106 protein-coding genes, 1 tRNA gene and 1 pseudogene (2 of these 108 running past the window's edge) are annotated in these 112,684 nt (G+C 64.0%); 52 read left to right on the top strand and 56 right to left on the bottom strand.

Features of this window, described 5'->3' with window-relative positions; all coding sequences use genetic code 11:
- Positions 1-97, top strand: the 3' end of a protein-coding gene (locus AC1D1F_RS01335) for a nucleotidyltransferase family protein (RefSeq protein ID WP_477678531.1). Its footprint begins 488 nt before the window's first position; 97 of the gene's 585 nt are visible here — the last part of the coding sequence; the start codon falls outside the window, past its left edge; the stop codon is at positions 95-97.
- A gap of 4 nt (positions 98-101) precedes the next feature.
- Here AC1D1F_RS01335 and ygiD read toward each other — a convergent pair whose 3' ends face one another.
- Positions 102-956, bottom strand: coding sequence for a 4,5-DOPA-extradiol-dioxygenase (gene ygiD, locus AC1D1F_RS01330; RefSeq protein ID WP_477700633.1), 855 nt, complete (start codon positions 954-956; stop codon positions 102-104).
- A 268-nt stretch (positions 957-1,224) separates the two neighbouring features.
- Here ygiD and AC1D1F_RS01325 point away from each other — a divergent pair, with 268 nt between their 5' ends.
- Together AC1D1F_RS01325 and rsxB are read left to right on the top strand one after the other, a co-directional pair.
- Positions 1,225-2,595, top strand: a complete 1,371-nt coding sequence (locus AC1D1F_RS01325) for a polyhydroxyalkanoate depolymerase (protein WP_477678526.1) — start codon at positions 1,225-1,227, stop codon at positions 2,593-2,595.
- 52 nt (positions 2,596-2,647) lie between these two features.
- A complete protein-coding gene (gene rsxB, locus AC1D1F_RS01320) occupies positions 2,648-3,340 on the top strand; it encodes an electron transport complex subunit RsxB (RefSeq protein WP_477678527.1) in 693 nt (230 codons plus the stop codon).
- Here rsxB and AC1D1F_RS01315 read toward each other — a convergent pair.
- The 9 genes from AC1D1F_RS01315 to scpA all read right to left on the bottom strand — a co-directional run bounded on the left by AC1D1F_RS01315 (position 3,332) and on the right by scpA (position 14,620).
- Positions 3,332-4,855 (bottom strand): methyl-accepting chemotaxis protein, encoded by a 1,524-nt coding sequence (locus tag AC1D1F_RS01315; protein ID WP_477678528.1) that lies wholly within the window; start codon positions 4,853-4,855, stop codon positions 3,332-3,334. The two genes, rsxB and AC1D1F_RS01315, sit on opposite strands and share 9 nt — an antisense overlap.
- Positions 4,856-5,002: 147 nt before the next feature.
- The gene (locus AC1D1F_RS01310) at positions 5,003-5,479 is read right to left on the bottom strand and encodes a VOC family protein (RefSeq protein WP_477678529.1); all 477 of its coding nucleotides are present in this window, start codon (positions 5,477-5,479) and stop codon (positions 5,003-5,005) included.
- Positions 5,476-7,527: an acetyl-CoA carboxylase biotin carboxylase subunit gene (locus AC1D1F_RS01305; RefSeq protein WP_477696275.1), complete on the bottom strand. Its 2,052-nt coding sequence runs from the start codon at positions 7,525-7,527 to the stop codon at positions 5,476-5,478. The genes AC1D1F_RS01310 and AC1D1F_RS01305 overlap by 4 nt, the downstream gene beginning before the upstream one ends.
- A gap of 161 nt (positions 7,528-7,688) precedes the next feature.
- Positions 7,689-8,453 (bottom strand): YdcF family protein, encoded by a 765-nt coding sequence (locus tag AC1D1F_RS01300; protein ID WP_477700632.1) that lies wholly within the window; start codon positions 8,451-8,453, stop codon positions 7,689-7,691.
- Positions 8,454-8,519: 66 nt separating this feature from the next.
- Complete coding sequence (locus tag AC1D1F_RS01295) at positions 8,520-10,052, bottom strand: acyl-CoA carboxylase subunit beta (protein ID WP_477654657.1); 1,533 nt, start codon at positions 10,050-10,052, stop codon at positions 8,520-8,522.
- A gap of 30 nt (positions 10,053-10,082) precedes the next feature.
- The gene (locus AC1D1F_RS01290) at positions 10,083-10,955 is read right to left on the bottom strand and encodes an alpha/beta hydrolase family protein (protein WP_477696272.1); all 873 of its coding nucleotides are present in this window, start codon (positions 10,953-10,955) and stop codon (positions 10,083-10,085) included.
- Complete coding sequence (gene meaB / locus AC1D1F_RS01285) at positions 10,952-11,980, bottom strand: methylmalonyl Co-A mutase-associated GTPase MeaB (protein ID WP_477678081.1); 1,029 nt, start codon at positions 11,978-11,980, stop codon at positions 10,952-10,954. Before meaB ends, AC1D1F_RS01290 begins: the two co-directional genes overlap by 4 nt.
- Positions 11,980-12,447, bottom strand: coding sequence for a GNAT family N-acetyltransferase (locus tag AC1D1F_RS01280; RefSeq protein ID WP_477696270.1), 468 nt, complete (start codon positions 12,445-12,447; stop codon positions 11,980-11,982). The genes meaB and AC1D1F_RS01280 overlap by 1 nt, the downstream gene beginning before the upstream one ends.
- Positions 12,448-12,454: 7 nt before the next feature.
- Complete coding sequence (scpA, locus tag AC1D1F_RS01275; RefSeq protein WP_477700631.1) at positions 12,455-14,620, bottom strand: methylmalonyl-CoA mutase; 2,166 nt, start codon at positions 14,618-14,620, stop codon at positions 12,455-12,457.
- A 197-nt stretch (positions 14,621-14,817) separates the two neighbouring features.
- On the opposite strand from scpA, the gene AC1D1F_RS01270 reads away from it, so the two are divergent.
- The gene (locus AC1D1F_RS01270) at positions 14,818-15,453 is read left to right on the top strand and encodes a GntR family transcriptional regulator (RefSeq protein WP_477678953.1); all 636 of its coding nucleotides are present in this window, start codon (positions 14,818-14,820) and stop codon (positions 15,451-15,453) included.
- Positions 15,454-15,477: 24 nt separating this feature from the next.
- Here the strand turns inward: AC1D1F_RS01270 and AC1D1F_RS01265 are convergent, their stop codons facing one another.
- From AC1D1F_RS01265 to AC1D1F_RS01255, 3 genes are read right to left on the bottom strand one after another with little or no spacing between them, the layout of a single operon-like run.
- Positions 15,478-17,037, bottom strand: a complete 1,560-nt coding sequence (locus AC1D1F_RS01265) for a SpoVR family protein (RefSeq protein ID WP_477697303.1) — start codon at positions 17,035-17,037, stop codon at positions 15,478-15,480.
- Positions 17,034-18,308 (bottom strand): YeaH/YhbH family protein, encoded by a 1,275-nt coding sequence (locus AC1D1F_RS01260; RefSeq protein WP_477697305.1) that lies wholly within the window; start codon positions 18,306-18,308, stop codon positions 17,034-17,036. Before AC1D1F_RS01260 ends, AC1D1F_RS01265 begins: the two co-directional genes overlap by 4 nt.
- Positions 18,309-18,355: 47 nt before the next feature.
- A complete protein-coding gene (locus AC1D1F_RS01255; RefSeq protein ID WP_477700630.1) occupies positions 18,356-20,278 on the bottom strand; it encodes a PrkA family serine protein kinase in 1,923 nt (640 codons plus the stop codon).
- A 134-nt stretch (positions 20,279-20,412) separates the two neighbouring features.
- On the opposite strand from AC1D1F_RS01255, the gene AC1D1F_RS01250 reads away from it, so the two are divergent.
- The gene (locus AC1D1F_RS01250) at positions 20,413-20,598 is read left to right on the top strand and encodes a hypothetical protein (RefSeq protein WP_477678587.1); all 186 of its coding nucleotides are present in this window, start codon (positions 20,413-20,415) and stop codon (positions 20,596-20,598) included.
- Positions 20,599-20,735: 137 nt separating this feature from the next.
- Here AC1D1F_RS01250 and AC1D1F_RS01245 read toward each other — a convergent pair whose 3' ends face one another.
- The 3 genes from AC1D1F_RS01245 to AC1D1F_RS01235 all read right to left on the bottom strand — a co-directional run bounded on the left by AC1D1F_RS01245 (position 20,736) and on the right by AC1D1F_RS01235 (position 23,310).
- Entirely contained in the window at positions 20,736-21,683 is a 948-nt protein-coding gene (locus AC1D1F_RS01245) for a DMT family transporter (protein ID WP_477678588.1), read from the bottom strand.
- Positions 21,676-22,740, bottom strand: a complete 1,065-nt coding sequence (gene dusA / locus AC1D1F_RS01240; protein WP_477678589.1) for a tRNA dihydrouridine(20/20a) synthase DusA — start codon at positions 22,738-22,740, stop codon at positions 21,676-21,678. The genes AC1D1F_RS01245 and dusA overlap by 8 nt, the downstream gene beginning before the upstream one ends.
- 84 nt (positions 22,741-22,824) lie before the next feature.
- Positions 22,825-23,310 (bottom strand): hemerythrin domain-containing protein, encoded by a 486-nt coding sequence (locus AC1D1F_RS01235; RefSeq protein WP_477678590.1) that lies wholly within the window; start codon positions 23,308-23,310, stop codon positions 22,825-22,827.
- A 257-nt stretch (positions 23,311-23,567) separates the two neighbouring features.
- Between AC1D1F_RS01235 and AC1D1F_RS01230 the strand changes: the two genes are divergently transcribed.
- From AC1D1F_RS01230 to AC1D1F_RS01205, 6 genes and pseudogenes are all read left to right on the top strand, one after another.
- Positions 23,568-25,388, top strand: a complete 1,821-nt coding sequence (locus AC1D1F_RS01230) for a M14 family metallopeptidase (protein WP_477697301.1) — start codon at positions 23,568-23,570, stop codon at positions 25,386-25,388.
- 421 nt (positions 25,389-25,809) lie between these two features.
- Positions 25,810-26,205: an RNA-binding protein gene (locus tag AC1D1F_RS01225; protein ID WP_477678340.1), complete on the top strand. Its 396-nt coding sequence runs from the start codon at positions 25,810-25,812 to the stop codon at positions 26,203-26,205.
- Between the two features lie 90 nt (positions 26,206-26,295).
- Complete coding sequence (locus AC1D1F_RS01220; RefSeq protein ID WP_477678341.1) at positions 26,296-26,823, top strand: cupin domain-containing protein; 528 nt, start codon at positions 26,296-26,298, stop codon at positions 26,821-26,823.
- Positions 26,824-26,854: 31 nt separating this feature from the next.
- Positions 26,855-27,550 (top strand): annotated as a pseudogene (locus AC1D1F_RS01215) (glutathione binding-like protein); the annotation flags it as partial.
- A gap of 48 nt (positions 27,551-27,598) precedes the next feature.
- The gene (locus tag AC1D1F_RS01210) at positions 27,599-28,219 is read left to right on the top strand and encodes a DsbA family protein (protein WP_477700646.1); all 621 of its coding nucleotides are present in this window, start codon (positions 27,599-27,601) and stop codon (positions 28,217-28,219) included.
- A 37-nt stretch (positions 28,220-28,256) separates the two neighbouring features.
- Positions 28,257-28,874 carry a DJ-1/PfpI family protein gene (locus AC1D1F_RS01205; protein WP_477678342.1) on the top strand — a complete coding sequence of 206 codons (618 nt, stop codon included), beginning with the start codon at positions 28,257-28,259 and terminating at the stop codon, positions 28,872-28,874.
- Positions 28,875-28,881: 7 nt separating this feature from the next.
- Here AC1D1F_RS01205 and AC1D1F_RS01200 read toward each other — a convergent pair whose 3' ends face one another.
- Positions 28,882-30,600 (bottom strand): cation:proton antiporter domain-containing protein, encoded by a 1,719-nt coding sequence (locus AC1D1F_RS01200; protein WP_477697075.1) that lies wholly within the window; start codon positions 30,598-30,600, stop codon positions 28,882-28,884.
- A 247-nt stretch (positions 30,601-30,847) separates the two neighbouring features.
- On the opposite strand from AC1D1F_RS01200, the gene AC1D1F_RS01195 reads away from it, so the two are divergent.
- Positions 30,848-31,690 (top strand): hypothetical protein, encoded by an 843-nt coding sequence (locus AC1D1F_RS01195; RefSeq protein WP_477678344.1) that lies wholly within the window; start codon positions 30,848-30,850, stop codon positions 31,688-31,690.
- Positions 31,691-31,795: 105 nt separating this feature from the next.
- On the opposite strand, the gene phbB is transcribed toward AC1D1F_RS01195, so the two are convergent.
- From phbB to phaC, 3 genes are all read right to left on the bottom strand, one after another.
- A complete protein-coding gene (gene phbB / locus AC1D1F_RS01190) occupies positions 31,796-32,533 on the bottom strand; it encodes an acetoacetyl-CoA reductase (RefSeq protein ID WP_477682092.1) in 738 nt (245 codons plus the stop codon).
- 122 nt (positions 32,534-32,655) lie between these two features.
- Entirely contained in the window at positions 32,656-33,834 is a 1,179-nt protein-coding gene (locus AC1D1F_RS01185; protein WP_477678345.1) for an acetyl-CoA C-acetyltransferase, read from the bottom strand.
- 70 nt (positions 33,835-33,904) lie between these two features.
- Positions 33,905-35,647 carry a class I poly(R)-hydroxyalkanoic acid synthase gene (gene phaC / locus AC1D1F_RS01180; RefSeq protein WP_477678346.1) on the bottom strand — a complete coding sequence of 581 codons (1,743 nt, stop codon included), beginning with the start codon at positions 35,645-35,647 and terminating at the stop codon, positions 33,905-33,907.
- 106 nt (positions 35,648-35,753) lie between these two features.
- On the opposite strand from phaC, the gene AC1D1F_RS01175 reads away from it, so the two are divergent.
- Positions 35,754-36,041, top strand: coding sequence for a hypothetical protein (locus tag AC1D1F_RS01175; protein WP_477678347.1), 288 nt, complete (start codon positions 35,754-35,756; stop codon positions 36,039-36,041).
- Positions 36,042-36,044: 3 nt separating this feature from the next.
- Here the strand turns inward: AC1D1F_RS01175 and AC1D1F_RS01170 are convergent, their stop codons facing one another.
- Entirely contained in the window at positions 36,045-36,947 is a 903-nt protein-coding gene (locus tag AC1D1F_RS01170; RefSeq protein WP_477697076.1) for a LysR substrate-binding domain-containing protein, read from the bottom strand.
- A gap of 122 nt (positions 36,948-37,069) precedes the next feature.
- Between AC1D1F_RS01170 and AC1D1F_RS01165 the strand changes: the two genes are divergently transcribed.
- The 5 genes from AC1D1F_RS01165 to AC1D1F_RS01145 are packed head-to-tail and all read left to right on the top strand — an operon-like array spanning position 37,070 to position 40,963.
- Positions 37,070-37,945: an amidohydrolase family protein gene (locus tag AC1D1F_RS01165; protein ID WP_477700629.1), complete on the top strand. Its 876-nt coding sequence runs from the start codon at positions 37,070-37,072 to the stop codon at positions 37,943-37,945.
- Positions 37,942-38,775, top strand: a complete 834-nt coding sequence (locus tag AC1D1F_RS01160; protein WP_477697073.1) for an SDR family NAD(P)-dependent oxidoreductase — start codon at positions 37,942-37,944, stop codon at positions 38,773-38,775. The genes AC1D1F_RS01165 and AC1D1F_RS01160 overlap by 4 nt, the downstream gene beginning before the upstream one ends.
- Positions 38,776-38,818: 43 nt before the next feature.
- Positions 38,819-39,805: a Bug family tripartite tricarboxylate transporter substrate binding protein gene (locus AC1D1F_RS01155; protein WP_477675444.1), complete on the top strand. Its 987-nt coding sequence runs from the start codon at positions 38,819-38,821 to the stop codon at positions 39,803-39,805.
- Between the two features lie 14 nt (positions 39,806-39,819).
- On the top strand, positions 39,820-40,341 hold the full coding sequence (locus AC1D1F_RS01150; RefSeq protein WP_477675471.1) for a carboxymuconolactone decarboxylase family protein: 522 nt from the start codon (positions 39,820-39,822) through the stop codon (positions 40,339-40,341).
- Position 40,342: 1 nt separating this feature from the next.
- Positions 40,343-40,963: a hypothetical protein gene (locus tag AC1D1F_RS01145; protein WP_477675445.1), complete on the top strand. Its 621-nt coding sequence runs from the start codon at positions 40,343-40,345 to the stop codon at positions 40,961-40,963.
- A 6-nt stretch (positions 40,964-40,969) separates the two neighbouring features.
- Here AC1D1F_RS01145 and pgeF read toward each other — a convergent pair whose 3' ends face one another.
- Together pgeF and maiA are read right to left on the bottom strand one after the other, a co-directional pair.
- Positions 40,970-41,749, bottom strand: coding sequence for a peptidoglycan editing factor PgeF (pgeF, locus tag AC1D1F_RS01140; protein ID WP_477675446.1), 780 nt, complete (start codon positions 41,747-41,749; stop codon positions 40,970-40,972).
- A 7-nt stretch (positions 41,750-41,756) separates the two neighbouring features.
- On the bottom strand, positions 41,757-42,395 hold the full coding sequence (gene maiA / locus AC1D1F_RS01135) for a maleylacetoacetate isomerase (protein ID WP_477675447.1): 639 nt from the start codon (positions 42,393-42,395) through the stop codon (positions 41,757-41,759).
- A gap of 172 nt (positions 42,396-42,567) precedes the next feature.
- Between maiA and AC1D1F_RS01130 the strand changes: the two genes are divergently transcribed.
- Complete coding sequence (locus AC1D1F_RS01130) at positions 42,568-43,602, top strand: NADP-dependent oxidoreductase (protein WP_477675448.1); 1,035 nt, start codon at positions 42,568-42,570, stop codon at positions 43,600-43,602.
- A 4-nt stretch (positions 43,603-43,606) separates the two neighbouring features.
- Here the strand turns inward: AC1D1F_RS01130 and AC1D1F_RS01125 are convergent, their stop codons facing one another.
- Both AC1D1F_RS01125 and AC1D1F_RS01120 read right to left on the bottom strand, forming a co-directional pair.
- Positions 43,607-44,095: an Lcl C-terminal domain-containing protein gene (locus tag AC1D1F_RS01125; protein ID WP_477675449.1), complete on the bottom strand. Its 489-nt coding sequence runs from the start codon at positions 44,093-44,095 to the stop codon at positions 43,607-43,609.
- Positions 44,096-44,237: 142 nt separating this feature from the next.
- Complete coding sequence (locus AC1D1F_RS01120; RefSeq protein ID WP_477675450.1) at positions 44,238-45,182, bottom strand: LysR substrate-binding domain-containing protein; 945 nt, start codon at positions 45,180-45,182, stop codon at positions 44,238-44,240.
- Positions 45,183-45,306: 124 nt separating this feature from the next.
- Between AC1D1F_RS01120 and AC1D1F_RS01115 the strand changes: the two genes are divergently transcribed.
- Both AC1D1F_RS01115 and AC1D1F_RS01110 read left to right on the top strand, forming a co-directional pair.
- Positions 45,307-46,509: an MFS transporter gene (locus AC1D1F_RS01115; protein ID WP_477675451.1), complete on the top strand. Its 1,203-nt coding sequence runs from the start codon at positions 45,307-45,309 to the stop codon at positions 46,507-46,509.
- An 11-nt stretch (positions 46,510-46,520) separates the two neighbouring features.
- Positions 46,521-47,789 carry an SGNH/GDSL hydrolase family protein gene (locus AC1D1F_RS01110; RefSeq protein ID WP_477675452.1) on the top strand — a complete coding sequence of 423 codons (1,269 nt, stop codon included), beginning with the start codon at positions 46,521-46,523 and terminating at the stop codon, positions 47,787-47,789.
- On the opposite strand, the gene AC1D1F_RS01105 is transcribed toward AC1D1F_RS01110, so the two are convergent.
- The gene (locus AC1D1F_RS01105) at positions 47,786-48,508 is read right to left on the bottom strand and encodes a GntR family transcriptional regulator (RefSeq protein WP_477700628.1); all 723 of its coding nucleotides are present in this window, start codon (positions 48,506-48,508) and stop codon (positions 47,786-47,788) included. The genes AC1D1F_RS01110 and AC1D1F_RS01105 overlap by 4 nt on opposite strands.
- 72 nt (positions 48,509-48,580) lie before the next feature.
- Between AC1D1F_RS01105 and AC1D1F_RS01100 the strand changes: the two genes are divergently transcribed.
- The 4 genes from AC1D1F_RS01100 to AC1D1F_RS01085 are packed head-to-tail and all read left to right on the top strand — an operon-like array spanning position 48,581 to position 52,144.
- Positions 48,581-49,996, top strand: coding sequence for a Rieske 2Fe-2S domain-containing protein (locus tag AC1D1F_RS01100; RefSeq protein ID WP_477675454.1), 1,416 nt, complete (start codon positions 48,581-48,583; stop codon positions 49,994-49,996).
- A complete protein-coding gene (locus tag AC1D1F_RS01095) occupies positions 49,993-51,474 on the top strand; it encodes a glutamine synthetase family protein (protein WP_477697600.1) in 1,482 nt (493 codons plus the stop codon). The genes AC1D1F_RS01100 and AC1D1F_RS01095 overlap by 4 nt, the downstream gene beginning before the upstream one ends.
- A gap of 26 nt (positions 51,475-51,500) precedes the next feature.
- Entirely contained in the window at positions 51,501-51,824 is a 324-nt protein-coding gene (locus AC1D1F_RS01090) for a 2Fe-2S iron-sulfur cluster-binding protein (protein WP_477675456.1), read from the top strand.
- A gap of 17 nt (positions 51,825-51,841) precedes the next feature.
- Positions 51,842-52,144 (top strand): antibiotic biosynthesis monooxygenase family protein, encoded by a 303-nt coding sequence (locus AC1D1F_RS01085; RefSeq protein ID WP_477675457.1) that lies wholly within the window; start codon positions 51,842-51,844, stop codon positions 52,142-52,144.
- A gap of 71 nt (positions 52,145-52,215) precedes the next feature.
- Here AC1D1F_RS01085 and AC1D1F_RS01080 read toward each other — a convergent pair whose 3' ends face one another.
- Complete coding sequence (locus tag AC1D1F_RS01080) at positions 52,216-52,659, bottom strand: MarR family winged helix-turn-helix transcriptional regulator (RefSeq protein WP_477654624.1); 444 nt, start codon at positions 52,657-52,659, stop codon at positions 52,216-52,218.
- A gap of 138 nt (positions 52,660-52,797) precedes the next feature.
- On the opposite strand from AC1D1F_RS01080, the gene AC1D1F_RS01075 reads away from it, so the two are divergent.
- From AC1D1F_RS01075 to AC1D1F_RS01000, 16 genes are all read left to right on the top strand, one after another.
- Entirely contained in the window at positions 52,798-53,997 is a 1,200-nt protein-coding gene (locus AC1D1F_RS01075; protein WP_477675458.1) for a 3-hydroxybenzoate 6-monooxygenase, read from the top strand.
- A 25-nt stretch (positions 53,998-54,022) separates the two neighbouring features.
- Positions 54,023-54,991, top strand: coding sequence for a Bug family tripartite tricarboxylate transporter substrate binding protein (locus AC1D1F_RS01070; protein WP_477675459.1), 969 nt, complete (start codon positions 54,023-54,025; stop codon positions 54,989-54,991).
- A 15-nt stretch (positions 54,992-55,006) separates the two neighbouring features.
- Positions 55,007-56,389 (top strand): FAD-dependent oxidoreductase, encoded by a 1,383-nt coding sequence (locus AC1D1F_RS01065; RefSeq protein WP_477675460.1) that lies wholly within the window; start codon positions 55,007-55,009, stop codon positions 56,387-56,389.
- A 20-nt stretch (positions 56,390-56,409) separates the two neighbouring features.
- Positions 56,410-57,504 carry a gentisate 1,2-dioxygenase gene (gene gtdA, locus AC1D1F_RS01060; RefSeq protein WP_477675461.1) on the top strand — a complete coding sequence of 365 codons (1,095 nt, stop codon included), beginning with the start codon at positions 56,410-56,412 and terminating at the stop codon, positions 57,502-57,504.
- Positions 57,501-58,196: a fumarylacetoacetate hydrolase family protein gene (locus AC1D1F_RS01055; RefSeq protein WP_477700627.1), complete on the top strand. Its 696-nt coding sequence runs from the start codon at positions 57,501-57,503 to the stop codon at positions 58,194-58,196. Before gtdA ends, AC1D1F_RS01055 begins: the two co-directional genes overlap by 4 nt.
- A 252-nt stretch (positions 58,197-58,448) precedes the next feature.
- A complete protein-coding gene (locus tag AC1D1F_RS01050) occupies positions 58,449-58,931 on the top strand; it encodes a TRAP transporter small permease (protein ID WP_477675463.1) in 483 nt (160 codons plus the stop codon).
- A complete protein-coding gene (locus AC1D1F_RS01045; protein WP_477675464.1) occupies positions 58,928-60,247 on the top strand; it encodes a TRAP transporter large permease in 1,320 nt (439 codons plus the stop codon). The genes AC1D1F_RS01050 and AC1D1F_RS01045 overlap by 4 nt, the downstream gene beginning before the upstream one ends.
- Before the next feature lie 88 nt (positions 60,248-60,335).
- A complete protein-coding gene (locus tag AC1D1F_RS01040) occupies positions 60,336-61,388 on the top strand; it encodes a TRAP transporter substrate-binding protein (protein WP_477675465.1) in 1,053 nt (350 codons plus the stop codon).
- Positions 61,389-61,614: 226 nt separating this feature from the next.
- A complete protein-coding gene (locus AC1D1F_RS01035) occupies positions 61,615-62,577 on the top strand; it encodes an MBL fold metallo-hydrolase (RefSeq protein WP_477682114.1) in 963 nt (320 codons plus the stop codon).
- Between the two features lie 57 nt (positions 62,578-62,634).
- Positions 62,635-63,189, top strand: coding sequence for an NUDIX hydrolase (locus AC1D1F_RS01030; RefSeq protein ID WP_477675468.1), 555 nt, complete (start codon positions 62,635-62,637; stop codon positions 63,187-63,189).
- A 129-nt stretch (positions 63,190-63,318) separates the two neighbouring features.
- Entirely contained in the window at positions 63,319-64,308 is a 990-nt protein-coding gene (locus AC1D1F_RS01025; protein ID WP_477675469.1) for a recombination-associated protein RdgC, read from the top strand.
- A gap of 111 nt (positions 64,309-64,419) precedes the next feature.
- Positions 64,420-65,133: an aspartate/glutamate racemase family protein gene (locus AC1D1F_RS01020; RefSeq protein ID WP_477675472.1), complete on the top strand. Its 714-nt coding sequence runs from the start codon at positions 64,420-64,422 to the stop codon at positions 65,131-65,133.
- A gap of 110 nt (positions 65,134-65,243) precedes the next feature.
- On the top strand, positions 65,244-65,888 hold the full coding sequence (locus tag AC1D1F_RS01015) for a TetR/AcrR family transcriptional regulator (RefSeq protein WP_477697211.1): 645 nt from the start codon (positions 65,244-65,246) through the stop codon (positions 65,886-65,888).
- Complete coding sequence (locus AC1D1F_RS01010; protein WP_477697210.1) at positions 65,885-67,570, top strand: acyl-CoA dehydrogenase family protein; 1,686 nt, start codon at positions 65,885-65,887, stop codon at positions 67,568-67,570. Before AC1D1F_RS01015 ends, AC1D1F_RS01010 begins: the two co-directional genes overlap by 4 nt.
- 17 nt (positions 67,571-67,587) lie before the next feature.
- Positions 67,588-68,430 (top strand): class II aldolase/adducin family protein, encoded by an 843-nt coding sequence (locus AC1D1F_RS01005; RefSeq protein ID WP_477678677.1) that lies wholly within the window; start codon positions 67,588-67,590, stop codon positions 68,428-68,430.
- A gap of 2 nt (positions 68,431-68,432) precedes the next feature.
- Positions 68,433-69,344 (top strand): Rossmann-like and DUF2520 domain-containing protein, encoded by a 912-nt coding sequence (locus AC1D1F_RS01000; RefSeq protein WP_477678678.1) that lies wholly within the window; start codon positions 68,433-68,435, stop codon positions 69,342-69,344.
- A gap of 81 nt (positions 69,345-69,425) precedes the next feature.
- Here the strand turns inward: AC1D1F_RS01000 and AC1D1F_RS00995 are convergent.
- The 12 genes from AC1D1F_RS00995 to AC1D1F_RS00940 all read right to left on the bottom strand — a co-directional run bounded on the left by AC1D1F_RS00995 (position 69,426) and on the right by AC1D1F_RS00940 (position 80,521).
- A tRNA-Pro gene (locus AC1D1F_RS00995) sits at positions 69,426-69,502 on the bottom strand.
- 36 nt (positions 69,503-69,538) lie between these two features.
- A complete protein-coding gene (locus AC1D1F_RS00990; RefSeq protein WP_477654612.1) occupies positions 69,539-70,042 on the bottom strand; it encodes a MerR family transcriptional regulator in 504 nt (167 codons plus the stop codon).
- A 173-nt stretch (positions 70,043-70,215) separates the two neighbouring features.
- Positions 70,216-70,542 (bottom strand): integration host factor subunit alpha, encoded by a 327-nt coding sequence (locus tag AC1D1F_RS00985; RefSeq protein ID WP_477697545.1) that lies wholly within the window; start codon positions 70,540-70,542, stop codon positions 70,216-70,218.
- 48 nt (positions 70,543-70,590) lie between these two features.
- The gene (gene pheT / locus AC1D1F_RS00980) at positions 70,591-73,017 is read right to left on the bottom strand and encodes a phenylalanine--tRNA ligase subunit beta (protein WP_477700626.1); all 2,427 of its coding nucleotides are present in this window, start codon (positions 73,015-73,017) and stop codon (positions 70,591-70,593) included.
- 34 nt (positions 73,018-73,051) lie between these two features.
- A complete protein-coding gene (gene pheS, locus AC1D1F_RS00975; protein WP_477678864.1) occupies positions 73,052-74,116 on the bottom strand; it encodes a phenylalanine--tRNA ligase subunit alpha in 1,065 nt (354 codons plus the stop codon).
- 187 nt (positions 74,117-74,303) lie between these two features.
- Positions 74,304-74,663 (bottom strand): 50S ribosomal protein L20, encoded by a 360-nt coding sequence (gene rplT, locus AC1D1F_RS00970; protein WP_477654608.1) that lies wholly within the window; start codon positions 74,661-74,663, stop codon positions 74,304-74,306.
- Between the two features lie 25 nt (positions 74,664-74,688).
- A complete protein-coding gene (gene rpmI / locus AC1D1F_RS00965) occupies positions 74,689-74,892 on the bottom strand; it encodes a 50S ribosomal protein L35 (RefSeq protein WP_007870723.1) in 204 nt (67 codons plus the stop codon).
- 259 nt (positions 74,893-75,151) lie between these two features.
- Positions 75,152-75,757, bottom strand: a complete 606-nt coding sequence (infC, locus tag AC1D1F_RS00960; protein WP_436155388.1) for a translation initiation factor IF-3 — start codon at positions 75,755-75,757, stop codon at positions 75,152-75,154.
- Positions 75,758-75,862: 105 nt separating this feature from the next.
- A complete protein-coding gene (gene thrS, locus AC1D1F_RS00955; RefSeq protein WP_477678954.1) occupies positions 75,863-77,770 on the bottom strand; it encodes a threonine--tRNA ligase in 1,908 nt (635 codons plus the stop codon).
- A gap of 285 nt (positions 77,771-78,055) precedes the next feature.
- Complete coding sequence (locus AC1D1F_RS00950) at positions 78,056-78,232, bottom strand: hypothetical protein (RefSeq protein WP_436154057.1); 177 nt, start codon at positions 78,230-78,232, stop codon at positions 78,056-78,058.
- A gap of 167 nt (positions 78,233-78,399) precedes the next feature.
- A complete protein-coding gene (gene aceA / locus AC1D1F_RS00945; protein WP_477697142.1) occupies positions 78,400-79,719 on the bottom strand; it encodes an isocitrate lyase in 1,320 nt (439 codons plus the stop codon).
- Positions 79,720-80,080: 361 nt separating this feature from the next.
- Positions 80,081-80,521: a gamma-glutamylcyclotransferase family protein gene (locus tag AC1D1F_RS00940; protein WP_477678911.1), complete on the bottom strand. Its 441-nt coding sequence runs from the start codon at positions 80,519-80,521 to the stop codon at positions 80,081-80,083.
- A 135-nt stretch (positions 80,522-80,656) separates the two neighbouring features.
- Here AC1D1F_RS00940 and AC1D1F_RS00935 point away from each other — a divergent pair, with 135 nt between their 5' ends.
- Positions 80,657-81,604: a DMT family transporter gene (locus AC1D1F_RS00935; RefSeq protein ID WP_477678912.1), complete on the top strand. Its 948-nt coding sequence runs from the start codon at positions 80,657-80,659 to the stop codon at positions 81,602-81,604.
- Here AC1D1F_RS00935 and AC1D1F_RS00930 read toward each other — a convergent pair.
- The 4 genes from AC1D1F_RS00930 to AC1D1F_RS00915 all read right to left on the bottom strand — a co-directional run bounded on the left by AC1D1F_RS00930 (position 81,549) and on the right by AC1D1F_RS00915 (position 85,799).
- Positions 81,549-82,427 carry an ABC transporter permease gene (locus tag AC1D1F_RS00930; RefSeq protein ID WP_477697140.1) on the bottom strand — a complete coding sequence of 293 codons (879 nt, stop codon included), beginning with the start codon at positions 82,425-82,427 and terminating at the stop codon, positions 81,549-81,551. The two genes, AC1D1F_RS00935 and AC1D1F_RS00930, sit on opposite strands and share 56 nt — an antisense overlap.
- Before the next feature lie 13 nt (positions 82,428-82,440).
- The gene (locus AC1D1F_RS00925; protein WP_477654601.1) at positions 82,441-83,385 is read right to left on the bottom strand and encodes an ABC transporter permease; all 945 of its coding nucleotides are present in this window, start codon (positions 83,383-83,385) and stop codon (positions 82,441-82,443) included.
- 36 nt (positions 83,386-83,421) lie between these two features.
- The gene (locus tag AC1D1F_RS00920) at positions 83,422-84,528 is read right to left on the bottom strand and encodes an ABC transporter ATP-binding protein (protein ID WP_477697139.1); all 1,107 of its coding nucleotides are present in this window, start codon (positions 84,526-84,528) and stop codon (positions 83,422-83,424) included.
- A 107-nt stretch (positions 84,529-84,635) separates the two neighbouring features.
- Entirely contained in the window at positions 84,636-85,799 is a 1,164-nt protein-coding gene (locus AC1D1F_RS00915; protein WP_477697138.1) for an extracellular solute-binding protein, read from the bottom strand.
- A 250-nt stretch (positions 85,800-86,049) separates the two neighbouring features.
- Between AC1D1F_RS00915 and AC1D1F_RS00910 the strand changes: the two genes are divergently transcribed.
- Positions 86,050-88,185 carry an acyl-CoA dehydrogenase gene (locus AC1D1F_RS00910; protein ID WP_477700625.1) on the top strand — a complete coding sequence of 712 codons (2,136 nt, stop codon included), beginning with the start codon at positions 86,050-86,052 and terminating at the stop codon, positions 88,183-88,185.
- Between the two features lie 9 nt (positions 88,186-88,194).
- On the opposite strand, the gene AC1D1F_RS00905 is transcribed toward AC1D1F_RS00910, so the two are convergent.
- From AC1D1F_RS00905 to lgt, 6 genes are all read right to left on the bottom strand, one after another.
- The gene (locus AC1D1F_RS00905) at positions 88,195-89,715 is read right to left on the bottom strand and encodes a malonate--CoA ligase (protein ID WP_477677483.1); all 1,521 of its coding nucleotides are present in this window, start codon (positions 89,713-89,715) and stop codon (positions 88,195-88,197) included.
- A 3-nt stretch (positions 89,716-89,718) separates the two neighbouring features.
- Positions 89,719-90,531, bottom strand: a complete 813-nt coding sequence (locus AC1D1F_RS00900) for an enoyl-CoA hydratase/isomerase family protein (protein ID WP_477677484.1) — start codon at positions 90,529-90,531, stop codon at positions 89,719-89,721.
- A 7-nt stretch (positions 90,532-90,538) separates the two neighbouring features.
- Entirely contained in the window at positions 90,539-91,537 is a 999-nt protein-coding gene (locus AC1D1F_RS00895; protein ID WP_477697470.1) for a Bug family tripartite tricarboxylate transporter substrate binding protein, read from the bottom strand.
- Between the two features lie 214 nt (positions 91,538-91,751).
- Positions 91,752-93,215 (bottom strand): malonyl-CoA decarboxylase domain-containing protein, encoded by a 1,464-nt coding sequence (locus tag AC1D1F_RS00890; RefSeq protein ID WP_477700624.1) that lies wholly within the window; start codon positions 93,213-93,215, stop codon positions 91,752-91,754.
- Entirely contained in the window at positions 93,212-93,880 is a 669-nt protein-coding gene (locus AC1D1F_RS00885) for a GntR family transcriptional regulator (protein WP_477697472.1), read from the bottom strand. The genes AC1D1F_RS00890 and AC1D1F_RS00885 overlap by 4 nt, the downstream gene beginning before the upstream one ends.
- 273 nt (positions 93,881-94,153) lie before the next feature.
- A complete protein-coding gene (gene lgt, locus AC1D1F_RS00880) occupies positions 94,154-94,969 on the bottom strand; it encodes a prolipoprotein diacylglyceryl transferase (protein ID WP_477677488.1) in 816 nt (271 codons plus the stop codon).
- Between lgt and AC1D1F_RS00875 the strand changes: the two genes are divergently transcribed.
- The gene (locus tag AC1D1F_RS00875) at positions 94,914-95,639 is read left to right on the top strand and encodes a DUF4124 domain-containing protein (protein ID WP_477700623.1); all 726 of its coding nucleotides are present in this window, start codon (positions 94,914-94,916) and stop codon (positions 95,637-95,639) included. The genes lgt and AC1D1F_RS00875 overlap by 56 nt on opposite strands.
- Here AC1D1F_RS00875 and AC1D1F_RS00870 read toward each other — a convergent pair.
- On the bottom strand, positions 95,617-96,597 hold the full coding sequence (locus AC1D1F_RS00870) for a LysR family transcriptional regulator (RefSeq protein ID WP_477677490.1): 981 nt from the start codon (positions 96,595-96,597) through the stop codon (positions 95,617-95,619). The two genes, AC1D1F_RS00875 and AC1D1F_RS00870, sit on opposite strands and share 23 nt — an antisense overlap.
- Positions 96,598-96,732: 135 nt before the next feature.
- Here AC1D1F_RS00870 and ilvD point away from each other — a divergent pair, with 135 nt between their 5' ends.
- The gene (ilvD, locus tag AC1D1F_RS00865; protein ID WP_477700622.1) at positions 96,733-98,433 is read left to right on the top strand and encodes a dihydroxy-acid dehydratase; all 1,701 of its coding nucleotides are present in this window, start codon (positions 96,733-96,735) and stop codon (positions 98,431-98,433) included.
- A gap of 146 nt (positions 98,434-98,579) precedes the next feature.
- Here ilvD and AC1D1F_RS00860 read toward each other — a convergent pair whose 3' ends face one another.
- Positions 98,580-98,828, bottom strand: coding sequence for a TIGR04438 family Trp-rich protein (locus tag AC1D1F_RS00860; protein WP_477676768.1), 249 nt, complete (start codon positions 98,826-98,828; stop codon positions 98,580-98,582).
- Between the two features lie 125 nt (positions 98,829-98,953).
- Between AC1D1F_RS00860 and AC1D1F_RS00855 the strand changes: the two genes are divergently transcribed.
- Complete coding sequence (locus AC1D1F_RS00855) at positions 98,954-99,268, top strand: c-type cytochrome (RefSeq protein ID WP_477676758.1); 315 nt, start codon at positions 98,954-98,956, stop codon at positions 99,266-99,268.
- Between the two features lie 61 nt (positions 99,269-99,329).
- Here AC1D1F_RS00855 and acs read toward each other — a convergent pair whose 3' ends face one another.
- On the bottom strand, positions 99,330-101,327 hold the full coding sequence (gene acs, locus AC1D1F_RS00850) for an acetate--CoA ligase (protein ID WP_477697413.1): 1,998 nt from the start codon (positions 101,325-101,327) through the stop codon (positions 99,330-99,332).
- 151 nt (positions 101,328-101,478) lie between these two features.
- Here acs and AC1D1F_RS00845 point away from each other — a divergent pair, with 151 nt between their 5' ends.
- Positions 101,479-102,093, top strand: coding sequence for a YqhA family protein (locus AC1D1F_RS00845; protein ID WP_477676760.1), 615 nt, complete (start codon positions 101,479-101,481; stop codon positions 102,091-102,093).
- Positions 102,094-102,096: 3 nt separating this feature from the next.
- Here the strand turns inward: AC1D1F_RS00845 and nhaA are convergent, their stop codons facing one another.
- Positions 102,097-103,293, bottom strand: a complete 1,197-nt coding sequence (nhaA, locus tag AC1D1F_RS00840; protein WP_477676761.1) for a Na+/H+ antiporter NhaA — start codon at positions 103,291-103,293, stop codon at positions 102,097-102,099.
- A gap of 214 nt (positions 103,294-103,507) precedes the next feature.
- The gene (gene fumC / locus AC1D1F_RS00835) at positions 103,508-104,905 is read right to left on the bottom strand and encodes a class II fumarate hydratase (RefSeq protein ID WP_477676762.1); all 1,398 of its coding nucleotides are present in this window, start codon (positions 104,903-104,905) and stop codon (positions 103,508-103,510) included.
- A gap of 173 nt (positions 104,906-105,078) precedes the next feature.
- Between fumC and AC1D1F_RS00830 the strand changes: the two genes are divergently transcribed.
- Positions 105,079-106,629: a fumarate hydratase gene (locus tag AC1D1F_RS00830; protein ID WP_477654582.1), complete on the top strand. Its 1,551-nt coding sequence runs from the start codon at positions 105,079-105,081 to the stop codon at positions 106,627-106,629.
- 148 nt (positions 106,630-106,777) lie between these two features.
- Positions 106,778-107,563 (top strand): glutamate racemase, encoded by a 786-nt coding sequence (gene murI / locus AC1D1F_RS00825; protein ID WP_477696336.1) that lies wholly within the window; start codon positions 106,778-106,780, stop codon positions 107,561-107,563.
- Positions 107,564-107,570: 7 nt separating this feature from the next.
- Here the strand turns inward: murI and AC1D1F_RS00820 are convergent, their stop codons facing one another.
- Together AC1D1F_RS00820 and AC1D1F_RS00815 are read right to left on the bottom strand one after the other, a co-directional pair.
- Complete coding sequence (locus tag AC1D1F_RS00820; RefSeq protein ID WP_477696335.1) at positions 107,571-108,566, bottom strand: Bug family tripartite tricarboxylate transporter substrate binding protein; 996 nt, start codon at positions 108,564-108,566, stop codon at positions 107,571-107,573.
- Positions 108,567-108,858: 292 nt separating this feature from the next.
- A complete protein-coding gene (locus tag AC1D1F_RS00815) occupies positions 108,859-109,764 on the bottom strand; it encodes a LysR substrate-binding domain-containing protein (protein ID WP_477696334.1) in 906 nt (301 codons plus the stop codon).
- Between the two features lie 131 nt (positions 109,765-109,895).
- On the opposite strand from AC1D1F_RS00815, the gene AC1D1F_RS00810 reads away from it, so the two are divergent.
- From AC1D1F_RS00810 to AC1D1F_RS00800, 3 genes are all read left to right on the top strand, one after another.
- Positions 109,896-110,483 carry a cysteine dioxygenase family protein gene (locus AC1D1F_RS00810; RefSeq protein ID WP_477676766.1) on the top strand — a complete coding sequence of 196 codons (588 nt, stop codon included), beginning with the start codon at positions 109,896-109,898 and terminating at the stop codon, positions 110,481-110,483.
- 55 nt (positions 110,484-110,538) lie between these two features.
- Complete coding sequence (locus AC1D1F_RS00805; protein WP_477700621.1) at positions 110,539-112,134, top strand: rhodanese-like domain-containing protein; 1,596 nt, start codon at positions 110,539-110,541, stop codon at positions 112,132-112,134.
- 66 nt (positions 112,135-112,200) lie between these two features.
- Positions 112,201-112,684: the 5' portion of a Bug family tripartite tricarboxylate transporter substrate binding protein gene (locus AC1D1F_RS00800; protein WP_477654576.1), read on the top strand. The gene runs 512 nt beyond the window's last position; 484 of the gene's 996 nt are visible here — the first part of the coding sequence; it begins with the start codon at positions 112,201-112,203; the stop codon falls past the right edge of the window.

Raw genomic sequence — 112,684 nt, 5'->3', positions numbered from 1 at the left:
GCTCAGCCCAAATCCGCTGTGCCCTCACCTGCCGCTGTTTGAAAAGAAGGCCGCGGCCTACCGGGTACGCTGGCCCTGGCTGCGAACCAGCACCTGAGCGCCTAGCCCCACACCGCCGATCGCATCGAGATCGACCCCGCCTGGAAGCTGGTGTTGAAAAAGCGCATGGGCTCCTTCCCGTCGGCGGCGCCGGCGGCATACAGCAGGGGCAGGTAGTGCTCATGGGTGGGATGCGCCATTTTGGCGACCTGGCCCAGCTTCTGGAAGTTCTGCAGCGCGTCGAGGTTGCCCTGCTGCAGGTAGCCGCCCGTGATCTGGTCGAACTCCAGCGCCCAGTCGTAGGCCTGGCTGCCCGTCGCGCCGCGCTGCATCTGGCGCAGGTTGTGCACGATGTTGCCGCTAGCCACCACCAGCACCCCGCGCTCGCGCAAGGCCTTGAGCTGCTTCGCCAGCGCATAGTGGTCCTCGGGCGCGCGGCCGTAGTCCATGCTGAGCTGGATCACCGGGATGTCCGCATCCGGGAACATGGGCTTGAGCACCGACCAGGCGCCATGGTCCAGTCCCCATTCGCTTTCATCGATGCCCAGCGGCGCCGAGGCCCGCTGGCGCACCAGCTGGCTGATGGCCTGCGCGGCGGACGGGTCGCCGGGCGCGGGGTATTGCTGGTCGAACAGCTCCTGCGGAAAACCGCCGAAGTCGTGGATGGTCTTGGGCTTGTCCATGCCGGTCAGCCACCAGCCTTCGGTCAGCCAATGCGCGGAAATGCACAAAATCAGCTGCGGTTTGGGGTATTTCGTCCCAAACTCGGCGCCCAGCGCCTGCCAGCTGCGCCGGTATTCGTTGTCGCCGATGGCGTTCATGGGGCTGCCGTGGCCCACAAAAAGCACCGGCATCCTGTCGGATTTCTTCAGGGAGGCCAGTCGGTCCAGCGCGGAGGCGTCAATAGTGGGGAGCATGTTGTTTCCTGTTCGGGTCTGCGGGCTCAGGGGGTCGGCAGAACCGCTGGCCGAGGGCAGAATGGTAAGTGTTCCTACAATTCCTCAGGTGGCGGCGGTTTATCGGCAAAACAAGCCCCGGCCCACCTGCGTGGCGCTTTGGCACCAATCCCGTGAAAAGCGCCCGGAATTGGTGGTTATCCTCAAATCAGTGCGCCGCCCGCCTGTTATATTGCACTGCAACATACTACGTTTTACTTCATAACGACATAACCAAGGTTGACCCCCGATGCTGTACCAAGTCTATGAAACCCAGCGCACCTTGATGGAGCCCTTTGTTGACTTCGCACAGGCTGCCGCCAAGCTCTACGGCAACCCCCTGTCGCCGCTCGGGCAAAACCCTTTCGCCCAGCGTGTGGCAGCCGGTTACAGCCTGATTTACCGGTTGGGCAAGGATTATGAAAAACCGGCCTTTGACATCCGGACCGTCGACGTCAACGGCACCGATGTCAGCATCCACGAACGCGTGGAAATCGACAAACCCTTTTGCGAACTGCGCCGCTTCAAGCGTTTCACCGACGATCCCGCCACGCTGACGGGCCTGAAGGGCGAACCGGCGGTGCTGATCGTGGCGCCGCTGTCCGGCCACTACGCCACCTTGCTGCGCGACACCGTGCGCACCATGCTCAAGGACCACAAGGTCTACATCACCGACTGGAAAAACGCGCGCACCGTGCCGCTGTCCGACGGCTCCTTCCACCTGGACGACTACGTCAACTACGTGCAGGAATTCATTCGCCACATCCAGGGCATTTACGGCAACTGCCACGTCATCAGCGTCTGCCAGCCCACCGTGCCGGTGCTCGCGGCCGTGTCGCTGATGGCCTCGCGCGGTGAGACCACCCCGCTGAGCATGACCATGATGGGCGGCCCCATCGATGCGCGCAAATCGCCGACGGCCGTGAACAACCTGGCCATGAACAAGAGCTATGAGTGGTTTGAAAATAATGTGATTTACCGCGTGCCCAGCAACTTCCCGGGCGCCGGCCGCCGCGTCTACCCCGGCTTTCTGCAGCACACCGGCTTCGTCGCGATGAACCCCGACCGCCACGCCAGCAGCCACTACGACTACTTCAAGGACCTGCTCAAGGGTGACGACGCCAGCGCCGAGGCCCACCGCAAGTTCTATGACGAATACAACGCCGTGCTCGACATGGACGCCGATTACTACCTGGAAACCATCAAGACGGTGTTCCAGGAGTTCAAGCTGGTGAACGGCAACTGGGACGTCAAGAATGTGGACGGCGAACTTGAGCGCGTGCGTCCCCAGGACATCAAGACCACGGCCCACTTCACCGTCGAAGGTGAACTCGACGACATCTCCGGTTCGGGCCAGACCGAGGCGGCCCACAGCCTTTGCTACAACATCCCCAAGGGGCTGCAAAAGCACCTCGAGGTCAAGGGCGCGGGCCACTACGGCATCTTCAGCGGCCGCCGCTGGCGCGACATTGTGTACCCGCAGGTCAAGGCTTTTATTCTTGAGAACAACAAGCCTTCGGCTGCGGCCAAACGCGCCGCAACAGCAAAGCCTGCCGCAAAATCCGCCAAGCCCGCTGCAAAGCCGGCGGCAAAAAAGACCGCGCGCAGCAAGCAAGCCTGAACACGCCGGCAGCGGCAGGCCCTGGGGCCATGACTGGTAGGACAATAAGCCGGTGACTTCCCCCATAGCCTCCCGCCTGGCAGAGCGCCTCAACGCCGCCCTGCCCCAAACCCAGTGCACCCGCTGCGGTTACCCCGACTGCTCGGCCTATGCCGAAGCCATGGCCTCCGGCGCAGCCGCGATCAACCAGTGCCCGCCGGGCGGCGCCGAAGGCGTTCAGCGCCTTGCGGCCATCACCGGCCTGCCCGTCCTGCCCCTGAATCCTGCCAACGGCACGGAAGGCCCGCGCGCTATGGCCGTCATTGACGAGAACTGGTGCATAGGCTGCACCCTGTGCCTCAAGGCCTGCCCGACCGACGCCATCATGGGCAGCAACAAGATGATGCATACCGTGATCGAGCCCTGGTGCACGGGCTGCGAGCTGTGCATCCCGGTGTGCCCGGTCGACTGCATCAGCCTCGAAAACATCACCGGCGCGCGCACCGGCTGGGAGGCGTGGTCGCCGCAGCAAGCCGACACGGCGCGCAGCCGCTATGAGCTTCACGGCCGGCGTTACCCCAAGGAAAGCGCCGCAATCCCGCAGCCAACCACCGAAAGCGCCCAGCCGTTCCAAGCGGAAGACAGGCCGGCCGCTCCCGCATCCGCTTCGTCAACCGATGACAGCAGCGCCGAGCGCAAGCGCGCCGTGATCGAAGCCGCGCTGGCCCGCGCCCGCGCCAAACGCGACCCCGCCGCCTCAGGCTGACACGATGTTTTTGTAGACACCGCAGCCCACGAAGATGTCGCCGGCCTGCTGCACGAATGACATCTTGGTCTGGACCTTGCCCGTGGCCGGGTTGGTGATGTCGTACTCGACCCAGCCCGGCTCCTCGCCGGCCTGCGAAACAATGGCCTCCAGCAGCCCCTGCCCGTCAATGCCGGGGATGTCCTGCACACGCGTGCCCAGCTTGGCCGGGTTGCCGCCAAACGCCAGGTAGGTGCCGCGGCTGTCCAGCGCAAAGACGTACATGTCGCGGTCATGGAAACCCTTGGCGGGGTTGGTGAGGTCGCGCAAGAAGACATCCCTGGGCATGTTGCGGCCATGCGCGATGGCCCGTCCCACCATGGCACACGCTTCCTCGGCCGATCCCTGCTGCAGCCTGAAGCCGGCCACCGACTGCACCAAGGTGCTCGCCCGCCCCTCAAGCCTGGTGGCCTGCGCCACGGCGCGCTCCACCATCTGCGCGTTGTCCTGGGTGATTTTGTCGAGCTGCCGGACCGCCGTCGTGATTTCGCCAAGGCTGGCGCTTTGCTCAGTGCTGGACTTCGAAATCTGCACCATATTGGCCGCCACGTCGCGGATGCCGGAAACCATGTGCGTGATGCTGCTTCCCGCCGTGCGTATGGTTTGCACGCTGGCCTCCACCTGCCGCGAAGACTCGCCGATCAGCTGGCGGATTTCCTTCGCCGACTCGGCCGACCGTTTGGCAAGCGAGCGCACCTCGGCGGCCACCACCGCGAAACCACGGCCCGACTCTCCCGCGCGGGCAGCCTCCACCGCGGCATTGAGGGCCAGGATATTGGTCTGGAAAGCCAGGCCGTCGATCACGCCGACGATCTCGTCCATGCGCCTGGCGCCGCCGTGAATGGCCTCCACGGAAGCGACGGCCTCCGTCATGGCCGCGGCGCCGGCCTCGGCCAGGTCCCGCACCTGGGCTGCCTGCAGATTGGCCTGGCCGGCCCTGCCGGCATTGTCCCGGACGGTGGAAGACAGCTGTTCGACGCTGGCCGCCGTCTGCTCCAGGTTGGCGGCCTGCTGTTCGGTGCGGTCCGACAGCTCACGGTTGCCCCTGGCCATGCTCTGGCCAGAGTGCGCCACAAATGCCGCGTTGCTGCGCACATTGGCCACCATGCCCGAGAGTGTGTGGCTGAGTGCGGACGTGGAGGCCAGCAGGCGGCCCAACTCGTCGGCGCCGCTGCCTGCAGGTTCGATTCGCAAGTCGCCGGCGACCATCTTGCCCGTGGCCCTGGCCAGCTGGTCGATGCCGTCGGCCATCACGCAACGGAAGGCGAGCAGAAAGTAAAGCAGCAGCGCGAGGATCAAGCCGCATGCCGTTGCCAGCGCAGCCAGGCCCTCAGCCGGCCTGGATGCCAGCGTGAACTGCAACACGACGAGCAAAGGCGGCAGGGCCGACAAAACCGCAAGCCACGCGAGCTTTCCCCCAAGCTGCAGGCGACGGAGCAGCCGGATGCCAGGATTCAACAGCGTGCCGGGATTCATCAAAAAAGTCTTCTTCAAATGGAAACGCAGGTTGCGCTTCTCTTGAAACCATTGTGAAGAATTGCACAGCGGCCAATTGAGAAAAAAGAGGGCTTAAGCGCGCCCTCATCCAGGGGCAGCCCGGCCCGCTCCCTGGCCTCTCCGCGTTTACCCCAGGGCCGCGAAGGCCTTGATGACTTCAGGCGGCGCCTGCACCATCTCGATCAGCACACCCTCGCCCGCAATCGGAAATTCGTCGCTGGCTTTGGGGTGCAAAAAGCAGATGTCAAAACCCGCGGCCCCCTTGCGTATGCCGCCCGGCGCAAAACGCACACCCTGGGCCGTCAGCCATTCCACGGCTTTGGGCAGGTCGTCTATCCACAGGCCCACGTGGTTGAGCGGCGTGGTGTGTACCGCGGGTTTTTTGTCCATGTCCAGCGGCTGCATCAGGTCGACCTCGACCTTGAACGGGCCGCTGCCGATGACGCAGATGTCCTCGTCCACATTCTCGCGTTCGCTGACGAAGTTGCCGGCGACTTCCAGTCCCAGCATGTCCACCCACAGCGTGCGCAGGCGATCCTTGCTGGCGGCGCCTATGGCGATTTGCTGGATGCCCAGTACCTTGAAAGGACGGGCCGCACTCATGCCTGGAACTCCACGATGGGCTGGTCTACGCTGAGCGACTCGCCCTTGGCGGCCAGGACCTTGCCGACCACACCGTCAGCCACAGCGAACAGCACGTTTTCCATCTTCATGGCTTCAATCACGGCCACGCGCTCGCCGGCCTGCACTTTCTGTCCCACCTGAACCGCCACGTCCACCAGCAGTCCCGGCATGGGCGACAGCACATAGCGGCTCATGTCGGGCGGCGCCTTGTAGGGCATCAAGGCATGCAGTTGCGCCGCGCGGGGCGTCAGCACCAGCGCGTCCAGCCGCGTGCCGTTGTGGGCGATGCGGATGGCCAGCGGATTGCGGCCCACGCCGCGCTCCACCTGCGCCGCAAAAGGCTGGCCGTTGACGGTGCCGCGAATGCGCGCGCCGCCCAGGTGCCAGTTGCTGCAGATTTCATAACTCCGCGCACCCACCTCGACTGTGCCGGAACCGGTTTGCGCCTGGTAGTTGCGCACCGTCACCGGGTGTGTGGTGTTCTGCCCGGCCGCTCCCAGGCCGACCACGGCGAACTCTTCGCCCACCGTCACGCCATGGCCAGGCAGCTGGCCGCTGATGCCGGCCGCGCGGCCCAGCATGCGGCGATTGACGTAGGCCGCCAGCGCCAGCAGGAAGGACGGGTCCTCGTGCGGCACATCCTCGGCGTGAAAGCCCTTGCTGTAGTTCTCGGCGATAAAACCGGTGTTGAAATCGCCCGCGACGAATTTGGGATGCGCCAGCAAGGCCGCCTGGAAAGGAATGTTGCTCGAGATTCCGCGGATCACAAAGCCGTTGAGCGCCTCGCGCATTTTCGCGATCGCCTCCTTGCGGTCCTTGCCATGCACGATGAGCTTGGCGATCATCGAGTCGTAAAACATCGGGATCTCGCCGCCGTCCTGAACGCCGGTGTCCACGCGCACGCCGAACAGCTGTGAAGTGTCGGCCGCGAACATGGTTTCCTTGGGCGGCTGGAAGCGCACAAGCCGGCCCGTCGAAGGCAGGAAGCTGCGGAACGGGTCTTCGGCGTTGATGCGGCACTCAATCGCCCAGCCATTGCGCTGCACGTCCTTCTGCGCGATCGGCAGCTTCTCACCGGCCGCGACGCGGATCATCAGTTCCACCAGGTCCAAGCCCGTGATGCATTCCGTCACCGGGTGCTCGACCTGAAGCCGGGTGTTCATTTCGAGGAAGTAAAAGCTCTGGTCCTTGCCGACCACGAACTCTACCGTGCCGGCGCTCTGGTATTTCACGGCCTTGGCCAGCGCCACCGCCTGCTCACCCATTGCCTTGCGCGTGGCGTCGCTGATGAAGGGCGACGGCGCTTCTTCGATCACCTTCTGGTGGCGCCGCTGGATGGAGCATTCGCGTTCATTGAGGTAGACCACATTGCCGTGGCTGTCGCCCAGCAGCTGGATTTCGATGTGGCGCGGCTCCTCGACAAACTTCTCGATAAAGACGCGGTCGTCGCCAAAGCTGTTGCGCGCCTCGTTGCGGCAGGAAGTGAAGCCCTCGAACGCTTCCTTGTCGTTGAAGGCCACGCGCAAGCCCTTGCCGCCGCCGCCCGCGCTGGCCTTGATCATCACCGGGTAGCCAATGCCCTTGGCAATCTCCACCGCTTTCTCGGCGGTTTCAATCGCATCGTTCACGCCGGGAATGCAGTTGACCCCTGCCGCGCCGGCCAGCTTCTTGGATTCGATCTTGTCGCCCATGGCGGCAATCGAATAGTGCTTGGGGCCGATGAAGATGATGCCTTCTTCCTCGACCCGCTTGGCAAAGCCCGCGTTCTCGCTGAGGAAACCATAACCCGGGTGCACCGCCTGCGAGCCCGTCTGCTTGCAGGCCGCGATGATCTTGTCGGCCTGCAGATAACTGTCCCGGCTGGGTGCCGGGCCGATGTTGACGGCCTCGTCAGCCAGTTCGACGTGGCGCGCGTCCTTGTCGGCGTCGGAGTACACCGCGACGGTTTTGATGCCCATCTTGCGGGCGGTCAGGATGACGCGGCAGGCGATTTCACCTCGATTTGCGATCAGTATTTTTTTAAACATAAGCTCTTTCCATCGAGGTGAAACCGCCTGCGCACGCTACGCGTGCCATGCAATTTAGCTGCGCTGCTGCAGCGCTTCGCGCTTGGTCACCGCGATTGGCTATGAGAATTTTGGTAAACATGATGATGTCCAGTCGATTTTCTTTTTTGATACGCGGCAGCTCAGTATTCCCGCAGCAACCAGCCTGAAAAGCAGGCGAAATACTCGCGCGTCCATGCGTTGTAGCGCATATAAAGCGGTGTCAAGGCACCCGCCGTGCGCACATGGGACCAGCCCGCTTTTTCGGCAATCCAGCCGGCGCGCAGCGTGTGAAAGTCGCTGGTCACCAGCACCATGGGCACATCCCGTTTCACACCCGCAGCCTCCAGCAGACGCGCCGAAAACACCAGGTTTTCATACGTGCTGGTGCTTTGGTCTTCCAGGTTGATGCGCGCGGCATCCAGCCCAAGGCCGACCAGGTAGTCGGCCATCACACGCGCTTCAGGAATCTGCTGCTTGAAGTCCGTTCCGCCGCTGACCACGACCCGCGCCCGGGGATGTTGCCCGGCGAGGCTGTAGGCCAGTTTGAGGCGCTCCGCCAGGGTCGGGGAGGCTTGCCCGTTCGGCGTGCTTGAGCCGAGAACCACGATGATCCGCGGATCGGCATCTCCCGCAGCCGAAGGCTGCAGCCGCTGCAGGACAACAAAAAAGACCAGCAGGGAGGCCAGCCACAGGAAGAACCCGGTGAGTACCAGCCGCCAGGCGAGCCATCGCCAGCGGCGTCCGCGCAGCCACCTATGCCAACGTTCGGCGAACCATGAAAGCGCGATCAGCACCGTCGCGATGACTGCCGGCACGATCACGCCGAGGTGCGTGACCTTGGCCGTCACGAGGTAAAGGCAGTCGACCAGCAACAGGAGGCCGATCGCCAGCTGCAGCCAGCGCATGATCCCCGGACGGTACCTGCCGGGTGTCGGGCCAGAAATGTCCAAGGCGAAAATTCCGGACATGGCTTACAGCGGGATGTTCCCGTGCTTGCGCCACGGGTTCTCGATCTTCTTGTCGCGCAGCATGACCAGCGAGCGGCAGATGCGCTTGCGGGTTTCGTGCGGCAGGATCACGTCGTCGATAAAGCCGCGCGCGCCGGCCACAAAGGGGTTGGCGAAGCGGGCCTTGTATTCGGCCTCTTTGGCGGCCAGCTTGGCCGGGTCGCCCTTGTCTTCACGGAAGATGATTTCCACCGCGCCCTTGGCGCCCATCACCGCGATCTCCGCGTTGGGCCAGGCGAAGTTGACATCGCCGCGCAGATGCTTGGACGCCATCACGTCGTAGGCGCCGCCGTAGGCCTTGCGCGTGATCACCGTGATCTTGGGCACGGTGCACTCGGCGTAGGCGTACAGCAGCTTGGCGCCGTGCTTGATGATGCCGCCGTATTCCTGGCTGGTGCCTGGCATGAAGCCGGGAACGTCGACAAAGGTGATCACCGGGATGTTGAAGGCGTCGCAAAAGCGCACAAAACGCGCGGCCTTGATGGAACTCTTGATGTCCAGGCAGCCGGCCAGCACCAGGGGCTGGTTGGCGACGATGCCCACTGTCTGCCCTTCCATGCGGGCAAAACCGATGATGATGTTCTTCGCGTACTCGGGCTGGATCTCGAAAAAATCACCGTCGTCCACCGTCTTGACGATGAGCTCCTTCATGTCGTACGGCTTGTTCGGGTTCTCGGGCACCAGAGTGTCCAGGCTCAGGTCCATGCGGCCGGCCGGGTCCGCGCTGGGGCGAATCGGCGCTTTCTCGCGGTTGTTCAACGGCAGGTAGTTGTACAGACGGCGCAGCATCAGCAGCGCCTCGACGTCGTTTTCGAATGCCAGGTCGGCCACACCACTGCGCGTGGTATGGGTGGTGGCACCGCCGAGTTCCTCGGCCGTGACTTCCTCGTGCGTCACGGTCTTGACGACCTCGGGCCCCGTAACAAACATATAGGAGCTGTCCTTGACCATGAAGATGAAGTCGGTCATGGCCGGCGAGTACACCGCGCCGCCGGCGCAGGGGCCCATAACCATGCTGATCTGCGGCACCACACCGGAAGCCATCACGTTGCGCTGGAACACGTCGGCATAACCGCCCAGCGAGGCCACGCCTTCCTGGATGCGGGCGCCACCCGAGTCGTTGAGCCCGATGACGGGCGCGCCCACCTTCATGGCCTGGTCCATCACCTTGCAGATCTTCTCGGCATGGGCTTCGCTCAAGGCGCCGCCGAACACCGTGAAATCCTGGCTGAAGACAAACACCAGGCGGCCGTTGATCATGCCGTAGCCGGTGACCACACCGTCGCCGGGGATCTTGTTGTCCTGCATGCCAAAGTCGGTGCAGCGGTGCTCGACGAACATGTCCCACTCTTCGAACGTGCCTTCGTCCAGCAGGAGCTCCAGCCGCTCGCGCGCCGTCAGCTTGCCTTTGCCGTGCTGCGCGTCTATGCGCTTCTGACCGCCGCCCAGGCGGGCCGCGGCGCGTTTCTTTTCGAGTTGTTCGAGTATTTCTTGCATGGTGTGTTCCGCAATGTCGACAGTGAAAACTTACTTGGTTGAATCAAACAAAAGGCGCGCGGCGGCCTGGCTCATGCGGCGCGAGTCGTGCCCTACGCCCGGCACCGTGACGCGCTCCCAGGCCAGCGATGTGCCCAGCTTCTGCGCCTGCGTGGTGGCCTGCGCAAAGAAGTTGCTGCCGCGCTCAAACCGGTTCGCGCCCTGTGCCGTGGCCTGCCTGGCCTTCGGCAGGTTGGCCGCGTCGGTCTGGATGTCGGCCTCGCCGAGCAGCACGACAAGTTTGCGCGCAAAAACCTGCTTGAGCTTGTCGGGGCTGACGATGCTCTCGTCCAGTGCGTAGGGAAACTTGTCGTCCGTCAGGCCAGGATAACGGGGCATGGTGTAGCTGCCGGCATTGGCGGCCACGGCGACGGAAACGCGGGGCGCCTCCGTCAGCAGCATGAAGCGATGCACGAACTGCCCGCCGGCTGAGTGGCCGAAGAGCAGATAGTCGGACGCCGTGAGCCCCTCGTCGGCACGGACAAAATCGAAAAGATGCTCAATGATCTGGAAGGACCATTTGCTGCGGTCGCGCGTCTCGATGCCGCCCATATTGAACAGCCGGGAAGAAAATCGCGCCTCGTCGAACTCCGGGGCCAGCACGATGAGCTTGTTTTTCTCGGCAAAAGGCATCCAGTTGTCGCGCATGCGCGAACCCTGGCGCTCCGCGCCATGGATCACCATCATCACCCTGGCATCGGGGCCGGCGCTGCGCGCCTTGTAGTAGTGCACGGTGACGGGCTTGTCCGCGAAATAGCCCTTGTCAGTGAAGACAAAGCTCTGCGGCTCGCCGGCCACCATGCCACCCGCCCAGGCCAGGCAGGCCTGCAGAAGCAGAACGCAGAGGATGACTATCTTCTTCATCGGTCCCATCCCTTGGCGGCAAGCGCCAGCAAACTACGGGCGGCTGTCGAGGGCGCGACTTCGCCGCGCGCCACCTCGGCCAGCAGGCCGGGCAGGCGCTCGTGCACCTGCGGGTCCTGGCGAAAGGCCTGCTTGAGGCCGGCATCTATGCGCTCCCACATCCAGGAGAGCGACTGCTGCTGGCGCCGGGTGGCGAGACGGCCGTTGGCAAGCTGCAAGGCCTTGAACTCTGTCACGGCTTTCCAGAACACGTCCACGCCTTTGTTATGAAGCGCGCTGAGCTGGATCACCCGCGGGTGCCAGTTCTTGTCAAAGTTGGCCGCCTGCGTGCTGTCCATGGCATTGTTGACCAGGCCGAACAGGCGCATCGCCGAGGTGATCTGCGCTTCAGCCCGCATGGCCGCGTCGGCGTCGATGTCGGCCTTGTTGATGATGACCAGGTCGGCCAGTTCCATCACGCCCTTCTTGATCGCCTGCAGGTCGTCGCCGGCATTGGGCAGTTGCATCAGCACAAACATGTCGGTCATGTTGGCAACGGCGGTTTCGCTCTGGCCCACACCCACGGTCTCGACGATCACCACGTCATAGCCGGCGGCTTCGCAGACCAGCATGGCCTCGCGCGTCTTTTCGGCCACGCCGCCCAGGTTGCCGCTGGAGGGGCTGGGCCGGATGTAGGCGCGCTCGTGCACCGAGAGCTTTTCCATGCGGGTCTTGTCGCCCAGGATGGAACCGCCCGAGACGGAAGAGGAAGGATCGACGGTGAGCACCGCGACACGGTGACCCTGTGCGATCAGGTGCAAACCCAGCACTTCGATAAAGGTGGATTTTCCGACCCCGGGCACACCGCTGATGCCCAGCCGCATGGCCTTGCCGGTATGGGGCAGCAAGGCCGTCAGCAGTTCGTCGCCCTGGGCGCGGTGGTCGGCACGGGTGGACTCCAGCAGCGTGATGGCCTTGGCGATGGCGCGGCGCTGGGCCATCGCGTCCGGGCCCATGATGGCCTGGAGGAAATCAGGCGCGGCCATCACGCCACGCGCTCCACCGCGGGCCATTCATAGTGCAGGTCGACGCCCTCTTCGCCCTGCAGCACAAAGCCATGGCGCAGGTAGAAGCGGTTGGCATCGCTTTCTTTCAGCGCAGTCAGCTTCACGGCCAGACCGCGCTCGCGCGCCTGGGCCAGCACCTGGCCGAGCACCCAGGCGCCTATGCCTTGGCCGCTGGCCTTGCTGCGCAGGTAAAGATGGTCAAGCCGCAGGGCCGCCTGGCCTTCGGGCTTGAGCGTGAAAAAACCCACGCGCTCGCCGTCCAGCAGGATGTGTTGCATGTACTGCGGCAAAAATCCCGCTGACAAGCGCTCGCGCGAGCGCGCGAGGTCAAAGCGGCCGACGCGCTCCAGGCTGGGCCGCATCGCGTCTATGCGCAAGGCCAGCATGTCCTCGAAGTCGCCGGCAAGCACCGGCTGCAGGGACAGGCGCAAACTGATATCCGTCACCGCGGGCTCACTTCGCAACAGCGGCGCGAATCTGTTCCAGCACGTCCTTGGCGCTGGCCGGGATCGGCGTGCCCGGGCCGTAGATGCCTTTCACGCCGGCCTCATACAGCATCTCGTAGTCCTGCCGCGGAATCACGCCGCCCACAAACACGATGATGTCGTCGGCGCCCTGCTTCTTGAGCTCGGCGATGATGGCCGGCACCAGCGTCTTGTGGCCGGCGGCCAGCGTGGAGACGCCCACGGCGTGCACGTCGTTTTCAATCGCCTGGCGCGCGCACTCTTCAGGCGTCTGGAACAGCGGACCCATGTCCACGTCGAATCCCAGGTCGGCGAAGGCCGTGGCCACCACCTTGGCGCCGCGGTCGTGGCCGTCCTGGCCCAGCTTGGAGATCATCACGCGCGGGCGGCGGCCCTGCTCTTCGGCGAAGGCGTTGATCTCGGACTTGAGTGTTTCCCAGCCTTCGGCGGAGTCATAAGCGGCAGCGTACACACCGGTCACCTTTTGTGTATCGGCGCGGTGGCGCCCGTAAACTTTTTCGAGGGCATCGCTGACCTCGCCCACCGTGGCGCGCAGGCGCACGGCCTTGATACTGAGGTCCAGCAGGTTGCCACTGTTATTTTCGGCGGCCGCCGTCAAGGCGTCCAGCGCCGCCTGCACCGCCGCACTGTCGCGTTTGGCCTTGATGGCGTTCAGGCGAGTGATCTGCCCGTCGCGCACGGCCACGTTGTCGATGTCGCGCGACTCGATGGCGTCTTCGGTCTTGAGTTTGTATTTGTTGACGCCGACGATGACGTCTTTGCCGCTGTCGATGCGCGCCTGCTTCTCCGCTGCGGCGGCTTCGATCTTGAGCTTGGCCCAGCCGCTGTCGACGGCCTTGGTCATGCCGCCCATGGCCTCGACCTCCTCGATGATGGCCCAGGCGGCGTCAGCCATGTCCTGGGTGAGCTTTTCCATCATGTAGCTGCCGGCCCAGGGGTCTATCACGTGGGGAATGTGGGTTTCTTCCTGGATGATGAGCTGGGTATTGCGGGCGATACGGGCGCTGAACTCGGTGGGCAGCGCAATCGCTTCGTCAAACGAGTTGGTGTGCAGGCTTTGCGTACCGCCAAAAACCGCGGCCATGGCTTCTATGGTGGTGCGTACCACGTTGTTGTACGGGTCCTGCTCGGTCAGGCTCCAGCCGGAGGTCTGGCAGTGGGTGCGCAACATCAGGCTCTTGGGACTCTTGGCATTAAAGCCCTTCATGATGCGGCACCACAGCAGGCGGGCGGCGCGCATCTTGGCGACTTCGAGGTAGAAGTTCATGCCGATGGCCCAGAAGAAGCTCAGGCGCCCGGCGAATTCATCCACGTCCAGGCCCTTGCCCAGTGCGGTTTTCACATACTCTTTCCCGTCGGCCAAAGTGAAGGCCAATTCCAGCGCCTGGTTGGCGCCGGCTTCCTGCATGTGGTAACCCGAAATCGAGATCGAGTTGAACTTCGGCATGTTCTGCGCCGTGTATTCAATGATGTCGCCGATGATGCGTATGCTGGGCTGGGGCGGGAAGATATAGGTGTTGCGGACCATGAACTCCTTGAGGATGTCGTTCTGGATGGTTCCGCTCAATTTGTCCTGGCTCACGCCCTGCTCTTCGGCCGCGACCACATAGCCCGCCAGCACCGGCAGCACCGCGCCGTTCATGGTCATGGAGACGCTGACCTTGTCCAGCGGGATCTGGTCGAACAGGATCTTCATGTCCTCCACCGAATCGATGGCCACACCGGCCTTGCCCACGTCGCCGGTCACGCGCGGGTGGTCACTGTCGTAGCCGCGGTGCGTGGCCAAGTCAAACGCCACCGACACGCCCTGCCCGCCGGCGGCCAGCGCCTTGCGGTAGAAGGCATTGGATTCCTCGGCCGTGGAAAAGCCCGCGTACTGGCGGATCGTCCAGGGGCGCACCGCATACATGGTGGCCTGCGGGCCGCGGATAAAAGGCTCGAAACCCGGCAGCGTGTTGGTATGGGGAAGATCTTTAGTGTCTTCGGCGGTGTACAGCGGCTTGACGCTGATGCCGTCCGGCGTCTGCCAGTTCAGCGCTTCCAGATTGCCGCCGGGAGCCGACTTGGCGGCCGCTTTGGCCCAGGCCTCAAGGCCGGCGGCGGGAAATTCAGGTTCGGGAGGACGCTTGGACATGGGATGTTTACCGTAACAGGATCTGCAGAGGCTGGCGATGCACACCAGGACCCTGGAGATGGGATTCGTGATCGCTCCAAGTTTACATCATTTATAATTATTGATGCAAAATTCAGTTTGGAGTAAGATGCCTGCAGCGCTGACAGGAAGCAGCGTGCACCAAGCTCGCCTTACTTATTAAAAACACCCCTATGTCCATGGCCGCCGTGTCCCTGACTCCCCGAGCGCTTTATGAAGAAGTCGCCGAGCTTTTGCGCCAGCGCATTTTCAACCGCGAACTGGCGCCGGGCAGCTGGATAGACGAACTCAAGCTGGCCGAGGAATACGGCATCAGCCGCACGCCGCTGCGCGAGGCCCTCAAGGTGCTCGCCACCGAGGGCCTGGTCACCATGAAGGTACGGCGCGGCGCTTACGTGACGGAAGTCTCCGAACGCGACCTGACCGACGTCTACCACCTGCTCTCCCTGCTGGAAAGCGACGCGGCCGGCGTGGTGGCCACCCAGGCGACCCCGTCCCAGCTCAAGGAACTGCAGGGCCTGCATGAGGAACTCGAAAAAGCCGTCGGCAACCGCGAGCGCTTTTTCGAGATCAACGAGGCCTTTCACATGCGCCTGCTGGAAATCGCCAACAACCGCTGGCGCGACCAGATGGTGGCCGACCTGCGCAAGGTGATGAAGCTCAACCGCCACAACTCGCTGCTCAAAAGCGGCCGCATTGAAGAATCCCTGGCCGAGCACCGCGCCATCATGCAGGCGCTGGCCGCGCGCGACGCCGACGGCACCGCGCAGCGCATGCGCGAACATTTCAGGAACGGGCTGGAAGCCGCGGGCTGAGAACTGCTCACGGCTTGAACAGCATCAGGCCTGCGGCAGCGCCTCCCAGTGCTGAACCACCTTGCCGTGCTTGTCCACACTCTCAAGCTGGACGCGAAAACCCCACAGGCTCGCGATGTGCTTGATCACCTCCTGGACGTCGTCCGTCAGCGTCCGGTCGTTGTGGCGGCTGTGGCGCAAGGTCAGCGAACGGTTCCCACGCACGTCCACGTCCCAGACCTGTATGTTCGGCTCGCGGTAGTTCAGGTCATGCTGGCGCGACAGCGCCTCGCGCACGTGCCGGTAGCCGGCCTCGTCATGGATGGCCGCAACTTCAAGCTCGGACCTGCTCGCGTCATCCACCACTGAAAAGAGGCGGAATTCGCGTATCAGGCGCGGCGAAAGGTATTGCCCGATGAAACTTTCATCGCGGAAATGCCGCATCGCGTAGTCCAGCGTCTCCAGCCAGTTTGAACCGGCCACGTCCGGCAACCACTGCCGGTCTTCCTCGGTGGGGGACTCGCAGATGCGCTTGAGGTCGCTGAACATGGCAAACCCCAGCGCATAGGGGTTGACGCCGTTGTAGCCCGGATGCGTTACCGGCGGCTGGTAAATGACGTTGGTGTGGGATCGCAGGCATTCGATCATGAAACCGTCGGTCAGCAAGCCCTCGTCATACAGCGAATTGAGCAGCGTGTAATGCCAGAAGGTAGCCCAGCCTTCATTCATGATCTGGGTCTGGCGCTGCGGGTAAAAATACTGGCCGATCTTGCGCACGATGCGGATCACCTCGCGTTGCCAGGGCTCCAGCAAGGGCGCGTTTTTCTCGATGAAATACAGAATGTTTTCCTGCGGCTCCGGCGGAAAACGGCGATTCGTTTTTTCAGCCGGCTTGTCGGCCGGTTTGGGCACCGTGCGCCACAGGTCATTGAGCTGCTGCTGCAGATAGGCCTCGCGGTCCTTGCGGCGGGCCTCTTCCTCCGCCAGGGACAGCTTCTGCGAACGCTGGTAACGGTCCACGCCGTGGCTCATCAGGGCGTGGCAGGAGTCCAGCAGCTGCTCGACCGCCTCCCAGCCGTGGCGCTCCTCACACTCGGCAATATAGGCCCGCGCATACACCAGGTAGTCGACGATGGCCGCGGCGTCGGTCCACATCTGGAACAGGTAGTTGCCTTTGAAGAAGGAGTTGTGGCCGTAGCAGGCATGCGCCATCACCAGCGCCTGCATGGGCATGGTGTTTTCTTCCATCAGATAGGCGATGCAGGGGTTGGAATTGATCACGACCTCGTAAGCCAGCCCCATCTGGCCGCGCCGGTAATTTTTTTCCGTCGAGATGAACTGCTTGCCGAAGGACCAGTGCCGGTAGTTCACCGGCATGCCCACCGAGGCATAGGCGTCAATCATCTGTTCTGCGGTGATGACCTCGAGTTGCACCGGGTAGGTGTCCAGGCCGAAGGCCTTTGCCTTTCGCGCGATCTCGCCGTGGTAGAGCTCGATCAACTCGAAGGACCAGTCGGACGGGCTGGGCAGGCAGGCATGCCGGCGCCCGGTGCCGGGCAAGCCTGGTGCCGCCACTTCGGCGGGCTTCTTCGTGCTCTTTGTCATGGCTTGACGCCTTTTTTGAACAACTCCCTGAACACCGGGAATATCTCGTCCGCGCCGCCCACCTTGCGCATCGCAAAGTTCCGGTTGGCCTCCTGCACCTGGGTGTACTCTTCCCAGAGGTTCTGGTCTTCCTCGCCCACCTGGACATAGGCGAAGTAGCGCGACACGGGCAGCAGCTTGTTGACCAGCAGTTCACGGCAGCGCGCCGAATCCTGGTGCCAGTTATCGCCGTCCGAAGCCTGGGCGCCATAGATGTTCCAGTCGCCGGGCGGGTAGCGCTCCTGGATGATCTGGTGCATCAAGGCCAGCGCGCTGGACACCACGGTGCCGCCGGTTTCGGTGGACTGGAAAAATTCTTCTTCGGACACCTCGGTCGCCTGGGTGTGATGGCGAATGAAGATGACGTCGGTCTTTTCGTAATGTTTCCGGAGGAACAGGTACAGCAGGATAAAAAAACGCTTGGCGATGTCCTTGCGCGTTTCATCCATGGAGCCCGAGACGTCCATCAGGCAAAACATGACCGCCTTGGAGGTGGGCTGCGGCACCCTGACCCGGTTGCGGTAACGCAGGTCGAAAGGATCAAAAAAGGGGATGGTCTTGAGGCGCCGGCGAAGCGTGTCGATCTGCGTCCTCAGGGAAAGAATTTCGTCGGGCAGATCCGGCGCATCGCGCAGGGCCAGCGCCAGTTGCGCCTCCAGCTCGTGCACCTGCCGCCGCGTCTCCCCGCCTATGGCGATGCGCCGGCTGAGCGCGACGCGCAGCGAACGCACCACATGCAGATTGGTCGGCGTTCCGTCCGAGATGAAACCGGCGCGGCGGGATTTCCACTCAGGGGCATCGGGCAGAAGCTGGGTGCGTATGAGGTCGGGCAGCGCAAGGTCATCAAAAAAATACTGCATGAACTCTTCGCGCGTGATGCGAAAGACAAAGTCGTCCTCACCCTCGCCGTCGGGGCTGGCCTCGCCGCCCGAGCCGCCACCGCCGCCGCCCTTGGGCCGCGCGATGCGGTCGCCGCGCACGTATTCGCGGTTGCCGGGGTGCACGGTCTCACGCGTGCCGCCGGTGTGCCCAAACACGGGCTGGTAGACGTCGCGCCGCGGCACGGTGACGTCTTCTCCCTGCTCGATGTCGTGGATGCTGCGGCCCGCGACGGCACGGCGCACGGTATCGCGTATCTGCTCGCGGAAGCGGCGCAGAAACCGCTCGCGGTTGCCGATGGACTTGTTCTTTCCCGACAAGCGCCTGTCAATGACTTGCTGGAGCACGGTGATCTCCGGTCACATACACATGACGCGCCCGCCACGGCGCGCCGCGGGCCTCAGGAACTCTTGCGTACACGCAGGTACCAGTCGCACAACAAGCGGACCTGCCGCGTGGTATACCCCTTGGCGACCATGCGGTTGACGAAATCCTCGTGTTTTTGCTGCTCGTCCGCGCTGGCCTTGGCATTGAAGGAAATCACCGGCAACAGGTCTTCGGTGTTCGAGAACATTTTTTTCTCGATCACGGTGCGCAGCTTTTCGTAGCTGGTCCAGACCGGGTTCTTGCCCGCGTTGTTGGCCCGCGCGCGCAGCACAAAATTGACGATCTCGTTGCGGAAGTCTTTCGGGTTGCTGATGCCGGCAGGTTTCTCGATTTTTTCGAGTTCGGCATTGAGCGACGAGCGGTCAAAGATTTCCCCGGTATCGGTGTCGCGGTATTCCTGGTCCTGGATCCAGAAGTCGGCGTAGGTCACGTAGCGGTCGAAAATATTCTGCCCGTACTCCGAATACGACTCCAGGTAGGCGGTCTGGATTTCCTTGCCGATGAACTCGGCGTAACGCATGGCCAGGATTTCCTTGATGTAGGCCAGGTACTTCTGCTCGGTTTCGGGCGGGAACTGTTCGCGCTCGATCTGCTGCTCCAGCACATACATCAGGTGCACCGGGTTGGCCGCGATTTCGGTGGAATCGAAGTTGAACACCTTGGACAAAATCTTGAAGGCGAAGCGCGTCGAGATTCCGTTCATCCCCTCATCGACACCCGCGTAGTCGCGGTATTCCTGGTAGCTCTTGGCTTTCGGGTCGGTGTCCTTGAGGTTTTCGCCGTCATACACCTGCAGCTTGCTGAAGATGCTGGAACTCTCGGGTTCCTTGAGGCGCGTCAGCACGGCGAACTGCGCCATCATCTTCAAGGTGCCGGGCGAGCAGATGGCGTTATGCAGCGACGAGTTGTGGATCAGCTTTTCATAAATCTTCACTTCTTCCGAAACGCGTAGGCAATATGGAATCTTGACGATGTAGATCCGGTCCAGGAAAGCCTCGTTGTTCCTGTTGTTCTTGAACGCCTTCCACTCGCTTTCGTTGGAGTGCGCCATCACGATGCCGTCGAAGGGAATCGCGCCAAAGCCTTCGGTGCCCTTGAAGTTGCCCTCCTGGGTGGCGGTCAGCAAGGGGTGCAGCACCTTGATCGGCGCCTTGAACATCTCGACAAATTCCAGCAGGCCCTGGTTGGCCAGGCACAATCCGCCTGAATAACTGTAGGCGTCCGGATCGTCCTGGGCATAGGTTTCCAGCTTGCGGATGTCGATCTTGCCGACCAGCGAAGAAATGTCCTGGTTGTTTTCGTCGCCGGGCTCGGTCTTGGAAATCGCGCACTGCTTCAGGATGGAAGGGAAACGCTTGACCACGCGAAAACGTCGGATGTCGCCGCCGTATTCCTCAAGGCGCTTGACGGCCCATGGCGACATCACCCGCTGCAGGTAGCGCGGCGCAATGCCGTACTGGGTTTCGAGCAAGGGAGCGTCCTCGGCATTGTTGAACAGGCTGAGCGGCGACTCGTTGACGGGCGAACCCTTCAAGGCATAAAAAGGCACTTGCTCCATCAGCTGTTTGAGCCGCTCGGCGATCGACGACTTGCCTCCGCCAACGGGGCCCAGCAAATAAAGAATCTGCTTTTTCTCTTCCAGGCCCTGCGCGGCATGGCGAAAGTAGGAAACCACCTGCTCGATGGGGTCCTCAAGGCCGTAGAAGTCGCGAAATGCCGGGTAGATCTTGATGATCTTGTTGCCGAACAGGCGCGACAGACGCTGGTCATGCCGGGTGTCCAGCAGTTCGGGTTCGCCGATCGCGGCGAGCATGCGCTCGGCCGCGGTGGCGTAGACGAGAGGACTGCGCTTGCAGGCATCGAGGTAGTCCTCGATGGACAGTTCCTCTTCTCGCGTCTGTTCATAACGCGTCAGAAAATTACGGACGACATCCATAAATCCTCCTATACGCGCGGGAACCGAAGGAACCCTGGCCCGTGATGAAAATCCGCCCCGGATTCCGCGCTATGCATCGAACTGTTGTCTCACATCGAGTGAGTGATAGACCGCAGCATCAATGGAAAGTTCCAATGAACAATCAACTCCATTATTTTCCAAATGCGCGAATACGTACAGTCAATTTTTTTAAAGAAACCGGAAGATGTGTATGTGCATGTGCTCATGCAGGCTTCGGTGCGCATCAAGCCTATCGCCTCGATGGCGTTGCTATGTTTTCAATAGCTGTGCGCTCAGGAAATCAAGCAGCTACAGGCTGATTTACTGAAGAGGAAATTCGCCCACCGGCATCAGCGCCTCAAGCCAGGTCGCATGAAAAAAGCAAGGCTCATGCACGCGCATTTCATGAACGGGCAGCGAGGCCGCAAGCTGAAACCGCCAACGTGTGTCAGCAATTTCAAGCGCCTTTTGTCAGTATCGGCCTTGAATGTTTTTTAGTCAGCCCCTTGCCGACACCCGTTACAAAAAATACCCCGGGCAAGATCAATGCGGCACCCACCGCGTGGTGCCAGCCCAACGGTTCGCCCAGCACACCCCAGGCGGCCAGCGCCGCATACAGAGGGCCCAGGTAAAGCGACACCGCTACACGGCTGGCGCCGAGGATTTTCTGCGCCCAGCCGTAAATCCAGTAGGCGCCCAGCCCCGGCACGATCGCGGCCACCACAATCAGCAGCAGGCCGTAGCCGCTCAAGGGCAACGCGTCTGCTCGCGACATCTCCCAGGCCGTCAAGGGGACCAGCACCAGCGTGCCGCCTATGCAGATGGCCGCCAGGCGGGCCGTGGCGCCGAGCGGGCTGGGCCACTGCTTTTGCAGCAAGGCATAAGCCGCCCATGACACCGTGGCGGCCACGATCCACAGGTCTCCCGCCGAGAACTGCACACCGGCCAGCGCTGTCCACTGGCCTTTGACCACGACGTGCACCACGCCGGCAATGGCCAGCACCACGCCCAGGCCCTGGCGCAAGCCCAGGCGCTCACCGAGCCAGATCACCGCGCCCAGTCCTATCAGCACCGGCGACGCCGCATAAATAAGCGCGATGTTCATCGCACCAGTGGAGCGCGCGCCCTGGTAGACCCAGGCGCCGCAGATCACCATGCCCAGGGTGCCCAGCACCAGGTACTGCCACCACACCTTGGTGATGTGGCCGCGCTGGCGCCACAGCTCCGACCGGGTGAGCACCAGCAAAAACAGCGCCGCCAGGCCCCAGCGCCCGAAGGCCAGCAGGTAGGGACCGATCACGCCCGGCGCCTTGCGCGCCACGATGTAGTTGACCGTCCAGAGCGCCGGCACCAGCCAGAGCAGGGCCAGCGCCTGGCGTGCCTGTTTTTGCGCGGAATCAGGCATCGGCCATGGCGGTGGCGTCGGCAAGCGCCGACGGCGATGAGGACGGCATTTCATGCGCCAGCGCCATCACGGCATGCGGCGGCATGTCGCGCAGGCGGTGGTCGCTCCAGACCTGGCGCCAGCGCCGCGCGCCGGGCAGGCCGTTGCGCAAGCCCAGCATGTGGCGCGCGATAGCGCTCTTCGGCGTGCCGTGCTCGGCGGCCTCGCGCACCATGTAGTCGCACATCTGTGCTTCCACGGCTTCACGGGTCAGCGGGGATTCGGCGGCGCCGAAGAAGGCGCTGTCCCAGGAGGCCAGCCACCAGGGGTTGTGGTAGGCCTCGCGGCCAATCATCACGCCGTCAAGCGCGGCTAAATGCCCGGCCACCTCTTCCTGCGTGTTGATGCCGCCGTTGATGCAGATCACCATGTTCGGAAATTCCTGCTTGAGGCGATGCACGAGCTCATAGCGCAGCGGCGGCACCTCGCGGTTTTCCTTGGGCGAGAGGCCCTTGAGCCAGGCGTTGCGGGCATGCACGATAAAGACCTCGCAGCCGGCCTCGCTGACCGTGCCGACGAAGTCGCGCACGAACTCGTAACTTTCAGCCTTGTCGATGCCGATGCGGTGCTTGACCGTGACCGGGACATCGACCACGTCGACCATGGCCTTGACGCAATCGGCCACCAGTTGCGGCTCGGCCATCAGGCAGGCTCCGAAAGCCCCGCGCTGCACACGTTCGCTGGGGCAACCGCAGTTGAGGTTGATTTCGTCATAGCCCCATTGCTCGCCCAGTTGGGCGCAGCGCGCAAGGTCCGCGGGTTCGCTGCCACCCAGTTGCAGCGCCACAGGATGCTCTTCGGCATTGAAGCGCAAATGGCGCTCCACGTCGCCGTGGATCAAGGCGCCCGTGGTCACCATCTCGGTGTACAGCAAGGCATGGCGCGACAGCAGCCGGTGAAAATGCCGGCAATGCCTGTCGGTCCAGTCCATCATGGGCGCCACGCTCAGGCGCCAGGGATGGCTGGACGCCGAAACGGGAACACCGGAGAGGCTGGCAGGGGAAAACGGGACGGGCATGCCCCATTTTCCCAGAAAGGGCGTTGCCGGCGGCAGTGCGGGGTTTAAGAACCTTCTTGCCGCCGGGACGCCAGCCGCCAAAGGCTAGGCATGGGCGGTCTTGAGCTCGTCCATCAGCTCCATTTTCCGCTGGCTGAGCTCCTCGGCCAGGGCTACCAGGTCCAGCTCGGACTTGCGGGCCTTGAGGAAAATTTCCTCGCGCTCTTCCTTGACGTGGTGGTCTATGTATTCGCCCAGCACCGTGACCCGGGCGTCATACAGGTCGTCTTCCGGGTCCATGCCCGAAATCTGCGCGATCAGATCCTTGGCCGTGGAGTGCTCCACTTCGGCCTCGTCAAGCAGCGGGTCGTCGTTGATGGCCGCTCGGACCTGGGGATAGAAGATTTCCTCTTCAATCTGCGCGTGCACCGTCAGTTCCTGGCAGATCTGGTCGGCGACCTCGCGCTTGTCTTCGGCGGGCGCATTGCCGTCACACAGCTTTTTATAGGCCGTGAAAAGTTTTTTGACGGCGATGTGGTCGGCGTCGAGCAGGTCGACGGCATCGTGTTTTTTCGCAGGTGCTTTGCTCATGGGCTTCCTCTTGGGGGTTGGTCGTTGGTTTATCGGCTTTACAAATGAAGGCGGCCGCCAGAAGCCGACCGCTGAGCCAATTTAGGCGGTGCGCAATGGGCTTGGTGTGGGACGCCCCGGAGGCGTCATGTAGGAAAACACGAAGCAGGCCACGGCACTGTGGCGGCGGCGCAAACCGGTGCGCCACGGGCCGCGCAAGGCGGGTAACATGAGCGGTCCATCCATAGCCCCCGGCCACGCTTGAGGCGCAGAAATCCATGACGACCACCCTGCCGCAATCACCCAAGACACAGTTTTCCGCCTCGCGTAATCACGGCCTGCGCCCGCTTGCGCTGCTGATGCCGCTGGCCCTGCTGGCTGCCTGCAGCTCGGTTCCGCTGCCGCCCTGGACACCGCCCGGCCAGCCTGCCGCCGTAGCGGCCCCCGCGCCGGCCGCCCAGCGCCCTTCCGCAGCGACTCCGCCCGCAGCCGTACAGGTGACGCCCGTCGCGCCGGCCGCACAGCCTTTGTCGTCCGCCCCCCAGGCCGATACGCCCGCCCCCTACAGCGCAGCGGTGGCCGCCCGCTTCCCGGCGCCGTCGGTGAGCTACAGCACCCCCGGCCTGCAAGCCGGCCGCAGCGCCTTCACCACTCAGGCCGAAATCCAGGCCTGGCTGCGTGAACAGGCGGCGGCCGCCACGCGCACGCCGGGCATCCGGGCCAGCGTGTTGCCCATAGGCCGCTCGCAACGCGGCGAGACACTGGAAGCGCTGGTCTTGACCCGTGCCGGCGGCACGGACCCCGCCGTCATGCAGGCCGCGGGCAAACCCACGGTGCTGCTGGTCGGCCAGCAGCACGGCGACGAGCCCGCCGGCAGCGAGGCGCTGCTGGTGATCGCCCGTGAACTCGCCCAGGGCCTGCTGCAGCCGGTGCTGGAGCGCATCAACGTGGTCATCGTCCCGCGCGGCAATCCCGACGGCGCCGCCGGCGACCAGCGCGCCACCAGCGGCGGGCTGGACATGAACCGCGACCACCTGCTGCTCAACACGCCCGAGGCCCAGGCCCTGGCCCGGCTGGCCCGCGACTACAACCCGACCGTGGTGGTCGACGCCCATGAATACACGGTAGTGGGCCGCTTCCTGCAGAAATTCGGCACGGTGCAGAAGTTCGACGCGCTGTTCCAGTACGCCACCACGGCCAACCTGCCCGAGTTCCTGACCAAGGCCGCCGAAGAGTGGTACCGCCGCCCGATGCTGGCCGCGCTCAAGAGCCAGAACCTCAGCAGCGAGTGGTACTACACCACGTCCAGCGACCTGGCCGACAAAAAAATCTCCATGGGCGGCACGCAGCCCGACACCGGCCGCAACGTGAACGGCCTGAAAAATGCCGTCAGCCTGCTGATCGAAACGCGCGGCGTCGGCATAGGCCGCCTGCACATCCAGCGGCGGGTGCATACCCAGGTCACCGCGATCACCAGCGTGCTGGCCAGCACCGCCCAGCGCGCCAATGAACTGCACCAGCTGCGCCCCTACCTCGACAAGGAAGTCAGCGCCCAGGCCTGCAAGGAGCAGGCCGTCATCGAAGCCGGCCCCACCGCCGCCCAGTACGAACTGCTGATGCTGGACCCTGTCACCGGCGCCGACAAGGCCGTCAACGTGGACTGGGATTCGGCGCTGGCGCTGCGCACCCTGAAAGCGCGGGCCCGCCCCTGCGGTTACTGGCTGTCGGCAGCCTCCACCGTGGCGGTCGACCGGCTGCGGCTGCACGGCGTGCAGGTCCTGCGCGTTGCCGAACAGGGCTCCATGCTGGGCGACAGCTACCGTGAAATTGCCAGCACCTCGGGCGAGCGCCAGGACGTGCGCGGCGCAATCGCCGACGGCAACGCCATCATCAAGGTGCAGGTCAGCCTGACGCGCGGCGTGGTCGACGTGCCGCGCGGCAGCTACTACGTGCCGCTCAACCAGCCCATGGCCAACCTGGTGGTGGCGGCGCTGGAGCCCGACACCCAGAGCAGCTTTTTTGCCAATCAGATCCTGCGCGGGCTGCAAAGCACGGTGCGCGTGATGGCGGAGCCGACGATCAAGCTAGAGGATCTTTAGCCCCCACGTTCGTTCACTTCGTGTAACTCTCGAGGCCTTGCAGGCCGCGGCTCGCGAGACGCTTCGCCCCTGTCGCCCGTCCAAGCCTGCGCAGGCAGGCTTGGAGCCGCGGGCTCCAGCCCCTCGGGGGCGCTGCGCCTGCGGCCCGGCAAAGCCGGTTCCGCGGCCCTTGCTTGAAAAGAAGAGCCCCCACGTTCGCCCGCTGCGTGTAGCTCTCTGCCCCTAGGGGGGCGCTGCGCCTGCCATCTGGCAAAGCCAGTCCCGCGGCCCCTGCTTGAAGGGGGAAACCCCGTACGCCCTCAACGGCACAGACTTGACGACCGCGTCTTACAGGAAGAGGATGTAAGCGCTGACCGGAAACCCCTGAGTTTCCGCGCCTTAATGATTCGTTGATGCAACGCAATGCATGAAAGGACTCGCCATGAAGCACTTTGAAATGACCAAAAAAATGCTCAGTATGGGCGGCACGTTTTACCCCACCGGCTACGCCTTCATCATGTTCCCGGACGCCGAGGATGCCAAACAGGTGGCCCAGGAACTGGAAGTGAGCAGCGACGGCGTCATGCTGCTGACGCCGGAAGAAGTCATCGAGAGCATCAGCCCCGCCGACGGCCATTCGGACGTGCGCCTGCCGCGTGTCGGCACCGAAGGCGCCACGGTCCATAAATACGTGGACCTGGCCCGCGAGGGCCACCATGCGCTGATGATTCCCGTGCCGAACAAGGAGACCACGGAGCGCATCATGACCGTGGTGCGCAAGGTGCCCTTTTCCTACGCGCAGAAGTACCACAGCCTGGCCATCGAAGACCTCGAATAGCGCCCTGCAGTAGCGCCTGTCCTGCAGAGGCCAAGGGGCAATCGCCGCTGTCTGAGAAATCCGGCCCGGCTTTGAGGCACACTGCGCCTCATGCCCCAGCCCAGCCATCCCGCCTCCACACCCACACCGCGCGCGCAGCAACTGATTGAACAGCTGCAACTCCAGCCCCACCCTGAAGGCGGCTGGTATCGCGAGGTGTTCCGCTCCGAAGGCCAGGTCATGCCGCAGGACGGCAGGCCCGCGCGCAGCGCCCTGACCTCGATTTATTTCCTGCTCGAAGCCGCGCAGCACTCGCGCTGGCACCGCGTGCTGTCCGACGAGGTGTGGGTTCACCTGGAAGGCTCGCCGCTGGAACTCTGGACCTGGGACGCGGCGGACAGCCGCCTGCACGGCGCGATGCTGGGCCCTGTGAGCGCCGCCACCATTCCCCAGCACGTCGTCGCGGCTGGCCTGTGGCAAGCCGCCAGGCCCAACGCCGGAGACACAGCGGGCCACACGCTCGTGGCCTGTATGGTCGGACCGGGATTTGATTTTTCGGATTTCCGGATGATGGAGCCGGGGGGCAGCGAAGCCCGGCGCATCGCTGCCGAGCACCCGCAACTGGCATCCTTGATCTGACCTCACAACATTCAAGAACCTCGAGAACCCCATGATCGACCTGCACTACTGGCCCACGCCCAACGGATGGAAAATTTCCATCATGCTCGAAGAATGCGGCCTGCCCTACCGCCTGGTGCCCGTCAACATCGGCAAGGGTGAGCAGTTCACGCCGGAGTTTTTGGCCATCAGCCCCAACAACCGCATGCCGGCCATCGTCGACCATGCGCCCGCCGGCGGCGGCGCCCCCGTGCCGGTGTTTGAAAGCGGAGCCATCCTGCTCTACCTGGCCGAAAAAACCGGCCGCTTCCTGCCCACGGGATTGCGCGAGCGCTACCAGGCCCTGCAATGGCTGATGTGGCAGATGGGCGGGCTGGGCCCCATGGCGGGGCAGAACGGCCACTTTCTTTTGTACGCGCCCGAGAAAATCCCCTACGCCATGGAGCGCTACGGCAAGGAAGTGGACCGGCTTTACGGCGTGCTCGATGCCCAGCTGGCGCGCACGGGCACACATGTGGCCGGCGCCGATTACTCCATTGCCGACATGGCCATTTTCCCCTGGGTGTGCACGCACAAGGCCCAGCAGGTGGATCTGCAAAAGTTTCCCCACGTGCAGCGCTGGTACGACGCCTTGTTTGAAAGGCCCGCCGTCAGGCGCGGACTGGACCTGGGCAAGGAGCTGCGCGCGCCGGCGCTGACCGAAGAGGCGCGCAAAGCCCTGTTCGGGCAGACCGCGCAAAGCGTGCGCGAAGGCGCTCACAAGCGCTTCCTGATTTCCCCCACAAAGAGACAGACCATGATTGAATTTTTCTTCGACTGCTCCAGCCCCTGGACTTACATCGCCTTTCGCAATATCCAGCCGTTGGCGGCCGAGCTTCAGGAAACCATAGCCTGGAAGCCTGTGCTGGTGGGCGGGATCTTCAACAGCGTCAACAAGGGCATTTACGCAGCGCGCGAAGACATGGACACCCCCAAAAACCGCTACACGCTCAAGGACGTGCAAGACAACGCGCGCGAAGCGGGCCTGGAGATCGCCTTCCCGCCCAAGGTATTCCCGGTCAACAGCGTCAAAGCCATGCGCGGCTGCCTGTGGATCGCGCAGGATACGGCGGCCAGGCCGCACTACCTGGCCTTCATTGAGGCCACTTTCGCGGCCTATTTCACGCGCGAGGAAGACATCTCGCAGGACGAGGTGCTGGCCGCCATTTGCCGGCAAGTGGGCATTGACGCTGAAGCGTTCGCGGCGGGCATCGCCACATCCGGCATCAAGGAGCAGCTCAAAGCCAACACCGACGAAGCCATACGCCGAGGCGCCTTCGGCTCACCCACCTTTTTTGTCGGCGAGGACATGTATTTCGGCAACGACAGGCTGGCGCTGGTGCGCTCGGCCGTGCTGCGCGCCAGGGCCAAAAATTAAGAGCGTGCGCCCAAACCCATCACAAAGAAACGCCACCATGCACATCGCCATCCTCACCTTCGAAGGCTTCAACGAACTCGACTCGTTGATCGCGCTCGGCATCCTCAACCGGGTCAAGCTGCCTGGCTGGCGAGTCTCCATCGCCAGCCCGGCAGCGCGCGTCCGGTCCATGAACGGCGTAGTGCTTGAAGCGCAAGCCTCGCTTGCCGAGGCCGGCACGGCCGACGCGGTCATCGTCGGCAGCGGCATGCGCACGCGCGAAGTGGTCGCCGATGCGGCCTTGATGGCGCAATTGCGGCTGGATCCTTCACGCCAGTTGCTGGGCGCGCAGTGCTCGGGAACGCTGGTGCTGGCAAAACTGGGCTTGATCAATGGCGTGCCGGCGTGCACCGACCTGACGACCAAACCCTGGGTCGAGGAAGCCGGTGTCGAGGTGTTGAACCAGCCTTTTGTGGCCAGGGGCAATGTTGCCACGGCGGGCGGCTGCCTGGCGTCGCAGTACCTGGCCGCCTGGGTGATTGCCCGCCTGGTGGGCCTTGAAGAGGCACGCAGCGCGATGCACTACGTCGCGCCCGTGGGAGAAAAAGAAGACTACGTCGCGCGCGCGATGAAGAACATCACGCCTTTCATGGACACGGCGCTGGCCACGGCCTGAGGCAGCACTAGTGGCTTGCGCCTGGTGTTGTGGCTGAGGCGGCCGCGCCGGAGCGCTCCAGCACATGGCGGGTCATGGACTGCGCGAGCTCGTGCTCGCCGAGGAAAACCTTGCCGGCCTTCTCGCTGGCTAGCAGCCGCGCTTCGGCCTCGTTGTGGGTGCGCACCACGATTTCAATGGCGGGGTTGAGCGCCCGCGCCGTCGCCACCATCTGCCGCACGTCCAGCGTGTCGGGTGTGGCGATCACCAGCATGCGCGCCTGCGCGATGTGCGCCTGCACCAGCACCTCGGCCTCCACCGCGTCGCCCGACACGGCGGCTATGCCCTGCGCCCGTAGCCGCTCCACCGCTTCGCGGTTCTGCTCGGCCACCACAAAAGCGATGTGATTTTCCTTGAGCGCCTCGGCGATGCGACGCCCCACCCGCCCGTAGCCGACCAGCACCACGTGGTGCGACAGATATTTTTCGTCGGTGGTGGCCGGCAACTCGGCGGTCGGGTCGTCGCGCGCTTCGAGCTTGCGTGCCAGCGGCGACTTGGCCAGTATCCATTGCTGCAGCGGCTCCACCGCCTTGAACACCAGCTGGTTGAGCGCGATCGAGATCAGGGCGCCGGCCAGTACCAGGCTTTGCCCCTCGGGCGGCAGCAGGCCCAGCGAAGCACCCAGGCCGACCAGGATGAAGGAGAACTCGCCGATCTGCGCCAGGCTGGCCGAGACCGTGAGCGCGGTGTTGAGCGGGTAGCGGAAGGCCAGTACCAGCACGCCGGCCGCCAGCGTCTTGCCCACGATGATGATGCCGACCACGGCCAGCACCTGCAGCGGCCGCTCGAGCAGCACCCAGGGGTCGAACAGCATGCCCACCGACACGAAGAAAAGCACGGCGAAAGCGTCGCGCAGGGGCAGCGACTCTTCGGCGGCCCGGTGGCTGAACTCGGATTCCCGCATCACCATGCCGGCGAAGAAGGCGCCCAGCGCGAAAGACACGCCGAACAGCGCCGTTGCGCCGAAGGCGATGCTCACGGCGGCGGCCACCACGCACAGCGTGAACAGCTCGCGCGAACCGGTGCGCTGCACCTGCCACAGCACCCAGGGGAAGAAGCGGCGCCCCACCACCAGCATCAGGGCCACAAAACCGCCCACCTGCAGCAGCGTGATGCCCAGCGTTTTCCACAGCGCGTTGACGTCGGCATCGACTTTGCCCGACAGCCAGCCGCCCAGCGGCGGCAGCAGCACCAGCACCAGCACCATGGCCAGGTCTTCGACGACCAGCCAGCCCACGGCGATACGCCCGTTGACCGAATCGAGGATGCCGCGGCTCTCGAGCGCACGCAGCAGCACCACGGTGCTGGCCACCGAGAGCGACAGGCCGAACACCAGCGCACCGCCGAGGTTCCAGCCCCACCAGTGCGCCAGGCCCATGCCCAGCGCGGTCGCCACCGTCATCTGCACGACGGCGCCGGGCACCGCGATCTTGCGCACCGCCAGCAGGTCGTCGAGCGAGAAATGCAGGCCCACGCCGAACATCAGCAGCATCACGCCGATTTCGGCGAGCTGGCTGGCGATCTCCGCATCAGCCACAAAGCCGGGCGTGAAGGGCCCGATGATCACGCCCGCCAGCAGGTAACCCACCAGCGCGGGCAAACGAAGCCGCACGGCGAGAAAACCAAAAATGAGGGCGAGGCCCAGGCCGGCGGCGATGGTGCTGATCAGGGAGACGCTATGGGGCATGCGAGAGGGATTCCTTCTGGTAAAGGTGAAGAACCCTTTCAGGCTCCAAGGAAGGCCTGCGACGCAGCCCGGCAGGCGGGCTGTCCCCGTAGAACACGTTCAATGAATTTACTACAGTTGCGCGGCCGGGCATCCGCCAAAACCCCCACGCCCTTGCAGGACGTTTGCCATGGAGAGGGCCAAACGAGCCCTCGCCATCGAGGGTAAACCAGGGGGCCGGCGGCATGGCGCTGCCTACAATTGCCGCATGCCGACTTCAACGCCCTCCGTCACGCGAAACCGGCTGATCGGCTACTGGTGGGCGCCGTTGATGCTGATCGCGGTAGTGCTGGCTGTAGCCGCCTACCTGCATCCCTACCAGCCGCTGGCACTCTCGGACATTTCGCCCCAGGTGGTCGCCACGGCCGCCGTGCTGGACCCGTCGTTCGGCAAACCCGTCACACGCTCATTCAAGTACGCCACCCGGCGCAGCTATTCCTCGCCGGCCGGACTGGTGGAAGTGGAAATCCGCGTGACGCTGCAACCCATGGGGAATGGCCTGGTCATGCGCCAGGACGACTGGTATGACCTGGGAGGCCGCAGCGTGATCTACCAGGAGCGCTACGTCCTTTTTCGCAACCTGTTTTCGGTGCATACGCGCAGCCGCGAAGTCGCGCCGCTGGTGCATGACCTGCTGGGGCGGGTCGGCTGGTACAACGACTCCGCTGAATCCCTCAGCGGCAAACCCGAAGGCGGGGCACCCGACTCCACCGCATGGAAGCTGGACCTGCTGATGGACCGCTTATCCGACACAGACGGCAAGAGCCTGACGCTGCAAACCACGCGCTACCAGCGCCGCCAGCATTGCGAGCGCTCGGGCCAGGTGGACGGCACGGGCATAGGCGCCGGCTTCAGCGGCGCCTATCCGAAGATCAGTTGCCGCAGCCATGCCAGCGAGCAGTCCGCCGAACGCCGGTCGGAGCACGTGTGGCTGCCGGAGCACGGCATCTTCCTGTCGCTGGGTTTCCAGCAAGCGGCGGAAACGCCGGAAAAACCCGACACCGCGCTCGAGGTCAAGGGACGCTATGTTTCTTTCGAAGCCCTGCCCTGAGTTTTTCGCGTAGCCCTCAGGCGCGGCGGTAGCCGGGCCATAAAAAAACCCGCCGAGGCGGGTTTTCAACAAGCGCAGCAAACGCGCTAGAGGCGCCAGCGGCACTCAGCCCATGTGCAGGCCGCCGTTGAGCGAGAAGTCAGCGCCAGTGGCATAACCGCCCTCTTCGGAAGCGATCCACGCAATGATGGAAGCGATTTCTTCGGGCTGGCCCAGGCGCTTGGCCGGAACGCCTGCCACGATTTTTTCCAGCACGTCGGGGCGTATCGCCTTGACCATGTCGGTGCCGATGTAGCCGGGGCTCACCGTGTTGACCGTCACGCCCTTGGCCGCGACTTCCTGCGCCAGCGCCATGGTGAAGCCATGCAGGCCGGCCTTGGCGGTGGAGTAGTTCACCTGGCCGAACTGGCCCTTCTGGCCGTTGACCGAGGAGATGTTGACGATGCGGCCGAAGCCCGCTTCTATCATGCCCTCGATGACCTGCTTGGTCACATTGAACATGCTGTTGAGGTTGGTGGAAATCACCGCGTCCCAATCGGCCTTGCTCATCTTGCGGAACTGGCCGTCGCGCGTGATGCCGGCGTTGTTGACCAGCACGGCCACCGGGCCGTGCTCCGCCTTGACCTTGTCGAAGGCCGCGACGGTGGAATCCCAGTCGCCGACATTGCCGACCGAGGCGTAAAAAGTGTGGCCCAGCGCTTTTTGCTCGTCAAGCCACTTGGTGTAGTCGCGCGTGGGGCCGCAGCCCGCGATCACCGTGAACCCGTCTTTCGCCAGGCGCTGGCAGATGGCGGTTCCAATGCCGCCCATGCCGCCCGTGACGTACGCTACTTTTTTTGCCATTGCGATCTCCTTGAATGATTTTGTGAATTCTCTGAATACCGTAGAACTGTTCCACTGCGTTCCCTGAACGCTATCGCTTCGTATGCACGATGTGTGCCTGTTGGAACATTGTTACCGCAAGCTCAGCGTTCCAGTGTGAGGGCAACCCCCATGCCGCCGCCTATGCACAGGCTGGCGATGCCCTTTTTAGCGTCGCGGCGCGCCATCTCGTGCAGCAGCGTCACCAGGATGCGGCAGCCGGAGGCGCCGATCGGATGGCCGATGGCGATGGCGCCGCCGTTGACGTTGACCTTGCTGGTGTCCCAGCCCATTTCCTTGTTGACCGCGCAGGCCTGGGCCGCGAAGGCCTCGTTGATCTCGAGCAGGTCCAGGTCCTGGGCTTTCCAGCCCGCACGCTGCAGCGCCTTGGTCGAGGCCGGCACCGGGCCCATGCCCATGTAGGCCGGGTCCAGGCCGGTGGTGGCGTAGCTGGCGATGCGCGCCAGCGGCTTCAGGCCCAGCGCCGCGGCCTTCTTGGCCGTCATGACCATCACGGCAGCGGCGCCGTCGTTCAGGCCCGAGGCATTGCCGGCCGTCACGCCGCCAGCTTTGTCAAAGGCCGGGCGCAGGCCGGCCAGGCCTTCGGCGCTGGTCTTGCGGTTGATGAACTCGTCGGCAGCAAACACCACCGGGTCGCCCTTCTTCTGCGGGATGGTAATGGGGATGATTTCATCCTTGAACTTGCCGGCGTCCTGCGCGGCCGCGGCCTTGGTCTGGCTGGCCAGGGCCAGCGCGTCCTGCGCCGCGCGGTCAATGCCGTATTTCTTGGCGACGTTCTCGGCGGTGATGCCCATGTGGTACTGGTTGTAGACGTCCCACAGGCCGTCGACGATCATGGAGTCGACCATCTTCCAGTCGCCCATGCGCTGGCCGTCGCGCGAGCCGTTGAGCACGTGCGGCGCGGCGCTCATGTTCTCCTGCCCGCCGGCGATCACGATTTCGCTGTCGCCCGTGGCCACGGCCTGGGCCGCCAGCATCACCGACTTGAGGCCGGAGCCGCAGACCGCGTTGATGGTCAGGCCAGGGATGCCGTTGGGAAAGCCGGCCTTGATGACGGACTGGCGCGCCGGGTTCTGGCCGACACCGGCCGCGAGCACCTGGCCCAGGATGACTTCACCGACCTGGTCGGCGCTGAGGCCGGAGCGCTCCAGCACGCCCTTGATGACGGCCGCGCCGAATTCGGTCGCGGGAATCTTGGCCAGTGAGCCGCCGAATTTACCCACGGCGGTGCGGCCGGCTGCAACGATAACGATGTCTTCCATGATGTGTTTCCCTTATGAAGTTTCGGAGATGGTTTTTAAAAGATGATGACAGAGCTGCGCATACTGGGCCTCAGGCCCTGGCCTTGACGTAGCGGCCCGGCGCGGGCTCTATGACCTGGTGCTTGCGGCTGCCGTAGGCCTTGGGCGCTGCAACCTGCTTGCCGGCATGGCCCTTGAGCCAGTCCGACCAGTCCGTCCACCAGCTGCCGGGGTGCTCGGTCGCGCCCTTGAGCCATTCGGCCTGGGTGGCGGGGTATTTGCCCTGGGGCAGCTTGTCGCGCGTCCAGTAACTGCGTTTTTTCTTGGCCGGCGGGTTGATCACGCCGGCGATGTGGCCCGAAGCGCCCATCACAAAACGCTTGGGGCCCGGCAGGTGCTGGGTGGAGGCATAGGCGCCGCCAACCGGCACGATGTGGTCTTCGCGCGAGCCGTAGAGGTAGACCGGGATGTCGACCTTGCGCAGGTCGACCTTCTGCCCGCAAACCACGGCCTTGCCGGGCTTGACGAGGTTGTTCTCGAAATAGGTGTTGCGCAGGTACCAGGCGTAAAAAGGCCCGGGCAGGTTGGTGGAGTCGCTGTTCCAGTAAAGCAGGTCGAAGGGCGGCGGTGTTTCGCCCTTGAGGTAGTTGCCCACCACGTAGTTCCAGACCAGGTCGTTGGGCCGCAAAAAGCTGAAAGTGGAGGCCAGGTCCTGGCCCTTGAGCAAGCCGCCCTGCCCCATCTCGGCCTCGCGGTACTTGACCGAGGTTTCGTCGATGAAGATGTCCAGGATGCCGGTGTCGCTGAAGTCGAGGAAGGACGTGAGCAAAGTGGCGCTGGCCACCGGCTTCTTGCCGCGTGCGGCCAACACAGACAGCGCCGTGCCCAGGATGGTGCCGCCGACGCAAAAGCCCAGTGCGTTGAGTGTCTTGGCGCCGGTGATCTCCTGCACCACCTCGATGGCCTTGATGGCGGCATGCTCGATGTAGTCGTCCCAGGTCTTGCCGGCCATGGACTCGTCGGGGTTGCGCCAGCTGACCACAAAGGTGCGGTGGCCCTGGCTGACCGCATAGCGGATCAGCGAGTTCTCGGGCTGCAGATCAAGTATGTAGAACTTGTTGATGCAGGGCGGGATCAGCAGGAAGGGCTTTTCGTAGACCTTGGGCGTCAGCGGCTTGTATTCGAGCAGCTGGAAGAATTCGTTTTCAAACACCACCGCGCCTTCGGTGGTGGCGACGTTCTTGCCGACCTCGAACACACGTTCGTCGGTCATGGAGACGTGGCCCTGCTTGAGGTCGTGCAGCAGGTTGGTGATGCCCTGGGCAATGCTTTCGCCCTGGCTCTGGATGGCTTTTTGCTGGGCCTCGGCATTGAGCGCCAGGAAATTGCTGGGCGCGGTGGCAGCCATCCATTGCTCGACGGCAAAGCGCACGCGCGCGCGCGTCTTGGCGTCGGCCTGCACGGCGTCGGCCAATTCCATCAGGGTGCGCGCGTTCAGCAGGTAGGTGGAAGCGGAGAATTTCGAGAACGGGTTGGTCTTCCAGGCTTCATTGGAAAACCGCCGGTCGGAGGCCACGAGGGTGTCGGCGCCGTCCTGCAGGCCCTGGTTCCACAGGGCTGAAGCATCCGCGATGTAGCGCTGCTGCAGTTCCTGGAGCTTGGTTGGGTCGAACTGCAGCAGGGGCTGGCCCTGGTCGCCATTCAAGCCCTTGGGGAAGCCCAAGCCAGGCGGCATGCCGCCGGTTGCCATCGCGCCCATGGCCTGTTGCAGGCCCGCGGCAAAGGTCTCTTGCATCTGACGGGCCGCCTGGGCCCGGTTTGCGTCAGAATTCATCTGTCTCCCCGATCATGTTGAGTCTCGGTGACTCTTTTGAGCACACCATCAGTATCGTAGGATTTGCTTTAAAAATTCCTGACCGCACGCAGAGTTTCAAGTATTTATGTATTTGGTTGTCATCGCCTGGATTTACGTGGTGCTCATGATGAGCGTTGCCGAAGCTACCAACAGTAACGGCACGGTCCTCGGGGCGGTGTTTACCTTTGTACTCTATGGACTGGGCCCTGTGGCATTGGTGGTTTACCTGATGGGCGCGCCCGCGCGCAGCAAGGCGCTCAAAAAGCGCGCGGCACAAGAGCTCCTGCAGCAAACTGCAGATGCGGAGGCCGCCCGTGAAAAAGCCGCCGAAGTCCCCGCGCCCGCCGTGGAAGAAGCCCCCAAAATCCCCTGAGCTTCAGGGCTTGCGCGGTTTGGCCGCTTCGCCGTAATGCTGCAGACACAGTTGCCGCGTCAGCTGCACCAAAAAGCGGCTCACGCGCGTGGCCGGCCGCGCCTTGGGCACGGCAATGCACAAACGGTTGCGGATTTGCGGTGCATGGATGGCCGCCATAAAGGGCGGCGCGGCATGTGTCCATTCACGCACCGCACTGGCCGGCAGCACCGTGGCCGCCACGCCGCGCGCCACCAGTGACAGCACGGTCTTGATCGAATCGACCTCGGCGACCACCTTGAGCCGGTAGCCCCGCGGCTTGATTTCACTCTCAAGCAGTTGGCGCAGGGAGTTGGGTTTGCTCGGCAGCACCAGGGGCAGCGCCGCCACGTCGGCCAGGCGTATGCGCGCGGGCAAGGGCGTTGAGGCCATCAGCACCAGCGATTCGCGCGCCACCGTCTCGATGTCCAGCAACGGCGATGCGGGTGGGTCGAAGAGCACGGCCACGTCCAGCCGCCCCGCGACCAGACCCTCGCGCAGGCGGATGCTCAAGCCCTCTTCCACGCTGATGGCCGCATCCGGAAATTCAGCCCGGAAGCGTTCCACCAGATCGGCCGTCATGGCATGCGCGACGCGGGGCGGCAAGCCCAGGGTGATGCGCCCGCTGGGGACCAGTTGCCGATCGCGCATGTCGGCGCGGGCCCGCTCCGCGAGTTCAAAAATGCCGCGCGCGTGTTGCAACAGGGCCAGCCCTGCGGCGGTGGGCTCGGCGCCGCGACCGGTGCGGGTCAGCAGGCGGTGGCCGGTTTCCTGTTCCAGCGTGGCGATCTGCTGGCTCAGCGCCGGCTGCGACATCACCAACGCGGCGGCGGCCTTGCTGAAGCTGCCGGCTTCAGCCACGGCCACGAAATATTCAAGACGGCGCAGGTCGATGGCGGGCTCCTGGAGAGGGTTCTCCTCATTCTAGGGTCATTGCTATTTCCGATAGCTGATATCCAAAAACAGGTGCACCGATTACGGCTTCCCGCCGCCAGAATACGGGCAGCACCATGAACACAGAACCCCTCCTCACCTACCTGCCCGAACCCTCGCAGCCGGCCTTCCGCCCGCCGCCGGGCGCTTGCGACAGCCACGTCCACGTTTTCGGGCCGGCCGCGCGTTTTCCCTTCGCGGCCACCCGTAACTTCACACCGGCCGATGCGCCGGTGGCCACCCTGTTCAGCCTGCACCGCAAGCTGGGCATTTCGCGCTGCGTCATCGTGCAGTCGGCCGTGCACGGCTTTGACAACTCGGTGGTGGAAGACGCGATTTCCGCCGGCGGCGGCCGCTACCTCGGGGTGGCGCTGGCGCCGCACGATGTGCCCGACGCGGAATTGCGGCGCCTGATGGCCGCCGGGTTTCGTGGCGTGCGCTTCAACTTCATGAAGCACCTGGGCCAGGGCGCCACGGTGCACCAGGCTGTCGCCCTCACCCATCGCCTGGCGCCGCTGGGCATGCATTTGCAGGTGCACTTTGACAGCAGCCTGATCCACGAGCTGGCCCCGGTGCTCAGGGCCTCGGCCGTGCCGGTGGTAATAGACCACATGGGCCGCGTCGATGCGCGCCTGGGCGAGGGCCATGCCGATTTCCACGCGCTTTGCAGCCTCATGGAAGACCCGCTGTTCTATGTCAAGGTCAGCGGCGCGGACCGCATCGATGCGAACCCGCCGCATAGCTATGCCCACGGCGCCGCGCTGGCGCGCCGGCTGGTCGAAGCCTTCCCTGACCGCTGCCTCTGGGGCACGGACTGGCCGCACCCCAACCATACCCACGTTCCCGACGACGGCGTGCTGGTCAACCTGCTGCCCGCCATCGCGCCCACACCCGAACTGCAAGACCTGCTGCTGGTGCGTAACCCGCAGCGCCTTTACCAATTTCCCGCATGAACACTGCCGCCCTGAACACCCACCCGCCCGTCGCCGGCCGCCTGGCCGGCAAGGTCGCCTTTGTCACCGGCGCCGGATCGGTAGGCCCCGGCTGGGGCAACGGCCGCGCGATCGCCGTGCGTTTTGCCCAGGAAGGCGCCCACATCTTTGCAGTGGACCGCGACACCGAACGCATGCAAGAGACCGTGCGCCTGGTGCGGGAAGCGGGCGGCGAGATCGATACCGCGCAATGCGACGTGACCCGGTCCACGTCCATCTCGAAAGTGGTGGCGGCCTGCGTCGCTCGCTTCGGCCGCATCGACGTCCTCGTGAACAACGTGGGCGGTTCGGCGGCCGGCGGGCCTGTGGAGATGGCCGAGGAAACCTGGGACGCGCAGATAGACCACAACCTCAAAAGCGTGTTCCTGACCTGCAAGCATGTGCTGCCGCTGATGGAAACGCAGGCGGCGGGCGCCATCGTCAACATCGCCTCGACTTCGGGCCTGCGCTGGACGGGTTCGGCCCAGGTCGCCTATGCCTCCACCAAAGCCGGGGTAATGCAGTTCTCGCGCGTGGTGGCGGTGCAATACGCCAAGGCCGGCATACGCGTGAACACCGTCGTGCCCGGCCAGCTCTACACGCCCATGGTCGACGTGCGCCTGGCCAAACAGCGCACCGGCGGCGACGTCACCGCGCTGCTGCAGCAGCGCCAATCGCGCATCCCCCTGCCCTTTATGGGCGACGGCCGCGATACGGCCAATGCCGCGCTGTTCCTGGCGTCCGACGAAGCCCGCTTCATCACCGGCACCGAGATCGTGGTGGACGGCGGGATGTCGGTGCGCTGCGATTGAGAAATTTGGACATTCGGATTCACGGAGACACAAGGAAAACACCATGAGACAAAAAAGCATTCTTCGCAGACGAGCAGCCCTGCTGCTGGGCGCCGCCGTTCTGGCCCTGGGTTTTGCAGCGCAGCCCGCGCACGCGCAGGCCAAGATTACTCGCCTCGTGGTGGCCTTTCCGCCCGGCGGGCCGGTGGACTTTGTCGCGCGCACCATTGGTGAGCAGCTCGGCAAGGAGCTGGGCTCGCAGGTCATCATTGAAAACCGGGCCGGCGCCAACGGCGCGATCGCGGCCGAATACGTGGCCCGCGCCACCCCCGACGGCAGCACGATCTGGCTGACCAGCGTGGGCGCGGTGGCCATCAACCCGCCGCTCTATGAAAAGCTGCCCTACGACCCGGTGCGCGACCTGGCGCCGGTCTCGCTGGTGGCTAACAACGTCGAACTGCTGGTGGTGGGCGCCAACAACCCGGCCAACAGCGGCGCCGAATTCATCGCCAACGCCAGGCTGCGCAAGGATGGCGCGACCATGGCCTCGTCGGGGACCGGCAGCGTACCGCACCTGGCGATGGAACTGCTGGCGGATTCCACCAAGGCGCCGCTGGTGCATGTGCCCTACAAGGGCGCGGCACCGGCGATCACCGACGTCATCGCCGGCCACGTCGACGGCTTTTTCGGCGACATTCCGGGCCTGGTCGGCTTTATCAAGGCCGGCAAGCTCAAGCCCATAGGCATCGCCTCGAACCGGCGCCACCCGCTGCTGCCCGAGGTCAAGACTTTCCAGGAAATGGGCATGGCGGGCGTCGACTCGGACAACTGGTATGCGCTGTTCGCCGGCAAGGCCACGCCGGCCGCCGACATCGCGCGGCTCAACCAGGCGGTCAGGCGCGCGCTGGCCGACGAGGGCGTGCGCGCCAAGCTGCTGGCGTCGGGCGCGGAGCCCGCCGCCTCCAGCCCCGCGGAGCTGGCCCTGCTGCTCAAAAATGACACGGCCAAATGGGGCAAGGTCATACGCGCCAAGAAGATCAAACCCGAATGAGTGCCAAGGCCAACATGCGCATCTCACCCGTCACGCCCGGCACCCGGCCGGAACTGGCCGCCCTCGAGGCCGGCATCACGGCCGAACGCGGCCGCGTGTCGCTGCTCTACCAGGTGCTGCTCAACAGCCCGCCGCTGGCGCAGGGCTGGGAGCAGCTGCTGACCGCCGTGCGCAACCGCAGCACGGTGCCGGCCCTGCTGCGTGAAATGATCATCCTGCGGGTGGCGGTGCTGAACCGCGCACCCTATGAATTCGAGGCCCACGTGCCGCATGCACTGGCGGCCGGCATGCCGCCGGAAAAAATCGAGGCGCTGCGCGATCTCGGGGCAGGCCAGCAAACCGCCATGTTCTCGGCGCTGGAGCGCAACGTCATCGCACTGACCGACGCCATGACACGCGACATCGAAGTGACCGACAGCGTCTTCGACCCGCTCAAGCCCTTCTTCAACGAGCAGCAACGCGTGGACCTGGTGGCCACCGTGGCCTCTTACAACATGGTGTCGCGCTTTCTGGTGGCGCTCAGGATCGGGCACTGAGGTGAGCGAGGCGACCCACCCCACCGATGCCCTGCTGGTGCAGGCGAATGCGCCGGCAAGCCAGGCCGGCGACTTTGCCGCTTTGCTGGAGCAGTTGCGTATCAGCGCGGGGCTGGCGGCCAAACCGGCGCGTGCGGCCCTCAACAAAGACGCCGGGATTTTCTACGCCTATGTGCTCCTGGACCAGCGCACCCACCTGAGCAGCCCTGCCACGGAAATGCTCGAGTCCGACCTTCGAAAACGCTGGCCGGGCCTGCAGGAACTCAGGATTTCCAGGCTGGAACGCGTGTTCGACACCGCCGGCGCCTCTGCCGGCGCGGCGCCAGTGTTCCATTACGTCGTGGAGATGGACCCCGAGGCCGGCTGGATGCCCGAGCTGGCGGCCTGGTATGACTCCGAGCACATGCCAGGCCTGGCCAAAGTCAGCGGCTGCATACGCGCCAGCCGCTTCCTGAACCATGACCACGGCCCGCTCTCGCTGGCCTGCTACGACCTCGTGAGCGAAGAGACCCTCGGTTCACCGCCTTGGCTGGCCGTGCGCGGCACCGAGTGGAGCAGCCGCATGCGGCCGCGCTTTACCAATACCCGGCGCACCATGTTTGAGGTCTTGCCCGGAGGCTGACCAGGTTCAGGCGCGCCAGATGCAGGCGGCCATGCGCCCGGTCGTGCCAAAGCCGTTGCCGGCGGGACCGGCGTCGCGCCTGTGCGAAAAAAACCGCGAAGGATTCAGCACCGTGCACCAGGCATCGCTGCCGTCATTGCCATAAATATCGGTAATACCCATCGCTTGCAGGCGTAGCCGAGCCAGGCCCGGCAGGTCGGCCAGGTATTTGCCCGCGCTGGTGGGTGCAAACAGGCGAGCGGCTTCAGGCTGGGCGGATTCGAACGCGGCTTTGACTTCCGCGCCGACTTCGAAGGCCGAGGGTCCTATGCAGGGGCCCAGCCAGGCGAGGATGCGTGCATCGGTCTTCATCGCGGCATGCACAGACTCAAGAACGCCCTTTCCATTTTTATCGCCCGCGAGTCCACGCCAACCCGCATGCGCGGCGGCCACCATCGCGCCGTCCTCAGTCGCAAGCAGAACCGGCAGGCAATCAGCCACCATGATGGTGCAGGCCACCCCCGCCTCTCGGGTCACGCAGGCATCGGCCTGCAGGCCGTCTCCCGTGGCGGCGCCCAGCGCAAGTACTTCGCTGCCATGCACCTGCTGCAGGAAGACTGCGCGGCTACCAAGGGCCTGGCGCAGCAAAGCGCGGTTGGCGGCCACCTTGGCCGGCAGGTCGCCGACGTGGTCGCCCAGGTTCAGGCTGTCATAAGGCGCATTCGACAGGCCGCCGGCCCGGGTGGTGAACACCGCCTGCACACCGGCGGGCGCAGGCCAGTCGGGGATCAACCAATCCGCATGCACAAGGAACTCAGGCTTCGTTATCAGGGCAAGCCGAAGGCTGGGCCTTCTGGAAGGCCGGCAACGCCATGCAGGCGTCGAATGCCGCCATGGTGCGCGGCAAGCCGTCAAAGCTCACGTTGAATCGTTTGGCGTTGAAGATCTGCGGCACCAGGCAGCAGTCGGCCAGCGTGGGCGTGTCGCCGTAGCAATAGGTTGATGGCGGCAGTTGAGCCAACTGGCGTTCAAAGGCTTCCAGCCCTTCGCGGCACCAATGCACATACCAGGCGTTTTTGGCGGCTTCGTCGAGCTTGAGCTCCTTCACCAAATACTTGAGGACACGCAGGTTGTTGACGGGGTGGATTTCGCAGGCGATGGACTGGGCCAGCGCGCGCACCTTGGCTCGGCCCAGCGCGTCGGCCGGTAACAAGGCCGGCGTGGGGTGTTTTTCATCGAGGTATTCGATGATGGCCATGGACTGCGAAAGTTTTTCACCGTCGACTTCCAGCAGCGGCACCAGGGTGTCGGCGGCCAGGGCGGCGTAAGGCGGCCGCTTGTGATCGCCTTTGGCGATGTGCACGGGAATGTAGTCGTAGCTCAGGCCCTTGATCTCCATCGCGATGCGTACACGAAACGACGAAGAAGAGCGGAAATAGTTGTGGAGTTTCATCTCTAAAGCATAAACCATGGCCCCCACGCTCGTCACTTCGTGTGGCTTCAAGCTGAGCTGGTTAAGCGACCACCCTGTGGCAGGGCAATCGCCTGCGCGACTGACGCCGGGCCATGCCGCCACTACCATTGCCGCGACACCCTTCTCAACGGATTCAGCGGAGACACCTACTATGAGCGCCATCACCAGCCTGAGCAACCACCAGATACGCCTGGCCAGCCGCCCCGTCGGACTGCCCACCCGCGACAACTGGAACTTCACCACCGAACCCGTCGCCGAGCCCGGCCCGGGCGGTGTGCTCGTCAAGACCCTGTACCTGTCGCTGGACCCGGCCATGCGCGGCTGGATGAACGATGCCAAGAGCTACATCCCGCCGGTGGAAATCGGCGCCGTGATGCGCGCCGGCGGCGTGGGCAAGGTGATCGCCTCGCAGAACCCGGCCTTTGCGGTGGGCGACTACGTGAACGCCGCGCTCGACGTGCAGGAGTACTGCCTGATCCCGGCCGACCAGGTCAAGCGCAGCGGCATGTTCAAGATCGACCCGCGCCTGGGCCTGACCTCCTGGCTCAACGTGCTGGGCCTGCCCGGCATGACCGGTTATTTCGGCCTGCTGGAAGTAGGCCTGCCCAAGGCGGGCGAAACCGTGGTGGTGTCGGGCGCGGCCGGCGCCGTGGGCCAGACGGTGGGCCAGATCGCCAAGCTCAAGGGCTGCCGCGTGGTCGGCATCGCCGGCGGCAAGGCCAAGTGCGACTGGGTGGTCAAGGAACTGGGCTTTGACGCCTGCATCGACTACAAGAACGGCGACGTGCGCGCCGGGCTCAAGGAACACTGCCCCAAGGGCATAGACATTTACTTCGACAACGTGGGTGGCGAAATCCTCGACATGGTGCTGGCGCGCCTGGCGCGCGGCGCCCGCATCATCATCTGCGGCGCGATCAGCCAGTACAACAACACCACACCGGTCAAAGGCCCGGCCAACTACCTGTCGCTGCTGGTGAACCGCGCCCGCATGGAAGGCATCGTGGTGTTCGACTATGCCGACCGCTACCACGTCGGCGTGGCCGAGATGGCCGGCTACCTCAAGGCCGGGACCATGAAGAGCAAGGAAGACATCGTCGTCGGCCTGGACACTTTCCCCGAGACGCTGCTCAAGCTCTTCAACGGCGAGAATTTCGGCAAGCTGGTGCTGCAGGTGTCGACGGACTAAGAATCTACTTTCCTCCGCGCACCAGCCGCACCGCGGCGGCCGTAGCGCGCGGGGCTTCACCGGCGCTGCCGTCACTGAACCCCACAAAGGTGAAATAGCCGGGGCCGGTGCTGCTGGAAGTCCAGAAGCGGGCCACCGGCGTGGCGGGAAAGGCGTTGGGGTCTATCGCCGCCTTGTCGACGTCAGCTTCCCGTGCAGAAACGATGCTGGACAGTTCTTTGAGGATGGGCAGTCGCCATTCGGCGCCCGGCGCGGAAGCCGCCTTGGCGCGCGTGGCCGCATCGGGCTGGCTCAGGAAAGCTGCCTGCCCGGTGCAGGCCTTGCCCTTGAAGACCATGCCTTCGGCACAGCGGCGCCAGATCAGGCCGGTGCGGCTGTCGGTGACCTCCTGGCCGTCGGCGGAAGGCGTGAAACGCTCCTGCGCAAAGCCGGAGCCGGCCAGCGACAGCAGTAACAGGGCAAAACCCAGGATGCGAACAGGAATGCGGTGCATAGACATCCTCCATGGCCGGAGCGGCCCTTGTAGCCTTACGACTTGTTACCAATGCTAGGCAAGTTATGCCGCGGCAACCATAGGGAAGCTATCTAGTGGCAAGTACTGATGGGGTATTCCTGCAAGCCGCCCCCCAGGACTGTCAGGGCTGGTAATCCGGACCAACGCCGCCGGCATCGAGCACTTCCTGCGTGACCTGCTCCACCAGGAAATCCAGCAGCACGCGCACACGCGCCGGCAGGCGGCCGCCCCGGCCGACAAACACCGCGTGGATGGGCTCGCGCTCGCCCGGGTTGAGGTCCTCCGCCACCGTCACCAGGCGGCCCGCGTCAAGGTCGCGGCGGATGTGGAACATGGACATGCGGGCCAGGCCCGCGCCCGCGAGCACCAGGTGGCGCAGCGCCTCGCCGTCGCTGGCGCGCGCATAGCCGGTGATCGGCAGTTGCTGGATCTGGCCGTCCACGCGCACCGGCCAGTAATGCATGTTGCGCTTGAAGGTATGGGCCAGGCGCTGGTGCGCCTCCAGGTCTTGCAGCGTGCGCGGCGTGCCATGGCGTGCCAGGTAGGCGGGGCTGCCGACGATGAGCTGCGCCGTGTCGCCCAGGTGCCGCGCCACCAGCTGGGACGAGGCGAGCGCCCCCCAGCGTATCGCCACGTCGGTGCGCTCGTCCAGCAGGTCGACGATGCGGTCGGTCAGCGTGATGTCCAGCGAGATGTCGGGATAACGCTCGTGAAAGGCCGGCACCAGCGGCAGCAGCAGGCGGTGCGCTGTCGGCATGCTGGCGTTGATGCTGACGCGCCCGCGCGGCATGGCGCCAGCGGCCGCGCCGCGCTCGGCTTCGTCCATGTCGGCCAGCACGCGCGTGCTTTGTTCGTAAAACGTCGTGCCTTCGGGCGTGAGCTGCAGCTTGCGGGTAGAGCGGTTGACCAGCCGCGTGCCGAGGCGCGCTTCCAGCCGGGTGACCAGCTTGCTGACGGCCGAAGGCGTCATGCACAGCTGGCGCGCGGCGGCCGAAAAACCGCCTTTGTCCACCACCTGGACAAAGGCTTCCATCTCGCCGGATCGGTTGACGTCTATGCGGGGCATGGTGGGTATTCTGGCGCTGTTTATTGTGAATTGAATTCACAAATCATTGTCTCCAGGACATTCTAGTCAAGGTAGCCCTTCGTCTCCACACTAGGCGCATCCTCTTTTTTCACAGGCGACTTTCATGGATGCGCGCAAATCAACCACTTCACTTCCTCTAGGCCTGCTGGCTCTCACCGTCGGCTCCTTCGGCATAGGCACGACCGAGTTCGTCATCATGGGCCTGCTGATGCAGGTCTCCGCCGACCTCGGCGTCAGCATCGCTTCGGCCGGGTTGCTGATTTCCGGCTACGCGCTGGGGGTGGCGGTGGGCGCGCCGGTGCTGACATTGGCCACGCGCAAACTGCCGCGCAAAACCGTGCTGCTGGCGCTGATGGCCATCTTCACGCTGGGCAACCTGGCCTGCGCGCTGGCGCCGGACTATTCCAGCCTGATGGCGGCGCGCGTGATCACCTCGCTGGCGCACGGCACCTTCTTCGGCGTGGGCTCCATCGTCGCCACCGGCCTGGTCGCGCCCGAGCGCAAGGCCTCGGCGATTGCCATCATGTTCAGCGGCCTGTCGCTGGCCACCCTGCTCGGCGTGCCGGCCGGCGCCTGGCTGGGTCTGCACTACGGCTGGCGCTCCACTTTCTGGGTGGTGGCGCTGATCGGCCTGCTGGCCTTTCTGGTGCTGGCGATTTTTGTGCCGCGCAGCGCGTCGGAAAACGGTGGCGCTTCCCTGCGCCAGGAACTGGCCGGGCTGGCCCGCCCGCAAGTGATGCTGGGCCTCCTGATGACGGTGTTCGGTTTTGCCGGCGTGTTCGCGATCTTCACCTACATCCAGCCCATCCTGACCCAGCTCACCGGCTTCAGCGAGGCCGCAGTGTCGCCCATCCTGCTGGTGTTCGGCGGTGGCATCTTCATCGGCAACCTGTTGGGCGGGCGCTTGGCTGATCGCGGCCTTCGCATGTCCCTGCTGCTCACGCTGGGTGCGACTGCGCTGGTGCTGGGTGCGATGGGTTTTGTGCTGCATTCGCCGGTGGCCGCGGTGCTCTTCGTCGGCTTGCTGGGCGTGGCCTCTTTTGCCACGGTAGCGCCGCTGCAGATGCGCGTGCTGCAGCAGGCGCAGGGCGCGGGCCAGAACCTGGCGGCCAGCCTCAACATAGGCGCTTTCAACGTGGGCAATGCGCTGGGCGCCTGGCTGGGCGGCCTGGTCGTGAGCAGCTCCTTCGGCCTGGGCGGCTTGAGCTGGCTGGCGGCATCCATCACCGTCGCGGGCATCGCCGTCACGCTGTACAGCCTGTCGCGTGACAAGGCCGGGCTGCCTGTCAATGCCGTCACCTGCTGAGCCCCATCGCCATGAATATCTTTTTTAAATTCCGCGCCCTTCTATCCACCCTTTGCCTCACGCTGCTGTGCGCCGCCTGGCTTCCACAGGCGCAAGCGGCCGACGGCAGCTGGGCCCCCGCCTGGACGGCCAGCCCCCAGCCCGTCTGGGCCGGTGACTTTGTCCTGCCGCTGGGCCTTCCGGCCAGCCTGCGCGACCAGACGGTGCGCCAGGTGGTGCGCGCCGGCGTGGGCGGCTCGCGCGTGCGCATCGTGCTGTCCAACGAGTACGGCACCCAGCCCTTGCAGATTGGCGCGGCCCGCATCGCGGCGGCAGGCGACGCGGCAGGCAGCACCAACGGGCCCAGCCTGGCCTTGACCTTTGGCGGCAAAACCACGGCCACCGTGCCGGCAGGCGCGCCCCTCATGAGCGACCCGGTCGCGATGGACGTTGCGCCGCTGCAGCGCCTAGCCGTCAGCCTCTACTTTCCGCAGGCAACGCCCCTCACGACGATCCATTGGGACGGCCTGCAACCCGCGCAGGTCGCGGCGGGCAATGCGGCCGGCGCGGCAAGCGTCAAAGCTGACAGCGTGGTGAACAGCCGCCTCTTCCTGAGCGCGGTGCTGGTGGAAGCCGCGCCCGGCACACGCAGCGTGGTGGCTTTTGGCGATTCCATCACCGACGGTGCGGCCTCCACACCGGGTACGGACCAGCGCTGGCCGGATTTCCTGGCGCGCCGCCTGGCCGGCCGGAACGTGGCCGTGCTCAATGCCGGCATCTCGGGCGGCCGGGTTCTCAAAAACCATATGGGCCCCAATGCACTGGCGCGCTTCGAGCGCGACGTGCTGGGCCAGCCCGGCGTGGCCAGCGTGGTGCTGCTGATGGGGATCAACGACATCAGCTGGCCCGGCAGCACGCTTGAGCCCCAGGAGCCGGCCACACAGGCCGAGGCCCTGATGGCCGGCTACCGCCAGCTGATCACCCGCGCGCGCAGCCGCGGCGTGCGCATCGTCGGCGCCACGCTAACGCCTTTTGAAGGCGCGCTGACCATGCCGGGCTCACCGATCACGAACTACTACAGCCCAGCGAAAGACGCGCTGCGCCAGCGCATCAATGCATGGATACGCGGCAGCGGCGAATTCGATGCGGTGCTGGATTTCGACGCGGTGGCGAGCGACCCGCAAAACCCGCTCAGGATATTGCCGGCCTATGACTCGGGCGACCACCTGCACCTCGGTGATGCCGGCAACAAGGCTGTGGCCGATTCGGTGGACTTGAAGCTGCTGTTGGGCGAGCGCTAACCCCCGACCACCAGGCGCAAGCCCGGCATCAGGCTCTGCGTTTCGGCGCGCCGCTCCAGGGCCATGCGCATATTCATCTGCGCGACTTCCGTGTGCTCGACAGCCAGGGCCTGGGCGCGCGCGCCCTCACCGGCCTTGAGCGCCGCGAACAGCATGTGGTGCTGGCGGTGCGCGTAGTGCATCCAGTCACGGTCCTGCTCCAGCGTGGACTGCATGGGCAACATGGCCGAGGCGGAGGCAAAGGGCAGCTTGTCGTTGAGCTCGATGGCGCGCTGCAGGGCACGGTTGCCGCTGGCCTCCAGGATCAGCGCGTGGAAGCGGTCGTTCATGGCGGCATAGGCGGCGTAGTTCTCATAGCTCAGCGGGTTGGCCGCCAGCGCCCGGTCGCCTTCATCGAGGCAGGACTGCAGATCGAGCTGCAGCTGGCGCGACACGCCGTGTTCAGCCACCAAGCGCGCCGCCATGCCTTCCAGGTGGCCGCGCACCGCGATCGCGTCGGCCACTTCGCGCGGCGTGAACTGGCGCACCAGGTATTTGCCGGTGTCGTTGGCCTCGACCAGCCCCTCCTGCTCCAGCGTGACCAGCGCGGCCCGTACCGGCGTGCGCGAAGCTCCCAGGCGCTCGGCCAGTTGCTGCTCGGCCAGGCGCTGGCCGGGCTCGAACTCGCCACGCAGGATCAGGTCCCGCAACTGCATCAAAACGGTTTCTTGCAAGTTCATGGCGGTGAATGTACACTGAATTTTAATTTTGGGATACCGTTTCAAGGTTTATCCTGCACTATAAGGCCACGCATGAATGCCGAACAAAACGAACTGCTGACCCGCATCACCGCAGGCACGCCCTGCGGCCAGCTGCTGCGCCAGTACTGGCAACCCGCCGCGCTGGTGGACGAGTTCAACCCGGCGCTGGACCCGCGCATGGAAATCCGCCCGGTCAAGGCACTCAAGCTGTTCGGCCAGGACCTGGTGCTGTTCAAGGACGCCTCGGGCGCCTGGGGCCTGCTGGACCGCGACTGCGCCCATCGCGGCGCCGACCTGTCTTTCGGACGGCGCGAAAGCCTGGAACAAGGCGGCGGCCTGCGCTGCCCTTTTCACGGCTGGAAATTCGCGACCGACGGCCGCTGCCTCGAAACACCGGCCGAGCCCACCGGCAGCAAGCTGTGCGAACGCATACGCCAGCGCAGCTACCCGGTCGTCGAAAAAGCCGGCGTGCTGTTTGCCTGGCTGGGCGACGAAGGCAGCACACCGCCGCCCTTCCCCGCGTTCGACTGCTTCACCGCGCCGGCCACGCACAGCTTTGCCTTCAAGGGCCTGTGGAACGCCAACTGGCTGCAGGCCTTCGAAGTCGGCATAGACCCTGCCCACCCGTCGTTCCTGCACCGTTTTTTGCAGGACAACCCGCTGGACGAAATCGGCCAGAACCCGGCCGGCAAGCAGTTCCGCAGCGCCAGCGCCGGCAGCAAGGATGGCGAGCAGTGGCCGATGACGCGCATCATGCGCGAGTTCGCCCAGCCCGACATCAGCTTCGAGAATAAGCCCTGGGGCATGCAACTGACCGCGCTGCGCGCCATGACCGACAAACTGACCCACGTGCGCGTGACCAACGCCATCTTCCCGGCCACCTTTGTGATCCCGCTGTCGGAGACCATGACCATCACCCAGATGCATGTGCCGGTGGACGACACCAACACCTACTGGTACACCTTCTTCACAAGCTTCGCCGGCCCGCTGGACCGGGAAAGCATGCGCGCGCAGCGCCAGCAGTTCATCGCGCTGCCCGACTACATCCCCAAGGCCGGCCGCCACAACGGCTGGGGCTTCAATGCCGAAGAGCAGATGAGCAGCACCTACCTGGGCATGGGCGAGGAAGACATCAATGTGCACGACCAGTGGGCGGTGGAAAGCATGGGCGCCATCCAGGACCGCACGCGTGAGCACCTGGCCACCTCCGACAAGGTCATCATGGCGAACCGGCGCGTGCTGCTCAAGGCGATCGAGACCGTGCAGAACGGCGGCGTGGCGCCCGGCATCGCCGACCCCGCGCAGGCCGGGATGATCACCGGCCCCGACACGGTGGATGGCATCGCGCCGGCCGGCGAGTGGGCCCAATGGTGGCAAAGCACCGCCCGCGCCAAACGCGAGGGCGCGCCCTGGCTGGATGCGGGGACCGCCTCGTCCACTCCCGCCGACACCGCAACACAATCATGAGCTTCGCGGCGCAATGCGGCGTAAACGACGCCGCGAGGCAGGCCGCGCAGGCCGAGGCCGTGCGGCGCATCGAGGCCGGCGGCCTGGAGCTGGTGCGCTTCGCCTGGTGCGACCTGCACGGCATGCTGCGCGGCAAGACGCTGGTGGCGGCCGCCGCGGCGCAGGCCATGGCCGACGGTGTTGGCATGGTCAGCACGCTGCTGCTCAAGGACACGGCCGACCGCACCGCTTACAAAGTGTTCGAAGCCGGCGGCGCGGCCGGTTTGCCGGGCTTTGAATTCGGCGGCAACGTGATGCTGCTGGCCGACCCGGCCAGCCTGAAAGAATTGCCCTGGGTGGAGAAAACCGGCTGGCTGCAGTGCCAGCCCTGGTTTCCCGATGGCAGCCCGGTAGAACTAGACACGCGCCGGGTGCTGCAGAACGCGCTGGCAAAACTGGCGCAAGCCGGCTACGGCATGAAGTGCGGGCTGGAGATCGAGTTCCACATCTACCGCATCACCGAGGGAGGACTGCAGCCCCAGCTGGACCCGGAACTGGCCGGCTGGCCCGGCCTGCCGCCCGAGGTCCGCATGATCCACCCCGGCTACCACCTGCTGTCCGAGCAATGGGCGGACATGGCCGAGGAACCGCTGCGCATCGTGCAGCGCACGGCGCAGGCGCTGGGCCTGCCGCTGCTGTCGCTGGAAATCGAACTCGGCCCCAGCCAGGTCGAGGCGGTGTTCGAGGCCACCGACGCGCTGGCGGCCGCCGACAACATGGTGCTGTTCCGCAGCGCGGTCAAGCAGGCCCTGCGCCGCGCCGGCTACCACGCAACCTTTATGTGCCGGCCGCCCTTTCCGAACATCATGTCCAGCGGCTGGCATCTGCACCAGTCGCTGGTGGACCTGACAAGCGGCGCCAACCTGTTCAAGCGCGCCAGCCCCACGGCCGGCACGACGCCTTCGGACGCGCAATACACGCTCTCGGAAACCGGCGAACATTACCTGGCCGGGCTGCTTGCCCATGCGCGCGGCATGACGGCTTTCTGCACGCCCACCATCAACGGTTTCGGGCGTTTCCGGCCCAACGCGCTGGCGCCGCAATCGATTTTGTGGGGCCGTGACAACCGCGGTGCCATGCTGCGGGTGGTCGGCCAGTGCAACGACAACAGCACGCGCATTGAAAACCGCCTGGGCGAGCCCGCCGCCAACCCCTACCTCTACCTGGCCTCGCAAATCCACGCCGGGCTGGACGGCATCGCGCGCCGCCTCAAGGCCCCGCCAGCCACCGACGCACCCTATGGCGGCAGCGCCGACAAGATTCCCACCAGCCTGGGCGAGGCGCTGGATGCACTCAAAGCCGACGCCGTGCTGGCAGCCGCCTTCGGCGATACTTTCATCGGCCACTTCACCCATATCAAGCAGGCCGAAATCGCCCGCCATGCCGACGCCGAGGACAAGGACGACTGGCAAAGGCGCGAATACTTCAGCCGCATCTGACGGCCCAACAGGCCACCGCACACTTCATGATCACCCTTCATTTCATCGCGGCCGACGGCCGCACCACCGAGGCCAAAGGCAAGCCCGGCAAAAGCCTGATGGAGGCGGCCGTGGCGGCCGGCATTGAGGGCATCGCCGCCGACTGCGGCGGGCTGTTGACCTGCGCCACCTGCCACGTGCATGTGCGGGAGCCCTACGCGTCCAGCCTGCCGCCGCCCGACGGTGAGGAGCTGGGCATGCTGGAATTCACCGCCGCGCCGCGCAGTCCCGCCAGCCGCCTGAGCTGCCAGATCAAGCTCACGCCCGCGCTCGACGGATTGACGGTAGAGTTGCCGGTCACCCAGTATTAACAAGGACAGGAAGCTTCATGATTCTCGAACTCGCCGACATCCGCATCCACCCCGGCCAGCAGGCCGCTTTTGACGAAGCCATACAGCGCGGCCTCCGCGAAGTGATTTCCAAGGCCAAGGGCTTCCAGGGTTTCAAGGTCAACAAAGGCATTGAAAGCCCTGAGCGCTACATCCTGCAGATTTTCTGGGATACGCTGGAAAACCACACCGTCGACTTCCGCCAGTCGCCGGCCTTCGCCGACTGGCGCGCCATCGTCGGGCCGTTTTTCGCCGGCGCGCCCACGGTGGAACATTTCGACCTGGTCGCCAAATCGGCCTGAGGTTGGGTCGGACTCCATAAAAAACGGGGCTTGAAGCCCCGTTTTTTATTGGCCCACGGCCTGGTCGCCGTCTACCTGCCGTCGTTCTCGTGGCCGGTCACCAGCTTGGCCAACAGCTGATTCAGCTGCACCCGCTCGTTCTCGTCCAGCGGGGCCAGGATGCGCTGCTGGGTCTTGCCGACAGCGCGCTTCATCTGCAGCGCGACTTTTTCGCCTTCGGGCGTGGTCCACAGCAGCTTGCGGCGCTTGTCGGAGGGGTCGGCCTCGCGCTTGACCCAGCCCTTGGCTTCCAGCCGGCCTATCACCGAGCCGAAGGTGGCCGGGTCAAAAGCGACGCGGCCCGACAGCGTGATCTGGTCTTCGCCGGGGTCGTCCATCAGGGCGTTCAGGATGGCAAACTGCACCGGCGTGGCGTCAAAACCGGCCGTTTCCTCCATGAAGATCGCCACCGCAAGCTGCTGCGCGCGGCGGATCAGGTGTCCGGGGGCTTCGCTGAAATTAAAAGTTTTGGCCATGCGCGGAGTTTAACGGGCAGCTTTGCAATTCAGGGTATCTACTAGGCTGAATTATTAATAAGTATACTTATCATAACCACATTAAAACCCGGTTTTCCACCCGTTTCCCCGGCTCCCACCTTACCCATCCTCTCACATATGGCACAAACATCCCCACTCCCTCTCCTCATTTCGGGCGGCGGCATTGGCGGGCTGGCTGCGGCCATGGTGCTGGCCCAGGACGGCCACCGTGTGACCTTGTTCGAGCAGGCCGCGAGCTTCGGCGAAATCGGCGCCGGCATCCAGCTGGGCCCGAACATCTTCCGCATGTTCGACTACCTGGGCCTGACAGAGGCCATCAACCGCGTGGCCTTCTTCCCGACCGGCCTGGGCATGAACGACGTGCGGACAGGTGAAAAAGTCGTGCGTGTCCCGCTGGGCGACATGGCCCGTGCGACCTACGGTTTCCCCTATGGCGTGATTTACCGCGCCGACCTGCACCAGGTCTTCCTGGACGCCTGCCGCGCACAGCCCAACATCACCCTGCGCACCAGCGCCAAGGTGGAGTCGTTTGACCAGACGGCCGACGGCGTGACGGTGCGGCTCGAAGGCGGTGAAACCGTCGAAGGCAGCGCGCTGATAGGCGCCGACGGCATGTGGAGCCGCATCCGCGAAGCCGTGGTCGGCGACGGCAAGCCGCGCGTCTCGGGCCATATCGCCTACCGCGCGGTGCTCAAGCGCGAGGATGTGCCGGCCCATTTGTGGAGCGACGACGTGCTGCTCTGGGGCGGCGAGAAAACCCACCTGGTGCACTACCCATTGCGCCGCGGCGAGCTGTTCAACCTGGTCGCCGTGTTCCACAGCAATAAATACGACGAAGGCTGGAACACCTTCGGCGACACGGCCGAACTCAATGAGCGCTTCGCCGACGCCTGCCCGCAGGTCAAGGAACTGCTGGGCAAGATCGAAACCTGGAAGATGTGGGTGCTGTGCGACCGCGAGCCGGTGAAAAACTGGACCGACAGGCGCGTGACCCTGCTGGGCGACGCGGCCCACCCCATGCTGCAGTACCTGGCCCAGGGCGCCGGCCAGGCCATCGAGGACGCGGTGGTCATGCGCGAGGCGCTGCGCCATACCCGCGGCGACGTGCCCAAGGCCTTCCAGAAATACCAGCAGGCCCGCTACCTGCGCACCGGCCGCGTGCAGCTGACCGCGCGTTTTTATGGTGATATTTACCATGCGGCCGGCGTGCAGCGCGAACTTCGCAACCAGATGTTCCAGAGCGGCACCGAAAGCGCGGGCTTCGCGGGCCTGAAGTGGATGTACGACGGAATCGAGCCGTCAAAACTGTTCCAATGACGCTTTTAAAGTTTCAGGGACCGTCATGAAGCCTTCCGTTGCCTTGTTTTCCGCCGTGTTTTTCGCCGTTTGCGCACATTCCGCTGTGGCAGCCGCGCCCGCCGCCTGGCCGACAAAACCGGTGCGCATCCTCGTGGGCTTTCCCGGCGGCTCCACCCCCGACATGGCGGCGCGCACACTGGCCGAACCGCTGAGCCGCGCGCTCGGCCAGCCGGTGGTCATCGAGAACAAGCCCGGCGCATCCGGCAACATCGCGGCAGACCAGGTCGCCAAGGCCACCGACGACCATACGCTGGGTGTCGTCATCAACGGCAACCTGACCTCGGCCAAACTGCTTTACCCCAAACTGCCTTACGACCCGGCCAAAGACTTCACACCCATCTCGCTGCTGGCCACCGCGCCGCTGGTGCTGGTGGCGCCAGCGAACGAGCCCAGCGGCGCTGAGTTCTTCACGGCCGCACGCCAGGGCAGCAGCCGCTGGAACTACGGCTCGGTCGGCAACGGTTCGGTCGCGCACCTGGGCATGGAGCTGCTCAAAAGCCGCATGCCTGGCCTCACACCCGTGCACGTGCCCTTTGCCGGCAACCCGCAGGTGGTCACCGCCATGCTGGGCGGCCAGATCCAGATGGCGCTGATCCCGCCGGGTGTGGCCATGCCGCATGTGCGCTCGGGCAAGCTCAAGGCCATTGGACTGGCCGGCGGGCGCTCTTCGCTGGTGCCCGAAGTGCCGCCGCTGGCCGATGCCGGCGTGGCCAATGTCAACCTTGAAGTCTGGACGGCGCTGATAGGCCCGGCTGGCTTGTCCAAAGCCGCGCAGGCGCGCCTCGCACAGGAAGTGCCGCGCATCATTCGCGATGCCGACACGCGGCAAAAGCTCTTCAACCAGGGCTGGCAGGCCGTAGGCACCTCACCCGAGGGCCTGAAAAGCCGAGTGAAAGACGAGGCAGCGATCCTGGGCAACATCATCCAGACGCGCGGCATCAAGCTTGAATAAGGAGTTGAAAAACCCATGACCTCCATCACCGAACCCGCACGCAGCCTGCCCGTTTACGGCGAGTTCGACGTCGTCGTAGTCGGTGGCGGGCCTGCCGGCCTGGCCGCCAGTGTCAGCGCCGCGCGGCACGGCGCACGCACCCTGCTGGTCGAGCGCTACGGGTTCCTCGGCGGTATGGGCACGGCCGGCGGCGTGACCAATTTCGCGGGCCTTTACGGCCGCAAGAACGGCCAGATGCGGCAGGTGGTGCGCGGCGTCGCCGACGACCTGCTGCAGCGCATTGACGCCCTGGGCGGCCTTAATGCACCGCAAGACGGCATGCAGGGCCGCATACGCGTGCGCTCCTATGATGTGTCGGCCTACAAATGCGCGGCCGACCAACTGCTGGTGGCGGCAGGCGTAAACATCCTCTTCCACGCCTGGGCCGCGGCGGTGGTGATGGAGGGCGAGCGCATCAGCGCCCTGGTGGTGGAAACCAAATCCGGCCGCCAGGCGATACGCGCTACGCGTTTTATCGACTGCTCAGGCGACGCCGACGTGGCGAACTTCGCCGGCGTGCCTTTCGAGCTCGGCGATGGCCACGGCAGCGCGCTGTTTCCATCCACCATGTTCCGCGTCGGCCATGTCGATGCATCGCGCGCGCTGGCCGCCGTGGGAGAGTTCAAGGCCATCAACACCCTGATGGCCGAAAGCCAGGCGCGCCATCCGGGCCGCTACAAATTCCCGCGCGAAGGCGCGATCCTGCGCCCGCAAAAGAACCCAGCCGAATGGCGCGCCAACGTCACGCAGATCCGCAACGCCCAGGGCACGGCCATGGACGCCACCGACGCGCGCCAGCTCAGCGAAGGCGAACTCGAAGGCCGGCGCCAGATCACCGAATACTTCCGCTTCCTGCGCGATGAAGTGCCGGGCTTTGCGGATTCCGCCATCGTGGACATCGCGCCCCAGGTCGGCATACGCGAGACGCGGCGCATCCAGGGTTTGTATGCGCTGAGCGGCGAAGACATCCTCTCATCCGCGCGTTTTGACGACGCCATCGGCATCAACGCCTGGCCGATGGAGCTGCATGCCGACGGACGCATCGACTGGAAATTTCCGCGCAATGTGGAAGCACCGCAGGGCCGCGCCTACAACGAGCTGCCCTGGCGCATGCTGGTGCCCCAGGGTGTTGCCAACCTGCTGGTGGCCGGGCGCTGCGCCTCGATGACGCACGAGGGCCAGTCGGCCGCCCGCGCCAGCGGCGGCTGTTTTGTGATGGGCCAGGCGGCGGGCACGGCGGCGGCCATGCCGGGTGCGAGCCGGACTTTTGCCGACACCGACGTGAAGCAGTTACAGCAGTTGCTCACGCAGGACGGCGTGTATTTCGACGACAACAACGACAACGACGGCGATCTTTAACCCAAGAAGGATACCTGCCAATGGACATGACGCCCCCTCCCGCCCCCGGCCAGCCCGCGGTGCCCAACGGCGCCGCGCGCAAGGCTTTTTATGACGCCATTTCAGCGCACAGCATGACGCCGCTCTGGGAAGTGCTGCACGCGCTGGTGCCGCCATCGCCCAGCACGCCCTGCCAGCCGGCGCTGTGGAAGTACGCCGACGTGCATCCCTTCCTGATGCAGTCGGGCCAGTTGATCACCGCCGAAGAAGCAGTGCGCCGCGTGCTGATCCTGGAAAACCCCGGCCTGCGCGGGCAGTCCTGCATCACGCAGTCGCTTTATGCGGGCCTGCAGGTCATCATGCCGGGCGAAATCGCACCCAGCCACCGCCACACGCAAAGCGCGCTGCGCTTTGTCGTCGAAGGCCACGGCGCCTTCACCGCCGTCGACGGCGAGCGCACGCTGATGAAACCCGGCGACTTCATCATCACCCCGAGCTGGACCTGGCACGACCACGGCCATGAAGGCCGCGTCGAATCCGATAAACCGGTGGTCTGGCTGGACGGCCTGGACATTCCCATGCTGCGTTTCTTTGACGCGGGTTTTTCCGAAAACGGCGGCTCCAAGCAGCAGGAAGTCACCAAGCCCCTGGGCATCAGCAGCCACCGCTACGGCGCCAACATGCTGCCGGTGCGCTACGACGCGCCCTTCGGCCAGACCTCGCCCATCTTCAGCTACCCCTACGAGCGCACGCGCGAGACCCTGCACCAGCTGGAGACGCATGCCGACGTCGACGCCTGGGATGGCGTCAAGCTGCGCTATGTGAACCCGGCCACCGGCGGCTCGCCCATGCCGACCATGGCGACCTTCATGCAGCGCCTGCCGGCAGGCTTTGCCGGCAAGCCCTGGCGCCAGACCGACGGCGCGGTGTTCAGCGTGGTCGAAGGCTCGGGCACCGTTCACATCGAGCGCAACGGCGAAACCAGGGTTTTCGAGTTCGGCCCGCGCGACCATTTTGTGATTCCGTCGTGGCACACTGCGCAATTGCGTTCGGCGCAAGGTTGTGTGCTGTTCAGTTTTTCAGACCGCCCGGTGCACCAAGCCCTGGGCATACACAGAGAAGAAAGGTTGTCATGAGTTTTGTCATCACCCCACCCGCCACGGTGTCCGTTCCCGTCACCGGCACGAAAGAGCGGTTTCCGGTTCATCGTATTTACTGCGTGGGCCGCAACTACGAGGAGCACGCCAAGGAAATGGGCTTCACCGGCCGCGAGCCGCCCTTCTTCTTCCTGAAGCCCGCCGACGCCATCGTCGCAGTGGATGCCGGCAGCACCGGCACCATTCCCTACCCCAGCCTGACCAAAAACCTGCACCATGAGATCGAACTGGTGGTGGCGATCGGCACGGGCGGCAAGAACATCAAGGCCGCCGATGCGCACAAGCACATCTACGGTTACGCCGTGGGCCTGGACATGACGCGCCGCGACCTGCAGGGCGAGATGAAAAAACAGGGCCGCCCCTGGTGCATCGGGAAGGCCTACGACCACTCCGCGCCCATCGGCCCCATCACGCCCGTGGCCCAGGCCGGCGACGTAAACAACGCCGAGCTGTATATCCAGGTGAACGGTACGGACCGCCAGCGCAGCAATGTCTCCAAGCTGATCTGGAACATCGCCGAAACCATAGAGCACCTGTCGGCCGCCTGGGAACTGCAGCCCGGCGACCTGATTTACACCGGCACGCCTGAAGGCGTGGCGGCGGTGGTCTCGGGCGACACCATGGTCGGCAGCGTGGCCGGCCTGGGCACGCTGACCGTCAAGGTCGCGTAAGTCCATAAAGCTCCATGCCCTCGCCCTCACGCAGGCGGGAATGCGGCATGGACAAGGACAACCGGCCGCCCTGCGCGGCCGTTTTTTATGGGCGGGTGGTTTGCGCGATGAACGCGCATCTGTTTTAATCACCGCGCAAATACCCGGGCAGCCTCGGGGTAACCCACCTGCCCGGATCAAGCCGCAGTTCTGATAATCGGCCATGCGGTTTGGGGACTCCCCGAGACCACGTTCGCTTTTCGGAGATCTTTCTTGAAAATCCTTGAAAACCTGTCAAAGCTGAGCGCCATCCTAGCCGGGCTGCTGATGACAGCGATCACGCTGCTGACCTGCGTCAGCATCATTGGCCGCGAGACCTTGGGCAAAACCGTTCCCGGCGACTTTGAGCTGGTCGGCCTGGCCACCGGCGCGGCCGTGGGCCTGTTCATGCCTCTGTGCCAGTTGCAACGCGGCAACATCATCGTCGACTTTTTTACCGCGCGCGTGCCGCATCGCGTCAATACGCAACTGGACCGGCTGGGAGCCCTGCTCCTCGGCCTGTGCTTTGTGCTGCTGGCCTGGCGCGCCGGGCTCGGCGGCCTGAACTCGTGGCAAACCAACTCCAGCACCATGCTGCTGGGCGTTCCGGAGTGGTACGCCTACGTCACCATGGTGCCGGGCTTTTTGCTAACTGCGGTGATTGCCCTGCATCAGGCGGTCTTTGGTTTCCGGGCCGAGCCGGAGATTCCGGCATGAGCGGCCTTTCCATCGCGGGCTTCGTCCTCGTTCTGATGTTCGCACTGATGGCATTGCGCACCCCGATCGCCATCAGCATGTTCCTGGCAGGCTCCGTGGGCTATGTCATGCAGACCGGCTGGGGCCCGTTTGCCAACTTCATGAACAGCATGGCGTTCGCGCGCTTTGCCAGTTATGACCTGTCGGTGATCCCGCTCTTTATCCTGATGGGCCAGTTCGCAACGCAAGGCGGCATCAGCAAGTCCCTGTTCGAGTTCACCGCCGCCATCACCGGCCGGCTCAAGGGCGGTCTGGCCATGGCCGCCGTGATGGCCAGCGCGGCTTTCGGCGCGATTTGCGGGTCATCCGTCGCCACCGCCGCCACCATCACCGGTGTGGCCTTGCCCGAAATGAAACGCCACGGCTATTCTGGACGCCTGGCCACCGGCACGCTGGCCACCGCCGGCACGCTCGGCATCTTGATCCCTCCGTCGGTGCCGCTGGTAATTTACGCCATCCTGACCGAGCAGAACATCGCCAAGCTGTTTCTCGCCGCCACCATCCCCGGCATCCTGGCGATGCTGGGCTACATGCTGGTGATCGCCGTCTACGTGCGTGTGGTGCCGGGCCATGCGCCGGAGGTCTTGAAAAACCCGCCAAAAATGAATACACGACTGATCATTGGGCTGGCACCGATTGCCGCCGTGTTCACGCTTGTTTTTGGTGGCATTTATGGCGGCTTCTTTTCGCCAACCGAAGGCGCGGCCGTGGGTGCGGCCACGGCCTTCCTCGCGGCGCTGGCCAAGGGCGAGATGACCTGGGAGAAGTTCAAGCATTGCTTTTACGGAACCGCCACCAGCTCAGCCATGATTTTCCTGATCTTTATCGGTGCCGACATCATGAACTCGACGCTGGCGCTGACGCAGATACAGCACCAGTTGGTCGGGCTGATCGCCAGCTGGAACCTGGCGCCGATCTGGGTCATGGTCGCCATCGTGGCGCTGCATCTCCTGCTGGGCATGGTGACCGAGGAGCTTTCCATCATCCTGCTGACTATCCCGATCTTTTTCCCGGTCGTGATGGGCCTGGATTTCGGCATGCCCAAGGAGTCGCTGGCCATCTGGTTCGGCATCCTGATCCTGATGGTGGTCTCCTTCGGCCTCCTGGTTCCGCCCATGGGGCTGAATGTTTACGTCGTCAACGGCATGGCCAAGAACGTGCCGCTCAGCGAAAGCTTTCGCGGCGTGCTGCCTTTCCTCGTCAGCGACCTGATCCGCATCGTGCTGATGCTGGCCTTCCCGGGCATTGCCCTCTGGCTGGTGAAGTTCATGAATTGACCTCCCCGCCGCATTCAAGGGAATTCACCGGTTCAGCCTGTCCGGGTTTCGTATAACGTCGAATCATCTTTTATCCACGGAGACTTCCATGATCCACCGCCGCACACTTTTGAAGACCGGCGCCGCCGCCGCCCTGGGCGCGCCGACGCTCTCCAGCCTGGCCCAGCAGGCCGTGACCCTGAAATTCCACACCTTTATGTCGCCGACCTCCAACGTCTGGCTGGCCATGCACAAGCCCTGGATGGAAAAAGTCGAAAAAGAATCCGGTGGCCGCATCAAGTTCGAAGGCTATCCCGCCATGCAACTGGGCGGCACGCCCGTGCAGCTCTACGACCAGGTCAAGGACGGCGTGGTCGACGTGGTGTGGACCCTGCCCGGCAACACCGCCGGCCGCTTCCCCCGCATCGAGGTGTTTGAGCTGCCTTTCATCATGTCCAATGCCGAAGCCACGTCCAAGGCCTACTGGGAATATGTGCAGACGATGGCACCCGACGAATTCAAGGACACCCAGGTACTGGCGCTGCAGGTGCACGGCCCCGGCGTGATCCACACGGTGGACAAGCCCGTCAAGTCCATCGCCGACATGCGCGGCCTCAAGCTGCGCGCGCCCACCCGCCAGGTCACCAAGCTCATGGGTGTGCTGGGCGCCACGCCGGTCGGCATGCCGCTGCCGCAGATCCCCGACGCGTTGAGCAAAGGGACCATCACCGGCTGCGTGATTCCCTGGGAAGTCGTGCCTTCGGTCAAAGTCAACGAGCTCACCAAGTTCCATGCCGAGTTCGACCCCGCCGGCGGTAGCCTCTACACCACCACTTTTGTGATGGCGATGAACAAGGCCAAGTACAACTCGTTGGCGCCCGACCTCAAGAAGGTGATCGACAACAACTCCGGCATGGCCACCTCGGCCTGGATGGGCAAGGTGCAGCAGGGCAACGACGTCCCCGGCCGCAAGACCGCCAGCGACCGCGGCAACACGATCTACACCGTGAGCGCGGCCGAAGCCCAGGAGTTCCGCCGCAAGTCACGCACGGTGGAAGTCGAATGGGTGGAAGACATGAACAAGAAGGGCTTTGACGGCAAGAAGCTGCTCGACACGGCGCGCGGCCTGATCGAAAAGCACACCAAGACGACCAAGGCCTGACCCCAGGCCGCGACAAGACAAAAACCGGGCCGAGGCCCGGTTTTTTCGTTTCAGCGCCCGAGCCAAGCCATTAACAGCAGTCGGCCGCCCCGAGGATGCCTTCTGCGAGTTGCCCATCCGCGAGCAGGGGATTGCCCAAAGCAGCGCGCAAAAAACTCGCCCAGCGCCTACATTCACACGCGCTCCGACATCATTCACAACACAGCAACAACACAAGGGGAACTCCATGTCGCGTCCTTTCACTTTCAAGCACCTCGCCCTTAGCGTCCTGCTGGCCGGCACCGCGCTCAGCGCCTCCGCCGCCGGCCCCATGGTCAAGACCCAGGCCCCGGGCTATTACCGCGTCATGCTCGGCGACTTTGAGGTCACCGCGCTGTCGGACGGCACCGTCAAGCTGCCCGTCAAAGACCTGCTGACCCGCACCACCCCCGCCAAGGTCGATGCGGCTCTGAAGCGAGCCTTCCTGCCCGACCAGGTGGAAACCTCGGTCAATGCCTACCTCATCAACACCGGCAGCAAGCTGGTGCTGATAGACACCGGCGCCGCCGGCCTGTTCGGGCCCACGCTGGGCAGCCTGCAGGCCAACCTCAAGGCAGCCGGCTACCAGCCCGAGCAGGTCGATGAGATCTACATCACCCATATGCACCCCGACCATGTGGGTGGCCTGGTGACAGCTGGCGCCGTTGCTTTCCCCAACGCCATCGTGCGCGTGGACAAGGCCGACGCCGACTTCTGGCTGGACGAAGCCAAAATGAAGGCCGCACCCAAAGAATCGCAGGGTTTCTTCCAGGGCGCGATGGCCTCGATCAAACCTTACGCCGCGGCCGGCAAGCTCAAGCCTTTCGAGGGCCGCACCGAACTCGTGCCCGGCATCAGCGCCCAACCTTCGCACGGCCACACCGCCGGCCACAGCGTGTATGTGGTGGAAAGCAAGGGCGAGAAGCTGGTGCTGTGGGGCGACTTGATGCACGTTGCCGCCGTCCAGTTCGACGACCCCGCCGTCACCATCAAATTCGACAGCGACTCGGCCCCGGCCGCCAAAGAGCGCGCGCTGGCCTATGCCGCAGCGGCAAAGGGCGGCTACCTGGTCGGCTCCGCCCACATCGCCTTCCCGGGCCTGGGCCATGTGCGCAAGGCCACCGGCAAGTCTTACACCTGGGTTCCGCTCAACTACTCGTCCCTCAAGTAAGCAGAAGCCCCCGAGGGCGGTTACGGTGCGCTCTTGCGGAGCCGCTACACTCATCCGATGCACCGCCTTCCCCTGAAACACTGCCGTGTCTGCGGCACCGCCGTGGCCTACAGGTTGCCGGACGACGGCGATACCAAGGAACGCGCGGTCTGCCCGGCCTGCAACACCGTCCACTATGAAAACCCGCTCAATGTGGTCGGCACTGTGCCGGCCTGGGGTGAGGACGGCGCGCAGGTGTTGCTCTGCAAGCGCAACATCGAGCCGCGCTGGGGCAAGTGGACGCTGCCCGCCGGCTTTATGGAACTGGGCGAAACCACCTCCGAGGGCGCGGCTCGCGAAACCGACGAGGAGGCCGGCGCCCAGTTTGAAATACTGGGCCTCTTCACAGTGATGAATGTGGTGAGCGTCGGGCAGGTGCACTTGTACTACCGGGCACGCCTGCTGAGCGCCGAATTCAACCCGGGCCATGAAACCCTGGAAGCCCGGCTGTTCACCGAAGCCGAGATCCCCTGGGATGAAATCGCCTTCAAGACCGTCAAGGAAACGCTCGAGCACTATTTTGAGGACAGGCGCAAGGGCGCCTTCGGCATCCATACGCTTGATATCACATAAAGACCGGCCGCCCGCGCGGCAGTCCCCGGTAGAATTTCCCGCATAGCAGCGAATCCCACAAAGGCCTTCGTTTGCGGCCGGCCTCAAGGCCAGTCTCTTTTCTCCTTCCCCAACACCTCCCCGGAATCCATGTTCAATACCGCGATCTTTTTCCGCATTGCCGATGATTTTGTGTTGCCGCCTCTGGAGGCCCTGGAAGAAATTTTCCAGTCGCACCGTTTTGTGCCCTGCGGTGCGACCGAGCCGGAATCCAGCGGCTGGGTGCCGCCGCGCGGCAACAAAAGCACTGTGCTGCTCGAAGGTGTCGGCCGCTCGCTGATCGCGCGGCTGTGCACAGAGCGCCGGCCGGTGCCCTCCTCAGCCGTCAAGGCCGCGGTGGACGAGCGCATTGAGAAGTACAAGGAAGAAACCGGCCGCGAACGTGTTGGCGCCAAGATCAAAAAAGAGTTCAAGCAGGAAGTCATGCTGGACCTGCTGCCGCGCGCCTTCACCAAACGCTCGACCACCACGCTGTGGATAGACCCGGTGAACAAATTCCTGGTGGTCGATTCCGGCAACCTCACGGGCGCCGACAAGGTCATCAGCTACCTGGTGGAAGCGCTCAGCGAACTTCCCGGCGCCCTGCCCGGCCTCAAGGCCAGCCCCATCCAGACGCAGATGTCGGCCGCCGCAGCCATGTCCCACTGGCTGTCGACCCGCGAAGCGCCTTACAACTTCACGGTGGACCGGGACTGCGAACTCAAGACACCCGACGACCAGAAGGCAACCGTCCGCTATTCACGCCACACACTGGACATCGACGAAGTGGCCCAGCACATCGCCGCCGGCAAGGTGCCCACGCAGCTTGCCATGACCTGGAATGAGCGCGTGTCCTTTGTGCTCACCGAGACCGCACAGCTCAAAAAACTCAAGCTGCTCGACGTGGTGCTGGACGGCGTGCAGGAAAGCGGCAAGGACGACGATGGTTTTGACACCGACGCGGCCATCATCACCGGCGAGCTGTCCTCGCTGATCCCCGATGTGCTGGATGCGCTCGGCGGCGAACTCGGTGACGGCGAGGCCGTAGCCGCGCAGCCCGAAGCGCCGGCTACGGCGGAGCTCGCACCCGAACCCGCCTGAGCGGCCAGGGTTTTCCGGGGGGTTGAAATCCCGCAAGGGCGACGTTAATTGACCGGGTAGCCGCGCCAACTCGCGCCGCGGCAGTATCCTTTGCACAAGGTCATGAATACCATGGTGAAACCCCTGCACATCGGCATCGTCGGCTGTTCCGCGGAAGGCGCGGCGCTTTGCTACCAGACCATTTGCACCGAAGGCGCCAAACTGCTGGGCCCGCATGCCCATCCCGAGGTGACCCTGCACACACCCTCGCTGGCCGACTACATGGCCTGCATTTACCGGGACGACTGGCGCGGCGTCGGCGACGTCATGCGGGCCTCGGCCCACAAGCTAGCGGCGGCGGGCGCCGATTTCCTGATCTGCCCCGACAACACCATCCACCAGGCCTTCGCGCATGTTGAGGGGCGCTCGCCCCTGCCCTGGCTGCATATCGCAGAAGTCGTCGCCGGAGAGGCTGCGCAACGCGGTTACAAGCGCATAGGCATCACCGGCACCCGATGGCTGGTGGGCAGCGAGGTCTATCCCGAGAAGTTCAGCGCGCGCGGGCTGGACTACCTTCGCCCCACAGATGCGGAACGCGACGAGATCAACCGCATCATCATGGATGAGCTGGTGTATGGCGTCTTCACGCCCCAGGCGATCGCGTATTTCCAGCAGGTGATGACCCGCATGAAAGGCGGGGGCTGCGACGCCGTTGTCCTGGGCTGCACCGAAATCCCGCTGATCATGAGTGACGCCAATTCGCCCTTGCCGACCCTGGACTCCACCCGGCTGCTGGCGCGCGCCGCGCTTCGCCGGGCGGTGCAGGGTGCTGCGCCCGTATCCTGACGCGCCGTCCCCATTTCTCCGAGGCCGGCGGCAGACGCGCTTGCCATGGGTTTGAAATTGGCCTAATATGAATTGCAATTCACTTTTAATGAATTCTAATTCATGCCTCTATGCCAGCAGCAAACCACCGTATCGAACGGCTCCAGGCTACCAAAACCGCCATCCTGGAAGCGGCGCGCGACGCCGTCGCCCTGAGTGGCTGGAAGGACGCACAAATCGCCTTGATCGCCGCCAAGGCGGGTGTGGCCACGGGCAGCGTCTACCGCTACTTCGACTCCAAGGCGGACCTCTATGCGCAGGTGCTGGCGCTGGTGTCGCAGCGGGAAGTCGACGTGGTCAGGGAAATCGTCGATTCGGAAGGGCCGGCCGCGCAGCGCCTGGTCGATGCGATTTACAGCTTCTCGCTGCGCGCCATGCGTGGGCGGCGGCTGGCCTATGCCTTGATTGCCGAGCCCTGCGAGCCTGAAATCGATGCCGCCCGCCTCCAGTACCGGGCGGCGCTGGGTGACCAGATCGCGCGCCTGGTCGTGCAAGGCATTGCCAGCGGCGAATTCATCGAGGTCGACCCCGGCGTGGCGGCCTCGTGCGTGACCGGTGCCTTTATGGAAGCGCTGGTCGGCCCGCTGGCGCCCGAGGCCGAGCCCGATTCGGACTCCGCCAAAGCCATCGCCCAGACCACCGCCAGCCTGGCGGCGCGCATGCTGTTTCGCCATGCGGCACCGAAGCTGAAACTGATCTCCAGGGACGCGCCATGAACGCCCCTTACGAAGCACCGTTCGTCAAACCGGCGGGCTCTGCGGCGGCGACCCATGAAGTACTCAACCAGGCCGCGCCGGCCGGCGGCTTCAATGCCTTCGACGACGATGAGGCCTTGAGCAAGCTTGTGATGAAGATCGCACCCTGGGCCGCCGGAAAATGTAGCGCGTTGGGTGCGCTGGCCGGCGACGAGGCGTGGCAAGACGCCGCGCGCCTGGCCAATGAATTCGAGCCGAAGCTGCGCAGCCACGACCGATTCGGGAACCGCGTCGACTGGGTCGAGTTCCACCCCGCCTGGCACCAGCTCATGGCCGCGGCCTTCGGCCACGAGGTGCACAGCCTGGCCTGGACCACGGAGCACGGCAACGGCCATTTCGCGCGCGCCGTGCTGAGCTACCTCTGGAACCAGGTCGAGAATGGCGTGGGTTGCCCGACCGGGATGGCTTACGCGGCGGCGGCCGGTTTTGCCGGCAAGGCGCCGTTTGACGCTTGGCGGCAGAGGACGCTGGCCGCGGACTACGACCCACGCCGCCTGCCGATAGAACAGAAGCGCGCCGCGGTAATCGGCTACGCGATGACCGAAAAGCAGGGTGGCTCCGATTTGCGGCAGACACAAACGACTGCGGAATTTACCGGCAGCGGCGCGAACGGTCATACCTACAGCATTACCGGCCACAAATGGTTCTGTTCGGTTCCGGTGGCCGACGGTTTCTACACACTGGCGCAAACCCGCTCGGGCGTGAGCTGCCTGTTTGTCCCGCGCTTCCGGCCAGACGGCAGCCTGAACAATTTTTTCATTCAGCGGCTCAAGGACAAATGCGGCAACCGCTCCAATGCATCCAGCGAGATCGAGTACCGCGACACCTGGTCCATGCTGGTGGGCGAGGAAGGGCGCGGCATACGTGAAATCCTTTCGCACGCGCACCTCACGCGGCTGGACTTCGCGGTCGGCTCGGCCGGCCTGATGCGCCAGGCCCTGACACTGGCGCTCAACCATGCCCAGACGCGCACGGCTTTCGGCAAGCCCATGGCCGAGCTGCCCATGCAGTGCAATGTGCTGGCCGACCTGGCGATCGACAGCGAGGCGGCCATGCTGGGCGCCTTGCGCGTGGCGCGGGCGGCGGACGGCATGGCCTCCAGCGAGCGCGAACGGCTGCTCTCGCGCGTCGCGACGCCGACCATGAAGTTCTGGAACTGCCAGCGGGCCCCAGCTTTCGTCTACGAATGCGTGCAGGCGCACGGCGGCAACGGCTTCATCATGGAGAACCCGGTGGCCCGGCTGTACCGCGAGGCGCCGCTCAACTCGATCTGGGAAGGCACTTCCAACATGATGTGCATGGACGTGCTGCGCGCCATGGACAAGGACGGGCGCTGCCGCGACGCCCTGGTCGAAGAGCTGCGCTTGCACCGGGGCGCGAATGCCGCTTACGACCGCTTCACCGACGACCTGGCTGGCCGCCTCGCGCTCGCCTACCCGCACGACGGCCACGCGCGCATGCTGGTCACGCGCATCGCGCTGGCCTTGCAGGCGGGTGAAATGCTGGCGCACGGCGCACCGGAGGCTGCGGAGCTTTTCATCGCGTCGCGCCTGGCAAGTAGCGGCCTGCATGTGTTCGGCACCCTGCCCGATTCGCAGGCCCTGCCCGCCATCGTTCGGCGCGCGGCCGTGATACGCCACTGACCGTGCCGGAATTTGCCATGAGCACCATCCTCACGCTTCCCGAAACCGAGGTTCGCGGCCAGGTCAGCGCGACGGAGTGGGCGACCCGCGTCGACCTCGCCGCCTGCTACCGCCTGCTGGCCGTCTTCGGCATGACGGACCTCATCTACAACCACGTCAGCGCGCGAATCCCGGGCGGCGGGGAACAATACCTGATCAATCCCTACGGCATGCTGTACGAGGAGATCACGGCCTCCAGCCTGGTGAAGATCGACGTGCAAGGCAACACGCTGCTGCAACCGGGCCATGGCTACAGCGTCAACGTGGCGGGCTTTTACCTGCACGCGCCCATCCACGTCGCCCGGCCCGACGTGCAGTGCATCATCCACACGCACACCCGCGCCGGCACAGCCGTCAGCGCGCTGGCCGAAGGGCTGCTGCCGCTGTCGCAGACCGCCATGCGCTTTCACGGGCGCGTGGCTTATCACGATTTCGAGGGCCCGGCCATCAACGGCGCCGAGTGCGAGCGCGTGGTGAATGACCTGGGCCCGCACGACGTCCTCATGCTGCGCAACCACGGCCTGCTGGCCTGCGGCCCCAGCATCGCGCAGGCCTTCAACGCCATGTACTGGCTGGAGAACGCCTGCCGCATCCAGGTCGACATCCTGGGCTGCAACCGGGCCATCCACCAGCCGGCGGCGTCGGCCCTTGCCAACACGGTGAGCTGTTTTTCGGGCGAGGAAATCACGCTGGCCAACGAGGCGCGAACAAATCCGGTCCTCAACGCCGCGGCGCAAGCGCGGCACGGCGGCTACGGCAGCCTCGAGTGGCCAGCGCTGCTGCGCAAGCTCGACCGGCTCGATCCTTCTTACAAGAACTGAGCATGCACGACAAAGACGGCACCATGGGTTTTATCGGCTGTGGCCGGGTGGGCCGGACATTGGCCCGCGCGCTGGCGAATGCCGGCTACCGCGTTTCGGCGGCCTGGACGCGCGACCCGGCAGCCCTGCAACGATTCACGGACGAAGTGCCCGGCGTGATCCCTTGCCATGCGGCGCAAGAGGTCGTCGACCGTTGCAACTTCGTCTGGATCACCGTCGCCGATGACGCAATTGCATCCGTCGCGCAATCCCCGCAGTGGTCGCTGCGGCACCGTGTCGTGCATTGCAGCGGCGCCACCGGGCTGGTGGCGCTGGACAAGGCCAAACGTGATGGTGCCAGGGTCGGCGGCTTTCACCCCTTGCAGATGTTTGCCAACCCCGAGGTTGCCTTGCGCGGCCTGCCGGGCTGCACCGTCGGCATCGCCGCGGACGGCGGTTTTGCGGCGGAACTCGACGATATCGCCACCCGGCTCGGCTGTGTGCCCTTCACCGTGCCGGAGGGCAGCCGGGCGCTGTACCACGCATCGGCGTATTACGTGGGGCCCTTTCTGATTGCGCTGCTGCGTGAGGCGTCCCTGCTCTGGAGATCTTTTGGCGGGACGGAGCAGCAGGCGCTGGACGCCCTGCTGCCGCTGCTGGCCGGCACTGTCGCGGCCGTGAAGGATGCGGGACTGGCCAGGGGCATGGGCGGCTGCGTGGCTCGCGGCGACGTCGGCACGATCGGCAAGCACCTTGATGCGCTGCACGAACTCTCCGCTGATGCCGAGACGCTCTACCGCGAGCTCGCCCTGCGCACCGTGCCCCTGGGCCTGGAGCGCGGCACGCTGAACCGGGAGGGGGCCGCGCGTATTCAGTCGGTGCTGCGCGAAGTGCCCGCAGCACGCAAGACAAACCGGGCAAAGGCTTATCTGTGAGCATGAACAGCATCCGGAAACAGGAGCGGAAAAACAAAAAAGCCGGTTAGCGTTTGCTAACCGGCTATCTGTTGGTTTTATTGGTCGGTGTGAAAGGATTCGAACCTTCGACCCCTTGCACCCCATGCAAGTGCGCTACCAGGCTGCGCCACACACCGACAAGCCTCAGATTATAGCCTGCCTCGAAGCGCTTCTCAGTGGTTGTTGCCGAGGAGATCGCGGATTTCGAACAACTCGCGGCGCACAAGCTGCAGCCTTTGCTGCGCTGCGGTGCCCGTGGGCAAGTCAGACCCCTCACTGTCTTCAAAGTCGGAGTGGTCCGTCGAGTCCTCAAAATCGTCGAGTACCGAATCGCCGCCTTCAAGCAGCGACTCCCCGCCTTCAAGGACTTCGACTCCGTCCAGCATGACCTCGCCGTTGCGGCGCTTGTCGCGTTCGATCTGGACGATTTCCTGGAGTTTGTTGCGCGCGCCGCTGATGGTGAAGCCCTGGTCATAGAGCAGGTCACGGATGCGGCGGATCATGAGCACCTCATGGTGCTGGTAGTAGCGGCGGTTGCCGCGCCTTTTCATCGGGCGTAGCTGCGTAAACTCCTGCTCCCAATAACGGAGCACATGAGGTTTGACGCCGCACAAATCGCTGACTTCACCGATAGTGAAATAGCGTTTCGCCGGGATGGGTGGAAGGGTTTTCTCCAATTAAATCAATGCGCTAAGGAGGAAACCTCTAAATCTACTCTAAGTCGAAAGTTAGCGCAAAGGGTTGCTGGGCTTTTTTGAAATCTGTTGTTCCGTCACACAGGTAACACCTAGTTACTAAAGTGATCGCCTTGGTGAAAATCACGCCGCCGAGGACTGGGCGTTGGCGGGACCTACTCGACCGCAGTTTCGCCCTGGATCTGGTCTTTGAGCTTGTGGCTGGCGTGGAAGGTGACCACACGGCGGGCCTGGATGGGAATGGCCTCGCCGGTGCGGGGGTTGCGGCCGGGGCGCGGGGCCTTGGTGCGGATCTGGAAATTGCCGAAACCGGAAATTTTCACGTCATTGCCGTCCACCAGGCTGTCTGAAATGAGGTCGAAAAACGCGTCGATCATGTCCTTCGATTCGCGTTTATTGAGCCCGATCTGCTCAAACAGCAATTCGGCGAGGTGGGCCTTGGTCAGCGCCGGGGTTTCCAGGCTTTCTACAGAAAAATCCATGCGGCAGTGCTCCTGGCGTTTTTATTTTTGGAAGATTTCGTGGAAGCCTCAGGCACGCAAACGTGCCCCGAGCTGGCCCTGCAGATTCGCGAGAACCGCCTGAACAGCCGCCTCAATTTCCTCGTCGGTCAGTGTAGCGGTGTCACTCGAAAGCACCAAGCGCACGGCCAGGCTTTTTTCGCCCATTTGCATGCTGGCGCTTGCCTGTTGCGGCCGGTAGACGTCGAACAGGGTCGCTCCCTTGAGCAGGCCTTGCGTGGCGGCGCCGTGGATAGCCCCCATGAGCGCGGCGTGCGTGACACCCTCGGCCACGATGACGGCGATGTCGCGCTCCACGGGTTGCAGCTTGCTGACCTGCTTGAATTCGGGCACCTGGCGCTGCAAGACCGCGTCGAGTTCCAGTTCGAACAACAGCGGCGCCTGGGCCAGGTCATAGCCCTGCCGCCACTGTGGATGCAGTTCACCGACGAACCCGATCCGCTTGCCCGCCACGGAGACGCTGGCACAGCGGCCGGGGTGCATGGCAGGATGCGCGGCGGGCGCAAAGACCGCCTGCAGCGGCGCGAGCAGGGCTTCGACATCACCCTTGATGTCGAAGAAATCCACCACTTTGTCAGTTTGGCTCCAGTTCAGCGCAGTCCGCGGCCCATAGGCTAGGCCGGCTACGCGCATGGGCTGGCTGAAGCCGGCTACCGTGGTGTCGGTGTTCTGTACCTGGGCATCACGCAAGAAGACGCGGCCCAGCTCGAACACGTTGACGCGGGGCGCCTTGCGATCCAGGTTGAACTTGAGCACCTGCAGCAACGAGCCCAGCAGCGAGCTGCGCATGACGCTCATCTGGCTGGCAATCGGGTTGAGCAGCTTGATGGGGTTCGGGTTGCCGGCGAGTTCATGCTCCCAGCGCTCTTCCACAAAGCTGAAATTGATGGTTTCCTGGTAGCCCAGCGAAGCCAAAGCGCGGCGCACGGCAAAGGGGCTGCGCTCGGCTTCGGGGCGCAGCCGCGCCGTAATGGGCGCCAGCGGCGGCGTGTCGGGCAAATGGTTGTAGCCCACCATACGCACCACTTCTTCGATGAGGTCTTCCTCGATCTGCAGATCGAAGCGGTAGCTCGGAGGCGTCACGGTCAGCGTGCCCTCCCCTTGCGCCACCGGCAAACCCAGGCGCTGGAGCGCGTCCAGGCATTGCGCCTGCGTGAGCGGCATACCGATCACCTTGGAGGCCCGCGCGACGCGCAGGGTGACAGGCGCCGCCTTGGGCACATTGGCCTGCTGGTCGTCCATGGGGCCGCACACGGTTTCCGGCGTGCCGCAGATGTCGATGATCAGCTGGGTGATGCGCTCGATGTGCTCGACGGTCTGCCCGGGATCAACGCCGCGTTCGAAACGATGGCCCGCGTCGGTCGAGAAGTTGTAGCGGCGCGAGCGGCCGGCAATCGCCTTGGGCCACCAGAAAGCGGCTTCGACGTAGACGTGTTTCGTGTCGTCAGATACGGAAGTTGCGTCGCCGCCCATGATGCCGGCCAGCGATTCGACTTGTGCGTCGTCGGCGATGACACCGACCTTTTCATCGACCGTCACGGTATTGCCGTTCAGCAGCTTGAGCGTCTCGCCAGGCTTGCCCCAGCGGACGTCGAGCCCGCCGTGGATTTTGTCGAGGTCAAAGATGTGCGAAGGGCGGCCCAGCTCGAACATCACGTAGTTGGAGATGTCCACGAGCGCGGTCACGCTGCGCTGGCCACAGCGGGCCAGGCGGTCCACCATCCATTGCGGCGTGGCGGCTTTGGTATTGACGTTGCGCACCACGCGGCCGGAAAAGCGGCCGCACAGGTCGGGGGCGCTAATCTTGACCGGCACCTTGGTGGCATCGACAGTGGCTACTGCAGGAAACGACGGCGTATTCAGTGGAGCACCCGTAAGCGCGGCGACTTCGCGCGCGACCCCATAGACGCTCAGGCAATGCGCGAGGTTGGGCGTGAGCTTGAGGGTGAACAGGGTGTCATCGAGCCGAAGGTGCTCGCGGATGTCCTGGCCCAGCGGCGCATCGGCGGCCAGTTCAAGCAGGCCGCCGTGGTCTTCGGAGAGTTTGAGTTCGCGCGCAGAGCACAGCATGCCCTGGCTTTCCACGCCGCGCAGCTTGCCGACCTTGATCAGGAAGGGTTTGCCGTCTTCGCCGGGCGGCAGCTCGGCACCCACCAGGGCGCAAGGCACCTTGATGCCGACGCGGGCATTGGGCGCGCCGCAGACGATGTTGAGCAGGCTGCTCTGCCCCACGTCGACCTGGCAGACGCGCAGGCGGTCTGCATCAGGGTGCTGGACGGCCTCCTTGATTTCACCGACGACGATCTTGGTGAAAGGCGGCGCCACAGGCTTGAGCTCTTCGACCTCCAGGCCGGCCATGGTGAGGGTGTCGGCGAGTTGCTGGGTATCGAGCGGCGGATTGCAGAATTCGCGCAACCAGGATTCTGGGAATTGCATGGTGAGACCTTGTTTTTGTTTTTGTTCTTATGGCTTATGACTGGAACTGCGAGAGAAAACGGATATCGCCGTCGAAGAACAGGCGCAGGTCGTTGACGCCGTAGCGCAGCATGGTCAGGCGGTCGGGCCCCATGCCGAAAGCAAAGCCGATGTACTTCTCGGGATCCAATCCCATGTTGCGCACCACGTTCGGGTGCACCTGGCCCGAGCCGGCCACTTCCAGCCAGCGGCCGGCGAGCGGGCCGGTCTGGAACTGGATGTCGATCTCGGCGCTGGGCTCGGTGAAAGGGAAAAAGCTGGGCCGAAAGCGCAGCACCAGGTCGTCGCTTTCAAAGAAGGTGCGGCAGAAATCGGTGAAGACGAATTTGAGGTCCTTGAAGCTCACGTTCTCACCTATCCACAGGCCTTCGCACTGGTGAAACATGGGTGAGTGAGTGGCGTCGCTGTCGACACGGTAGGTGCGGCCCGGCGCGATGACGCGAATTTCGGGCATGCGGCCGCCGGCATCGATCAGCGCGCGGTGCTTCTTGACATGCTGGACCGCATGGCGGATCTGCATGGGGCTGGTGTGGGTGCGCAGCAGATTGGGCGCGGATTCGGTGCCGCCCTCGACGTAAAAGGTGTCGTGCATCGACCGCGCCGGATGGTCTTCCGGCGTGTTGAGCGCGGTGAAATTGAACCAGTCGGTTTCGATCTCGGGGCCCTGGGCCACGTCGAAGCCCATGGAGCCGAATATGCCTTCGATGCGCTCCAGTGTCAGCGACACGGGATGCAGGCCACCCTGCACGCGCTGGCGGCCCGGCAGGCTCACGTCGAGCGCTTCAGCTTTGAGCTGCTTTTGCAGTTCGGCGTCGGCCAGTGCCTGGCGGCGTTCGTTCAGCGCGGCTTCGATGGCCTGCTTGGCCAGGTTGATGGCGGCGCCGCGGGATTTTTTCTCTTCGACGCTGAGGGCCGCCATGCCCTTCATCAACTCGGTCACGCGGCCGGCCTTGCCCAGGAACTGCGCCTTGGCGTTTTCCAGGTCGGCGGGCGTGTGGGCCTGCGCAAAGCTGGCCTGGGCGCTGCTGACCAGTTCTTGGAGGGCATCAGGTTGGGTCATACGTTCTCTTGTTCGAAATACAAAACAGCGAAGGCGCTTTCGGCAGGACTCTCACCAAGCCGGCGGGCTGTGAGCGCTGCGGAAAGGGCCATGAAAAAAGGGCCAGAGCCTTTTCAAGCTCCAGCCCTTTATTTTCTTGCGTCGGCAGTGATTGATTCGATAGTCTCAATACCGCCTGGCCTGAAAATCAGGCGGCCAGCTTGGCTTTCACCTGTTCAACGATGGCGCCGAAAGCAGCGCTGTCATGGATGGCCATGTCGGACAGAACCTTGCGGTCGATCTCGATGCCGGCTTTCTTCAGGCCGTTGGCAAACTGGCTGTAGGTCAGGCCGAATGAACGGCTTGCAGCATTGATACGGGCGATCCACAACTGGCGGAACACGCGTTTCTTGGTACGACGGTCACGGTAGGCATATTGCCCAGCCTTCATTACCGCTTCTTTGGCGATACGGAAGACGTTGCCGCGGCGGCCGCGGAAACCTTTTGCAAGGGTTAAAACTTTTTTGTGGCGGGCGCGAGCCGTTACACCACGTTTGACGCGAGGCATGTGTGTACTCCTTGTTCGTCGTTAATTAAATGCCTTGGCCTGGGAGCATCTGTGCCATGTGACCCATATTGGTCTCATGAACAGTCACCGCACCACGCAGATGGCGTTTGTTTTTGGTGGTCTTCTTGGTCAGGATGTGACGTTTGAAGGCTTGGCCGCGCTTGACGGTACCACCCGGACGAACGCGGAAACGCTTTTTAGCGCCGCTCTTGGTCTTCATTTTGGGCATGTAAATGCTCCTTTTCATTTGTGCTCGTGAGGCGCTGCGAACCTTCCGCAGACTTGATGGCCCCGAGCCACTTGTAGTAGCGAGGTATGACCCTTGCCACCGCCGGCGAAGCCTTCCGGCATTCGCTGGTCGCGACGGCTTTGACCCCGTCACTTTCGAAAGAAAGGCTTGTCGCCTCCCTTCACTGGAAATGCCTTGCGGCATCCTCCTCAACGGCCCGCCGGATCGCTCCGGCAAGCCTGTGTTCTTCTAACTATCCTCAGGCCGCAGCCGAAGGCGCCGGTGCTGCCGCAGTTTCGGCTGCCGGCTTGCCACCGGGCTTCTTGCGGCCGGGCGCGATCATCATGACCATCTGCCTGCCTTCAAGCTTGGGGAACTGCTCCACCACAATCAAATCCGCCAACTCGTCGCGAATACGCGCCAGCAGGGCGAGGCCCAGTTCCTGGTGCGTGATTTCGCGGCCACGAAAGCGCAAGGTGATCTTGCACTTGTCGCCCTCTTCCAAAAAGCGCTTGATATTGCGCAATTTGATGTTGTAGTCCCCATCGTCAGTGCCGGGCCGGAATTTGACTTCCTTGATCTCGATCACTTTTTGCTTGGACTTCGCTTCCGCCGCCTTCTTCTGCTCGGCATACTTGAACTTGCCGTAATCCATCAACCTGCACACCGGCGGAACCGCCGTGGGGGAGATTTCAACAAGGTCCACGTCGGCCTCACCTGCCAGGCGCAATGCCTCCGCGATGCTGACAATGCCTAAAGGCTCGTTGTCTGGCCCGCTCAGACGTACTTCGGGGGCCATGATTTCACGGTTCAAGCGGTGCTTGCGTTCTTCACGGTGACGGCGGTCACGAAATTCAGTAGCGATGGTTCTATCCTTTAACTCTTGCTATAAAAGCTATAGCGGCTTGCGCCCGTCCTGCAAGGACGAGAAGCTTCAATGCCCACAAATTCGGAGGAATTCGTCAGCGATTCAGGCTTTTTGTGTGATGTCAGAAGCAATTTGCCGGGCAAATGCATCGAGGGGCATCACTCCAAGGTCTTTGTTACCCCGGGCGCGCACTGCTACGGATCCGGCTTCCTTCTCCTTGTCGCCTACGACCAGGATGTAAGGCAGCTTTTTCATCGAGTGCTCCCGTATTTTATACGTAATTTTCTCATTGCGCAGGTCCAGGTTGACCCTAAGCCCTTGATTTTGCAGCGTTTTGGCAACTTCCCGGGCATATTCGGCCTGGGAATCGGTGATATTGAGGACTGAAACCTGCTCGGGAGCCAGCCAGGTCGGCAACGCGCCGGCGTGCTCTTCGATCAAAATTCCGATAAAACGCTCCAGGCTGCCCACAATCGCGCGGTGCAGCATCACCGGCCGGTGACGGTTGCCGTCTTCGCCCACGTATTCGGCATCCAGTCGTTCCGGCATCGAAAAATCGACCTGCATGGTGCCGCACTGCCATTGGCGGCCGATGGCGTCCTTCAGCGTGTATTCGATCTTGGGGCCGTAAAACGCACCGTCGCCGGGAGCGATTTCAAACTCGCAACCGGACGCACGCAGGCTTTCCATCAGCGCGTGCTCGGCCTTGTCCCAGCTTTCGTCCGAGCCAATGCGCGCTTCGGGGCGCGTGGCTACCTTGTAGATGATGTTCTTGAAGCCGAAGTCGGTGTACACCTTCTGCAGCAAGGTCGTGTAGTCCACACATTCCTTGAGAATCTGGTCCTCTGTACAGAAAATATGGCCGTCGTCCTGCGTGAAACCGCGCACGCGCATGATGCCGTGCAGCCCACCCGAAGGTTCGTTGCGGTGGCACTGGCCGAATTCACCGTAGCGCAGCGGCAGGTCGCGGTAGCTCTTGATCCCCTGCTTGAAGATCAGGATGTGGCCGGGGCAGTTCATGGGCTTGAGCGCGTATTCGCGCTTTTCGCTCTCGGTCGTGAACATGTTGTCGCGATACTTGTCCCAGTGGCCGGTTTTTTCCCACAGCGTCTTGTCGATGATCTGCGGGCCTTTGACCTCCTGGTAGCCGTTGTCCTGGTAGACCTTGCGCATGTACTGCTCCACGCCCTGCCAAACCGTCCATCCCTTGGGGTGCCAAAACACCAGGCCGGGGGCATGGTCGTCGATGTGGAACAGGTCGAGCTCCTTGCCGAGCTTGCGGTGGTCGCGCTTTTCGGCCTCCTCCAGCATCGTCAGGTACTGCTGCAACTCGTCCTTGGTGGCCCAAGCCGTGCCGTAAACACGCTGCAGCATTTCATTGCGGTGGTCGCCGCGCCAGTAGGCGCCGGCCACTTTCATGAGCTTGAAGAACTTCAGCTTGCCCGTGCTCGGCACATGGGGCCCGCGGCACAGGTCTTCGAAGGCGCCTTCGCGATAGAGCGACACGTCTTCATTTGCGGGGATGCTGGCGATGATCTCGGCCTTGTAGTGTTCGCCGATGCTCTTGAAGTGCGCCACGGCCTCATCGCGCGGCAACACGCGGCGGGTCACCGGCTCATCCTTGGCGGCGAGTTCCGTCATGCGCTTTTCGATCGCTATCAGGTCCTCCGGCGTGAACGGGCGCTTGTAGGAGAAATCGTAGAAGAACCCGTTCTCGATCACCGGGCCAATGGTGACCTGCGCATCCGGGAACAGCTCCTTGACAGCGTAGGCCAGCAAATGGGCCGTCGAGTGGCGGATCATGTCCAGGCCGTCGGCATCCTTGGCGGTGATGATGGAGACCGCGCTGTCTTTGTCGATCAGGTAGCTGGTGTCCACCACCTTGCCGTCGACCTTGCCGCCCAGGGCGGCTTTTGCCAGGCCGGCACCTATCGAGGCGGCCACTTCGGCGACCGTAACAGCTTGCGGGTATTCGCGCTTGGAGGCGTCGGGGAGCGTGATCTGGATCATGGGATGAAATTTTTAGAGATAAAAATGGGAGCAACAAAAAAGCGCGGAACACGCCGCGCTTTGATGGGGGAAATTTGGATGAGAGCTATAAATTGTGTAGCTAACAATCACCAAGGGGAGCGGCCTAGCGCCCTGGATGACTCCAGAAAACGGACGAGGTCGTAGTTCGCGGTGTCATAACCCGAACGATCCTTCCTGTTTCCAGCTTGATTGATTGCATGCGCGTATTTTACGGCAGGTTGGCAAGACCCCGTCCGCGGCGCCCGTTCAGCGTTGCGCGAAACGCTATTGCGAGCCAGGCGGCAAAAAGCCCAAACCAAGGCAACGCGGGCATTCAGTGATGACGGTCTGCTTTTCGACTTCGAAATGCTCGTTGATATTTTCGCTCTCGATGCGCAGTTCACCGGAACCCTCGCAATCGGGACAGGAAATACGCTTGAAACCCACGGTTAAGTCCGACACGGCAGCCCCTCCAGTTGATCTTCAAAGTCGTGTTTTGTGTAACAAGTTGAACTCTACGCCAAAAAGCACTCACAAAAAAGCCCGGATAGGCCCTAAGTTCCTGTCCGGGCTAAAGCCGCGCCCTTGAAGGCACAAGCGTCTGGGTAATTGTTGCGGGAGTGTTCAGTTCAGTGGAACTGCTCTTCTTCGGTGGAGCCGGTCAGCGCGGTCACACTGGACTTGCCGCCCTGGATCACGGTGGTGACTTCGTCGAAGTAGCCGGTGCCGACTTCCTGCTGGTGCGACACGAAGGTGTAGCCGCGGTCGCGGGCCGCGAATTCAGGCTCTTGAACCTTCTCGACATAGGCCGACATGCCGCGCTTGACGTAGTCCTGGGCCAAGTCGAACATGTTGTACCACATGGAGTGGATGCCGGCCAAGGTGATGAACTGGTACTTGTAGCCCATTGCGCCCAGTTCTTTCTGGAACTTGGCAATGGTCGCGTCGTCGAGGTTTTTCTTCCAGTTGAAGGACGGCGAGCAGTTGTAGGCCAGCATCTTGCCGGGGTGCACCTTGTGCACGGCGTCGGCAAACTTCTTGGCGAACTCGAGGTCGGGCGTGCCGGTTTCGCACCACACCAGGTCGGCATAGTGGGCGTAGGCGATGGCGCGGCTGATGGCCTGGTCAATACCTTTTTTCGTCTTGTAGAAACCTTCCGCCGTGCGCTCACCGGTGATGAAGGGCTTGTCGTTTTCGTCGTAGTCGCTGGTCAGCAGGTCGGCCGCTTCAGCGTCGGTGCGGGCAATCACCAGCGTGGGCACGCCGCAGACGTCGGCAGCCATGCGGGCCGCCACCAGTTTTTGCACCGCTTCGGCCGTAGGCACCAGCACTTTGCCGCCCATGTGGCCGCATTTTTTCACCGAGGCGAGCTGGTCTTCCCAGTGCACGCCGGCGGCGCCGGCCTTGATCATGGCCTTCATCAGTTCGAAAGCGTTGAGCACGCCGCCGAAACCGGCTTCTGCATCGGCCACGATGGGCGCGAAGTTGTCGATATAGCCCTTGTCGCCGGCATCGATGCCCTTGGAATGCTGGATCTCATCGGCACGGCGGAAGGTATTGTTGATGCGCTCGACCACGGTAGGAACGGAATCCACGGGGTACAGCGACTGGTCGGGGTACATGGAAGCGTAGCTGTTGTTGTCGGCGGCGACTTGCCAGCCCGACAGGTAAATCGCTTTGACGCCGGCCTTGACCTGCTGCATGGCCTGGCCGCCCGTCAGCGCACCCAGGCAATTCACGTAAGGTTCGTTGTTGACCAGGCCCCAGAGCTTTTCAGCACCGCGGCGTGCCAGCGTGTGCTCGATGGGGAAGGAGCCGCGCAGGCGGACCACGTCGGCCGCGCTGTAACCGCGCTTGATGCCCTTCCAGCGGGGATTGGTGGCCCAGTCTTTTTCCAGGGCGGAAATCTGCTGGTCGCGGCTCAGTTGTTCAGTGAGGGTTTGTGGCATGGTGGGCTCCGTGGGTTAAAGAGAATTGAAGAAGAGAAAAAAGTGAATGCGATGAAGTCACTTTAAGTCTTCTACAAGACTTTGTGAAGCTCTTATGTCTTATATAAGACAAAATTAAAACTCAATAAAATCAACAATCTATCAACAAAATACCGCAATACAAAATTCCATTTCTCGGATTGAGAAAAATTTCCGCAGCGCACCATTTCATATTTTTGTATTGTGAAATGAATTTATTGAATCGTGAAATATGAGGCAAGGCCACGAGCGGGCCCAACAGCGCCGCGAAGGCAGCCCGTGCTTCGATCCAATCAGAATGGATGCACGGTGCGCGCATGCTTGCGGCAACACGCGCGGAAACTCAGGTTTTGCGGCCAGTACGGTGCAGCACCCAGTCGCCGCCGGCGATAACGGGCTTGCCCTGGGCGCGCTCAGGTGCGATTTCATAAAGAACGCACAAGAGCTCGCGCGCTTCGCCTCGCGATCCGCTTGGCTCCGGGCTCGCGTCCAGCTGCACTACCACCTCGCGCTTGGCATATTCACCAGTTTGCTGCGGCCAGACCTCTTCGATTTCATCGAGCACGCGTTCCAGCTCGGCGCTGATGGCGTAGACCTCACCGTGCACCACACCTGGTCCGCCAAGCACCAAGCCTGGGTAGCTTCCCAGGTGGTGCATGACACCGGCCACTTGTGCCCGCCCTACCCAGCGTGGCGCGGGCGGCAAGCGGTTGATGTCCCGCTCTTCCCCTTTGCGCAAGGTGCCGTAGACAAAGACATGGCGGGTGACGGAAGAAGATGGCATTGCTTGGAATCCTGGGTATCGGAAGGCTTGTAAAGCCAGCCATGAAAATTAAGGCATGATTCCGGCCTGCTGGCATCCCTGCCAATCCCTCCAACCGGCGGGCCGCATGGCCGTGCAACAGGACCCCCCAGTTTAATGAACCGCATTGTGGCGTACGCCTGTCTCGGGCTCAGCATGTCTTTGGTGGGCAGCTATGTGGCGCTGTCCAAACCCCTGGTCGCCGCCCTTCCCGTCTTCCTGCTCGCCTGGCTGCGTTTTGGCATAGGTGGTGCAGCCATGCTGCGCTGGCTCAAAAAGCCCGCTGAAGAGATTCCCATGAGCCGGCAAACCGCCCGCCTGCTGTTCCTGGAATCGTTCCTCGGCAACTTCCTGTTTTCCATCTGCATGCTGTTCGGCGTGAGCATGACCAGTGCCGTCGCGGCCGGCGTCATCATGGCCTCCATCCCGGCCGCCGTCGCGCTCATGAGCTGGCTGTTCCTGCGGGAGCGCATTGGCCTGCGGGTCTGGGGCGCAGTGGCCTGCGCCGTGGTTGGCATCGCGCTGGTGTCGCTGGCCAAAAATCCAGCGGCGGTGCACGCCGCAGCGGGGCCGCAAACCGACCCGGCGCCAAGCTACGCTTGGCTGGGCAACCTGCTGCTGGTGGGCGCGGTCTTGTGCGAAGCCTTCTATGCGGTGATCGGCAAGAAACTGACCGGCGTGCTGAGCCCCAAACGCATTTCAGCCTTGATCAACCTCTGGGGCTTTGCGCTCGTCACGCCGCTGGGGCTCTGGATGGCCTGGAGTTTTGACTTCGGCCGGGTCGCGCCGTCCTTGTGGTTGCTGCTGGTGTTTTACTCGCTGGCCGCCAGTGTCTGGACGGTCTGGCTCTGGATGACGGGCCTCAAGACCATCCCTGCCAACGAGGCCGGTGTGTTTGCCGTGCTGCTGCCCATCAGCGCCGCCGCGGTCGGCGTCATGGTGCTGGGAGAAACACTGAACGCCACCCAGATCGGCGCCTTCGGCATTGCGCTGGCCGGCGTGGTGCTGGCTACTTTGCCGGGACGGGGTCTGGAAAAGCCTGTTCCGGTCGAGCCGCCGCACTGATTTCGCGGTCCAGCCGCTTTTGCCGGCGCATCACATAGATGCTGTAGCTGATGATGCCCAGCGACACCACGGTGATCAAAATCGTGGCCGCCGCGTAAATCGACGGGTTCACGCCGCGGCGGGCGTAGCTGAAGATCACCTGCGGCAGGGTCGTCACGCCCGGGCCCGACAAGAACTCCGAAATCACCACGTCGTCAAACGAGAGCGTGAACGTCAGCAGCCAGGCCGACACCAGGGCCGGCGCGATATTGGGCAGGGTCACCAGAAAGAACACCTGCATGGGACGGCAGCCCAGGTCCATGGCGGCCTCTTCGAGGGTGCGGTCCATTTCACTGAGGCGCGACTGGATCACCACGGTGGCGTAAGCCATGCCCAGCAGGGTGTGGCCGGTCACGATGGTGATGAAGCCGCGATCGGGCCAGCCCACGGTGCGCTGCACCGCCACCATCAGCAGCAGCAAGGACAGCCCGATGATGACCTCGGGCATGACCAGCGGCGCATTCACCAGCCCGTAAAACAGCGTGCGCCCGGTGAAGCGCAGATAGCGCACCAGCACAAAGGCGGCAAAGCTGCCCAGCACCACCGACAGCGTGCCGGTGATCAGCGCCACCTTGAGCGACAGGAAAAAGCCTTCGACCAGCCGCGAGTCCGCCAGCAAGGCCTCATACCATCGCGTCGAGAAGCCGGTGAAAACCCCGTCCTGCCGCGTGCTGTTGAAAGAAAAAACGATGAGGAAAAACAGCGGGATGTAGAGAAACAGGTAGACCAGCCCCATCCAGAGTTTGCCCACGTTGTTTTCCACCAGGCGCGAAATACTCCTCATACCGGTTTTCATCTCAATGCCCTCCCCGCGCGTCGCGATCGCTGCTGGAGCGGTAATAAAAGGCCAGCGGCACCAGGATCAGCAGAATCATCACCACCGCCAGCGCGGAGGCGCGCGGCCAGTTGTTGCTGCTGAACATCTCGTCCCAGACCACGCGCCCGATCATGATGTTTTCGGCACCGCCCAGCAGCGAGGGGATCACGAACTCGCCGACGCTGGGAATGAACACCAGCATGGAGCCGGCCACGATGCCGGATTTACTGAGCGGCACAGTGATCAGCCAGAAAGCCTTCCAGGCGCTGGCGCCCAGGTCGTGCGCGGCCTCCAGCAGGCGAAAATCCATCTTCACCAGGTTGGCGTAGAGCGGCAGGATCATGAAGGGGCAGTACACGTAAGTCATGCCCACCAACATGGAGACGTCGGTGTAGAGCATCACCATGGGCTCCTGGATGATGCCCAACGACAGCAGCAGGTTGTTGAGCACGCCCTGGTCGGCGAGGATGCCCTTCCAGGCGTAGACGCGCAGCAGGAAAGAGGTCCAGAACGGCAGCATCACCAGCATCAGCAGAGCCGGGCGGATCGCGGGCCGCGAGCGGGCAATGAAGTACGCGAAGGGGTAACCGATGACCAGGCAGGACAGCGTGGTGAGCAAGGCGTACTTCAGCGAGGTCTTGTACGCCTCCATGTAAATCGTGTTGCCGAAGCCCCCCGCGGCATCCTGCGCCTTGTCGATGAAGATGGATGCGTAGTTGTTGTAGCGCAGCAGCACGTGCCACGAGCCCTTGACCGTCTCAATCAACGGTGCGAAGGGATCCACGCCGTTGCCCATGTCCGTCACGCTGATGCGCAGCAGGATCAGGAAAGGCAGCACAAAAAACAGCAGCAGCCAGACGTAAGGCACGGCGATGACGAAGCGCCGCCCGAGGTTGAGTTGAAGCCAGGAGGGGATGTTTTTCATCGCCGGGATTGAATCATTGGGCCTGTGGGGCTGGACTTATTGCGTCAGCACCACCGGCGCGGAACCATCCCACCAAAAGAAGACCGGGTCGTCCCAGGTGATCGTGTCGCTGTCGTGGCGCGTGGTGTTGGTCTCGGTGATCTTGAGGGTGCGGCCGCCGGCCGCTTCCACGATGAAGGTGTTGTAGCTGCCGAAGTAGGCGATCTCGCGCACTTTGCCGGTAAACAGGTTGGTGCCGATACCGGCCGGCCGGGTCTTGGCGATGTGGATTTTCTCGGGCCGCACCGCGATGGCGACCGACATGCCCAGGGTGCCGCTGATGCCGTGCCCCACGCTCACGACGCCCTGGTCGGTGGTGACCTCGCACCGATCAGCCTCGTCCAGCGTGAGCTCTCCCTCCAGCATGTTGACGTTGCCGATGAAGTCGGCCACAAAGCGGCAATTCGGATGCTCGTAGATTTCCTTGGGCGTACCGACCTGCAGCACACGGCCGTGGCTCATCACCGCGATGCGGGAGGCCATGGCCATGGCTTCTTCCTGGTCGTGCGTCACCATGACGCAGGTCACGCCCACGGACTCAAGGATGTTGATGAGCTCGAACTGCGTGCGTTCACGCAGCTTTTTGTCCAGCGCGCCCAGAGGTTCGTCAAGCAGCAGCAACTGCGGCCGCTTGGCCAGGCTGCGCGCCAGGGCCACGCGCTGCTGCTGGCCACCCGAGAGCTGGTGCGGCTTGCGTTTGGCAAAAGCCTCGAGCTGGACCAGCTTGAGCATCTCCTGAACACGTGCCTCAATTTCGGCCTTTGGCATGCCTTCGCGTTTGAGGCCGAAGGCAATGTTGTCCCAGACCGTCAGGTGCGGAAAAAGCGCATACGACTGGAACATCATGTTGATGGGCCGTTCGTAGGGCGGGAAGGAGGCGATGTCCACGCCGTCCAGGATGACCGCGCCGGAGGTCGGTTTCTCAAAACCCGCCAGCATGCGCAGCAGGGTCGATTTGCCGCAGCCGGAGCTGCCTAGCAGTGCGAAGATTTCACCCTTGTGGATGGACAGCGAGACGTCGTCGACCGCTGCCACGCCATCAAAGCGCTTGACCAGCTGGTCGGTCCGCAAATAACCATCACCGGGCGATGGGGGCAGGTTCATGAACAGTGCTTCCTGTCGTCACCAAGATGAAAAAAAGCTGCGCACGCAAAGCATTGCATGCACAGCCGGGTTCGAACTCACTACCGTCAGTTCAAGACAGCAAAAACTCACTTGCCTTTTTTGAAGGCGGTGAACACATTGCTCATGGACTCGCGGGCCTCATTGCTGAAGCTGGCCGGAGACACCATTTTCTTCAGGTTGTCCGGGTCGGGGAACACAGCCTTGTCCTTGGCGATCTCAGGCTTGACGTTGGCCAGGCTGGCCTTGTTGGCGGTGGCGTAACCCAGTTCGTTGGTCAGGGATGCAGACACTTCAGGGCGCAGCGAGTAGTTGATGAAGGCCAGCGCGTTATTGGGGTGCTTGGCATCCTTGGGGATGGCCAAGGTGTCGAAGAAGATCAGGCCGCCGGTGCTGGGCAGCAGGGCCTCGACATCGTTGCCGCTCTTGTTTTCAATCGCGCGGGCGCGGGCGATGTTGATGTCGCCGGCCCAGGCCAGGGCCACGCAGGCCTTGCCGCCGGCCAGGTCGTCAATCATGGTGCTGGAGAACATGCGGATGTGCGGACGCACCTTGGCCAGCATCTCAGCGGCCGCCTTGTGGTCGGCCGGGTCGTTGGAGTACGCGTTTTTGCCCAGGTAGTGCATAGCCGGTGGCAGCACTTCGGTCGGCGAATCAAGGTAGGCGATGCCGCAGGCCTTGAGCTTGGCGGTGTAGACCGGGTTGAACACCAGGTCCCAGGCGTTTTCCGGCATGGGGGTGGAGCCCAGCGCCTTGGTGACCTTGACCTTGTTGATGCCGACCGTGGTGAAACTCCAGGCCCAGGGCACGAGGTAGCCGTTGCCGGGGTCAATGGTGCCCAGCTTTTCCATGATGGCCGGGTCCAGGTTGCCGTAGTTGGCGATCTTGGCCTTGTCGAGCTTGGCGAGCAGGCCGCCGTCGATCTGCGGCTTGGCGAACACGGCGCCGGGGACGACGATGTCGTAGCCCGTGTTGCCGGCGACCAGCTTGGCGTGCAGCGCCTCGTTGTTTTCGAAGGTCTGGTAGTTGACCTTGATGCCGGTTTCCTTTTCGAAGTTGGCGATCATGTCTTTGGCGACATAGTCAGGCCAGTTGTAGACATTGAGCACCTTTTCCTCGGCGGCGACAGGCGCCGGTGCGCTCGCGGCGGCGGCCGGTGCGGCAGCGGCAGGCGCTTCGTCTTTTTTACCGCAGGCAGTCAGTGCCGCCACCAGCATGGCCGAAAACGCCCAATACCCTAGATGCTTTTTCATAATGTCCTCAACTCCTCTTATAAAAACTTGGAAGTAAAAACCAGGAAACACTAGCAAAAATCAGACCGGAGCAATTGTATAAGAGGGCCGAAGGGGCGGGAACCTTTCTTATGCGGCCTTTGCATGGGGCCTGCCGCGGCGGCCTGGCAAATCCGCCTACAGCAAAACGGGCCTAAGGCGCTAGGCGCCCTGCCCCTCTCCACGTACGCTTTTGGGGCAAGCTTTCACTCTCCTTTCCGAAAGATACCCCATGGGATTTGCCCACTGGCTAGGCCAGGCCGCCATGAAGCCCTTTGCCCGTGCATTGCCTGTGATGGGCGACACAGAGCGCGCAGCGCTTGAGGCGGGCACCGTCGGCTTCGAAGGCCGGCTGTTTTCAGGCCAACCCGACTTCGACGCCCTGCTGGCCGCCGGGCCCAATGTGCTCAGCGCTGCGGAACAGGCCTTTCTGGACACAGAAGTCACCGCCCTCTGCGCCATGCTGGACGATTTCGCCATTGACCAGGCCGGCAACCTGCCCGCCGAGGTCTGGGCCTATATGCGTGAGCACCGCTTCTTCGGAATGATCATCCCCGAGGAGCACGGCGGGCTGGGTTTCAGCCACTACGCCCACGCCACCGTGGTCACGCGCATCGCCACACTCAATATCTCCGCGGCCGTGACCGTCATGGTGCCCAACTCCCTGGGCCCGGCCGAGTTGCTGCTGCGCTACGGAACCCCGGCGCAGAAGCAGCATTACCTGCCGCGCCTGGCTGACGGCCGCGACCTGCCCTGCTTCGGGCTGACCTCGCCCTATGCAGGCTCCGATGCGGCGTCCATCCCCGACAGCGGCGTGCTGGTCGAACGGGAGTTCGAGGGCAAGATGGTGCGCGGCTTCAGCGTGAACTTTTCGAAGCGCTACATCACGCTGGCGCCGGTGGCCACCGTCGTCGGCCTGGCTTTCAACGCCATCGACGAAAGCCTGCCCGAAAGCCAGCGCCACCTGGGCATCACCTGCGCGCTGATCCCCGTGCCGCAGCCCGGCATGGACATAGGCAGGCGGCACAGGCCCATGGACGCGGCTTTCATGAACGGGCCCATCGAGGGCCGCGAGGTCTTCATCCCCATGGACTGGGTCATAGGCGGCGAGGCCCGGGTCGGCCAGGGCTGGCGCATGCTGATGGAGTGCCTGGCGGCCGGGCGCGCGATTTCATTGCCTGCACTGGGCTCGGCCATGCAGCAGACCGCGCTCTTCGTCGCCAACGGCTACGGCCAGGTGCGTGAACAGTTCGGCCTTCCGATAGGCCGCTTCGACGCAATTGCCGGCGTGATCGCCGGAATGGCCTGCGAGCTTTACGCGACGGACGCCGCGCGCCGCTACACCGCCGCCGCGCTGGACAAAGGCGAACAGCCCAGCGTGGCCAGCGCCATCCTGAAGGTGCACCTGACCGAAGCCGGCCGGCGCGCCGTCAGCCACGGCATGGACATCCTGGGCGGCAAGGGCATCATCCAGGGCCCGTCCAACCTGCTGTCCGTGGCCTATCGCGGCGCGCCCATCGCCATCACCGTGGAAGGCGCCAACATCCTGACCCGCTCGCTGATCATTTTCGGCCAGGGCGCGGTGCGCTGCCACCCCTACGTCATGAAGGAAATGCAGGCCGTGCAGGACAAGGACGCCGAAGCGCTGGGCCAGGCCTTGATGGGCCATGGCGGGCATGTGCTGCGCAACTTCTGGCACAGCATCGCGGGCGCACCACTGCGAGGCACGCCGCCGGCGGGCCTGGAAAAGGAAGCCCCGCTGATTGCCCGCCTGAGCAGCCAGTACGCGCTCACCTGCGACCTGGCCATGGGCTTGCTGGGCGGCAAGCTCAAGCGCATGGAGCTGCTGTCGGCCCGGCTGGGCGACGTGCTGGCCCACCTTTACATGGCAAGCGCCTGCGCCTGGCGCTATGCCGTTGAAAAGGACGGCGACATGCTGCCGGTGGCCAGGGCCGCGATTCGCATGCAGCTCGATGAAGCCGGCAATGCGCTGGAAGCGCTGTATGCCAATTTCCCCTCGCCGCTGCGCCGTGTGGTGGGGGCCATGGTGCTCAACCGCAGCACCCGGCTGGCGCCACTCCGGGATGTGCAGTTGCTGGAACTGGCGAAACTGCTGCGCACCCGCAACGCGATCATGCGGCGCCTGTGCCCCGACCTGGCCACGCCGAGCAGCGGCGGCTTGCGGGATCTGATGGATGCGCTCGCGTTGGCGGAGCAACTGGGTGAAGAAACCGTGGCGCTCAACAAGGCCGTGCGCGGCCGCCAGTCCATGGAACGTGCCGCGCAAAGCTCAAGCAACCCTGAGCTGGCGCTGGCCTACCTGCGTGCGGCGGACAAGGTGATCCAGGTCGACGACTTCGCGCCGTAGCGCCTGCTCTTAAACGAACAAGCCCTTGTACTGCTCGCGCAGCAGGTTCTTCTGCACCTTGCCCATGGTGTTGCGCGGCAGTTCGCTGACCACAAAGCACTGCTTGGGGATCTTGAAGTTGGCCAGTTTGGCCTTGAGCTCACCCACGATCTGGCCGGCTTCCAGCGAAGCGCCCGGCTTGGCGATCACCACGGCCACACCCACTTCCCCAAAATCCGGGTGCGGCACGCCGACCAGCGCGCTTTCGGCCACGCCCGGCATGTCGTTGATGTAGCCCTCGATTTCCGCCGGGTAGACGTTGTAGCCCCCGCTGATGATGAGGTCCTTGCTGCGGCCCACGATGACGATGTAGCCGCGCTCGTCGATCTTGCCCACGTCGCCGGTCTTGAAGTAGCCGTCCGCCGTGAATTCTTCCTTGGTCTTTTCCGGCATGCGCCAGTAGCCCTTGAAAACGTTGGGGCCCTTGACCTGGATGCCGCCGATCTCGCCAGCCGGCAGGGACTTGCCGTCCTCGCCTTGCACGCGCAGGCTGACGCCGGGCAACGCAAAACCCACGGTGCCGCCGCGTCGCTCGGCGCCCTGGTAGGGATTGGACGTCAGCATCACGGTTTCGGACATGCCGTAGCGCTCCAGGATCGTGTGGCCGGTACGCTCCTTCCATTCGTTGAAGGTTTCGATCAGCAAAGGGGCCGATCCCGCGACGAAGAGCCGCATGTTGCGGCAGGCTTCGCGGGTCAGGCCAGCCTCGGCCAGCAGGCGCACATACAGCGTGGGCACGCCCATGAACACCGTGGCCTCGGGCAGTTTTTGCACCACCAGCTTGGGATCAAACTTCGCGAGCCAGATCATCTTGCTGCCGTTGATCAGGGCGCCGTGGATGGCGACAAACAGGCCGTGCACGTGAAAAATCGGCAAGGCATGGATCAGCACGTCGCCCTTCTTCCAGCCCCAGTAGTCTTTCAGCACCAGCGCGTTGCTCAGCATATTGCCGTGCGTCAGCATCGCGCCCTTGCTGCGGCCCGTGGTGCCGCTGGTGTAAAGGATGGCGGCCAGATCGTCGGCCTGGCGTGCCACGGCTTCATGCTTGTCGCTGCAGTGGGCGGCGCGGTCCAGCAGCGAGCCGGTACGGTCGTCGTCGAGCGTGAAGACATTCTGCGTGCCGGCCTTGAAGGCGATCTTGCTGACCCAGCCGAAGTTCTTGCTGCTGCACACCATCACCGAAGGCTCGGCATTGCCGATGAAGTATTCGATCTCGGCGCTCTGGTACGCCGTGTTGAGCGGCAAAAACACATAGCCGGCGCGCAGGGTCGCCAGGTAAAGCATCATGGCTTCCACCGACTTTTCGACCTGCACCGCCACGCGGGCCCCTTCTGGCAAGCCCAACGAGGCCAGCAGGTTGGCCATCATCGCGGTGCCGCGTTCGAGGTCGCGCCATGAATAGCGCAGGCCGTTGTCGGTTTCGACGGCGGTTTCATCGAGCGATGAGGGAAAGGCGGCTCGCAGTGCCGTAAACAGGTTATGGTTTTTCATGGGTCAGGCTGTCGGTGGTGTGGATGCTGGGGCCCGGCCGTCAAACCGGGGCGGGCGTTTTTCAGTAAAGGCCGTGACGCCTTCCCGGTGTTCGGGCGATGCGGCGTAGCGGTAGGCACTCGCGGTCAAATCAGTCACGGCTTGCGCGTTGCCGGCTGCGGCCAGGGCCCTGAAGGCCTGCTTGTTCAGTCGCGCCGCGCCAGGCGCCAGGGCGGCGGTGCTCGCCGCGCAGGCCAGGGCCGCTGCGCCCGCCTCATGGGCCGGCGCCACCTGGTTGAGGAAGCCGCGCTGCTTCATCTCGGCGGCACCCAGCACGGCCGCCGACAGCAGCATTTCACGCGCCGTCAGTTCGCCTGCCGCGCGCATCACCAGCGCTGCCTCGCGCGGCGCCATCGGAAACCCGAGCTTCGCGATGGGCGCACCGAACTTCGCCGAATCGCCGGCGATTCGCATGTCGCAGCAGCTGGCAATTTCCAGGCCGGCGCCCATGCAATTGCCGTCGATCTGCGCGACCATGGGGACGTCGCAATCCAGCATGGCTTGCAGGCCGCCCCACACGTCCGTCTCGTGAAACTCGCGCAGGGCGGCTTCTTCAAACCGGAAACCGGCGTATTCGGAAATGTCACCCCCCGCACAAAAATGCCCGCCCTCACCTCGCACCAGCACGCAGCGCAAGTCATCGCGCTGCTGGATGCGCTCGAAAATCGCACGCAGCTCGCGCCACATGGCGCGGCTCATGGCATTGAGCTTGCCGGGGTGGGACAGGGTCACAAAGGCCAGGGAGTCTTTCACCTCCAGCAAAACGGCTCCGGTCATCAAGCGGTCATTCAAGTTTGGCGCCGGAGGCTTTCACCACGGCAGACCAGCGCTTGACTTCGCTGCTCACGAAAGCGCCAAACTGCTGGGGCGTGAGGTTGCCGAAGTCGGCGCCATTGCTGGCCCAGATGGCTTTGAGTTCGTCGGTGGTGGCGGCTTTGCGCAGGTCGTCGACGATGCGCGCCTGCACGTCGGCCGGCGTACCCTTGGGCGCCCACATGCCGTACCAGGTGGTCACGGTGTAGTCGGGCAGGCCCAGCTCGCCCGCGCAGGGCACATCCGGGAAGGCCGGGTTGCGTTTGGTGCCGGACACCATCAGCGCCTTAATCCGGCCGCCCTTGATGTGGTTGGCGGAGGAACCCAGGCCGTCAAACATCATGTCGACATTGCCGGAGATCAAATCCTGCAGGGCCGGGCCCGCGCCGCGGTAGGGAATGTGGGTGATGAAGGTCTTGGTCTGCTGCTTGAACAGTTCCCCGGCCAGGTGATGCGAAGTGCCCGCGCCGGCCGATCCGTAGTTGTACTTTCCCGGTGCCTTGCGCACAGCTTCAAGGTAGGCCTTGAAATCGGCGAACGGCAGGTTGCGGGGGTTGACCACCAGCACCTGCGGCACGTTGGCCATCAGGGCCAGCGGCACAAAGTCTTTTTCGATGTCGTAGTCGAGCTTGGGGTACATCGAAGGCGCGATGGTGTGATGCACCGCCCCCATAAAGAGGGTGTAGCCGTCGGGCTGGGCCCTGGCGGCAATGCTGGCCCCCAGCGTGCCGCCGGCGCCGCCGCGGTTGTCGATGATGAGCTGCTTGCCGGTCAGTTTCGCGAACTGGGCGGACAGTGGGCGGGCGAAGGCATCCGTGCCGCCGCCGGCCGGAAACGGCACGATCATCGTCACCGGCTTGGTGGGCCAGGCTGACTGGGCGTGGCTGCCGAAAGACAATGTCGCGGCGCCGGCGGCCGCGGCACGCAGGACGTCTCGCCGGGATGCCCGGGCGTGAAAGCTGAAAGTCATTGTTGTCTCCTGTCGTTGTTGAATCTAAAAAAAGCACACCGGAGGTTCAAGGGCGACGCACCCAAACCTGCCGCTACCCAAACCGCTCTCAAGAGTCGCTCACAAAACCCAGCGAAGCGGTCCTGGCTAGGCGCGTCGCCGCAGACAGTGCACCAGCACGGCAAGGCGGCGCAACAACGCCAGGAGGGTTTTGTGAGCGACTCTAAGTACACGTTTAAATGTACAAATCTTCTATGTCCCCTGACACGGGGATTTCCCCCTGTGCCAGTTGCGCCCGGTGCCTGTCCAGACGCTTGAGGTCATAGAGGTAATTCACCATCAGGCCGTACGATTGCTTGAGCCCTTTGGGCGTCGGGTCGCCGGCCCAGTTGATGCGCTCCACGCGCGCGCCGTTGCCCAGGTGAAAGCGCGCCACCGGATCCAGTGGCTTGCCCTCTTCCATCGTCCTTCCCAGGTAGTGGGCGGCGCAATGCAACAGCATTTTTCGCACCGGTGATTTCTCGCCGAGCGACAGCGGGTCCTCGATCGCCGTGAAGAAATGCCCGGCACCCGGCGGCTCGAAACCAACGGCGCGGCCCAGCGCGCTGCGCTCCTTGTCTCCCAGCTTTTCCAGCATGGCCGCGGCATTCTTGCCCAGCCAGCTGCGAAAGCCCGGAATCGGCGACAGCGTGGCGAAAGTCTTGAGCTTGGGGAATTCTTCCTTCAGGCTTTCGACCACGCGCTTGATCAACGAATCGCCAAAGCTCACGCCGCGCAGGCCGGCCTGGGTGTTGCTGATGGAATAAAAAATCGCGGTGGTGGCGCGGCTCAGGTCCGAAGGCGCGGCCAGTTCGTCAAGCAGCGGCATGATGTCGCCCGCGATGCGCTCGACCATGGCGACCTCCACGAAGATCAGCGGCACTTCGGGCAGCCGCGGATGGAAGAAGCCGTAGCAGCGCCGGTCGCTGTCGAGCCGGTTCTTCACGTCGGCCCAGCCCTTGATGTCGTGCACCGCCTCGTACTTGATGAGTTTTTCGATCAGCGAAGCCGGCGAATCCCAGGTGATGCGGCGCAGGTCGAGAAAGCCCACGTCGAACCAGGTGGAAAACATGTATTCCATCTCGACGTCCAGCGCCAGCAGGCGTTTGTCGGACTTGAGGCTGGGCTGCATCTCGGCCCGCATGTCGACCAGGAACTGGATGCCGCCCGGATAGACGCTGAAACGCTGCAGCAGGCGCCGGCGCGGCGACACCGTGGCGCGCCGGTAGCGCACCTCGGCCACCGCCTCTTCGGGCGTGCCCACCGCGGCCGCGAACTGCGCCTGCGCGGCCTTGACCTTTTGCGGATTGGCGACGAATTGCTCGCTCATGAGCATCCACAGATCGCGCCGGCGCGCTGTGGTGGCGCCTTCGTACCAGGCTGCGATGGCCATGGCGCGGCGGCCGCCCTCGACCTCGCTCACGCGCGGGTCGATGATGGCCTGCAGTTCCTGCAAGGTGCGGCGCAGCACGCGCGGCGACAGCGCCTCGTCCTTTTGGCTCAGTGTGGCTTGCAGCCGCTCGTGTGTGCTGCGCGCGGGCAGCGCCGCATTCGCCGCCGTCTTTTTGCCGGCAACCGGTGCAGGCACCGCGGACGTCCCGGCCTTGTCGCCCGCCGTGAAACGCGAGACGTTGCGGGTGAGCCAGTCGGCGGCGCTCATGAGGCCACCCGGGTGCGTTGGTTGCGGGCCAGTTCACGCAGCGCTTCGCGCTGGCGCGTCAGGTGCGTGCGCATGGCGGCTTCGGCCCCTTCGCTGTCGCGGCTCTTGAGGGCGGCGAACACCGTCATGTGCTCCGACAGGCTTTGCGCCAGCCGGCCCGGCGCGTGCAATTGCTGCAGCCGCGCGAGCTTGAGGATCTTGCGCAGGTCGGCGATGGCCTGGGCCAGCCAGCGGTTGTTGGCCAGCAGGATGATGGCCTCATGGATCGCGAAGTTGGTGGCGTAGTAATCATTGATGCGGCCGGCTGCCGCGTGGCTGTTCAGCCGCTCATGCAGGGTGGTGAGCGCCGCGAGGTCGGCGTCGCTGGCATTGCGCGCCGCCTCGTAGGCGCAGCGCCCTTCCAGCAGCGCGATCACCGGGAAGATGTCGTCGAGGTCCTGCTCGGTCACCTCGTTGACGAAGCAGCCGCGCCGCGGCTCATGGCGCAGCAGGCCTTCCGAAGTCAGCACCTTGAGCGCCTCCCGCAACGGCGTGCGCGAGATTTCCAGGCGTTCGCACAACGCGACCTCATCCAGGAAGCTTCCGGGCGCCAGCTGGCCCGCGAAGATCTGCTCGCGCAGGGTATCGGCGACCTCCTGGTGCAGTGAACTCTGGACAAGACGCATGGCATGACCCTTTGACTGACCTGATCCGCGGTATGGCGGAACCCTTGCAGAAACCCGCTTTCACGCGGGTGGTTCGAAGCTTCAATGGAGCGGTAATTTCAAGTAATTACCTGTAATTATGAAAAACAATGCCTTTTTGATCAAGAGGATGTGCATGAAAACGACAGGGGAGAAACCCTAGCGGGATCACGACACCGCGCTGGCGCCCGAGTGCCAGGCCTCCTGGACTGAGGCCGGGCACCAGTCTCTCAATCAAAGACGGCTTGCAAGCCCTCAGGCCGGCTCAGCGCGCTTTGTCGCCCATATCCACAGCCAGGCACCGCCGGCAATCATGGGAACGCACAGCCATTGGCCCATGCTCATGCCCAAGGCCAGGATGCCGAGAAACTCGTCCGGTTCACGGAAAAACTCGGCGATGAAGCGGAACACGCCATACCCCAGCAGGAAGGCGCCCGACACCTGGCCCGTCTTGCGCGGCTTGCGCGCATACAGCCACAGCAACACGAAGAGCAGCAGGCCCTCCAGCAGGAACTGGTAGACCTGCGAGGGATGGCGCGGCTGCATGGAGCCACTGCCCGGAAACACCATGCCCCATGGCAAGGCCGGGTCGCTGAAACGACCCCAGAGCTCACCATTGATGAAATTGCCGACACGCCCCGCTGCCAGCCCCGTTGGCACGCAAGGCGCCACAAAATCCATCACCTGCAGCCAGGGCCGTTGGCGCGAGCGCGCAAACCACCACTGCGAGGCCAGCACACCCAGCATGCCGCCGTGAAAGCTCATGCCGCCCTGCCACACAAAAAAGATCTCCAGCGGATGCGTAAGGTAGTAGCCCGGCTTGTAAAAAAGGCAATACCCGAGCCGCCCGCCCACCACCACCCCCATGACCCCCAGGAACAGCATGTCCTCGATATCCCTGCGCGACCAGGCGCCCGGGCCGGTGATGGAAACAAAAGGCTGGTGCCGCAGCCGCCGCGTCGCCAGGAAAAAAAACAGGCCAAAGGCCGCCAGGTAGGTCAGGCCGTACCAGTGGATGCCAAGCGGGCCGAGTTGCAGCGCGACGGGATTGATTTGCGGGTGGATAAGCATGGGCGGTATTTTGCACGCAAGCCTCGTAGGAATGGGCTTACGCGAGCCCTACACTACATACAACGCCGTACCGGACCTTCACATGCGCCACTCATTTCGCCCTGCCCTCCTTGCCAGCCTTGGCCTGTTTTTGGCGAACCACGCGGCGGCACAGGTTTACCAGTGCCTTGATGCGGGCGGTAAAAAGGTGTTTTCACAAATACCGTGCGCTGCCCAGGGGGGAAACGGCGAAAAACTCATCATGCGCGCGCCTACCGCTGCAGCGCCAGTGGCGCCGGCCGATGGCATGCCGGTGCCAGGCAAGCCAGGTTCGCTTTACGGCAACGGCACCGCCGCCGCGCCCAAGGACTGGGCGGCGGAAAACGCGGCGGCAGATGACCGAGCAGCGGCTGGCGAGCGGTCCAGCGGCGGGTCGCGCCAGGCCACACCCTCGCTGGGCGGCCTGCGCAAAGGCAACACCCAAGCCCAGGCGCAGGTCTCCGACAAGCAGATCATTGCCAATTGCGAGGCCAACCACGGCGCACGCTGCAGCAGCGCCGGCGAAATCGCCCAGCGCAGGATGGAGCAGCGTGAACTCAGCCCGGCGGAAAGACAGCAGCAGCAAAGCGCGGTGGCGGCACGCCGGCAACGCCAACAGGACGAGGCCTTTAACCGCTTTCAGCGTCGATAAACGCCATGAAGCGTGCCAGTGCCGGATTGGCATTGGCGACCGGCCAGACCAGGCTGGTCTCGCAGCCGGGCACCACCACCGAAGCGCTCCGCGCGCCACCACGCGCGGAAGGCCTGCCGGCAGGCACGCTGCGGTACACCACGCCCGGCCGCTGGAACTGCCGCACGCTTTCAGGAACCCAGGCCACGCCGAGGCCGGCGGACACCAGGTTCACGATGGTCTGCATCTGGATGGCTTCCTGGGCCACCCGCGGCAGGCGGCCCGAGGCGTGGTACATCGCAAAAATCGCGTCGTAAAGCGACGGCAGGATGCGCCGCGGGAAAATCACCAGGGGCTGGTCCAGCAGGTCCGAAACAGTAAGCGACACCTGGCTTGCCAAGGCGCTCTGCCCGGGCACGGCGAGCACCAGCGGATCCTGGCTGATGCGCCGGTGGGCCAGGCCGGGCGGCGCGAACCCGGGGGAATGCAGCATGAAGCCGGCGTCGATCTCGCCGCGCTCAAAAGCCTGCAACTGCACATCGCCGGTCGCCTCTACCAACTCGAGTTGCACCTTCGGGTAGTGCTCACGAAAGGCCAGCACCCAGCGCGGCAGCAGGTCAAAACCCACCGTGGAAACAAAAGCCAGCCGCAGCCGCCCGGCCTCGCCGTCGGCGCTGGCTCGCGCATAGGCGGGTAGCGCCAGGGCACGCGCCAGCAGGTCGCGCGCCTCCGGTACCAGGGCGGCGCCCGCCGCCGTGAGCCGCACGCTGCGTTTGGTGCGGTCGAACAGCCTGAGGCCCAGCAAGGCCTCCAGTTGCGCGATGGCCTGCGTGAGCGGCGGCTGGGTCATGTTCAGGCCCTGGGCCGCGCGGCCGAAATGCAATTCCTCAGCCACAGCCAGAAACTGGCGCCAAAGACGCAGCTCGATCAGGGGTGGCTTGCGGGAAGCCGCGTCGAAGGTGCTGGAATGATCTCTCATATGCAATACATATTAATAGATGATAAATAATGGATTGGAAAGAATCAGTCAAAGCACGCATACTTTGCTTTTCCGATAACAGCCCCGGGACCGCACCCAGGGCAAGCCATCGCAGCAACCACCACGAGACACCCCATGAACACCAAGACCGTCAACATCGTCCCCAACCCGCGTAGCAAGAACATCACCGAGGGCAAATCGCGCGCGCCCAACCGCTCCATGTACTACGCCATGGGCTATGAGGCCGAGGACTTCAAGAAGCCGATGATCGGCGTGGCCAACGGCCACAGCACCATCACCCCTTGCAACAGCGGCCTGCAAAAACTGGCGGACGCGGCGATCGCCGGCATCGAGGAGGCCGGCGGCAACGCGCAGGTCTTCGGCACGCCAACGATTTCCGACGGCATGGCCATGGGCACCGAGGGCATGAAGTATTCGCTGGTGAGCCGCGAAGTGATCTCGGACTGCATCGAAACCTGCGTGCAGGGCCAGTGGATGGACGGCGTGCTGGTGGTCGGCGGCTGCGACAAGAACATGCCGGGCGGCCTGATGGGCATGCTGCGCGCCAACGTGCCGGCGATCTACGTCTATGGCGGCACCATACTGCCGGGCACCTACAAGGGCAAGGACCTCAACATCGTCAGCGTGTTTGAAGCCGTGGGCGAAAACGCCGCCGGCCGCATGAGCGACGAAGACCTGCTGCAGATCGAGCGCCGCGCCATTCCCGGCACCGGCAGCTGCGGCGGCATGTACACGGCCAACACCATGTCCAGCGCTTTCGAGGCGCTCGGCATTTCGCTGCCCTACTCCAGCACCATGGCCAACCCGCACGACGAGAAAATGAACTCGGCCAGGGAGTCGGCCAAGGTCCTGGTTGAAGCCATCAAGAAAGACATCAAGCCGCGCGACATCGTCACCAAGAAGGCAATTGAAAACGCGGTCGCCGTGATCATGGCGACCGGGGGCTCCACCAACGCAGTGCTGCATTTCCTGGCCATCGCCCACACGGCCGGTGTCGAATGGACGATCGACGACTTCGAGCGCGTGCGCCAGCGCACGCCGGTGCTGTGCGACCTCAAGCCCTCCGGCAAATACCTGGCCGTCGACCTGCACCGCGCCGGCGGCATTCCCCAGGTCATGAAGACGCTGCTGGCCGCCGGCCTGCTGCACGGCGACTGCCTGACGATCTCCGGCCAGACCATCGCCGAGACACTCAAGGATGTGCCCGAGGTTCCGCGCGCCGACCAGGACGTGATCCGCCCCATCGACAAGCCCATGTACGCCCAGGGCCACCTGGCCATCCTCAAGGGCAACCTCTCGCCAGAAGGCTGCGTCGCCAAGATCACCGGCCTGAAAAACCCGGTCATGACCGGCCCGGCCCGCGTGTTTGATGATGAGCAGTCGGCCCTGGCCGCCATCCTGGCCGGCAAGATCAAGGCCGGCGATGTGATGGTGCTGCGTTACCTCGGCCCCAAGGGCGGGCCGGGCATGCCTGAGATGCTGGCCCCCACCGGCGCGCTGATAGGCGCAGGCCTCGGCGAAAGCGTGGGCCTGATCACCGACGGTCGCTTCTCCGGTGGCACCTGGGGCATGGTGGTCGGCCACGTCGCGCCTGAAGCGGCGGCCGGCGGCAACATCGCCTTTATCCACGAAGGCGACTCCATCACCATCGACTCCAAACAACTGCTGCTGCAGCTCAACATCAGCGATGAAGAACTGGCAAAACGCAAAGTCGGCTGGAAGGCCCCGGCGCCGCGCTACACACGCGGCGTGCAGGCCAAGTTCGCCTTCAATGCCTCCAGCGCCAGCAAGGGTGCGGTGCTGGACGACTATTGAGCAACTGACTCCAGCCAGCTGAAACGACAAGAGCCCGTGAAGTTACAGACTTCACGGGCTCTTTGCTTTGGGACGCCCCGCCTTTGACGTGAGGCAGATAGATTAGAAGGCGTAACCTGATTGAAAGGGCTTGATGCGGCGCTGGCTTATTTTTTCTTCTTCTTGGCCGACAGCATGCCCATGGCGTCGCGCTGTTTGTCGATGCGGTCATCCTTACGCTTGGCCATTTTTTCAATTTCCCTGCGCTTGGTGTAGCCCGATGCGTCTGCGTACCACCACCATAGCGCGGCCAGCAAAAACGGCGACAGCACGATGAACCAGCTCCATGTGGCAACCGGGCCAATCTCCAGGTATTTCAACGCCAACCCGACAATGCCAAGCAATAAAAAATACATGTTTTTCTCCTGAAATATCGACCCGAGCCAAGGGGTATCCCCTTGAAACAAGGGTCAACCGGCGCCACTACAATCACGTTAATTGACTGTAACCGAATCCATAACTCCCCCACGAGGACAAATCCATGAAACGCATTCTTTCAGTAATCGCTTTTGTGACCGCGGGTTTTGCCGTGTCGATGCCCGCTCTGGCCGACCTGCAACTGGCCACAGCCAAGAACTGCATGGCCTGCCATGCGGTCGACAAGAAGCTGGTGGGGCCGTCTTACAAGGATGTCGCCGCCAAGTACGCCGGCCAGAAAGATGCCGCCGACAAGCTGGCCACCAAAATCATCAAGGGCGGTTCGGGGGTCTGGGGCCCTGTGCCCATGCCCGCCAATGCACAGGTCAACCCTGAAGAAGCCAAGAAGCTGGCGGCTTGGGTTCTGGCAACCAAATAAGCGGCTTGCAAGCCGACAAAAAAGCCCGTCATTGACGGGCTTTTTTTATGCCTGATTCAACTCACTGCTTTTCAGCCAGCTGCTCCAAGATCGCAGGATTCTCAAGTGTCGACGTGTCCTGCGTGATGGCCTCGCCCTTGGCGATGCCGCGCAGCAGGCGGCGCATGATCTTGCCGCTGCGTGTCTTGGGCAGGTTGTCGCCGAAGCGGATGTCCTTGGGTTTGGCGATGGGGCCGATTTCCTTGCCGACCCAGTCGCGCAGTTCCTTGGCGATCGCCTTGGCCTCGTCGCCCGTGGGGCGCGAGCGCTTGAGCACCACGAAGGCCACGATAGCCTCACCGGTCAGGTCGTCGGGCCGCCCCACCACGGCGGCTTCGGCCACCAGCGCGGAATGCGCCACCAGTGCCGATTCGATTTCCATCGTACCCATACGGTGGCCCGAGACGTTCAGCACGTCGTCGATGCGGCCGGTGATGCGGAAGTAGCCGTTCTCGGCATTGCGCACCGCGCCGTCGCCGGCCAGGTAAATCGTTCCGCCCATCTCTTCGGGGAAATAACTCTTCTTGAAACGCTCCGGGTCGTTCCAGATGGTGCGGATCATGGATGGCCAGGGGCGCTTGACGACCAGCATGCCGCCCGATCCATTGGGCAGGTCCTTGCCGGTTTCGTCGACGATGGCGGTCATGATACCGGGCAATGGCAAGGTGCAGCTGCCGGGCACCAGCGGCGTGGCGCCTGGCAGCGGCGTGATCATGTGGCCGCCGGTCTCGGTTTGCCAGAAAGTGTCCACGATGGGGCAGCGCTCGCCGCCCACGTTCTTGTAGTACCACATCCAGGCTTCGGGGTTGATGGGCTCGCCGACCGAACCCAGGATGCGCAGGCTGCTCAGGTCGGAGCGCGCCGGGTGCACCTTCTCATCGCCCTCGGCGGCCTTGATCAGCGAGCGGATCGCCGTGGGCGCCGTGTAGAAAATCGTGACCTTGTGCTTTTCGATCATCTGCCAGAAGCGGCCAGCGTTCGGGAAAGTCGGGATGCCCTCGAAGATGATCTGCGTCGCGCCTGCAGCCAACGGACCGTAGGCCACATAGGTGTGGCCGGTGATCCAGCCGATGTCGGCCGTGCACCAGAACACGTCGGCCGGCTGGATATCGAAAGTCCAGTCCATCGTGAGCTTGGCCCAGAGCAGGTAGCCGCCCGTGCTGTGCTGCACGCCCTTGGGCTTGCCGGTCGAGCCAGAGGTGTAAAGAATGAAAAGCGGATGCTCGGCGCCGACAAATTCCGGCTCGCACACCGGCGGCGCCTTGGCCGTGATCTCGTGCATCAGGCTGTCACGCCCGGCCACCATGTTGCAGGCCGTGGCGGTGCGCTGGTAAACGATCACGTTCTTGATCGACTCGCAGCCGCCCATGGCGATGCCTTCATCGACGATGGCCTTGAGCGGCAATTCCTTGCCGCCGCGCAGCTGGTAGTTGGCGGTGATGACGGCTACGGCTCCGGCGTCCTGGATGCGCTCCTGCAGGCTCTTGGCGGAGAAGCCGCCGAACACCACCGAATGCGTGGCGCCTATGCGCGCGCAGGCCTGCATGGCCACCACACCCTCGACCGTCATCGGCATGTAGATGATGACGCGATCGCCCTTCTTGATGCCCGCGCCCTTGAGCGCGCTGGCGAACTGGCTGACCCTGGCGTGCAGTTCCTTGTAGGTAACGTTGGTGACCTTGCCGTCGTCGCTTTCGAAAATGATGGCTTTCTTGTTTTCGGTCGGCGTGCCCAGATGGCGGTCCAGGCAGTTGTAGGAAGCGTTGAGCTCGCCGTCGGCGAACCACTTGTAAAACGGCGCGCTGGACTCATCCAGTGTTTGGGTGAACGGCTTTTTCCAGCTGAGGTTTTCACGCGCCAGGCGCGCCCAGAAACCTTCAAAATCTTTTTCAGCTTCGGCGCACAGGGCCTTGTAGGCCGGCATGCCCGAAATGCGCGCCGCTTTCACGGTGGCGGGGGCAGGCGGGAAAATGCGATTTTCAACCAGGGTCGATTCGATCGCGGATTGGGGGGCGCTCATTGTTTATGTCTCCTGTTTGTCACTGAATGCGTGGTACTGTCTTCTGCGGCACTTACAAGCCACTGACTGGCTTGAACCTTACAAAAAGGCATCGAATCGGGGGTGGCCGCCGCCCTCTTACAATGCCGCAACCTTCCCAGCTTACGCCATCATGACTGAACCCACCCAGACCCCCGGCACCGGCAAGATTTCCCCGCTCCGCCCCCTGCCCAACCTGATTTTCGCCAGCCGCTGGCTGCAGTTGCCGCTCTATCTCGGGCTGATCGCCGCGCAGGCGGTATACGTAGTGCATTTTCTGGTCGAGCTGTGGCACCTGATCGAAGCCGCCTTCGGCAGCCAGACCGCCCTGCAATCGCTGATCACCAGCATCGGCTACAAGACCGCCATACCCGTCGTGACGCTCAACGAGACGGTCATCATGCTGGTAGTGCTGGCCCTGATCGACGTGGTCATGATTTCCAACCTGCTGATCATGGTCATCGTGGGTGGCTACGAAACTTTTGTGAGCCGCATGAACCTCGAAGGCCACCGCGACCAGCCCGAATGGCTGAGCCACGTGAACGCCTCGGTGCTCAAGGTCAAGCTGGCCACGGCCATCATCGGCATCAGCTCCATCCACCTGCTGAAAACCTTCATCAATGCCGACAACTACACCGACAAGGTCCTGATCGCGCAGACGGTGATCCACATCACCTTCCTGCTGTCGGCCATTGCGATTGCCTACACCGACAAGATCATGTCGGGCATCGCGGCGCAAAAGCACTGAGTCTTATTCGGCCTTGGCCGGCCCCTTGGGGCCGCCTCTCAGCAGCAACAGCGTACCCGCCACGCCGGAAAGCAGCGAACCGCAAAGCACGCCCAGCTTGAGTTGCGTTTCGTAGCCGGCATCCTCCCCGGCGAAGGCCAGCGTTCCGATGAACAGGCTCATGGTGAAACCCACACCACAGAGCAGACACACACCCATAAATTGCCGCCAGCTGGATTCAGCCGGCAAGCGCGCGCCGGCAAAGCGGATCAGCAGCCACGAAGCGCCAAACACCCCGACCGCCTTGCCCACCAGCAAACCCGCCGTGATACCCAGGGGGACGCTCTGGAGCAGCGTTCCAATCGTCACGCCTTGCAGAGACACCCCCGCGTTGGCGAATGCAAACATGGGCAACACCGCAAAAGCCACCCAGGGATGCAGTGCGTGCTCAGCCGCCTTGAGCGGCGAGCCGCCCTTGCCGTCAGACAGGGGAATGGCCAACGCGGTAATGACGCCCGCCAGCGTGGCATGAATCCCCGACTTGTAAACAAACAGCCAGATCACCAGCCCCACCGCCACGTAAGGTCCTATCGCCATGACTTTCGCCCGGTTAAAGGCCAGCAGAACCAGTCCGCCCAGGCCCGCGGCCAGCAACGCGGCCACCGACAAGGCATCGGTATAGAAGAAGGCGATGATCAGGATGGCGCCCAGGTCGTCAATGATGGCGACGGCCGTCAAGAACACCTTGAGCGAGGCCGGCACACGGCTGCCCAGCAAGACCAGGATGCCCAGCGCAAAGGCAATGTCCGTGGCCGCCGGAATCGCCCAGCCGCGCATGGCGATCGGGTCGCCGGCGTTGATGGCCATATAGATCAGCGCCGGCGCCACCATGCCGCCCAGCGCGGCGCCTGCCGGCAACAAGGCCTGGCTGCGCGAAGCCAGTTCGCCATCGAGCAGCTCACGCTTGATCTCCAGCCCCACCAGGAAGAAAAACACCGCCATCCACAGGTCATTGACCCAGTGCAGCAAGGATTTGGAAAGCACCAGCAGGTCGCCGCCCACACGCAGCTCACCCGGCAGTTGCACAAACCGGTTGTAAGCCTCACTCCATGGCGAGTTGCTGACCACCAACGCCAGCACGGCCGCCAGCGCCAGCACCACGCCCGAAAGCGACTGCGAATTGATGAACTGGTTGAGAGTGCGGTGGACGAATTTGAGCATGGCCCATTGTCCCAGACACACGGGCTGCAGGCGGTAAAACCAACCACATCCCCTGCAAGCAGGCGCCGCGGAACCGGCTTTGCCGGGCCGCAGGCGCCGCCCCCTGCAAGGGGGGGAAGGCGCTACACGAAGTGAGCGTCCGACGGGGGGGTGCCTACCTACCCTGCAAGGGGGGAACAGGCTACACGCAGTGAGCCTGGACGAGGGTGTGCATCTACCTGCCGACCATGTTCCCAGGAACTACCCACTGGTCGAACTGCTCACCCGTGACATAGCCCGAGGCCAGCGCCGCATCGCGCAGGCTGCTGCCTTCCTTGTGCGCCTTCTTGGCGATGAAGGCGGCCTTGTCGTAGCCGATGTGGGTGTTCAGCGCCGTCACCAGCATCAGCGAACGATCCACCAGTTCGGCGATGCGTTCGCGGTTCGGCTCTATGCCCACGGCGCATTGGTCGTTGAAGCTCACCATGCCGTCGGCCAGCAGGCGCACGCTCTGCAGGAAGTTGTACGCCACCATGGGACGGAAGACATTGAGTTCGAAGTTGCCCGAAGCGCCGCCGAAGTTGATGGCCACGTCGTTGCCGAACACCTGAGCCGCCAGCATGGTGACGGCTTCGCTCTGCGTCGGGTTGACCTTGCCCGGCATGATGGACGAGCCGGGCTCGTTCTCGGGAATGCTGAGTTCGCCGATACCGCTGCGCGGCCCGCTGGCCAGCCAGCGCACATCGTTGGCGATTTTCATCATGCTGGCCGCCAGGGTCTTGAGCGCGCCGTGCGCGTGCACCAGGCCGTCCACCGAGGCCATCGCTTCGAACTTGTTGGGCGCCGTGACAAAGGGCAGGCCTGTGAGCGCGGCCAGCTCGGCCGCCACCTGCTCGGCATACCCCTTGGGCGCGTTCAGGCCGGTGCCTACGGCAGTACCGCCCAGCGCCAGCTCGCACAGGTGCGGCAAGGCGGCGCGCACATGCTTGTCGCCGTGGTCCAGCTGCGCGACGTAGCCCGAGAACTCCTGGCCCAGCGTGAGCGGCGTGGCGTCCTGCAGGTGCGTGCGCCCTATCTTGACGATGCCGTCGAAGTCCTTGGCCTTTTTCGCCAGCGTGGCGCGCAACTTCGCGATGGCCGGCAGCAGCTTGTGGGTCAGCGCCTCGACCGCGGCCACGTGCATGGCCGTCGGGAACACGTCATTGGACGACTGGCTGCGGTTGACGTCGTCGTTCGGATGCACCAGCCGGCCTTCGCCGCGCTCGCCGCCCAGGATTTCGCTGGCGCGGTTGGCCAGCACCTCGTTGACGTTCATATTGGTCTGCGTGCCCGAGCCGGTCTGCCATACAACCAGCGGGAACTCGTCGGCATGCTTGCCGGCGATCACCTCGTCGGCCGCGGCCACGATGGCTTTTGTTTTCTTCTCGTCCTGCAGGCCCAGCGCATGGTTCACCCTGGCAGAACAGCGTTTGACCTGGGCCAGCGCCTTGATGATCTCGCGCGGCTGCTGCTCGCCCGAGATGTCGAAGTTCTGCAGCGAACGCTGCGTCTGTGCGCCCCAGAGTTTGTCGGCCGGCACCTCGATGGGGCCAAAGGTATCGCGCTCGGTGCGCGTGCTGTTGCTTGTCGTCATGGAATGTCCTGCTCTGTCAAAAAAGAGGGGGAGAAAGTCGAAGTATGACGGCAAACAAGAAAGATTCTCATCTAAGGGGTTTTGCCAAAAGCCGCCGGCCGGCCCCGGGTGCCGAGGGCGGATAATTACGAGGTTTGCCCGAAATCCCCTAAAACGACGATCCCCACCCCACCATGACCACGATCAAGCAAGCCGACCTCATCGAGTCCGTAGCCGCCGCGCTGCAGTACATCAGCTACTACCACCCCACCGACTACATCGCCCACCTGGCACGCGCCTACGAACGCGAACAAAGCCCGGCCGCCAAGGATGCGATTGCGCAGATCCTCACCAACAGCAAGATGAGCGCCACCGGCCAGCGTCCCATCTGCCAGGACACCGGCATCGTCAACGTGTTCCTGAAAGTCGGCATGGACGTGCGCTGGGAAGGCTTCAGCGGAAGCCTTGACGACGCCATCAACGAAGGCGTGCGCCGCGGCTACAACCACCCGGACAACACCCTGCGCGCCTCGGTCGTCGCCGACCCGCAGTTCGACCGCAAGAACACCAAGGACAACACGCCGGCGGTGATCTTCACCGAGCTGGTGCCCGGCGACAAGATCGACGTCACCGTGGCCGCCAAAGGCGGCGGCAGCGAAAACAAAAGCAAGCTGGTGATGCTCAACCCCGGCGACTCGGTGGTCGACTGGGTGCTCAAGACCGTGCCCACCATGGGCGCCGGCTGGTGCCCGCCCGGCATGCTGGGCATAGGCATAGGCGGCACCGCCGAAAAAGCCGTGCTGATGGCCAAGGAAAGCCTGATGGACGACCTCGACATGTATGAGCTGCAGGCCAAATCGTCTTCGGGCGCCAAGCTCAGCAAGACCGAAGAGCTGCGCCTCGAACTGTTCGAAAAAGTCAACGCGCTGGGCATAGGCGCGCAGGGCCTGGGCGGCCTCACCACCGTGCTCGACATCAAGATCAAGATGTATCCCACGCACGCGGCCAGCAAACCCGTCGCGATGATCCCCAACTGCGCCGCCACACGCCACGCCCACTTCGTGATGGACGGCAGCGGCCCCGTCTACCTGGACCCGCCTTCGCTGGACCTGTGGCCCAACGTGAACTGGGCGCCCGACTACAACAAGAGCAAAAAGGTCGACCTCAACACGCTCACGAAAGAAGAGGTCGCCAGCTGGAAACCCAGCCAGACCCTGCTGCTCAGCGGCAAGATGCTGACCGGCCGCGACGCCGCGCACAAGCGCATTCAGGACATGCTGGCCAAGGGCGAAAAGCTGCCGGTCGATTTCACCAATCGTGTCATCTACTACGTCGGCCCGGTCGATCCGGTGCGCGATGAAGCCGTCGGCCCGGCCGGCCCGACCACCTCCACCCGCATGGACGGCTTCACTGAAATGATGCTGGCCGAGACCGGCCTGATCTCGATGATCGGCAAGTCCGAGCGCGGCCCGGTGGCCATCGAAGCCATCAAGAAGCACAAAAGCGCTTACCTGATGGCCGTCGGCGGTGCCGCCTACCTGGTCAGCAAGGCCATCAAGACCGCCAAGGTGGTGGGCTTTGCCGACCTGGGCATGGAAGCGATCTACGAATTCGACGTGGTCGACATGCCGGTCACCGTCGCGGTCGATGCGGGCGGCACCAGCGCGCACATCACCGGCCCGGCCGAGTGGCAGAAGAAGATCGCCACCGGCGAGTTCAAGCAGATCCCGGTCACCAGCGCTTAAGCAACGACAAGATGCCTGAGCGCCTTCCCTTCAAGTCGGGGCCGCGGGACTGGCTTTGCCAGAACGCAGGCGCAGCGGCCCCTTTCGTGATGAAAGGGGCAGGGAGAAGCCGCAGGCTACACGCAGTGAGCGACCGTGGAGGCTCTTCTTGATCGGCGTGTTCGACAGCGGCGTGGGCGGGCTCAGCATCTTCAAGGCGCTGCGTGCGCAGTTGCCCGCCGAGGCTTTTGTCTACCTGGCTGACGCGGGATACGCGCCCTATGGCGAACGCGGTGATGCTTTTGTCATTGAGCGCACGCGCGCCGTCGTGCGCAAGCTGCGCGACGAGCACGCGATCAAGGCGCTGGTGATCGCCTGCAACACCGCGACGGCGGCCGCCGTCCATCTTGTGCGAACCGAGCACCCCGACCTGCCGCTGGTCGGCGTCGAGCCGGCGCTCAAACCGGCCGTCGCCCTGAGCAAGACGGGCCGCATCGGCGTGATGGCGACGCGCGGCACGGTGGCCAGCGCCAAGCTGCGTGCCTTGCACGATTCACTGAAAGACCAGGCGGAATTCATCCTGCAACCCTGCGACGGGCTGGCCGATGCGATACAGAACCATGATGTCGCGCGGGTCCACGCCTTGTGCGCGCAATACACGCAAGCCATCGGGCCGTTCGGCAAGCAGGCAGGGCAAGTCGACACCCTGGTGCTGGGCTGCACGCACTACGCTTTCGCGTGGGACACATTGCAGGCGCTGGTGGGCCCCAATGTCAGCCTGATCGAAACCGGCGAGCCGGTCGCGCGACAGACACGCCGTTTACTCCAGGCCGCCGGGCAGCTGCAGCCGGGCGAGGCACCCGGCCGCGTGACCCTGCTGACGACGGGCTCACAAGAAGCGCTGGAAGCGGCCGCGCAGCGCTGGCTAGGATTGCCAGCGCCGGGGCAACGTTGAACTGAAGTTACTGCGGTTTCAGTCCGACGTTGCGCGCCAGGGTGCGCCAACGCTCGGACTCAGCCCGAAGGAAGCCGCGCAACTGGTCGCGCGAAGTGCCCTTCATTTCCACACCCAGGGCGGACATGCGCTCCACTACCTTGAGGTCCGACATGGCAGTGAGGAGTTCCAGGCGAAGCCGTTCGGTGACTTCAAGCGGCGTGGTCGCCGGAGCCACCAGCGCCCACCACTGGGCGACGTCCATGTTCTTCAGGCCGAGTTCCGTCATCGTCGGCAGGGAACGCAGGATGGGGACATCGGAGCGCTTGCGGCCCGTCACCGCCAGCGCCTTCACCTTGCCGGCGGCCATCAGGCTGGAGCCGGTCGCCAGCGTGGCGAAGTAGGAAGACACCTGGCCGGCAGCAAGATCCACCATGGCCGGCGCGCCGCCGCGGTAAGGCACCATGTTGAACTTGATTTTGGTTTCCTGGGAAAACAGCTCACCCACCAGGTGGCTGATGGAGCCGGTGCCGCTGTTCGCCATGGCGGGGGGCCCGCCCTTGGTGGTCGAGGCGGTTTTCAGGAAAGTCTTGAAGTCGGCGTTTTCGGGGCCCATGCCGGTGAACAGCACCATGGGCGACGTGCCCACCAGCGTGATCGGCGTGAAGTCGCGCAGCATGTCGTAAGGCAGGTTGGCGACAACCGCGGGCGCATACACATGGGACAACTCGACAATCGCCAGCGTGTAGCCATCGGGCGCCGACTTGGCGGCCTGGTCGATGCCGACGTGGCCCGCGCCGCCCGGCTTGTTGTCGACGATCACGGGCTGCTTCAGGCTCTCGGTCAGCCGCTGCGCAAGCACGCGGGTAATGGCGTCGGTGCTGCCGCCCGTTGCCCAGGGAACGATGATCTTGATCGGCTTGTCGGGGTAGGCGGCCCATGCGGGTGCGGCGCCAAGCGCCAGGGTGGCCGCGGAGCCAGCAAGCAGGGTGCGCCGCTTGATGGGAAACGATGAAACAGACATGAACTCTCCTTGCATTTGTTCTCAGATACGCTGCAACCCCAACCCATGTCGGGCATCGCCGGCGTGCGGCAAGCGTACACCTCGAAGCACGCAAGCTCCGCATTCGTGTGCGAGTTCAGCCACTTTCAATCTCTTCATGTGGCTTGCGTCCAACATTTTGTTACGGCGTTTTCTTCGAGATCGTATGGCCGCCGTCGATTCGCGCTCACGCGCTCTTTGGAAGTAAGTAGAAAGTCGACAAGATGCGGCCAGACCCTCGACACCTCGGCTCCGCGCCCCTGCATGGCGGGTGTCAGATTCCCCTGACCGGGGGCCATGCCGGAGAGGCCGGGTCCGCCGCGCTGCGGATCAAACCGAGGTTGGCCTTGAGCATCTCGAACACCTTGCGCGTAACCGGGTTGATGACGTTGCGGCGAATGAAAAGGTAATAGTCGAGGTCGGGCAAGCGCGGCAGGCCGTCGGTTTCGCCGAGCACGCGCAGGTCGCTGCCCGCCGTTTCGATGCCGCGCGCGGTTACGCCCAGCCCCGCGCGCAGCGCCGCCTTGATGCCGATCAGGCTGGACGCGGTGTAGCTTGGCGTCCATGGGATGCCGGCGGCGTCCAGCGCCTCACGCGCCAGCCGGTGGAACACGCTGGGGCCTTCCACCAGGATCAGCGGCACCGGCTTGGTGCGGTCGTGCACATAACTCGCCGAGCACAGCCACACCGTCGGAGAGGTACGCAGCACCACGCCGTCCAGCCCCGGGTCGTTGCGGTTGGAGATGCTCATGTCGATCTCGCCGCGCTTGAGCGACTCCATCAGGAAGGGGCTGCGCCCCACGTGGATGTCGAGCTGCAGCAAGGGCGAGACGCGCGCCACCTGCGCCAGCAAGGTCGGCAGCATGTTGTCGGCCACGTCGTGCGGCGCGCCTATGCGCAGCACGCCCTCGAGGTTGCCCTGCTGCAGGCTGCGCAGCGCATCGTCGTTGATGGCCAGCAGGTGGCGCGCGTATTCGAGCAGCTTGTGGCCGTGCGGCGTCAAGCGCTTGCTGCGGCCGTGTTTTTCAAACAGCGGGTGGCCGATCTGGTCCTCCAGGCGCTGCATCTGCTGCGTCACCGCCGACTGCGTCTTGCCCAACTGGACGGCTGCGCCGGCAAAGCTGTCCTGCTCGTCTATAGCGACCAGGGACCTCAGCAATTCCAGGTCAAGGGTTTTCATGCAAGGGCCTCCACGGCAGCGTCTTCATATTACGAATGCTAATGCGTTTATCTCTATTTCTGAGTTGTTTGAAAAATATGACTTGACTATATTAGGTCCACCAAACCGCAATTTCACTCAGGAACATGCCCATGAACGCAGCAGCAGAGCGCAACCAGGTGGTTGGCGCCGCCATTAAAAACATTAAAGTTATTGTTGGAAGCGGTGAGGCGACGCGCCCCTCCCTGGCCAAGGTATTGGCGGTGCTGAACCAGCTGGCCGGCCGCAAGGACCTCTGGAGCGACGCCGATTTCAATGCGCCCGTCAGCCCCGAACTGCAGGCGCGCTACCTGATCGCCGAAGACGCCGACCAGAGCTTTGCGCTGTACCTCAACGTGATGCGCCCCGGCAAGCGCATCGTTCCGCACAACCACACCACCTGGGCCTGCATCAGCGCCGTGGAAGGCACGGAACTCAATCGCGTGTACGAGCGCCAGGACGACGGTTCCGTGCCCGGAAAGGCACAGCTCAAAGAGGTCAGCTCGGTCGTGGTCGAGCCCGGCACGGGCATCGCGCTGCTAGCCGAGGACATCCACTCGGTGGAGATTCCCGCCGGCCAGGTGATACGCCACCTGCACATGTACGGGCGCGCGCTCGAGACCCTGACCTCGCGCACCAGCTATGACATGGAAAAAGGCACGTACGAGACCATGGGCATCGGCGTGCAAACCCGCCGCTGATCACCCGCCCCATCTTTCCTTCTTCGAACTTTCTGAACCCACACGCCCTTATTCCATGACACGTTTTGTAGACGCGGCCACGCTCAAAGCCTGGCTGCACGACGGCGAGGAAATCGCCTTGTTTGATGTGCGCGAGCACGGCCAGTACGGCCAGTCGCATCTGTTTTACGGCATTCCCCTGCCCTACAGCCGGCTCGAGCTGGACGCGCCGCGCCTGGCGCCGCGCAAAGGTGTGCGGGTCGTGGTCTATGACGGCGACGGCAACAGCGCGGCGCCCCTGGCCGCGAGCCGCTTCACCGCGCTCGGCTACGGCAACGTGCAGGTGCTGCAAGGCGGCACGGCCGGCTGGCAGGCCGCCGGCTTCGCGCTGTTTGCCGGCGTCAACGTGCCGTCCAAGACCTTCGGCGAACTGGCCGAACAGGTCTACCACACGCCCCGCGTCAGTGCGACCGAACTGGCCGCCATGCTGGAGCGCAAGGACGATGTCGTGGTGCTGGACGGGCGGCCGTTTTCGGAGTTCCGCAAGATGAACATCCCGACGGCGATCAGTTGCCCCAACGGCGAGCTGGCCCTGCGCATCCGCGACCTGGTGCCCAGCGAGAGCACCCACATCGTCATCAACTGCGCGGGCCGCACGCGCAGCATCATAGGCGCGCAAACCCTGATCAACCTGGGTGTGCGCAACCCCGTGTCGGCGCTCGAAAACGGCACCCAGGGCTGGTACCTGGCCGACCTGAAACTCGAGCACGGCGGCACGCGCCGCTACCCCGAAGCGGCCCAGCCTCAAGGGACCGCCGGCATGCGTGCAGCGGCCCAGGCGCTGGGCCAGCGCTTTGGCGTGCCCATCGTCGACGCGCAGACGGTTCGCGGCTGGGCGGGCGACGCGCATCGCACGCTTTTCCTGTGTGACGTCCGCAGCCCCGAGGAATTTGCGCAAGGCAGCCTGCCCGGCGCGCAGCACACGCCCGGCGGCCAGCTGATCCAGGCCACCGACCAGTACGTGGGTGTGCGCAAGGCCCGGCTGGTGCTGTTCGACAACGACGGCATGCGCGCGCTCACGGTGGCGAGCTGGCTGCGCCAGCTGGGCCACGACGCCAGCGTGCTGGACCAGGGCCTGGCCAGCGGCCTGGCCTTGCCCGCCGCGGCACCCGTGGCCCTGCCCGCGCTGCCCGCCATCAGCGCGCAGGCGCTGATGACTGGCCTGGCCGACGGCAGCGTCTGCGCCATAGACCTGCGCCCCAGCATGCAGTTCCGCCAGAAGCACATCGCGGGCACACACTGGTCTATACGGCCGCGCCTGGCGGCAGCCCTGGCCGGCGAACACCGCCCGGTGGTGCTGATTGCCGACGAGCCCGCCGTGGCCGCCTGCGCGGCCGTCGACCTGCAGGCGCTGGGACTGAAGGCCAGCCTGCTGCAAGGCGGCCTGGACGCCTGGCAGCAGGCCGGCCTGCCGCTGCAGGCTTCCGAAAACATTCCGGCCGACAGCGACTGCATCGACTACCTGTTCTTCGTGCACGACCGGCACGACGGCAACAAGGAAGCGGCGCGCCAGTACCTCGCCTGGGAAGTCAACCTCATCGGGCAGCTGGACGCGCTGGAACTGAAGGCGTTTCACTTCCCGGACGCCACGGCCGCGCACGCACACGCCTGAGCCCCGCCGGCCCGGCGATCTCATTTTTCTTTTTCACTTTTTGCTTCCATCCATTCAGGAGCCCCCATGTTTGCCAAGCTGAAATTCACCGCCGCCTCGCTTTGCTGCGCCCTGCTCGCCGTACACGGCGCGGCTTCCGCGCAGCCCATGCCCCAGGTCGGCGGTTTCCCGAACCAGGCCATCAAGTTCGTGTCGCCCTTCCCTGCCGGCGGCGGCAATGACGCCACCACGCGTTTTGTGACCACCCGCCTGTCCGACATCACCGGCCAGACCGCCATCGTCGACAACCGCGGCGGCGCCGGCGGCAACATTGGCGCCAAGGCCGTGGCCGATGCCAAACCCGACGGCTACACCGTGCTCACCGGCCAGGTGTCGCTGATGGCCGTCAACCCCACGCTGTATGCATCGCCCGGTTTCGACCCGCTGAAAAATTTCCTGCCTATCACCCAGATCAACGCCGCGCCGCTGGTGCTCGTGGTGCCCAGCAATTCGCCGCTCAAAAGCTTCGCCGACCTGGCCGCGCAGACCAAAGCCCCCGGCGGACGTGTCA

The organism is Polaromonas sp. P1_H6, assembly GCF_056405195.1.
This window is presented reverse-complemented; position numbering and strand designations above follow the sequence as displayed.

Coding starts and splice junctions, on each gene's coding strand:
- AC1D1F_RS01130 (WP_477675448.1), top strand. CDS start 42,568: ATGAGCGCCATCACCAGCCTGAGCAACCACCAGATACGCCTGGCCAGC.
- AC1D1F_RS00985 (WP_477697545.1), bottom strand. CDS start 70,542: ATGGATTTTTCTGTAGAAAGCCTGGAAACCCCGGCGCTGACCAAGGCC.
- AC1D1F_RS01200 (WP_477697075.1), bottom strand. CDS start 30,600: ATGCCCCATAGCGTCTCCCTGATCAGCACCATCGCCGCCGGCCTGGGC.
- AC1D1F_RS01265 (WP_477697303.1), bottom strand. CDS start 17,037: ATGACAAAGAGCACGAAGAAGCCCGCCGAAGTGGCGGCACCAGGCTTG.
- meaB (WP_477678081.1), bottom strand. CDS start 11,980: ATGGCCGCGCCTGATTTCCTCCAGGCCATCATGGGCCCGGACGCGATG.
- AC1D1F_RS01160 (WP_477697073.1), top strand. CDS start 37,942: ATGAACACTGCCGCCCTGAACACCCACCCGCCCGTCGCCGGCCGCCTG.
- AC1D1F_RS01230 (WP_477697301.1), top strand. CDS start 23,568: ATGACGACCACCCTGCCGCAATCACCCAAGACACAGTTTTCCGCCTCG.
- AC1D1F_RS01010 (WP_477697210.1), top strand. CDS start 65,885: ATGAACGCCCCTTACGAAGCACCGTTCGTCAAACCGGCGGGCTCTGCG.
- AC1D1F_RS01195 (WP_477678344.1), top strand. CDS start 30,848: ATGCCGACTTCAACGCCCTCCGTCACGCGAAACCGGCTGATCGGCTAC.
- AC1D1F_RS00940 (WP_477678911.1), bottom strand. CDS start 80,521: ATGCCATCTTCTTCCGTCACCCGCCATGTCTTTGTCTACGGCACCTTG.
- ilvD (WP_477700622.1), top strand. CDS start 96,733: ATGAACACCAAGACCGTCAACATCGTCCCCAACCCGCGTAGCAAGAAC.
- AC1D1F_RS00925 (WP_477654601.1), bottom strand. CDS start 83,385: ATGAAAAACATCCCCTCCTGGCTTCAACTCAACCTCGGGCGGCGCTTC.
- AC1D1F_RS01055 (WP_477700627.1), top strand. CDS start 57,501: ATGAGTTTTGTCATCACCCCACCCGCCACGGTGTCCGTTCCCGTCACC.
- AC1D1F_RS01065 (WP_477675460.1), top strand. CDS start 55,007: ATGACCTCCATCACCGAACCCGCACGCAGCCTGCCCGTTTACGGCGAG.
- AC1D1F_RS00905 (WP_477677483.1), bottom strand. CDS start 89,715: ATGAAAAACCATAACCTGTTTACGGCACTGCGAGCCGCCTTTCCCTCA.
- AC1D1F_RS01005 (WP_477678677.1), top strand. CDS start 67,588: ATGAGCACCATCCTCACGCTTCCCGAAACCGAGGTTCGCGGCCAGGTC.
- gtdA (WP_477675461.1), top strand. CDS start 56,410: ATGGACATGACGCCCCCTCCCGCCCCCGGCCAGCCCGCGGTGCCCAAC.
- AC1D1F_RS01315 (WP_477678528.1), bottom strand. CDS start 4,855: ATGAATCCCGGCACGCTGTTGAATCCTGGCATCCGGCTGCTCCGTCGC.
- AC1D1F_RS00855 (WP_477676758.1), top strand. CDS start 98,954: ATGAAACGCATTCTTTCAGTAATCGCTTTTGTGACCGCGGGTTTTGCC.
- AC1D1F_RS00885 (WP_477697472.1), bottom strand. CDS start 93,880: ATGCGTCTTGTCCAGAGTTCACTGCACCAGGAGGTCGCCGATACCCTG.
- AC1D1F_RS01035 (WP_477682114.1), top strand. CDS start 61,615: ATGTCGCGTCCTTTCACTTTCAAGCACCTCGCCCTTAGCGTCCTGCTG.
- AC1D1F_RS01310 (WP_477678529.1), bottom strand. CDS start 5,479: ATGAGTGCGGCCCGTCCTTTCAAGGTACTGGGCATCCAGCAAATCGCC.
- AC1D1F_RS00845 (WP_477676760.1), top strand. CDS start 101,479: ATGACTGAACCCACCCAGACCCCCGGCACCGGCAAGATTTCCCCGCTC.
- AC1D1F_RS01270 (WP_477678953.1), top strand. CDS start 14,818: ATGGCCGCCGTGTCCCTGACTCCCCGAGCGCTTTATGAAGAAGTCGCC.
- AC1D1F_RS01235 (WP_477678590.1), bottom strand. CDS start 23,310: ATGAGCAAAGCACCTGCGAAAAAACACGATGCCGTCGACCTGCTCGAC.
- pheT (WP_477700626.1), bottom strand. CDS start 73,017: ATGCAATTCCCAGAATCCTGGTTGCGCGAATTCTGCAATCCGCCGCTC.
- fumC (WP_477676762.1), bottom strand. CDS start 104,905: ATGACGACAAGCAACAGCACGCGCACCGAGCGCGATACCTTTGGCCCC.
- AC1D1F_RS01175 (WP_477678347.1), top strand. CDS start 35,754: ATGTATTTGGTTGTCATCGCCTGGATTTACGTGGTGCTCATGATGAGC.
- AC1D1F_RS01295 (WP_477654657.1), bottom strand. CDS start 10,052: ATGCAAGAAATACTCGAACAACTCGAAAAGAAACGCGCCGCGGCCCGC.
- AC1D1F_RS00890 (WP_477700624.1), bottom strand. CDS start 93,215: ATGAGCGCCGCCGACTGGCTCACCCGCAACGTCTCGCGTTTCACGGCG.
- AC1D1F_RS01255 (WP_477700630.1), bottom strand. CDS start 20,278: ATGGATGTCGTCCGTAATTTTCTGACGCGTTATGAACAGACGCGAGAA.
- nhaA (WP_477676761.1), bottom strand. CDS start 103,293: ATGCTCAAATTCGTCCACCGCACTCTCAACCAGTTCATCAATTCGCAG.
- AC1D1F_RS01225 (WP_477678340.1), top strand. CDS start 25,810: ATGAAGCACTTTGAAATGACCAAAAAAATGCTCAGTATGGGCGGCACG.
- AC1D1F_RS00830 (WP_477654582.1), top strand. CDS start 105,079: ATGACCACGATCAAGCAAGCCGACCTCATCGAGTCCGTAGCCGCCGCG.
- rplT (WP_477654608.1), bottom strand. CDS start 74,663: ATGCCTCGCGTCAAACGTGGTGTAACGGCTCGCGCCCGCCACAAAAAA.
- phbB (WP_477682092.1), bottom strand. CDS start 32,533: ATGGCAAAAAAAGTAGCGTACGTCACGGGCGGCATGGGCGGCATTGGA.
- AC1D1F_RS01045 (WP_477675464.1), top strand. CDS start 58,928: ATGAGCGGCCTTTCCATCGCGGGCTTCGTCCTCGTTCTGATGTTCGCA.
- dusA (WP_477678589.1), bottom strand. CDS start 22,740: ATGCCCGTCCCGTTTTCCCCTGCCAGCCTCTCCGGTGTTCCCGTTTCG.
- AC1D1F_RS01185 (WP_477678345.1), bottom strand. CDS start 33,834: ATGGAAGACATCGTTATCGTTGCAGCCGGCCGCACCGCCGTGGGTAAA.
- AC1D1F_RS01150 (WP_477675471.1), top strand. CDS start 39,820: ATGCGCATCTCACCCGTCACGCCCGGCACCCGGCCGGAACTGGCCGCC.
- lgt (WP_477677488.1), bottom strand. CDS start 94,969: ATGCTTATCCACCCGCAAATCAATCCCGTCGCGCTGCAACTCGGCCCG.
- AC1D1F_RS01015 (WP_477697211.1), top strand. CDS start 65,244: ATGCCAGCAGCAAACCACCGTATCGAACGGCTCCAGGCTACCAAAACC.
- AC1D1F_RS01325 (WP_477678526.1), top strand. CDS start 1,225: ATGCTGTACCAAGTCTATGAAACCCAGCGCACCTTGATGGAGCCCTTT.
- AC1D1F_RS00815 (WP_477696334.1), bottom strand. CDS start 109,764: ATGAAAACCCTTGACCTGGAATTGCTGAGGTCCCTGGTCGCTATAGAC.
- AC1D1F_RS00930 (WP_477697140.1), bottom strand. CDS start 82,427: ATGAGGAGTATTTCGCGCCTGGTGGAAAACAACGTGGGCAAACTCTGG.
- AC1D1F_RS01020 (WP_477675472.1), top strand. CDS start 64,420: ATGGTGAAACCCCTGCACATCGGCATCGTCGGCTGTTCCGCGGAAGGC.
- AC1D1F_RS01245 (WP_477678588.1), bottom strand. CDS start 21,683: ATGCCTGATTCCGCGCAAAAACAGGCACGCCAGGCGCTGGCCCTGCTC.
- AC1D1F_RS01250 (WP_477678587.1), top strand. CDS start 20,413: ATGAACAATCAACTCCATTATTTTCCAAATGCGCGAATACGTACAGTC.
- AC1D1F_RS01030 (WP_477675468.1), top strand. CDS start 62,635: ATGCACCGCCTTCCCCTGAAACACTGCCGTGTCTGCGGCACCGCCGTG.
- AC1D1F_RS00900 (WP_477677484.1), bottom strand. CDS start 90,531: ATGACCGGAGCCGTTTTGCTGGAGGTGAAAGACTCCCTGGCCTTTGTG.
- AC1D1F_RS01205 (WP_477678342.1), top strand. CDS start 28,257: ATGCACATCGCCATCCTCACCTTCGAAGGCTTCAACGAACTCGACTCG.
- AC1D1F_RS01085 (WP_477675457.1), top strand. CDS start 51,842: ATGATTCTCGAACTCGCCGACATCCGCATCCACCCCGGCCAGCAGGCC.
- AC1D1F_RS00870 (WP_477677490.1), bottom strand. CDS start 96,597: ATGAGAGATCATTCCAGCACCTTCGACGCGGCTTCCCGCAAGCCACCC.
- AC1D1F_RS01165 (WP_477700629.1), top strand. CDS start 37,070: ATGAACACAGAACCCCTCCTCACCTACCTGCCCGAACCCTCGCAGCCG.
- AC1D1F_RS00805 (WP_477700621.1), top strand. CDS start 110,539: ATGACACGTTTTGTAGACGCGGCCACGCTCAAAGCCTGGCTGCACGAC.
- AC1D1F_RS01210 (WP_477700646.1), top strand. CDS start 27,599: ATGATTGAATTTTTCTTCGACTGCTCCAGCCCCTGGACTTACATCGCC.
- AC1D1F_RS00915 (WP_477697138.1), bottom strand. CDS start 85,799: ATGAAAAAGCATCTAGGGTATTGGGCGTTTTCGGCCATGCTGGTGGCG.
- ygiD (WP_477700633.1), bottom strand. CDS start 956: ATGCTCCCCACTATTGACGCCTCCGCGCTGGACCGACTGGCCTCCCTG.
- AC1D1F_RS00935 (WP_477678912.1), top strand. CDS start 80,657: ATGAACCGCATTGTGGCGTACGCCTGTCTCGGGCTCAGCATGTCTTTG.
- AC1D1F_RS01000 (WP_477678678.1), top strand. CDS start 68,433: ATGCACGACAAAGACGGCACCATGGGTTTTATCGGCTGTGGCCGGGTG.
- acs (WP_477697413.1), bottom strand. CDS start 101,327: ATGAGCGCCCCCCAATCCGCGATCGAATCGACCCTGGTTGAAAATCGC.
- AC1D1F_RS01080 (WP_477654624.1), bottom strand. CDS start 52,659: ATGGCCAAAACTTTTAATTTCAGCGAAGCCCCCGGACACCTGATCCGC.
- AC1D1F_RS01095 (WP_477697600.1), top strand. CDS start 49,993: ATGAGCTTCGCGGCGCAATGCGGCGTAAACGACGCCGCGAGGCAGGCC.
- AC1D1F_RS01040 (WP_477675465.1), top strand. CDS start 60,336: ATGATCCACCGCCGCACACTTTTGAAGACCGGCGCCGCCGCCGCCCTG.
- AC1D1F_RS00875 (WP_477700623.1), top strand. CDS start 94,914: ATGCCAAGCGGGCCGAGTTGCAGCGCGACGGGATTGATTTGCGGGTGG.
- AC1D1F_RS01125 (WP_477675449.1), bottom strand. CDS start 44,095: ATGCACCGCATTCCTGTTCGCATCCTGGGTTTTGCCCTGTTACTGCTG.
- AC1D1F_RS01305 (WP_477696275.1), bottom strand. CDS start 7,527: ATGTTTAAAAAAATACTGATCGCAAATCGAGGTGAAATCGCCTGCCGC.
- AC1D1F_RS00860 (WP_477676768.1), bottom strand. CDS start 98,828: ATGTATTTTTTATTGCTTGGCATTGTCGGGTTGGCGTTGAAATACCTG.
- AC1D1F_RS01025 (WP_477675469.1), top strand. CDS start 63,319: ATGTTCAATACCGCGATCTTTTTCCGCATTGCCGATGATTTTGTGTTG.
- AC1D1F_RS01300 (WP_477700632.1), bottom strand. CDS start 8,453: ATGCGCTGGCTGCAGCTGGCGATCGGCCTCCTGTTGCTGGTCGACTGC.
- AC1D1F_RS01105 (WP_477700628.1), bottom strand. CDS start 48,508: ATGAACTTGCAAGAAACCGTTTTGATGCAGTTGCGGGACCTGATCCTG.
- rpmI (WP_007870723.1), bottom strand. CDS start 74,892: ATGCCCAAAATGAAGACCAAGAGCGGCGCTAAAAAGCGTTTCCGCGTT.
- AC1D1F_RS00920 (WP_477697139.1), bottom strand. CDS start 84,528: ATGAACCTGCCCCCATCGCCCGGTGATGGTTATTTGCGGACCGACCAG.
- pheS (WP_477678864.1), bottom strand. CDS start 74,116: ATGACCCAACCTGATGCCCTCCAAGAACTGGTCAGCAGCGCCCAGGCC.
- aceA (WP_477697142.1), bottom strand. CDS start 79,719: ATGCCACAAACCCTCACTGAACAACTGAGCCGCGACCAGCAGATTTCC.
- AC1D1F_RS01115 (WP_477675451.1), top strand. CDS start 45,307: ATGGATGCGCGCAAATCAACCACTTCACTTCCTCTAGGCCTGCTGGCT.
- phaC (WP_477678346.1), bottom strand. CDS start 35,647: ATGAATTCTGACGCAAACCGGGCCCAGGCGGCCCGTCAGATGCAAGAG.
- AC1D1F_RS01220 (WP_477678341.1), top strand. CDS start 26,296: ATGCCCCAGCCCAGCCATCCCGCCTCCACACCCACACCGCGCGCGCAG.
- maiA (WP_477675447.1), bottom strand. CDS start 42,395: ATGAAACTCCACAACTATTTCCGCTCTTCTTCGTCGTTTCGTGTACGC.
- AC1D1F_RS01100 (WP_477675454.1), top strand. CDS start 48,581: ATGAATGCCGAACAAAACGAACTGCTGACCCGCATCACCGCAGGCACG.
- scpA (WP_477700631.1), bottom strand. CDS start 14,620: ATGTCCAAGCGTCCTCCCGAACCTGAATTTCCCGCCGCCGGCCTTGAG.
- AC1D1F_RS01290 (WP_477696272.1), bottom strand. CDS start 10,955: ATGAAGAAGATAGTCATCCTCTGCGTTCTGCTTCTGCAGGCCTGCCTG.
- AC1D1F_RS01075 (WP_477675458.1), top strand. CDS start 52,798: ATGGCACAAACATCCCCACTCCCTCTCCTCATTTCGGGCGGCGGCATT.
- AC1D1F_RS00820 (WP_477696335.1), bottom strand. CDS start 108,566: ATGTCTGTTTCATCGTTTCCCATCAAGCGGCGCACCCTGCTTGCTGGC.
- thrS (WP_477678954.1), bottom strand. CDS start 77,770: ATGATCCAGATCACGCTCCCCGACGCCTCCAAGCGCGAATACCCGCAA.
- AC1D1F_RS01110 (WP_477675452.1), top strand. CDS start 46,521: ATGAATATCTTTTTTAAATTCCGCGCCCTTCTATCCACCCTTTGCCTC.
- AC1D1F_RS01090 (WP_477675456.1), top strand. CDS start 51,501: ATGATCACCCTTCATTTCATCGCGGCCGACGGCCGCACCACCGAGGCC.
- AC1D1F_RS00910 (WP_477700625.1), top strand. CDS start 86,050: ATGGGATTTGCCCACTGGCTAGGCCAGGCCGCCATGAAGCCCTTTGCC.
- AC1D1F_RS01070 (WP_477675459.1), top strand. CDS start 54,023: ATGAAGCCTTCCGTTGCCTTGTTTTCCGCCGTGTTTTTCGCCGTTTGC.
- AC1D1F_RS01155 (WP_477675444.1), top strand. CDS start 38,819: ATGAGACAAAAAAGCATTCTTCGCAGACGAGCAGCCCTGCTGCTGGGC.
- AC1D1F_RS00895 (WP_477697470.1), bottom strand. CDS start 91,537: ATGACTTTCAGCTTTCACGCCCGGGCATCCCGGCGAGACGTCCTGCGT.
- AC1D1F_RS01120 (WP_477675450.1), bottom strand. CDS start 45,182: ATGCCCCGCATAGACGTCAACCGATCCGGCGAGATGGAAGCCTTTGTC.
- AC1D1F_RS00810 (WP_477676766.1), top strand. CDS start 109,896: ATGAACGCAGCAGCAGAGCGCAACCAGGTGGTTGGCGCCGCCATTAAA.